Below are 113,901 nucleotides of genomic sequence, written 5' to 3'. Positions count from 1 at the left end.
GATCACCGCGCTGCTCGGCTGCCGCCGGACGTCGACGACCTGCCAGGCCACCAGGAGCGAACCGCGCACGAGGGCGGCGAAGAACGTCACGACGAATACGAGCCCGTACCAGAGGTTCAACCGGCCCGACAGCTGCACGGGCGGGAGGCGGAACACGCGCGTGACGATCACCGCGGCGATCAGGCCCGTCAGGAAGGCCACGATCGTGAACTGGCCCCACAGCAGCATCCACAGTGCGACGAGCCAGACGAAGAACGGCAGCTGCCGCCACAGCTGGTGCAGCGCGTCTTTCTTCTCCCGCATCATGAGACGGCCTCTTGCTCGAGCTGCACGACCGAGACGGGCTGCAGGAGCGACTCCCCGATGCGCGTGCAGACCTCGTACAGCGGCCCGGCGAAGATCGTCAGCGCGACGGTGACGGCGACCATGCCCGCCGTCGACGCGGTCATGATCTTGGGGATGGCGCGACGCTCGGTCTTCGTGCCCGCCTCCGGCGAGTCGCCCAGGTACGAGATGCGCTCATCGGACTCCGCCGAGTCTTCGTCTTCGCGCCAGAACGCGAGATTCCAGGCGCGCATGAGTGCGTACAGGGTGAGGAGCGAGGTGACGATACCGCCCACGATCAGCACGATCATGATCGGGGTGCCGATCTCGGCGGCGGCGTCGAACAGCGCGTACTTGCCGATGAATCCCGAGAACGGCGGCAGCCCCCCGAGGTTCACCGCGGGGATGAAGTAGAGCACCGCGATGACGGGGGCGGCGCGCATGAGTCCGCGCACGCGCAGCACCGACGTGCTGCCCGCCCGGCGCTCCACGAGTCCGATCGCGAGGAAGAGGGTCGTCTGCACCACGATGTGGTGGACGATGTAGTAGATCGTCGCGCCGATGGCTGCCGGCGTCGCGATGGCCAGGCCGAAGATCATGTAGCCGATGTGGCTGACCAGGGTGAACGACAGGATGCGTTTGAGCTCCGCCTGCGCCACGGCGCCCAGCACACCGACGATCATCGTCGCCAGCGCCACGATCAGCAGCAGCAGGTTGATGTCGTTGTCTCGGAAGATCTCGGTCTCGGTGCGGATCAGGGCGTAGACGCCGACCTTCGTCAGAAGGCCCGCGAACACCGCCGTCACCGGTGCCGGTGCGGTCGGGTACGAGTCGGGCAGCCAGAACGACAGCGGGAAGACGGCCGCCTTGATGCCGAAGGCGACGACCAGCATCAGGTGCAGCACCAGCTGCGTCTCCTGGGGCAGCTCGACCATGCGCTCCGACAGCTGAGCCATGTTGACGGTGCCCAGCGCGCCGTAGATCGCACCGATCGCCGCGAGGAAGAGGATCGACGACACCAGCGAGACGACGATGTAGACCACGCCCGTGCGGATGCGGTTCTCCGTGCCGCCGAGCGTGATGAGCACGTACGACGCCACGAGCAGGATCTCGAACCCGACGTAGAGGTTGAACAGATCGCCCGCGATGAAGGCGGTGAAGATCCCCGCCGCCAGGATCAGGTACGACGGGTGGAAGATCGACACCGGCGTGTCTTCATCGCCGTCCTCGGCACCCTGTCCGACGGAGAAGAGGAGCACGGAGAGCAGCACGACGCTCGAGACCAGCACGAGCAGCGCGGCGAGCCGGTCGACGTAGAGCACGATGCCGAAGGGCACGGGCCATCCGCCGACCGACACCGCGATCGGCACGTTCGACGCGTCGACGAAGACCAGCAGCACGGCGGCGATCACCATCGTCAGGGTCAACGTCGAGATCGACACGACGATCTGGGTGCGCCGATGACGCCCCGCGATCAGGGCGATGGCCGCGCCCAGCAGCGGCAGGGTGACGAGGAGGGGAACGAGGGAGCTCATCGGTCTTCCTCGCTCTCGTCGTCTCGGGTGCCGGGTCTGTCGGTCGGGGCCCGCCGTTCGGATGCTGCGGGGCGGTCGGACGGCGCATCGTCGCGCAGATCGGTGTAATCGCGGTTGCCGAGCAGCCGCAGCGGCGAACTCTCGACCCCCACGAAGTCGGTCGTGGCGTCGTCGTCCTCCTCGTCGACCTCGACGTCCATCGCCTCCTCGTCCTGCGAGGTGCGCGCGCGCATGGCCACGTCTTCGGCGTCGTCCTCCACCGTGTCGGCCTGGCCGAGCTGCCACGACCGGTAGATCAGGGCGAGCAGGAAGGCGGAGACGGCGAAGGTGATGACGATCGCCGTCAGCGTCAGAGCCTGCGGAAGGGGGTCGGAGTACCCCTCGGGGGTCGACGAGTCGGGGTAGAACGGAGCCACGCCCGGGTCGCCCATCACGATGAGCAGCATCAGGTTCGCGGCATTGCCGAGGAGGAGGAACCCGATGAGAACGCGGGTGAGGCTGCGCTCGAGCATGGCGTAGACACCGCAGGCGAACAGCACCGCCATGATGACGATCAGCACGAGAGAGACGTTCATCGGGCACTCGCCCCCTGCGCGCGCAGCTCCTGCGTCTGTCGGTCGACCTCGGCGCCGAGGCTGCGCAGCACGTCGAGAACGAGCCCGATGACGACGAGGTAGACGCCGACGTCGAAGATCGTCGAGGTGACGAACTCGACGTGGCCGAGGACGGGGATCTCGAACTCCCAGAACGTGCTGGTCAGGGGCGCCGCGCCGAACAGCAGCGGCACGATCGCGCAGCCGACCGCCAGCGCCATCCCGACGCCGAGCAGGCGGCCCGGGTCGGCGGGGGCCGCGGCCCCCAGCTCGTAGCGACCACCCGCGACATAGCGCATGACGAGCGCCATACCCGCGACGAGGCCGCCCGCGAAGCCGCCGCCGGGGAGGTTGTGCCCGGCGAAGAGGAGATACAGCGAGACGACGATGATCGAGTGGAAGAGCACTCGAACGATGACCTCGAGGATGATCGAGCGGTTCTCGGGCCGCACCCGCTGACCGGCGAACAACCAGGCCTGCGGACGGTTGCTCGTGTCGTCGGTGCGCGCGCGCACGCCCTCCGCGGTCTCGACGAGCGCGCCACGTCCGCGCTTGGTGAGCCGCGGGAGCCGCGTCGTCAGTTTCGAGAGGGTGTCGGAGCGATGCGTGACGAAGACGAGCGAGGCGACACCGGTGGCCGCGAGCACGAGCACCGACAGCTCGCCCATGGTGTCCCATCCGCGCAGGTCGACGAGGGCGACGTTCACGACGTTGCGCCCGTGGCCGATCTCGTAGGCCAGCATCGGGAAGCTGTCGGAGATGGGTCGCGCCTGCCGGGCGCCGGTCGCCACGATCGCGACGAGCGCCATGGTCGCACCGGCGCCGATCGCGAGCACGGCGCGGGCGAGCGGCCAGACCGACGCGTTGTGGTCGCCCATCCGAGCGGGGATGCGGCGCAGCACCAGGGCGAAGGCGATCAGGGTGACCGTCTCGACGAGGATCTGCGTGAGGGCGAGGTCGGGGGCCCCGCTCGTGGCGAAGAGCACGACCATGCCGAGACCGGTCACCGAGACCAGCACGACACCGCTGTAGCGCTTGCGCGCGTTCACCGCGAGCACGCCCGCGGCGATCATGACCGGGGCCACGGCCAGCTGCGAGGGCGTGTGCCACGCGTCGAGCTGGGCCTGCCAGCCGGGGCTCGACAGCAGCACGGTGCCCTCGGCCACGACGAAGACGAGGAAGATCATGCCGACGTAGACGGGCAGCGAACCGCGCTGGGTGAGGCTCGTGGTGAACACCGAGGCGCGGGCGATGAAACGCAGCACCGCGTTGTACACGTCGACCGCGGTGAACGGCAGCACGCGGCGCGCGGTGGCGGGGGTGGCGCGGCGGGTGATCCAGAAGACGAACAGGCCGACGACGAGCGTGCCGAGCGAGATGAACAGCGCGGGCTCGAGCCCGTGCCAGAGCGCCAAGTAGGGGGTGCTCTCGGGTTCGGGCAGTCCCGGGCTCGCGGCGGCGGCCGTCTGCGCGTAGGGCTGCAGCACGAGGTCGAGCAGCGGTGCCCCGAATCCGCCGGCGAGCGTGAGAAGCGACAGCACGACCGGCGACGCGAGGAAGCCGATCGGCGGATCGGGCCACTCCGTGCGCTCGATCGCGCGACCCTCGTCGTCTTTCTTGGTGCCGAACGCGCCCCAGAGGAACCGCGCGCCGTAGGCGGCGGTCAGGATCGAGCCGAGCGATACGCCGATCAGAGCGACGAGACCCCAGGTCTCGCCGTGGAGGGCCTCCTCGACGAACGCGGTGAGCGCGCTCTCTTTGGCCACGAAGCCGAGCGTGGGGATGATGCCCGCCATCGAGGCGATGGCGATCGTCGCGACGGTCGTGAGCACGGGGGCTTGTCGCGCGACGCCGCTGAGCTCCCGGATGTCCCGGGTGGAGAGCTGGCGGTCGATGACGCCGACCACGAGGAACAGGCACGACTTGAAGAGGGCGTGACCGAGCAGCAGCGCGAGCCCGGCCAGGGCGGCTTCGTGCGTGCCGTAGCCGAGGACGACGGTGAGGAAGCCGAGCTGCGACACCGTTCCGAACGCCAGGATGCGCTTGAGGTCGGTCTCGCGCAGCGCTTGGAGCCCGCCGAGCAGCATCGTGAAGATCCCGAGCGCGAGCACGATGGGGCGCCAGCTCGGGGCGAACGCGAAGACCGGCGCCAGACGCGCGATCAGGTAGATGCCCGCCTTCACCATGGCGGCCGCGTGCAGGTAGGCGCTGACCGGCGTCGGCGCGGCCATGGCGCCGGGAAGCCAGAAGTGGAACGGGAAGATGGCCGACTTGCTGAGCGCTCCGACCAGCAGCATCACCAGCGCGGCGTCGACGACCGGTCCGGTGGGCGCGAGGGCGAGGATGGACGAGATGCTCGACGTGCCGGTATCGACGACCAGCAGCACCACGCCGATGAGCATCACGAGCCCGCCGAGGGTCGTCACGAGCAGCGCCTGCAGCGCGGCACGACGGCTCGCTCCGCGACGGTGGTAGTACCCGATGAGCAGGTACGACAGGATGCTGGTGACCTCCCAGAACATCACGAGCACCACGAGATCGTCGGTGAGCACGAGGCCGTACATCGCTCCCGCGAAGGCGAGGAGGACGGCGGAGAACTGACCGAGTCCCTCGTCTTTGCCGCGGAAGTACCAGCGGCAGTAGACCATGACGAGCGCACCGACGCCGCTCACGACGAGCGCCATCAGCCAGCCGAGCGTGTCCATCCGCATCGAGAGCGAAATGCCGAGCGACGGGATCCAGTCGTATGCCTCGAAGGGAATGTCGCCGTCGAGGACGGCGGGAGTCGCGATGGCCGCCTGCACGAAGGCGGCGGCGGGAAGCAGAGCCGCAACGTAGAACGCCCGCGCTCCGAGCCTCTTCACCAGCAACGGGAGGAGGAACGGCACGACCGCGAACGCGGCGAGGAGTACCAACATGCGGCCTCCTCGGGGGTCGACGGGCGGTTGCCCGGGCGCTCGGGGTGTCTGACCTATTCTACCGGGCGCATCAGCATGCGGTGTCCAGCCATCGAGCCGGTCAGGCCTCGGGCGCGACGGGGGCGGTCGTATTGCCCTCGCGGAACACGCATGTGAACCGCAGCGACGCGGCATCCCGACCCTCGAGCATCGCCGCGACGGCATCGCCGGCCGCCCGGCCCTTCTCGGTCGAGGGCTGGATCAGCGTCGTCAACGCGTAGGGGGCGAGGCCGTCGACGACGACGCCGTCGAAACCCGTGACGCTCACGTCGCCGGGCACCCGGAGCCCGGCCTCTTCGACGGCCCGGATCACGCCGGCAGCGAGGAGGTCGCTCTGGGCGATGACCGCGGTCGGATACGGGCGTGTGGCGAAGATCGCCCGCCCCGCCGCGAATCCCTCGTCGATCGAGCTCGCCGCCGCGGCGTAGGCGGGGGCCTCGGGGTAGATGTCGCGGGCTCCCGACAGTCGATCGCGGGTGACGTCGACGCTGATGCCCGCCTCCTCTGCCGGCCCCATCCATCGTCCGGGGCGTTCGAGGCCGCTCGGGAGGGTCACGATCGCCACGCGACGGTGCCCGAGAGAGGCGAGGTGGCTGGCCGCCTGCCGCTGGGCCTCGCGGTTGTCGAGACGGATCTGGGGCACGCCCTCGCCCGCGTCGCCCTCGATCACCACCACGGGGATGTTGCGTGCGCGCATCACGTCGAGCGACTCGCGCATCATCGTGCTGCATCCGATGAGGACGGCGGCATCGATCGGCACTGTCATGAGCGTCGGCTGCGCGTCGGCGAGATCGGGATCCTTCGAGTTGTCGCGCAGGAGCAGCACCCCGGCGCCCAACTCCGCGACGCCCTCGGTGAGCCCGTCCATGACCTGCGTCGTCACCGGATCCAGGAATGCCGAGCTGAGCGGGGAGTCGAAGACCACTCCCACGATGCCCGACCGGCCGCGGCGCAGAGACGCCGCCCGGGGGTCGGGGCCCGTGTAGCCGAGGTCTGCGGCGGCGGCGAGCACGCGCTGGCGGGTGGCGTCGGACACCGGCGTCCGCCCGCTGAAGACCACCGACGCCGTCGATGGTGAGACGCCCGCGGTACGGGCGACGTCGGCGATGGTGGCTCGGCGCGCGCGCATCCCCCGATCGTACCCGCGCGCGTGACAGTCATCGAATCGATTCGGTACGCTCCTCGAATGGACACCAACCTCTCGCGATCGCAGATCGTGCGCTGGCGCACGGCGATCTTCGCGATCTTCCTCGCGAGCGGACTCAGCATCGCGACCTGGGCATCCCGCGTCCCCGCGATCAAGCAGTCTCTCGGCGTCGACAACATCCAGATCGGTCTGCTGCTGCTGGGAATGGGCGTCGCCTCGATCCTCGGCCTCTCCGTCGCGCCCGTCGTGCTGGCGCGTCTGGGCGCGAGGAGGGGGATGCTGGGAGGACTGCTGCTCGTCGCGGTCGGCGTCACGGTGATCGGCGTCGGCACCGACCTCGTGCACTCCTATCCCGTCGTGCTCCTCGGGCTCGCCCTGTTCGGTTTCGGCAACGGATCGGTCGACGTCATGATGAACGTCGAGGGCGCGGCCATCGAGAAGCAGACCGGAAGAACGATCCTCCCCCTCTTCCACGCGTTCTTCAGTTTCGGCACCGTGATCGGTGCGGGGCTCGGCGTCGCCGCCGTGGCGATGGATCTCGCGGTCGTCGTCCACGCGAGCATCATCGCCGTTCTCATCGTCGTGATCGCCGTCCTGAGCGTCGCGAACGTGCCGGCGCGCGAGATCGCCGGTGACGAGCAGGCGGCGAGCGCTCCGCGGGGCTGGCGCGAGCGCCTCCACACCGCGATGTCGGCGTGGCGCGAGCCGCGCACCTACGCGCTGGGCGTGGTCATGCTCGGCATGGCCTTCGCCGAGGGCGGTGCGAACGACTGGCTGCCCCTCGCCCTCGTCGACGGGCACGACGCCGACCAGGCGCTCGGCGCCGCCGGCCTCGCCGTCTTCTCGATCGCGATGACCGTGTTCCGCGTGTTCGGCGGACCGCTCGTCGATCGATTCGGTCGGGTGACGGTGCTGCGCGTCCTCGCTCTCACCGCTGCCGCCGGCCTGCTGCTGTTCATCCTCGCGCCCACTCTGCCGCTCGTCTTCGTCGGTGCGGCGCTGTGGGGCGCGGGCGCCTCACTCGGCTTCCCGCTCGGAATGTCGGCCGCCGCCGACGACCCCGCCCACGCCGCCGCACGTGTGAGCGCGGCTGCGACCATCGGCTACGTCGCGTTCCTCTGCGGTCCGCCGATCCTCGGCTTCATCAGCGAGCACATCGGCCTGCTCGAGACGCTCTTCATCGTCGTCGGGCTGATCGTGGCATCCGGGCTCTTCTCGAGCGCCGCACGCCCGCTCGTCCCGGCAGCTCGCGAGCCCGTCGACAGCTGACCGCCCGCTCATCCGTCGCCGCGGGCGATCGCGACGGCGTGCGAGCGGCTGCGTGCCCCGAGCTTCGACAGAACGCTCGACACGTGGCTCTTCACGGTCGGCACGGTGATCGCCATGCGCTCCGCGATCTGGGCGTTCGAGAACCCGTCGCGCATCGCGTCGAGCACCTCCGCCTCGCGCGCGGTGAGCCCCCGCACGGGAGGTGCCGGGGCCGATTCGCCCGAGCCGCGGCCGATCAGCCCGAGGGCACGTCGCGTCACGCGGGGGTCGAGAACGCCTTCGCCTCGCGCGACGCGGCCCACCGCGTCGACGAGCGTGGCCGCATCGGCCGTCTTCAGCAGGAAACCGACCGCTCCCGCCTCGAGGGCGCCGGCGACCAGCTCGTCCTCGTCGAAGCTCGTGAGCACGAGCACATCGCTCGAGCCGTCCGCGACGATGCGGGCGGTCGCCAAGACGCCGTCGGTACGCGGCATCCTCAGATCCATCAGCACGACGTCGGGTCGGAGGGCGGCGGCGTTTCTCACCGCCACCTCGCCGTCGGCGGCCTCGCCCACCACCTCGAACCCGTTCGACTCGAGGATGATTCGAAGCCCCTCGCGGATGGCGCCGTGATCGTCGGCGAGCAGCACCGTGGCGCGCCGTTCGCGGTCGCCCCTCACACCGCTGCCGTCTTCGGCAGCCGCGCTCGCACCGTCCATCCCTCACCGTCCTCCCCCGCCGTCAGATCGCCGCCGAGAGCACGCGCCCTCTCACGGATGAGCTCGATACCCCATCCGCTCCCCTCGAGACCCGGGTGCCCGAGGGTGGCGCCGCCGTGCGAGTCGACGCGGACCTTCACCTCGCTGTCGTCCTCGGTGAGATGCACGTCGACGACGGCCCCGGCGGCGTGGCGGAGGCAGTTCGCCAGCGCTTCCTGCACGATCCTCGCGGTGGCCTGGTCGACGGGGCCGGGGAGAGGCCCCCGGATGTCGTCGTGCACGGTGACGCGAAGCCCCGATGATCGGGCGGCCTCGACGAGACCCGTCAGGTCGTCGCGCCGACGGGGCGCGGCGATATCGGTTCCCGGCGCGCGCAGCACGGAGATCATGGTGCGCAGCGCCTCGTGCGCGTCGAGTCCCGAATCGCGCACCGCCCGGAGAGCCGCGCGATCGCGCACGGGATCGGCGGGCGAGGCCAACGACGCCTCGGCCCGGATCGCCATGGCCGAGACGTGGCCGGCTACCAGGTCGTGCAGTTCGCGGGCCATCGCCTCGCGTTCGCTCTGCACCGCGGCCTGGCGCGCCCCCGCCGCAAGGGCCTCGGCATCCTCGGCGCGCTGTCGGTGCAGCGCGACGAGCTCGCGCGACTGCGCAACAGCGGTGCCGTACCAGTAGGTGGTGCCGAGAAGGGCCCCCATCTGCAGGGCCATGACGGCGGCGATGCGCACCTCGCCCGTCGCGGCCAGTGCCGCGACCGCGACGACCACGACCGAGAGGGCCACCGCGACGAGAATCATGCGGCGTCGGCGAGCGGATGCGTCCCGGGTCGTCGCGTACAGGGTGTCGAGAACGACGAGGAGCGGTACGAGCCCGCCCACCGTGAGCAGATCGACGAACAGGATCGCCGTCGCCGCCAGAAGTGCGGCCAGGGGGAACCGATCGCGCACGAGGACGACGACGCACGCGGGGAGCGCTGTCGCCAGCGTCCACCAGGGGGAGACGGGGACGGCGAGGAGCGAGAAGAACTCCCACAGCCCCGCGAGCTGGAGCAGCGCCGCAGCCCCGGCGACCAGGGCGTAGATCGCCGCGTCGACCGGTCGGCGGTGGTTCGTGGTCCACCGCAGCGCTCGACGGTGGACGCCAACGATTCCGGACGTCATCGCTTCATGCAATCACAGCGCCCCCTCGGGCGCCTCGTTCGAAAGTCGGAGTCGCCAAGGAGATCGTCTCCGCCTTCCGCCCGATGCCGGGGGAACGGGCGGGATCGATGCTGGCGGGATGGACATCCTTCCCGGCGTGCCGCTGCCGATCGCGCTCGCGCTGCTCGCCCTCCTCGACGGCTTGAGCATCGGCACGCTCCTCATCCCCCTTTTCTTCCTCCTGGTGCCGGGGCGGGTGCGCGGCGGGAGGATGCTGCTGTACCTCGGCACCATCGCGGTCTTCTACCTGATCGTCGGCGTGCTCTTCCTGACGGGTCTCGTCAACGTCGTGGACGCCGCGGGCGAGGTCCTCTCCTCCACCCCGGGGCGTGTGACGCGGCTCGTGGTCGGCGGAGCCCTCCTCGTCACGGCGATCGCCATGCCCACCGGCTCACGGGTGGAGCGCACGGTCGCCGCCGCCCCCGGGGGCGCGGGCGACGAGGGCGGCGGGGAGGAGGAGGCGCCCGGCAGGCTCGCCCGCTGGCGCGAGCGCCTGCTCTCCGAGAACGCACCGCGGACGGCCATCATGGGGGTGGCCGTCGCCGCGGGTGTGGTCGAGGTGGCCACGATGGTCCCGTACATCGTCGGGATGACGATGCTGGCGGAGGCGGCCCTGCCCTTCCCTGCGCAGGTCGGCGCTCTCGCGGGCTACTGCGCGGTGATGATCGCCCCGGCGCTCGTCCTGCTGCTCCTCCGGGTCGTCGCGGCGCGGATCGTGGACGCCCCGCTGCGCAGACTCGCCGCCTGGCTGCAGCGCACGGCGGCGGAGAACACCGCGTGGATCCTGGGGATCGTCGGCTTCCTCGTGCTCCGGGCGGCCGCCACCGAGCTCGGGCTCTTCGACGCGCTGTCGTCGCTCGCGGGCTGATCCCGGCATCCGGGCTCTCGTGAGCCCCCTCCCTCTCCCGATCACAAAATGTGGCGCATTCCGGCGAACGACCCCATCGATTCGTAGGGGCATTCGCCGGAAGGTGTGGCGAACACCCACCGCCTCGCCCGCCCGGCCGCATCGCACGGGCGGGCTAGGCTCGTCGGGTGCGTCTCGTCATCGCCCGCTGCTCGGTCGACTACTCCGGCCGCCTCAACGCGCATCTCCCCCTCGCCACCCGTCTGCTCGTCCACAAGGGCGACGGGAGCCTTCTGGTGCACTCCGACGGCGGCTCGTACAAGCCGCTGAACTGGATGAGTCCGCCGTGCACGCTCACGCTGGAAGTGCCGGATGCTGAGGCCGCCGAGGACGGCGTCGTGCAGCAGTGGCGGGTGACGCACGCGAAGTCGGGCGACGCGCTGGTCGTGCGCATCCACGAGGTGCTCCACGACTCGAACCACGAGCTCGGCATCGATCCGGGCCTCATCAAGGACGGCGTCGAGGCCGATCTGCAGCGCCTGCTCTCGGAGCAGGTCTCGATCATGGGCGAGGGCCTGACCCTGGTGCGCCGCGAGTACCCCACGGCGATCGGGCCCGTCGACCTGCTCCTGCGCGACGCGGCCGGAGGCACCATCGCGGTCGAGGTCAAGCGACGCGGCGACATCGACGGGGTCGAGCAGCTCACGCGCTACCTCGAGCTCCTCGGACGCGACCCCGGACTCGCTCCGGTGACCGGCGTCTTCGCCGCCCAGGAGATCAAGCCTCAGGCCCGCGTGCTCGCCGCCGACCGCGGCATCCGCTGCGTCACCCTCGACTACGACGAGATGAAGGGCATCGACTCCGGAGCCCCCCGCCTCTTCTGACCTCCCGCGGCCGGTAGCGTGGGAGTCATGCCCGAACGCTCCCCCTTCTCGTGCATCCTCTGGGATGTCGACGGCACCATCGTGGATGCGTCCGAGGGCATCCTCCGACGGCTGACCGCCACCCTGACCCACTTCGACCGGCGTCCGCCCACCCGCGACGAGCTGTCGCACTGGATCGGCCCGCCCATGTTCGAGTCGTTCCAGGTGAACGTCGGCATGACGCCCGAGCAGTCCACCGAGGCCGTGACCTACTACCGCTCGCTCAACAAGGCCGAGGGCTACACCTCCAGCGCGACGCTCTTCGCGGGTGTCGGCGAGCTCATCCACGACATCGCCGCGGCGGGCATTCCCCAGGCCACGGCGAGCTCCAAGCCCGAAGTCCAGGTGACGGCTCATGGAGCACTTCGAGCTCTCGCCCGCGTTCACCGCGATGGTGGGAGCGAGCCTCGACGAGCGCACGCTGAGCGCGAAATCCGACATCGTCGCCGAGGCGCTGCGTCGCCTCGAGGTCGCCGGTGTCGACACCGATCGCCCCGTGCTCATCGGCGACCGGCACCACGACGTCGAGGGCGGTCTCGAGAACGGGGTGCCCGTGATCTTCGTGCGCTGGGGATTCAGCTGGCCGCACGAGTCGGAGGGCGCGCAGGCGGCCGTCGAGACGATCGACGAGCTGCGCGCCCTGCTGCTCGTCCCGAACGGCGAGCGCTGATCCGACGACTCAGCGCTGGCGCGCCCGCGAGCGCTTCCGCGCCGGCGGAACGGTCGGCGCGGCAACCGCCTCGCCGACCCGTCCGGTGATCTCGCCGATGCCCTCCACGACCATCCGCACCTCGTCGCCGGTGCGCAGGGGTGGCGGCGTCACCTCCTGGTTGCGTCCCCAGAGCTCGCCGAGGCAACCGCCGTTGCCGACCGTGCCCGACCCGAGAACGTCACCGGGCACGACACGGGAGTTGCGCGAGGCGTAGGAGACGAACTCGGGGAAGGTCCACCCGGCGTTCGAGACGAGGTCTTCTCCGATGAGCGAGCCGTTGACGTAGACCTCGGCACGCACGGCGAGGAAGCCGTCGGCGTCGACGTAGCCCGCGAGCTCGTCCGCCGTGACGATCCACGGGCCGAGGGTCGTGCCGAAGTCCTTCCCCTTGCACGGACCCAGCCGCACCTTCATCTCGCGGGCCTGCAGGTCGCGCGCCGACCAGTCGTTCATGATCGTGTACCCGAAGATATGACGGGATGCGGCGTCCACTGCCAGATTCGCGCCGTCGGAGGAGTCTGCGGCGCCCACCACCACCGCGACCTCCAGCTCGAAGTCGAGCCGTTCCGTCACCGGCGGCGACACGTCGTCTGCGGGGCCGAGGATCGTGTGGGGGTTCGTGAAGTAGAAGGTCGGCGCCTCGTACCACTCGTCGGCGACGTCGCTCTTGCCCTCCACCCCCGCGCTCACGCCCTCGACGTGCTCCTCGAACGCGACGAAATCGCGCACGGATGCCGGTGCGAGGGGCGCGCGCAGGCGCACATCTCGCAGGGGTGTGCCGGCAGCATCCGCCACCGCCTCGAAGAGTTCGCCGGTCGCGGCGAGGCCTCGGGCGAGCACGTCGGCCACGGTCAGCGCGTCAGGGAAGTCCACGACGCGATCGCCGATGACGAAGCCCTCACCGTCGGCGCCGGCGTGGGTCCAGCGGGCGATCCTCATACCCGCACACCGCTCGCGAGGAGCGCCTGCGCATTGCCGCCGAGCACGCGCTCGGCGATGTCGTCTGACAGCGCAGCAGAACGGACGAACCCGACAGGATCATCGAGCCCCATGTCGAACGGGAAGTCGCTGCCGAGAACGACCTGCGACGCACCGGCCGTCTCGATGAGATGGCGCAGCGCCACCGGGTCGTGCACGACCGTGTCGAACCAGAGCTTCTTCAGATAGCTCGACGGCTCGTTCGCACAGCGTCGCGCATCGGGACGCACCCGCCAGGCGTGATCGCTGCGCCCCATCGCCGTGGGCAGGTAGCCGCCCCCGTGCGCGGCCACGAGTCGCAGCCCGGGGTGGCGGTCGAGCACGCCCGCGAAGATCAGGTGGGACAGCGCGACGGCGTTCTCGGTCGGCTGGCCGACCGTGTTGGCGAGGTAGAAGCGGTCGAGCCGCTCGTCGAGCGAGCAGCCGAACGGATGCAGGAAGACGACGCAGCCGAGCTCTGCCGCGCGCGCCCAGAAGGGTTCGAGCCGCTCGTCCGAGAGTTCGACGTCGCCGGCGAACGACGAGATCTCCACCCCCGCGAGGCCCCGGCCGAGCACCGCGTCGTCGAGGTACTCCACGATCCGTGACGGATGCTGCAGCGGGATGAGGCCGAGTCCGACGAGCCGATCCGGCGCTTGCGCGACGTGCTCGGCGATCAGGCGGTTCGCCTCCATCGCCGCCCAGACGGCCAGCCCCTCGGGCGCCCACGGGTAGAAGTGGTTCGGCGAGGCGCTCACCCATTGCACGTCGACACCCTGGGCGTCCATGGCCGCCAGGCGCAGCGCGACGTCGGTGAGCTTCGGGATGCGCGCGCCGACCATCGGCCCTGACACGGCCTGGCTCTCCGCGCCGTTGCGCCGGAGATCGAGGGCCGCCGCCTCCGCGACGAGCTCGGGGGCGCGGCGCTCCACCTCGGCATGCAGGCCCGGCATCAGCAGGTGCGCGTGCACGTCGGTGATCGGGACGCTCATGCGGGTTGCGCCATCTTCTGTGCGATACCGAAGATGAGTCCGCCGGCGTCCGCGTCGCGGTCGCCGTCGATCTGCCACTGGGCGAGTTGCCGGGATGCGTCGACCACCGCCGTCGCCCGCGGGAGACGACGGTCGTGGAACTCTTCCCACAGGCCCTCGTCGACCGTGTCGCGCGCGGTGAGCAGCTCGGTCAGCACGAACGCATCCTCCAGACCCTGGGCCGCGCCCTGCGCGATCGTCGGGGGGCAGCTGTGCGCGGCGTCGCCGATGATGACGACGCGACCGCGGTTCCAGCGCCCCGGCACGATGTGGGAGGTGAACCAGGTGTAGTTCGCGGGAGCACCCGCCTCGAGGTCGGCGCGGATCGCGTTCCACGGTCCGTCGTAGGCGCGCGACTCCTCGAGCATGATCCGGGTCGCCTCCTCCGGCTCGACGCCGGCGCGGTCCTGGGCCTTCTCGACGAGGAAGGCGTACATCGAGTCCTCCCCGGTGGGCGTGTACCCCGCGATGTAGACGGGACCGCCGTAGTACAGCTCGCTCTTCTCCACCTCCGCGGGCCGCGAGACGAACGTGCGCCAGATGCCCATGCCGTTCTTCACCGGCTTGGTGTCGATGCCGATGAGTTCGCGCACGGTCGAGTTCAGCCCGTCCGCACCGATCAGCAGGTCGTACGAGCCGACCGAGGCACCGTCGATGAAGACCTCCACGGCGCCCGCGCTCTGCTCGACCGCCGTCACGTGGGCGCCGAAGTGCGTGCGCACGCCCGCCTTCTCGGCGTGGGCGAAGAGGATCCGCGCCAGGTCGGCCCGCGGCATCCCCATCGCGGCGGGATAGCCCGGCCCGCCCGTCTTGACGTCGGGGAGCGCGGCGACGATCGGTGCACCCGGGCCGGGGGCTCGGAGGTTGAGTCCATCGAACGCGTACCCGGCCGCGCGGATGTCGTCCCACGCTCCGAGCGCATCGAACACCCGCAGGGCGTTGCCCTGCAACGAGATGCCCGAGCCGCCGATCCCGAGCTCGGGCTTCGCCTCGAAGAGATCGACCTCGACCCCCGCCTTGGCGAGTTGGATGCCGGCGGCGAGGCCGGCGACGCCGGATCCGGCGATCGCCACCTTCTTCACTGCGGTCATTTCAGAACCTCTCTGTCCTGTCTCGGTGCGCTGTTGCGTGTCATGTCGTGCGTCGTTCAGAAGATCGCGACGGGATTGATCGGCGACCCGACCGCCCCCGTGATCGGCAGCGGCGGCGCCGACAGCAGCACGTCCCAGCGCCCTCGCGCGGCGCACGCCTCCGCCAGCTCGTCGAAGTCCCACATCTCACCGATCGTGAGCCCCATGTTCGGGATCGCGATCTGATGCAGCGGCTGGAACGCGGGCACGTCGAACTCGTTCGGACGCACCTCGAAGCCCCAGGTGTCGGTCGCGACGGCCGCGATCTCGGATCGGTGCAGCCACCCCGCCGCCGTGATCGAGATGCCCGCGGCATTCCCGCCCGCGTAGTCGTTCCACCCCTCACGGCGAGCGCGGGTGAGCCTGCCGGTGCGCACGAGCAGGATGTCGCCGCGCCCGACGTGACTCGACGCCCCCTGCGCGGCGATGCACGCGTCGAGGTCGGCGGCGGTGATGCCGTAGCCGTCGGGGAGCTCGCCGGTGTCGGGGCTGAGGTGACGGGCGACGTCGAGGAGCACACCGCGCGAGACGATGACGGATGCTGCGTGCTCGACGCCGGTGACGAGGTCGCCGTCACTGGTGACCACGTCGCCGGCTCGCCGCCCGTTCCACGCCATGCCGTGATCGAAGATGTGGCCGAGGCCGTCCCACTGGGTCGAGCACTGGAGCGGCATCGTGATGTAGTCGTCGGCCCCTCCGATGCCGTGGGGGAAGGGCTGGTTGCCCCGTTCGGCGTCGGTGCCGGTGTCGGTCATGGTGTGCACCGGGTTGATCCGACGACGCCACCCCTTCTGCGGGCCGTCGGTGTCGAACGACTGCGCGAGAGAGATGACGCGCCCCTCCGAGACGAGGCCTGCGGCCTCGACGCGCTTGGCGTCGTCGATGAAGTTGAGGGTGCCGAGGGCATCGTCTTCGCCCCAGCGGCCCCAGTTGCGATAGGCCTCCGCCCGCGCCGCGATCTCGGCTTCCGGGTTCCGGCGGTCCAGGCCTGCGGGGTCTTCGGTCAGCGAGCTCATGCCGACTCCTCCCCGACGCAGCGCACGGTCTGCGTGCCGAGGCCCTCGATGGTTCCGGTCATGACATCGCCGTCGCGCAGGAAGCGCTTCCAGTGCTGTCCGTTCCCTGCGGGGCTGCCGGTGAGGAGGAGGTCGCCGGGCAGGAGCGGCAGGGTCTGCGAGGCGGTGGAGACGAGCGCCGCGACGTCGAAGAGCAGCTCGGCGGTCGACGCGTCCTGCATCACCTCGCCGTTGAGCTCGAGCCTCACCGACAGGTCGGACGGGTCGACGAACGTCGCGGGAACGAGGAAGGGACCTGTCGGAAGGAACCCGGGGGCGTTCTTCGATCGGAACCAGTCGGCACCGATGTCGCCCACATCGGGCGGGAAGACGAGGTCGCGCGTCGTGACGTCGTTCGTGATGGTGTACCCGGCGACGTGCGCGAGGGCATCGTTCTTGTCGATGCGGAACGCCTCGCGCCCGATCACGACGGCGAGCTCGAGCTCCCAGTCGTGCACCTCGCTGTACGAGGGGAGCGACAGGGCGACGTCGTCGCCCACCACGCACTGCGCGAGCCCGAGGAAGATGAACGGACGACCGCTTGCAGCGCGGGCGTCCATGATCTTCTCCGCGCGGGCGCGGATCTCGTCGGGGGTGCCGTCGGGGTCGCCCTTGGTGAGACCTCCCATGATGAGCTGCACGACGTGGGTGCGGTAGTTGGCCCCGGCCTGGAGCACCTGGCGCGGCTCGACGGGCGCGACCAGGGTCGCGTCGTCCAGCGACGACCAGGGGCCCTCGGCCTCGACGAGACCGGCGAGGCGGTCCCAGTCGGGCGCGGCGAGGAAGGCGTTGAGGTCGGCGGCGCCGAGATCGACCGCCTCGAGCGGACGTATCCGCTCGCCGGCGACGAGTCCCAGAACGACGTCGTCGCCCTGCCGGTAGCGGGCGAGGGCGAAGGGAGCGGTGGTGCGGGCGTTCGTCATGAGTCCTCCTCGAGTCCTGACGGTGGTGTCCCGGGGCGGCGGGCTCGCCGCCCCGGGAAGTGTCGTGGCTCAGCCGTGCTGCGTGTAGGGGTTGAGCAGCGCATCCTTGATCTCGTCGGGCACGCCCTCCTCGGTCGCGCTGGGCCCGTCGGCCGCGGGGAACGACTCCGTCATCGACATCGGCATCGCACCGTTGCGGTAGAGGTTGCTCGACCCCAACGACGGCTTCCACGTCTGCGGCTCCCAGTCGGGGACGTAGTTGCGGTAGCCGCCGGTGTTGAGTTCGATGCGCATGCTCGAGGGCTCGCGGTAGTAGAGGAAGCTCTGCTCGCCGATGCCGTGGATCGACGGGCCGTACTCCATGCCCGTGCCGCGCTCCATGAGCACGTCGGCGGCGATGAGCAGCTCCTCACGGGTATCGACCCAGAAGGCGTAGTGGTTCACGCGACCCGCGCGGCTCGAGCCGTCGAGCACGACGCCGAGGTCGTGCGACTTCTCGTTCGTCGTGAGAACCGAGAAGACCGAGATCGGTGCCTCGTCGAGCTCGGTGCGGGCCATGATGCGGAAGCCGAGCACGTCGCGGTACCACCGGGCGAACCCGTCGACGTCGCTCGCGGCGACCGTCACGTGGTCGAGCTGGCGGGGAGCACCGGCGACGTGGCTCCGCTTCTCGGGACGATCGGGGTAGATCGAGGCGACCGCGGGTTCGGCGCGGTGGCGGGTGACATCCCAGTGCAGGGTCATGTCGTGCCCGTACGGACCGACGAAACGATAGGCGCGACCGATCTTGTGCGCATCGATCCATTCCCCCGTCACCCCGGCGGCCTCGATCTGCTGCACCGCCCGGTCGAGCGCCTCGGCGCTGGAGGTGCGCCACGCCATGGTCGCGAGCGAGGCTTCGTCGCCCGGGAGCACCACGAGCGAGTAGGAGTAGTAGTCGCCCCAGCAGCGCAGGTAGACGGCACCGTCGACGCGGTCCACCTCGGTGAGACCGACCTGCGTCGTGTAGAACTCCACCGACGCCTCGACGTCGGGGGAGGTGATGGCGACATACGACAGGTGGGAGAGCAGCTTGATCATCTTCGACCTTTCAGGAACACCGGCCCGTCGGCGGGCCTGACTCCAGCATCGGCGGGCGTCGCCCATCGGGGAATCCCGGGTTCCCTATGCGCCGCATCCGTCTGACTTATAGTCGTCTCGTCCACGCCGTCGTCGACGAACTCGCTGAAGAGGACCCCATGCCTGCGGAACCGCCGCTCTCCCGGCTCGATCTGAATCTGCTCATCGCGCTCGACGCACTGCTGGCCGAACGCAGCGTCACGAGAGCCGCACAGCGGCTTCGGCTGAGCCAGCCCGCCCTGTCGGCGTCGCTCGCCCGGTTGCGCACGCACTTCGGCGACCCGATCCTCGCGCGCCGCGGCAACGAGTACGACCTCACCCCGCTCGCCGTCCGCCTCTCCGAGCAGACGTCCACCGCTCTGGAGATGGCGCGCCGCATCTTCGACAGCCAGACCGAGTGGGATCCCCAGACCTCGACGAGGGAATTCTCGGTCTACGGCTCCGACTACGGCTTCGCGACGATCGGCCGGGCCGTCTCCCGCCTCGCGAGCGAGCGGGCCCCGTCGGTGAAGTTCCGGTTCCTCCTCCACTCCCCGCAGATCATCGAGTCGGCCGACGAGAGACTGCGCTCGACCGACGCGCTGCTCATCCCCCACGGCTTCGTCTCCGACCTGCCCCACATGACCCTGGCCAAGGATCACTGGGTCGTCATCGCCGCCACCTCCAACGACGCCATCGGCGGCGAGCTCACGATGGACGACATCGTCCATTCGCCGTGGGTGTTCACCTACCAGTCGCGCACCGCCTTCACCTCGGCGAGCCGGCAGCTGCAGGAGCTGGGGGTCGATCCGCACGTCGAGGCGGTCGTCGAGAGCTTCCTCTCGCTCGGCCCGTTCGTCGCCGGAACCCGCCGTCTCGCCATGGTGCAGGCCGGTCTCAGCGACCTCGTCGTCGGGATGGGCGGCGTGCGCGTGCTCGAGCCCCCGTTCGAGGCGACCCCTCTGACGAACGCCCTGTGGTGGCACCCCGTGCACACGCACGATCCCGAGCACGTCTGGATGCGCGAGCTGTTCGCCGAAGCCGCCGCGTCCTGAGGACACGGCGGCTCCGAGGCGTCCGTGCTCAGTGCGCGACGGTCTCTCCCGTGCGGGCGCGGAGCACCAGCATCGAGATCCCGGCCACGACCGCGGCGGCCACCCCCACCACTCCGACGGCGGTGTTCAGCGTGCCCAGCATCCCGACGAGGACGCCCACGACGATGGGCGTCACGAACTGGCCGAGGTAGAACGACGCCGTCCACCATCCGGTGACGCGGCCGCGCTCCTCATAACGAGTGGACGCGACCACCCAGGTCAGGAGCGAAGGAAGGAGCAGACCCGACCCGAACGAGGCGATGATCGCGCCCGCGACGACGCCGCCGAGCGCGGGGACCACCCAGATCACGATCATGCCGACGGCCTGCAGGGCGAAGGCGAGCGGGAGGAGCGAACCCGGGCGCACGCGCGCCAGGCGCGAGAAGACGAAGCCCGCGATCGCCGTCGCGAGCGACGCGACGGCCGAGACCAGGCCGATGACCCGCGTGTCTTCGGCGTCGACCCCGGTGCCGACGACGAGGTAGCTGACCTCGATGATGAGCACGTAGAAGGCGAACCCACCGAAGAGCGTGATCACGAGGGGCGCGGCGATCCGGCGCCAGGGGATGCGCACCTTCTCGCCGGGGGCGGCGTGACGGTCGCCCTCGGCGCCGCCGCGCGGCTCCCACAGCGCGAAGATCATCGGTACGGCGACGACGATGCTGATGGCGTAGACCCAGAACGGCGTGTGCCAGCCCCCGACGCCGAGTGCGCCGCCGAGGATGATGAAGACGGTCGCGGCGAGCGTCGTCGTCACCGTCTGCAGGCCGAGGTATTTGTTGCGTCGGCGCTCCTCGAAGAAGTAGTCGACGATGAGGGTCGTGCAGACGGTCATGATCGCCGCCTCGCACACACCGACCAGCACGCGGCTGAAGAGGATCTCGGGCAGACCCTCGAGCCACGCCGGTGCGGTGCCGACCAGCGCATAGGCGATCATCGCGCCGATGAGCAGGTTCTTCCGCCCCAGCCGGTCGACGATCTGACCGGCGAACGGAGCGAAGACGGCGATCATCAACGCCGGGATCGCGACGATCATCGGCACGAGGATCTCCGACCCTGCGACGCCGGCGAAATGCGCCGAAAGCTGAGGAAGCACCGGCGTGATGAGCACCGATCCGAGCACGGGCATGCAGCTACCGGCGAGGAGCAGGATGCCCTGCAGTGCGCCGGCTCTCCGGGTGGTGTCGGCGACGGGGCCGACGGACGTCGAATTCGACATGGGAACTCCTTTGTTCCCGATCATTCGACCGCGCGCATTCACGCCTGTGAAGGCGGAGATGCCTTATATCTCGCATAGACCCCGCTGATGCCCGGGACATTCGGGACGGGGAATTCCTGCGTCACGACGGTCCGCACCGCCGCCGAGATCGCGCGGCGATGCGGACCGTGAAAGACCCGCCTCAGCGGGCGGTGATTCAGATGGGGTTGATGTTCTCCGCCTGCAGGCCCTTCGGACCCTGCGCGACGTCGAACTCGACCCGCTGGTTCTCCTCCAGGGAGCGGTAACCCGAGGCCTGGATCGCCGTGTAGTGCGCGAAGACGTCCGCGCTGCCGTCATCGGGAGCGATGAATCCGAAACCCTTCTCCGAGTTGAACCACTTGACCGTGCCCTGCGTGCTCATTGCGTGCCGTTCTGCTGCTGCCGACGCCTTCTGCGTCGGTCCCTTGACACGCTAACGGTCGACGTGTCGTCGCCGAAAGGATGGTGACAGAAACGTTGCACGCGGTTACGACGGTGAAACGCGCCCGGAAACCATACGACGCCCGGGCCGAGCTGAAGCTCTGAGGCCCGGGCGTCGACGGATCCCCCCGGATAGGTCACGCGATGCGTGACTGCGAACACTCTACTGATGAACGGACTGTTCCGGCGACAGCAATTTCTGCGAAGTTCTCCTGCGTTCCGAACGACCCCCCGGCGTAGGGTGACGACGTGGACCCGATAGACCTTCGACACCTCCCCGACGACGGTGGAGCCGCGATCTCCGAGCTCGTCGCGACGACCCCGGAGCGCCCCCTGTACGTCCGTGTGGGGGCCGACGACGCCGCATCCGTGTCGCTCCTGTCGAAGCTCGGATTCGTCGAGGTCTCGCGCACGGCCTCGGCCGCCGCGGGCCACGGACGCACCGCCGAGGAGATCGTGCTCGCGCTCCCACCCACTCTGGAGTGACCGAGCGGGAATCACGCGGCACCCCGACAATGAAGGGGTGTCTCTTCAAGCCGGATCCAGGTCTTCGCGTTCGCTGACGCCGTCGACGTCGACCGGCGGCATCCTCGCCGAGCCGCAGACGATCGAGCGCCGCATCCTCGGCAGCCGCCGTTCCGCGTTGATCTTCGCCCTGACCGTGTTCGTCGCTACGGTGATCCCGGTCCTGTCCGTGCCGATCTCCGCCCTCGTCGCCATGCAGGGCCAGTGGACCTTGCCGGTACCGATGGCGCTCACGCTCGGTCTGTTGGTGGCGGGGTGCGCAGCACAATCGGCGATGCTGCTCGTGAGCGATCGACACCCCGCTCTCGCCGTGGCCGGAACGACGGCGATCTATCTCGCGCTCGCGATCGGACTGGCGGTTCCGAAGTGGCTCGTGCCGATGCAGGCGGTGATCGCGATCGCTCTGTTCCTGCTCGCCACGCGCACGACGGCGATGAGGGGTCTGCTCTCCCTCGCGGTCGTCGTGGTCGTCCTCGTCGTGGGGATGCTGCTGTGGGTGCTCTCGCTCGGCGAGCCTCTCGGGGTGGCGATCGGCTACATCGTCGCCGAGTCGATCGCCATCATCGCCGTCACGGGCGGTGCCGCCGTGCTGGGGGTGTGGTGGGGTGCGCAGACGCGGCGACTGCTGCTGGAGCGGCACCGCGCCGACACCGCACGACGCGAGCACGAGCAGCGCGTGGAGGAGGCTCGCGGAAGGGAGCGGGCGAGAATCGCGCAGGAACTGCACGACGTCGCCGGCCAGCATCTCGCTGGCCTCATCGCCCTCGCCGACGCGGCCATGAGCCTGGCGCCCGAACACCCCGAGCGGGCTCTCGAACTCGTCGAGGATGTGCGCAACGAAGGCAGGTTCGCCGCGGCCAGCCTCGCGGGAGCCCTCGCCGACTTCCGAGCGGTGGGTGCCGCGCCGATCGAGGCGACGCGCGATCTGCGCCGTGCGGATGAACTGGTCTCGTACTGGCAGAAGCGCGGGATGCCCCTGAGCGTGGAGTCGTCGGGACCGCTGGAGGAGCTCCCCGCCGTCGTCTCCACCACGGCCTACCGAGCGCTGCAGGAGGCCCTGACCAACGCCGCCAAGCATGCGCCCGGCGCGGCGGTGCAGGTCGATCTCGCGCACTCCCCCGGGATGCTCGAGCTGCAGGTGCGCAACGAGCCGCCCCGACCCGGCACCGAACCCCTCCCCGGCCTCAACCTGGGCTGGGGTCTGACCGGAATGCGCGAACACATCGACCTCCTGCGAGGCACAATGACCAGCGGCGACACCGCCGACGGCGGCTGGGGTGTTCGGGTGCGCATCCCGGTGGCACACATCGACTAGGCGAGGAGACGGCGATGGGCGGCAAGACGACGATCCGCGTGCTGATCGCCGACGATAACCGCACCGTGCGCAAGGGCCTGCGTCTCCAGCTCGAGGGCGCCGCGGGGATCACGGTGGTCGGTGAGGTCACGAATGGGGTGGATGCCGTGGCCGCGGCGCGCTCGGAGCATGCCGACGTCGTGCTCATGGATCTGCAGATGCCGGGGATGAGCGGACTCGAAGCCACCCGCGAGCTGACGACGTCGCCCGATCATCCGACCGTCGCCGTCATCGTCATGACCAGCTTCGCGATCGACGGCTACGTCTCGGAAGCACTCGACTCCGGCGCTGTCGGCTATCTGCTCAAGAGCCACGACTCCGACGTGCTGCTCGAGGCGATCCACGCGGCCGCGCGGGGGCACGCCCTCGTGTCGTCGCACGTGACCGCCACCATGCTGCAGGAGTTCGTCCGCCGGGGTTCGTCGCGCGATGACCGGGCCATCGCCCATCGGCTCACCGCGTCGGAGCGCCGAGTGGTCGGGGTGCTGTCGAAGGGCGTGACCAGCAGCGAGGCGATCGCGGAGCACCTCGGGGTCTCGGTGCACACGGTGCGCTCCCACATGCACTCCGCGATCAAGAAGGTCGGGCTGGAAGACCGCACGCAGCTCGCCCTGTGGGGAGCACGCAACCACCTGTCCTGAGTCCCGCACCTCATACATATGTATGAAGTTCGGCGACCAGTTTCTCGGTGTCGCGAGGGCGTCCGGCCGTTCGGTATCGAGTCGCCGGGCCGCAACGCGGCGCCCCGGGAGCACCGCGCCGCCCTGGCGGCCGATCCGCCGCCTGTCCTTCGATGGGACCGTGATCGCAGACTGACCTGCGCGGGGTTCACGGTGACGAGGGGGGCTTGTGGACACCAACTATTCGGCGTTCGCGAACGCCCATCCACAGTTCTACGACGCACCGTCCCGAGCGGTCGCGGCGACCGGTCGATTCTTCGTCGTGCCGGCCGATCTCGACTGGAGCGGGTGGGCCCACCTCGTCGAGCGGCCGTGGTCGTTCTGGCGCCCCCGAGACTCCGTCCTCCCCGAGCAGGGGTGGAAGATGCACGTCGGCGCGACGATCGAGACGGCCGACCGGATGCTGCGCGAGGTCGCCGCGTTCTGTCACCGCCGCGGGATCGCGTTCAAGTTCCTCGTCGACCAGGGCCAGCTCGAGCGATCGCTCGGCAAGGACGCCGACCGGTCTTCCGCGGGGAAGTTCCTCACCGTGTATCCGCCCGACGAGCGGGCCCTGCGCGAGGCGCTCGCGGAGCTCGACGGGCGACTGGGGGGAGCCCCGGCGCCCTACATCCTCTCCGACCTGCGGTGGCGCGAGGGTCCGCTGTTCGTCCGGTACGGCGCCTTCGTGAAGCGCTGGGCGACGACCGACGGCGTGCCCGTCCTCGCGGTCCGTGATCTCGACACCGGGCGATGGCAGCCCGACGTGCGGTCGGCGGCGTTCCACGTGCCTGCCTGGGTGCAGATGCCGGGCTTCCTCCGAGAGCAGCTGAACGCCCTCGACCTGACACCACCGGCGGGCCTGCCGACCATCACGGGGGCGCTGCACCATTCGAACGCCGGCGGTGTCTACGAGGCCATGGTCGGCGGCGCGCCCGTCATCGTGAAAGAGGCCCGCCCCCATACCGGGCGCACCCCCGACGGCCGCGACGCGGTGACCCGGCTCCGCGACGAGGAGCGCGTGCTGCGCGAGCTCGCGAGCCTTCCCACCCCCGACGTCGTCGATGTCTTCGAGGCGCACGGCCACCGCTTCCTCGCCATGGAGCGCATCGACGGCACGCCTCTGAATGCGGCCGTCGTCGCCCGACACCCGCTCGTGCGGACCGGCGACGACGCGGCGTCGCGAGCGGAGTACCGCGAGTGGGCGCTCACCGTGACCGCCGCGGTGCGGCGCGCGATCTCGCAGCTGCACGCCGCCGGCTTCGTTCACGGCGACCTCCATCCCGGCAACGTGATGGTGCGGCCCGACGATTCCGTCGTGCTCATCGACCTCGAAATGGCACGGGACGTCTCGGCACCGGATTCGGCGGGCATCGGCGTGCCCGGTTTCGTGCCGCCCGACGGCCGAAGCGGAACCGCACGCGATCTCTACGCGCTCGCCTGCATCGACCTCTTCGTGTTCGTCCCGCTCACCGCTCTCCTCCCACTCGATCCCGCGAAGGCCGCGCAGCTGATCTCCGCGGCAGCGACGGAGTTCTCCCTCGAACCCGCGTGGGTCGAGCGATCGGCGGGGGCATTGACCCCGCACGATCGCGAGCGGGCTCCGCGCAGCATCCACGACCCTGCCACGACGACGGATGCTGCGCTGTCGCGCACGATCGACGAGGTCGCCGCCGCGCTGCGCGCCGACCTCGATCTCGGGCGGGACGACCGCCTGTGGCCGGGCGATCCCGCACAGTTCGCGGAGCCTGCGACCAGCGTCGCGCACGGGGCGCTCGGCGTCATGAGCGCTCTGCGGCTGGCCGGTCACGACGACCTCGCTCTCGAGCGGGCCTGGGTCGAGCGCGCTCTCGCCCGCGAGCAGGCGCCGCGCGCGGGGCTGATGGACGGCACGGCCGGGTCGGCGTGGGCGTTCCGGCTGCTCGGCGATCGCTCCGCGGCGCAACGGGCGACGGCGTGGCTCGCCGCCGATGAACTGAGCGGGCTCGGCAGCGACCTCTCCTCGGGCCTGCCGGGCGTGGGTCTGGCGTTTCTCGCCGAGAGCGACGAGAGCCCGGCGATGCTCGATGCGGCGGTGCGCATCGCCGACGATCTGCGCGATCGTCTCGCCGACGCCGCACCGCAGACCCGCGTCGCCACCGGCCGCGGGGGGCTGCTGCGCGGCGCGACGGGCACCGCGCTCTTCGCGCTGCGCCTGTACGAACGCACGGGCGACGTGCGCCACCTCCGACTCGCGAAGGACGCCCTGGCCTACGACATGGCCTCGCTGGTCCGGTCGACCGACGCATCGCTGCAGGTGAACGAGGGCTGGCGTGTGCTCCCCTACCTGGGTCACGGGTCGGCGGGCGTCGGCGCGGTGATCGCCCTCGCTCTCGCCCACCTCGGCGAGAGCGAACACCATCTCGAGTCGCTCGACGGCATCGTGCGCGCCGCGTCAGCGCCGTTCGCGATCCAATCCGGTCTCGTGCAGGGGCGTGCCGGCCTCATCCACTTCCTCCTCCTGCTCGAGGCCGTCGGACGCTCCGACGCCGTGTCGACAGAGGCCCTGCACCGACATGTCGCTCAGCTGTCCCTGCACTCCCTCTCCTCCCCCGACGGCATCCGCTACGCCGGCGACGGGCTGCTGCGCGCATCCTGCGACCTCGCCACCGGGTCGGCCGGAGTGCTCACGGCGCTGGTGGCCTACCGCGCCTACCTCCGCGGCGAGACTCCTGTGCTTCTGGGTCTGCCGTATCTGATCTCCCCCCGCGATATCGAGATGCGCTCGCTCCGGCGGCGCCCTTCGTAACGAGGGAGGTGAGATCCATGGGATATCTGTTGTCACTCCAGACGCTCGACGACGCGTCGGGCGAAGGGCGGGGAACACAGTTCGCCAGCACCTTCAGTGCCAGCGTCTGCGTGAGCACGGCATCGGCGTCGATCTGCTGACATAGACGTCGGTTCGAGGTCGGGGGGAGTGCAGTCGCGAGGCGACCCACTCCCCCCGATCGTGGGCCGTCACTCATATGTATGAACTTCCGGCGGCAATCCGCAGCGGGCGAGCGGATGCGGCGCGCGACCGTCCGGCGGAAGCGAGCGGGCCGGCATCGGGCGACTTCCCTTGTATCGCGGGGCCCCTCGCCCGCCCACCGTGTTCTGTTCGGCACTACGCGAACAGTGATGAGACCGGCTTGTCCCCTGTTCGGGGGACGTGCATCCAGCACCGCCTCTGATCTAACGTGCGTGGTGGACGGAGTCGTGACTGCGGACCTCGACCCGTTTATCGAGCTCGGACCTCCAGCCCGAGGTCCGAGCTCGTCAACGTCCGTGGCGGGTCCACGTGGGGGGGTACGCCAAGGTCTCGAGGAGAAAGCATGGCCGACCTGACCGTCATCGACGACTCGCTCGTCGTGCGGTCGACGGCGCCGTGCAGATCCTCTCTCAGGAGCGGGACTCAGAATCCCGCTCGCGCACATCGTGGGAGTTGTGCGTGACCCGGACCCCTTCTTTCGGGTAGAAGGGGTCCGGGCATCCCACGGACTGAAGATCGGATGGCTGTCCCGCCATCGTGGGCAGCTCAGAGATCGCACGCGCGCACGATCTGCGAGCCGCCCACGGCGGCGGGGGGGCCGGATACCGGTGCAGAGGGCCTTCCACCCGGTCTCGCCCCCGGGGTAGTGAACACGACAGTCTTCCTCTCTGCAACTCAGAACCGCTCATACATCTGATGTCTCGGTAGACTCGCGGGTGCACAATCCCCCCGAGAATCGAGGTATCCCGTGGCCGAGATCGTGATCGTCGCCGATGCGGAGGCCGCCGGCGACCTCGCCGCCGATGCCGTCCTCCGGCGGTTGAGCCGTGCCACAACCCCGACCTGGGGCGTTGCGACGGGGTCGACACCCCTCAGCACCTACCGGGCCATCGCCGCTCGAGACCACGATCTGTCCGGCGTCCGGGCCTTCGCGCTCGACGAATACGTCGGCCTCCCCGCCGGTCACCCGGAGAGCTACCGGGCCGTGCTCGACCGCGAGCTCGTCCACCCTCTCGGCCTGAACACGGAGAAGGTGCATGTTCCCGATGGCTCGCACGAGGGTCTCGAAAGCGCCGGGGAGCGTTACGAGCGCGAGATCGCCGATGCGGGCGGCATCGAGGTGCAGATCCTCGGGATAGGAACCGACGGTCACGTCGGCTTCAACGAACCCGGGTCGAGTCTGGCCAGCCGAACGCGGGTGAAGACGTTGACGGAACAGACGCGCCAGGACAACGCGCGGTTCTTCGACTCGCCCGACGACGTCCCCCGCCACTGCGTCACCCAGGGCCTGGGGACGATCTCCCGAGCGCGCCACCTCATCCTGCTCGCTTTCGGAGAGGGCAAGGCGGCCGCGATCGCCGCTGCGGTGGAGGGGCCGGTGACGGCCGCCGTCCCGGGATCGATCATCCAACTCCACCCGAGCGTGACCGTCTTCGTCGACGAGGCCGCGGCATCGCGACTCGCCCACGCCGACTACTACCGCCACGCCTACGAGAACAAGCCCCGGTGGCAGGTGCTGTGAGCGCCCGCGGTTTCATCGTCCATGACGCCGTCCTCCTCGACGCGGACGGTCGCCGGGAAGGGTGGTTCCGCACCGAGGGTCCCGCGATCGTCGACATCGGAAGCGGTGACGACTGGCGCGCCTTGCGGTACGACGGGATGCGCGCCATCGACGCACGCGGAGCGAACGTCACGCCGGGCTTCATCGACCTGCACGGCCACGGTGCGGCAGGGGTCTCCTACGACGACGACGTCTCGCCTCTCGCAGCGCTCGACCACCACCGGCGTCACGGAACGACCCGTTCCGTCCTCAGTGTGGTGTCGGGGTCCGCGCAGAACCAGGCCCGCGCACTGCAGCGCATCGCGCAGCTCGCCGACCAGGACCCCCTCGTCCTCGGATCCCACCTCGAGGGGCCGTTCCTCTCCCCGGCGCGACGCGGAGCGCACGATCCGGCCGTACTGACCGATCCTGCCGTCGATCTCGTCTCCCGTCAGGTGGACGCGGCGAGGGGAACGCTGCGCATGGTCACGATCGCGCCCGAGCGCCCCGGGTCGGAAGACGCCCAGGACGTCTACCAGGCGCACGATGTCGTCGTCGCCCTCGGCCACACCGAGGCGGATTACGCCACCGCCCTGGCGGCATTCGGACGGGGCGCGAGAGCGCTCACCCACGCGTTCAACGCCATGCCGCCGGTTCTCCACCGGGCACCCGGCCCGGTCATGGCGGCGGTCGACGCCGGGGCCGTCCTCGAACTCATCGCGGACGGCGTCCACGTCCACGACTCGCTATCGGCCGGACTGTTCCGGCTCGCCCCGGGACGAGTGGCCCTCGTCACAGACGCCATGGCCGCCACCGGATGCGTCGACGGCGACTACCGGCTGGGCGCACTCGACGTGGAATTGCGCGGAGGTGTCGCACGGCTCGCGGGGACAGACACCCTCGCGGGCTCGACACTGACGCAGGACGCCGCGCTCCGCCGCGCCGTCGAGGATCTCCGCATCGACCCGGTCGTGGCGGTCGCCGCTCTCACGCTGGTGCCCGCGACCCTGCTCGGCCGCCGGGACCTCGGTCGGCTCGCGGTGGGTGCGCGCGCCGACTTCCTGGTCCTCGGGGATGATTGGAGCCCCCGGCTGGTGGTCGCCGAGGGATCGGTCGTCTCCGACCGGCGTGACCCCTCGCTCGCGTAGGCCGCCGAGATTAGACATCAGATGTATGGGTACAGTGACAGCATGGCCGTGACGGATGAAGCGATCCTCCGCATCAAAGAGATGATCGTCTCGGGAGCACTGGGGCCCGGCAGCCGCCTTCCTCCCGAGAAGGAACTGAGCGAGACGCTCGGGCTCTCCCGCAGTTCCCTCCGCGAGGCCGTCAAGGCGCTCGAGGTCATCCGCGTGCTGGACGTTCGCCGCGGCGACGGCACCTACGTGACCAGTCTCGAACCGCGCCTGCTTCTCGAGGCGATGTCGTTCGTCGTGGACCTCCACCAGGACGACTCGGTGCTGGAGATCTTCGCGGTGCGTCGCATGCTCGAGCCCCAGGCCGCCGCCCTGGCGGCCGCCGCCATCTCCGCGCAGCAGGCCGACGACATCGCCGCGGCCGTGGACGCCGTACGCCTCGACGCCGGTATCGAAGAGCTCGTCGAGCACGACATCGACTTCCACCACCGCATCGTCGCCTGCGCGGGCAACGCCTACCTGACGAGTCTGCTCGATTCGCTCTCGGGGGCGACCCTGCGCGCACGTGTCTGGCGCGGCATCACCGAAGACGGGGCGGTCACGCGCACCATCGACGAGCACCGAAGCATCCTCGAGGCACTGCGACGCGGCGACGCCGGCCTCGCGCAGGCGCTCATGGTCGCCCACATCTCCGGCGTCGAACACTGGCTGAGGAAGGCCCGCTGATGCTCGTCGCCCTTCACTCGGAGATCCGCGAGGGCGAGGTGCCCGGCTATCTCGAGGCGCACGCCACCATTCCGTCCGACCTCGTTCGGACGTTCACGAGGGTCGGCATCAACGACTGGACCATCTGGCGCTCCGGTCGACGGCTCTTCCACCTGGTCGACTGCGACGATTGGGACGCCGCGAACGCGGAGCTCGGGCCGGACCCCGCCAATGTCGCATGGCAGGAGAGGATCGGGCGCTACGTCGAACTCTTCCGAGGCTCGGACGGCGAAGACGGGTACGCGCCCTTGCAGGAGGTGTGGCGTCTGGCCGCACAGGTCTCGCGCACTCCCCGCGGCGATGCTTGACGCGCACGTCCACGTCTGGGATCCCCGGATGCTGCGCTATCCGTGGCTGGACGGGGCGCCGCACTTGAACCGTCCCCACCTCCCCGACGACATCGACGACGGTGGCGGAAGGGTGGACGAGTGGGTGTTCGTGGAGGCCGACCCGCAGGGCAGGCTCGCTCAGACGGAAGCGGAGTGGGTGGACGCGCTCGACTGGCCCGGGCTGGTGGGGATCGTCGCGCACCTCGACCTGACCCGTCGCGACGTCGCCCGTCAGCTCGACGACCTCTCTCGCATCCCCCGACTGCGGGGGGTGCGGTTCGTGCTGGAGGGCGACACGCACGTGACGGATGAGGGCGGCCTGTCGGGCGCCTTCGCGATCCTGGAGCAGCGGAGCCTGACCTTCGACGCGTGCGTGCACTGGACGCAGCTGTCCGCCCTCGCCCGTGCGCTCGACGGGCTGCCCGCCGTGAACGTCATCCTGGATCACGCCGGCAAGCCTCCCGTCGACGACGGTCTCGCAAGCGGGAGCGGACGGGCGTGGTTCGCGGCCCTGGCCGAGCTCGCCGCGATCCCCACGGTCGCGGTGAAGCTCTCGGGGATGCCGGCCGAGGGGTCGTCGACGGAGTCGGTGAGCCGCCACGCGCCGGACTTCCTCCGGGCGTCGCTCGATCTCTTCGGCGCGGAACGGTCGATGTTCGGCAGCGATTGGCCGGTCAGCGCGCGCGGGCCCGGCGGCTCCTCGACATCGCGCTGGGCCGATACCGTGGCGTCTGCCGCGGAGGCGCACGACGCCCGGTGGATCTTCGGAGCGACCGCCGAGAAGATCTACGCGCTCCGGTGACCGCTCCGCTCAGACCTCGGGGATGAGCCCGCGCTCCTGCAGCTCCGACCAGAGAGCCTCGGGGATGTCGGCGGCCATATGGGCGATGTTCTCCGTCATCGCGGATGCGCGGCTCGTGCCGACGACGACGGTCCGCACCGCGGGGTGGCGCAGCGGGTACTGCAGGGCCGCCGCGGGGAGTGCGACCCCGTACCGACGGCATGTCCGCGCGAGCTCACGGGCCCGCTCCGCGATCTCGCCGGGGACCTCACCGTAGTCGTAATGCGCGGTCTCGGGCTCGGCCGAGGCGAGGAGCCCGGAATTGAACACCGCAGCGGCCACGATGCGCACACCGCGTTCAGCGGCTTCCGGGAGCAGGTGCTCTGCGGCGGGCTGTTCGAGCAGGGTGTACCGACCCGCGATCATGACCACGTCGATGTCGGATTCGCGGACGGCGCGGAGAGCCGCGTCGACGCTGTTGACGCCGACGCCCACCTCGACGACGATGCCCTGGTCGCGCAATGCGGCGAGCGCCGGCAGCCCCTCCCGTATCCCCGCATCCAGGTCGTAGACGTCGGGATCGTGGAGGAAGAGCCTGTCGACACGGTCGAGGCCGAGGCGGGCGAGAGATGCGTCGAGACTACGCGCGATGCCGTCGGCGGTCGGGTCGTACTTTCGCACCACGTCGTCCGGTACGGAGAAGCCCTCGGTGTCCTGCCCTCCCCGGAAATGAGGGTTCGGCACGAGGAGGCGGCCCACCTTGGTCGAGATCCGGTACTGCTCCCGCGGCTTCGTCGCGAGGAACGCGCCCAGTCTGCGTTCCGACAGGCCGAGGCCGTAGTGCGGAGCCGTGTCGAAGGAGCGCACCCCGCCGCCCCAGGCCGCATCGAGCACCGCGACCGCCGCGTCTTCGGAGACGGGGCGGTACAGATTGCCGATGGATGCTGCGCCGTACCCCAGCCGATCGTTCACGAAGCCACCACGGGGTCGCGATCGGTGAGGTACTCCGCGAGGGTCGCCGCCGTCATCTCCGTCCCCGCGCCCGGCGCGGTGGGCGGGTGATATCTGCCGTTGCGCACATCGGTCGGGGTGACGAAGTGCTCGTGAAGGTGGTCCACGTACTCGATCATGCGCTGTTCCATGGTCGCGGACACGGCCACGTAATCGAACATCGACAGGTGTTGCACGGCCTCACACAGACCGACGCCGCCCGCGTGGGGGCAGACCGGAACCCCGAACTTCGCCGCGAGGAGCAGGTGGGCGATGTTCTCGTTCACCCCGCCCACACGGGCAGCGTCGATCTGCATGACCTGCAGTCCGTGCGCCTGGAGGAACTGCTTGAACATGACCCTGTTGTGGGCGTGCTCGCCCGTCGCCACGGGGATGGGCGCGATGGCCCGGGCGATCGCGGCATGACCCAGGATGTCGTCGGGGCTGGTCGGCTCCTCCACCCAGGCGAGATCGAAGGGGGCGAGGGCCTGGATCCAGTCGATGGCCGTGCCGACGTCCCACCGCTGGTTCGCGTCGATGGCGATGGGATACCCCGGTCCGCACACCTCGCGGGCGACGCGGAGCCGCCGCACGTCATCGTCGAGATCGGCGCCGACCTTCAGTTTGATCTGCGGGTACCCGTCCCGTATGGCCTCACGGCAGAGCCGCGCGAGCTTCTCGTCGGAGTATCCGAGCCATCCCGGCGTCGTGGTGTAAGCGGGGTATCCGAGGCGAAGCAACTCGGCCTCCCGCTCCCGGCGCCCGGGTTCTGCCGCGCGCAGGATCTCCAGTGCCTCGTCGCGGGTGAGGGCGTCCGTCAGGTACCGGTAGTCCACCAGATCGGCGATCTCGTCCGGCGTCATCCGAGACAGGAGCTGCCAGAGCGGCAGGCCCGCGCGCTTCGCCTTCAGATCCCACAGAGCGTTGACCACGGCACCGATCGCCATGTGCATGACGCCCTTCTCCGGTCCCAGCCATCGCAACTGCGAGTCCCGTGTGAGCAGGTCCGACGCGGCTCCCATATCGGCCAGCAGTTCCTCGACGTCCCGTCCGACGAGGTGCGGCGCCAATGCCGCGATCGCGCCGACCTGAACATCGTTGCCTCGCCCGATCGTGAAGGCGAAGGCGTGCCCTTCATGGCCATCGGGCGCATCGGTGCGCACGACGACGTAGGCCGCGGAGTAGTCGGGGTCGGGGTTCATCGCGTCCGAACCATCCAAGGACAGCGAAGTGGGGAAGCGGATGTCGGCGGTGTCGATGGAGGTGATGAGAGTCATGGAGTCCTTCCTGTCGCCATCTAAACATCGGATGTATGGAGGGTCAAACCTGATATTCTCAGCGGAATGCGAGTTTGTGAGGCTCACAGCTCAGATGTTCGGAGGATGACATGCGGTTCGCGCGTATCGGTGACAAAGGACGGGAGACACCTGTCCTCGTCGAGGGAGAGACGTTCTACGACCTGTCCTCCCTCACCGCGGATATCACCGGCGACTTCCTCGCCGACGGCGCCGATCCGGTGAGAACCGCTCTCGAAGCCGGCGCGCTCCCCACCTTCGACGCAGCCGGCAAGCGGCGAGGCGCCCCCATCGCGCGTCCGTCCGCCATCATCTGCATCGGCATGAATTACGCCGCCCACGCCGCCGAGTCCGGGTCGCTCCCCCCCGAGCACATGGTCGTGTTCATGAAGACTCCCAATACGCTCGGCGGCCCGGACGACGACGTCGCCATTCCGCGCCGGAGCGAGAAGACCGACTGGGAGGTCGAGCTGGGCGTCGTGATCGGTCGGCGCGCCAGCTACCTCGCCGACGAGGCCGAGGCCATGGCACACGTGGCGGGTTACGTTCTGGCGAACGACCTGTCCGAACGCGCGTGGCAGCTGGAGGTATCCGGCGGGCAATGGGGGAAGGGCAAGTCCGCAGCGGGATTCTCCCCGGTCGGTCCGTGGCTGGTCTCCGCCGACGAGGTCGATGTGAAGAACCTGCGTCTTCGCAGCTGGGTCAACGGCGAACCCCGCCAGGACTCCTCGACCGCCGACCTCATCTTCGGGGTGGCAGAGATCGTCCACGAGCTGTCGCAGTACATGGTTCTCGAACCCGGTGACCTCATCCTCACGGGAACCCCCGAGGGCGTCGCCCTCTCCGGACGGTTCCCCTACCTCCAGCCGGGCGACGTCGTCGAAGTCGAGATCGACGGACTCGGACGGCAGCGACAGGAGATGGTGTGACCGTGGCGACTTTCCGTGGGCTCAACGCCATCGTGACGGGCGGCTCGTCCGGCATCGGGGCCGCCATCGTCGCGAGACTGCGCACCGACGGCGCTCGCGTCGCGGTGTTCGACCGCAACGCTCCGGCATCGACGGACCCCGACTTCTTCGCGGTCGACATCACCGACGACGCCTCCGTCCAGGACGCGGTGACGTCGTTCGCGGCCACCGCCGGTGGCATCGACGTCGTCGTGAACAACGCGGGCATCGGCTCGCAAGGCGACATCGGCGACAACACCGACGACGAATGGCACCGCGTCTTCGACGTCAACGTCCTCGGGCTCGTCCGCGTCTCGCGGGCGGCGCTGCCCTGGCTGCGGCAGTCGTCCGCCGCCGCCATCGTCAACATGGCCTCCATCGCCGCGACCACCGGACTCCCCCAGCGCGCTCTGTACGGAGCCAGCAAGGGGGCGGTCCTCTCCCTCACCTTGCAGATGGCCGCCGACCACATCGGCGACGGGATCCGGGTCAACGCGGTGAGCCCGGGCACTGCGGATACCCCCTGGGTCTCCCGTCTCCTCGATTCCGCCGCCGACCCCGACGCTGAGCGCGCCGCGCTGAACGCGCGGCAACCGCACGGACGCCTGGTGAGCCCCGACGAGGTCGCCGATGCGGTGGCCTACCTCGCGGGCCCGGCCAGCACGTCGACCACCGGTGTGAATCTGGCCGTCGACGGCGGGATGGCGTCCCTGCGATTGCGCGCTCGCTGACGCCGGTCGGCGGTTACGCCCAGTCCAGGGAATGGGCGATGGCTCGCGCCACCACCCCGCGGATGACGGCTCCTTCACCGAAGGAACTCCCCCGGATCTCGAGGGTCCGACGCGAGTCCAGAGCGAGGTGCTGCTTGATCTCGCGGGAGACGCTGTCGCCGATGACGGCCGCGTCCAGTCCGGCGCGGGCGTCGATGACGAGCTCCGGCACATCCAGCACACTGATGACCGGGGCCAGGCTGCGCCCGAGGAGCGCCCCGATCTCCGTCTGGGCCTTCCGTGCCGCGTCGTCGTCGCCCCGTGACAGCGCAGCCAGAGCGTCTTCGATGAGCGTCCGCACCACCGACTCCAGGCGAGCACCGCCCCGGTCGTCGATCCGGAGCTGACCGAGTTCGCCCGAGGCGAAGTTCGCGCCCAGGACGAGCTCGCCATTGATGAGACAGGCTGCGCCGAGACCGATCCCGATGCGGACGAGGATCAGATTCGCGCCGGCGCCGGCATCGTGCTCCGCCATGATCGCGGCATTCGCGTCGTTGTAGACCAGCGTGGGCACATCGAACCGCTCCCGGACCCGGCGCGCGAGCGGGAAAGAGCGCCAGTCCAGGTTGTTCGCCTCGACGACCGTGCCCTCCTCGTTGACCACTCCCGGCGTGCCGATGGCGATGGCCGACAGCGGCGCGGTGCTCTTGCCCTTGAGGGTCGCGACGGCGTTGACGATGGCCGAGAAGGCGGCGTCGCCGCGCAGCTCACCCGGCAGCACGCTCTGATGCAGCGTGTCTCCATCGATGGAGACGAGCGCCGTCGTCAGCCGTTGCGGGTCGCTCAGGTCGACGCCCACGACGTTGAACGCCCGGGGATTGATCCGCAGGAGGGTGGCCGGCTTACCCGGGCGCCCGGAGGAATCCCGGGCCCCCACCTCGTACACGAGCCCGTCTTCGACGAGACCGTTGACCAATTCCGACGAGGTGATCCGCGACAGGCTGGTGATGCGGGCCACGTCGGCGCGGCTGATATCCGATGCCCCGTAGAGCGTCCGCAGCACGAGGCTGCGATTGTGCCTGCGGGTATCGCTGGGCAGGAGCTTCGTGTTCTGGCTGTGCGGAATCATTCTCATCCTTGGCGTTCCTTGCCGCTGAGCTCGTCGGCTCCGTGGCGGAGCTCCCGCGTCGCAAGCATATCGAGGAGCGCTCCCCCAGGAGCGGCGCCGGCCCGTCTCGACGCACCGGCGGTTTGTGCTCTCATCTAACCAACTGGCACGCCCCCGGCCAAGACGGCGCCCTCGACCCGCTCCCCCCGAGCCCGCATCCTGAGCGCCCCCTCTCGAGGCTCGCGAGAGCGGGGTTAGTATGGTTAGCGAACATATTTACGTCGACGCGTGCGCCCTCGGTGTTCGCGCGAACCAACGGAGGACGACGACGTGCGCACGATCGAGTTCGAAGATCTGAAGTGGCGCCTCTCCGCCCACGGCGAACTCCCCGAGGGAGCTCCGTCCTCCGCCGGGGCGAGCCTCCCGGCCGAGGTGCCCGGAGCCGTTCACGACGCGCTGCTGCACGCGGGGATCATCACCGACCCGTTCCGCGGCCGTTCCGAAGAAGCCAGCGCGTGGGTCGCGGACACCGATTGGTCGTACGAGACCACCGTCGAACTCGGCGCGCCTTCAAACGGGACGACCTGGCGGCTCGAATTCGATGGGCTCCAGACCATCGCCGAGGTACGGGTGAACGGCGAGACCGTCGGTCGCACGGAGAACATGTTCCGCCGCTATGCGTTCGACGTCACCGACCTGCTCAGAGGCGGTCGCAACACGATTCACGTGGTGTTCCGCTCCACCGTGGCCGAGATGAATGCCCGGGCGGCGGCGGACGGGATCGACTACCCCTTCGACTGGGCGCACCCGTACAACCGGGTGCGGACCATGGCGTCCAGCGTGGGGTGGGACTGGGGTCCCACGCTCGTGTCGGCGGGGTTGTGGCGGACGGGTCGGCTGCGCGCGCTCACCCCGTCGGCGTTCGACGTCACGGCCGTCCACACGCGCGTCTCCGACGACCTCCGTCGCGGTACCGTGGTCATCGACGTCGCCCAAGCCGATGCCGCGGTGACGCAGGACGTGGTCATCAGCATGGGAGAGCACGAGTGGGTGCGGCCGATCACCGGCACGCACACGCGGATCGACGTGCACGTCGACGACCCCGAGCTGTGGTGGCCGCGCGCCCTGGGTGCAGCCACCCGGCATACGCTCACCGTCCGTTCCGTCAGCGACCCCTCCGCGCCTCCGACGGTCCGCAAGGTGGGGTTCCGGCGCGTGGACGTCGACACGGCGGCGGACGAATACGGCCGCGCCTTCACCGTGAGGATCAACGGGCGCCCGATCTTCGTGCGGGGGGCCAACTGGATCCCCGACGACGTGTTCGCCGCACGCCTCACCCGCGAACGCTACGCACAACGCATCCAGCAGGCGGCCGATGCGAACATCCACCTCCTCCGGGTCTGGGGCGGGGGAGTGTACGAGGGCGACGACTTCTACGATCTGTGCGACGAGACGGGGATGCTCGTGTGGCAGGACTTCATGTTCGCCTGCGCCGCGTACCCCGAGACGGAGCAGCTGTCGACCGAGATATCGGCCGAGGCCGCGGACGTCGCGATGCGGATCTCCGGGCACCCCTCCGTCGTGGTGTGGAACGGCTCCAACGAGACCGAACTGGGCTGGCACGGCTGGGGCTGGCAGGAACGGCTCCAGGGCGCGCCGTGGGGTGAGGACTACTACCGCCGCATCCTGCCCGAGGCCCTGCATCGCCACGACCCGGATGCGGTGTACATCCCCTCCAGTCCCACATCGATGACACCCGGTGTCGCACCCAACGTTCCGGAAGAGGGGACCGCCCACCTGTGGAACCCGTGGAACCGCTTGGACTACGCCCACTACCGCGATTCGGTACCCCGTTTCACGGCCGAGTTCGGATGGCAGGCCCCGGCGAACTGGTCCACCCTCGCCGATGCGATCGGCGACGACGAGGTGCGCGCCGACGCCCCCGCTCTCATCGCGCACCAGAAACAACCCACGGGGATGCACAATCTCCGAGAGCGGATGCGGATGCGCTTCCCCGACATCGAGCGGATCGAGCAGACTCCGCATCTGTGGCACTTCGCGACCCAGCTCAATCAGGCCGAGGCCATCCGGACCGCGGTGGAGCATTTCCGCTCGTGGTGGCCCCGGGCCGCGGGCAGCATCGTCTGGCAGCTCAACGACACCTGGCCGGCCCTGTCATGGTCCGTCCTCGACTACGGCGGCGGGCGCAAGCTCGGGTGGTTCGCTCTCCGACGCGCCTACGCCGACCGGCTCGTGACCATCCAACCCCGCGAGGCGGGGCTGTCGATGACGGTGGTCAACGACACCGACGAGGACTGGACGGGAGCAGCGCTCTTGCGCCGCATCGCCCTCGCCGGGCCCGTCACCGCCTCGGGGGAACTGCCGTTCGCCGTCGCCGCGCGCTCCGTGCAGACCCTCCGCATCCCCCACCACCTCTCACTGCCGAGCTCGGAACGCCGCGAGATCCTCGTGGCCGACATCGAGGGGCACACGGGAGACACGGCGATGCGGGCGACCCACACCTTCGCGATGGACGAGTTCGTGCATCTGCCCGCTCCGCAGTGGTCGGCGTCGGTGACCGCTCGTCGAGAAGACGCGCACCACGTGACCACCGTGGCCGTGACGGCCCGCACGGTCCTCACCGGTCTCAGCATCCTCGCCGACAAGGTCGACCGTTCGGCGGTCGTCGACAGCGCCCTGGTGACGCTTCTGCCCGGTGAGACCCACGTCTTCTCCGTGACGTCGTCCGTCCCCCTGGATCCGGAGGCGCTGACGAGCACGCCGGTCGTGATGACCCGCAACGAGTTCCACCGGTGACCCGCGTCGACGAGATCCTCGCGGGAATGACGCTGCGCGAGAAGGTCGGCCAGCTCAACCAGCGGCTCTACGGGTGGGAGAGCGTGCGGCGCACGCCCCGCGGCTGGGAGCTCACCGATGCGTTCCTGTCCGAGCTCGAACGCTGGTCGGGCATGGGCGCGCTCTACGGGCTCTTCCGCGCGGATGCCTGGTCGGGGATGCACTGGGCCAACGGCATCCACCCGGAGGACCGGGCGGAAGTCGCGGCCCTCGTGCAGAGCGCGGTGACGGCCGGCTCCCGCCAGGGGACGGGGGTGCTCATCTCCGAAGAGGCACCGCACGGCCACCAGGCACTGGGCGCACCGCTGCTGCCGGTGAACCTCGCCGTCGGGGCGACGTGGAACCCGGCCCTGCTCGAAGAGGCCAGCGCCGCCGTCGCGGCATCCCTGCGCGCCCAGGGCGTGCATCTCGCCCTGGTATCCACGCTCGACGTGCTCCGCGACGCTCGGTGGGGCCGGTCGGAAGAGTGCTTCGCCGAGTCCCCGGAGCTCGCGGTGGCCATGACCCGTGCCGTCGTGCGCGGGATGCAGGGCGCCGACCGCTCGCGGCTGCACGACTCCTCGGGTGTCGGCGTGGTTCTGAAGCACTTCGCGGCGCAGGGCGACGGCATGGGAGGCCGCAACGGGCAGACCGCGTCGCTGGGCATGCGGGAGCTTCGGGAGACCCATCTCCGCGCGGCGCGCGCGGGAGTGCGCGAAGGCGCCGTCTCGGTCATGGCCGCCTACACCGACATCGACGGCGTTCCGTGCGTGGCCGACCGCGAGCTGCTCACCGGCATCCTCCGGGGAGAGTGGGGCTTCGACGGGGTGGTGATGGCCGACGGCAAGTCCGTGGATCGCATCATCCGCCAGCTCGGTACCCCACGGGCCGCTGCCGCCGCTGCCGTGACGGCCGGCGTCGACCTCAGCCTGTGGGACGAGTCGTACGCCCACCTCGAAGAAGCCGCACACGCGAGCGAGACCGTTGCGGTCGCCGTCACGCGCGCGTGTCGACGGGTGCTCGCGCTGAAGGAGCATTTCGGTCTGCTCGCCCCGCCCAGCGCTCCCGCGGAGCGTGGCGAGGTCTACGCGGCGGCCGTCGACACCGTGCGCGCGTCGTCCGCGGAGATCGCCGCGCAGTCGGTCGTTCTGTTGAAGAACGCCGATGCGCTCCCCGCCCGCTCGGATGCGCGGCGATGGGTCGTCATCGGACCGAACGCCGAGGAGCCCACCGCGCTCCTGGGCGACTACGTCTCCCCCATCGGCCCGGAGGGCGTGCCCAGCGTCGCCGCCGAGATCCGGCGCGCGGGCGAGGCCAGGGGGGTGAGGGTGATCACCCTCCCTCCGGCCGCCCTGACCGCGGGACTCCTCTCCTCCGCCGCGAGGGACGAGGTGGCCGGCGCCGACCACGTCTTCGCCGTCCTCGGCGGCACCAGCCATCGGGGCGACGGCGACACCTTCGCCGACAACGGCGCTGCGGTGTCGGCGGCCGACGCGGATGCGGGCGAGGGGGTCGACCGCGCCAGCCTCGAGCTGCCGCACGCCCAGGACGAGTCCGTCCGCGCCCTCAGAGCGGCGACCACCGCCCCTCTCACCGCCATCGTCATCGCCGGGAGACCCTACGTCCTCACCGGGCTCGCCGATCAGGCGGACGCCGTGCTCTTCTGCGCCTACCCGGGCCCCTCGGGCGGGCGCGCCATCGCCGACATCGTGACCGGGGTGCGCCAGCCCGTCGGACGTCTCGCGGCCTCCCTCCCCGCGGCCACGGGCGTCACGCCGCTTCACGACGACGACCGCCACGCCGCCGACGGCATCTATCACGATGCATCCGAGCCGCTCTTCGCGCGTATCGGGGCCGGTTGCGGATACGCGCGGGTGTCATCGAGCGATGTCGCGCACACCGCCGACGCCGCGGGCGTCGTGTTCACGGTGCGGCTCGCGCACGTGCCGACCTCATCGGCATGGCGCGGGGATGCGTCCGAACTCGTCCGCGTGCTTGTCGAGCGGCGCGGCAGTGTGGTCGTACCGCGGCGCTCCGAACTCGTGTCGTTCGAGCGCGTCACCCTCTCCCCCGGTGAGACGACGCATCTGCGGATCGCCGTCGCGTCGGACCGCTTGTTCGTTCCCCCCGCGGAACGCGCCCCGTTCGCCACTGTCACGACGTCCGTCGACGTGGTCGTGGGGGACACGATCCATCGCATCGAGCTTCAGCCCCGAACGCCGTCCTGAACGGCCCGGCGCGGGGGCTCGACGCGACCGACTACCGCGCCTCCATCTCCCGGCGCACCTCGTCGCGCAGCTTGCCGAGGTTCTCGGGGTCGGGCGCGGCGTCCAGCAGCGTCTTGGTGTAGTCGTGCTGCGGGTTCATGATGACCTCCTCGGCCGATCCGCGCTCCACGATGTCACCGCGGTAGAGGACGATGAGGTCGTCGGAGAAATGGCGGGCCGTCGCCAGATCGTGGGTGATGTACAGCACACCCAGGTCGTGCTCCTCCTGCAGCTCGGCGAGCAGGTTCAGGACTCCGAGGCGGATGGACACGTCGAGCATCGAGACGGGCTCGTCGGCGATGATGAACCGCGAGCCGGGTGCCAGCGCCCGGGCGATGGCGACGCGCTGGCGCTGGCCGCCGGACAGTTCGTGGGGTCGGCGTGCCGCGAAAGTGCGGGGCAGCTGCACCCGATCCAGAAGCTCCAGGGTCCGGCGGTCGATCTCCGCGGTCTTCGCGCCGGGGTTCTGCAATCGAAGAGGCCGTTCGATGTGGTGCGCGATGGTGTGGAAAGGGTTGAGCGAGGCGAACGGATCCTGGAACACCATCTGCACCGAGGCGCGGTACGACGACAGCCCCCGACCGCGGTCCGCCGTCGCCGCGCCGTCCAGGAGCACCTCTCCGGAGGTGGGCTGCTCCAGCTTCATCAGCATCTTCGCAACCGTGGATTTGCCGCTCCCCGACTCTCCGACGAGAGCGATGGTGCGTCCGGCATCCAGTGTGAAGGAGAAGTCCTTCACCGCGTGGAGGATGGTCGACCTCATCCCGGAACGCGTCTTGTAGTCCTTCTTGAGGTTCCGCGCCTCGAGGACGCTGCGCGTGGTGGTGGTGCTCATCGCTGCTCCTTGCTCGCCGGGACACCGCGGACGAACTGACCGTGCTCTCCCCGGAGTCGCGGGAAGCTGGCGAGCAGTTTCTTGGTGTACTCGTGCCGTGGGGCCCGGTAGATGGTCTCGGCGGTGCCCTCCTCGACGATCTGGCCCTGCAGCATCACCGCGATGCGGTCGCTGATCTCGATGAGCATGGGGAGATCGTGCGTGATGAAGATCACGGCGAAGCCCAGTCGCTCCCGAAGCTTCATGATCTCGCGGATGATCCCGCGTTGGACGACCACGTCGAGGGCCGTCGTCGGCTCGTCCATGATCATGATCTGCGGATCCAGCGCGAGAGCCATCGCGATCATCACTCGCTGCCGCATGCCGCCGGACAGTTCGTGCGGGTAGCTCGTCAGACGATCGGGATCGACCCCGACCATGCGCAGCAGCTCCTGAGCGCGCTCCGTCTTCGCGGACCGTGACATGCCGGGGCGGTGGGTGTCGAGCACGTCGAAGAGCTGCGACTTCACCGTCGTCACGGGGTTGAGCGAGTTCATGGCGCCCTGGAACACCATCGAGATCTTGTCCCAACGGAAGGTGCGGAGCGCGTCGCGCGACAGCGACACCACGTTGATGTCCTCACCGGAGCGGTCGTGGAAGATCACCTCGCCCGCCGTCATCAGCGCCGGGGCCTTGAGCAGACGGTTCAGGCCGTAGGCGAGGGTCGTCTTACCGCAGCCGGACTCCCCCGCAAGGCCGAGGATCTCTCCCCGGTTCAAGGTCAAGGACACGTCGCGCACCGCCTGGACGGGCGGGGTCACCTCGTACGTGATCGAGATGTTCCGAGCCGTGAGCACCGGCTGCGTGGGCGCGGTCATGCGGTGACCCCCTGTTCCTTCGCTACCTTGCGAACACGGCGGGCCGCGGCCGGCGCCGTGCGCAGCTTGGGGTTGATGATCTCGTCGATGGAGAAGTTGATGAGCGCGAGTCCGCAGCCGAAGAGCGCGATCATGATGCCCGGCGGAACGAACCACCACCAGGCACCGGTACCCAGCGCCTGCCCGCTGCGTGCGTCGTTGAGCATGGTTCCCCACGTGATCGAGTCGGTCGCCCCCAGCCCGAGGTACGACAGACCTGCTTCGCCGAGGATGGCGAACACCACGGCGAAGAGGAACTGGCCGGTCAGCAGCGGCAGCATGTTCGGCATCATCTCGACCAGGATGACCCGGCCGGGTTTCTCACCCGACACTTTGGCGGCGTTGACGTAATCGCGCGCGCGCACGGACCGCGCCTGCGCGCGCAGCACGACGGCCGAACCCGCCCAGGACGTGACACCGAGGACGAGGGCGACGAGGAGCCAGGTGCGCGACTGGAAGTACGTCGCGATGACCATCACCAGCGGAAGCCCGGGAATGACCAGCATGATGTTCGTCACCAGCGAGAGGGCCTCGTCGCGCCAGCCCCCCAGGTAGCCGGCGAGGATGCCGAAGAACATCGACAGCACGATCGCCAGCCCGCCGGCCACGAGACCGACCAGCAGGGAGCCCTGCCCGCCGTTGGCCAACTGCGCGAGCACGTCGTAGCCGAGTTTGGTGGTGCCCAGCGGGTGCTCCCACGACGGCGGCTGCATCGCCGCGTTGCCGGAGTTTCGGGGGTCCTGCGTGAAGAACGGCCCGAGGAAGGAGAAGAGGGTGATGGATATCACGAGGAACAACCCGGTCGCCAGCTTGGCCGACATCCGAGGCAGGAACCTTTTGCCCGGACGCCGTCCGCGACGCGTCGCGAGCGCTTCCGTGCGCGGCGGAACGGTCGAGACGTCTCGCGTGACGGGAGAGTCGTCGGTGTTCAGGTGCTGAGTGTTAGACATTGTGACGCGCCCGGGGGTCGATGAATCCGTATACGAGGTCCATGAAGAAGTTCGCGGCCAGAACCGCGATGGTGATGACGAGGAAGACTCCCTGCATCAGCGCGTAGTCGCTGTTCTGGACAGCTTGGAAGAGCAACTGCCCGATGCCGGGATAGGTGAAGACCTGCTCCATGACGATGGAGCCCGCCACGACCGATCCCAGGGTGATCGCGAACCCGGCGACCGAGGGGATGACCGCGTTGCGCGCGGCGTACGCGGCGAAGATGCGACGCGGACGCAGTCCCTTCGCTTCCGCGGTCGTCACGTAGTCCTCGGCGAGGGTCGAGACCATCATGTTGCGCATCCCGAACAACCAGCCGCCGACGGAGCTCAGGACGATCGTGATCGCCGGAAGCACGGCGTGCGCCGCAGCATCCGAGAGGAAGATCCAGGATGCCTCCGGCCCGTTCGGGAACTCGAAGACGCTGTATCCGCCGAAGACGGGGAACCACCCCAACCCGACCGCGAAGACGGCGATGAGGATGAGGGCGAGCCAGAAGTACGGGATGGACTGCAGCCCGGTCGTGGCCGGGATGATGTGGTCGACCCACGTCCCGCGCTTCCATCCGGCCCATGCGCCCAGTGCCACACCGAGGATGAAGGAGATCAGTGTCGCCATTCCGACGAGGACGAGGGTCCAGGGCAGGGCGCCGGCGATGAGGTCCACCACGGGAGTGGGATAGCGCGTCACCGAGATGCCGAGGTCACCTCTGACGAGGCTGCCCCAGTACTGCATGTACTGCTCCCAGAGCGTCGCGTCGCTGGAGCCGAGCAGCGCCTGGACGTTGCGGACGGTGGCCTCGGAGACCGACCCGCCGTCCCGCTCCAGTTTGATCAGGATGGCGTCCGCCGGGTTCCCGGGCATGAGGCGCGGGAGGAGGAAGTTCAGAGATATCGCCACCCAGAGGGTGACGGCGTAGAAGCCGAGCTTTCGTGCATAAAAGGCCATCTCGTTTTCTTCCTACTCCCGCGCTCTCGCAGACGTGCGTTACTGGACGCGCTTCAGCTTGCTGAGGATGTACCCGTTCTGCCCGCGCTCGGCCGGAGCCGGGAACGCGTACAGGTCATCGTTGGTCGGCCATCCCGTGTAGTCGCCCGTGTTGTAGAAGATCTGGGTGGCGTTGACCACCAGCGGGATGTACGGCAGGTCGCGGACGATCTCCGTCTGGATGGTGGCGTACGCCGCCTTCTTGGCCGCCTCGTCATCGGTGACCGTTGCCGCGAGGATCGCTTCGTCGACGACGGGGTTGTTGTAGCGGACGTAGTTGTAGCGCGCCGTCGGCAGGCGTTCGCCCACCGGTGAGGTCGAGCCGACGGCCTCCCCGCCGAACCAGTCCCGGTAGATCTGGTAGGGGTCGGCGAGCGAGGGCCCGACGATGCCGCCCAGCGCGAGCTGGTAGTTGCCCGTCTGGCGGGCGTCGGCGAATTCCTGGTTCTGCACGGTCGATGCGTTGATCTGCATGCCCGATGCGACCGCTTCTTCGGCGATGAGCTTGGCCGCGTCGTTGTAGTCCGTCCAGCCGTCGATGGAGATGAGGTTCATCTCGACGCGCTGGCCGTCCTTCGCGTAGATGCCGTCCGAGCCCTTCGCGTAGCCCGCGGCCTCGAGGATCGACGCAGCCTCATCGGGTGCGGCCTGCTGGGGGCTGACGGCGTTGGCCTCATCGGCGAGCCACTTCTCGTCGCGCGGGAGCAGCGTGAAGGCGGGCGAGATGTCCCCCGACCGACCGACGAAAGCCTTCTCCTTGATCTCGGCGCGATCGACGGCCGCGTTCAGGGCTTGGCGCACGGCCAGATCGGTCTGCGGACCGGTGCAGCCCAGGGCGGCGTTCGAGCAGGTGTAGATCGCCGTCGGATCCTGCGGGGGCGCGTTCAGGAAGGTGATCCTCCCGTTGGCCGTCACGGGGTCGGGGTTCGGGATGAACAAGCCCGCCCAGTCGAGTTCACCGGCCGCCAGGAGGTCCTGGACGGTCTGGTTGTCGTTGATGGCGACGTACTGGACCCGCGTGATCTCGAGGTCGTCGGCCTCGCGGTAGTTCTCGTTCGCGGTGAGCGTGTACGACTCGGCGCTGACGCTGTCGACGACGTAGGGACCGGAGCCCACGGGCGCGTCGTTGGTGAAGGTCGAGAAGTCGTCGACGTCCGACCACACGTGCTCCGGAAGCATCCAGGTCTGACCCAGCCGCGCGAACACGTTCGCGAACTGCGGCGAGTCGAAGGTGAGGACGGCCGTGGTGTCATCCGTCGCCTCCGCCGAGACGAGGCCCACGCCTTCGGGGTTGTTGGCCTCGTACATGAAGGTGAATACGACGTCCTCGGCAGTGAGGTCCTCGCCGTCGCTCCACTTGAGCCCGTCCTTCAGCTCGATGGTCAGCTGGGTGCCGTCGTCGTTGAACTCGTAGGAGTCGCCGAGCAGGCCCACCGGTTCGGTGTCCGCCGCCTTGTTGAAGAGGAAGAGCGACTCGTAGACCGGCCCGAGCACCTTGAGCACCGTCGGCGAGAACGGGTTGAAGTTGCCCTCGACGGGGGTCTGATCGCCCGCCCAGACGCGCAGCGCGCGGTCGGTCGAGCCGCTGCCGCCACCTGCGGTGCAGGCGCTGAGAGCGAGAGCCACCGCGGCTGCGGCCGCAAGAACTCCCAAACGGTACTTCTTCTGCATGTGGTCGGGTCCTTCCCATGATGCTTCGTTGCGCTACCCGTGGTGCATGGGTTTGTCAGGGGCACAACGTAACACCCGCTCTTGCCCAATAGCAAAAGACAGGCGGTGCTGCGAATTCGCCGATATACGGCTCGTGCGCCAGGACGACCGGAGGCGATCGAGCGGAAGAGGGTGGCCCCGGGATTGTTTGTATATAGTGCAGTCAAACAGTTTCACCGTGACGGACCACCAGAAAGCTCACCATGACCTCGCCACCGCTCGACGCCGCACGAGTGGCGGCGCGCGTCGATCCGGTCACCGGCTCGGGGTACCGGATCGGTTTCGACATCGGGGGGACGAAGACGCTGGGGATCGTGCTGGGCCCCACCGGCGAGATCGTCGCTCGGGCTCGGATCGCCACGTTGTCCGGCGCCGAAGGTCTGCTCGACACCATCCACGAAGCGGCCCGCAGCCTCGCGAGCGCCTCAGGATTGGACGTGTCGAACGTCGACGCCATCGGTATCGGCATCCCGGGACTGGTGAGCGCACGCAGCGGGGTCATCGAGCACGCCGTCAACCTGCGCATCGCGAAGCCCGTCGCTCTCGCCCGGCTGGTCCGTGAGCGGTTGGGCTACGCCGGTGACGTCCGCGTCGAGAACGACGTCAACGTGGCCGCTCGCGGGATCGTGGAGGAGTTGGGCCTGCACGACCGGGTGGTCTCGCTCATCTCCGTCGGAACCGGCCTGGCGGCCGGCCTCGTCGTGCGCGGAGAGCTGTGGCGCGGGGCGGCCGGTATCGCCGGCGAGATCGGCCATGTGCCCATCGATCCGCACGGCCCGATGTGCGGATGCGGGCAGCGAGGATGCATCGAGCAGTACGCCTCGGGAAGCGCCCTCGCGCGCATGTGGCCCGTCGCGGCCGGGCAGCAGCCGGCGTCCAGCATGTTCGACGCGGCGGACGCGGGGAACGCGACCGCCGTGGCCGTACGGACGAAGTTCTCCTCCGCCCTCGCCACCGCGATCCAGATGATCGCCCTGTCGGTGGATCCGGACCTCATCGTGCTCGGCGGGGGCGTGGCATCCGTCGGAGAACCGCTGCGGCTCGCCGCGGCCAACGCGCTGCGCGAGAGGTCGAGGCACTCCGCCTTTCTGCGTGCCCTCCGCCTGGAGGAGCGGCTGATCGTCGCGTCGAAGGGCAGCACGACCGCCGCGGTCGGCGCCGCCACCCTCGGACCGTAGACGCGGCCCCTCCCCGCCCGTTCAGGCGAGGCGGGCGTTGACGGCCGGGTCGCGGGTCAGCGTGCTCCGGTTCCGTGCGAGGTGTCACCGTGAGAAGTGAGCGCCAGCGCCGCCCTGCGGTGCCCCGCCTCGAGACGGACGTGGGCCGACGCCCCGGCGAGGTAGGCGTCGAGCCACCCCGCCGCGAAGGCGTCGCCGGCCCCCGTCGGCTCGACGACCTCGACGCGAGCAGCGGGAACGCGGGTGAGGACGGCGCCGGTGTATTCGACGGCGTCGACGTCTGCGTCCTTCACGACGAGGTGACGCGGTCCGCGGAGGAGCTCGGGGATCTGAGCGGCGCTGCAGCCCCACACGCGAGCTGCCTCGTCGGCACCCACGAAGCAGACGTCCGCCGCACGGGCGAGGGCCAGGAGGGCGTCGGGGGTCGCCGCGTCCGCGAGCGCGGGACGGTGGTTCACGTCGAAGCTGACCAGGGCGTCTGCGAAGACCCGGTCGACGCACACGCGGCGCAGCAGCTCGAGACCGGTGGCGGAGATCTGCGCCGTGATGCCACTGACATGCACGATCCGCGGCTGCACCCTCTCGGCGAGGTGGTCGGCGAACGGGGCGTCCATCGTGGATGCTGCGGACCCCGAGCGGTAGTACAGGGGGCGCACTCCGTCGTTCTCGGGACTCTTGAAGTACACCCCGGTGGGTGCCGAGGTGCGCTCGACGTAGCTCACGTCGATGCCGGAAGCGGCGAGCTCGTCGACGATGAGGTCGCCGAAAGCATCCCTGCCCACCCTGCTGGCCCACGCGACGCGATGGCCCGCCGCCGCGAGCCCCCCGGCGACGTTCGACTCCGCCCCGCCGACGTGCAGTGCGAGCGGGCCGCCGACGCGGAAGGGCAGGGCATCCTCCGGGGCGAGGACGGCCATCGTCTCCCCGACGCAGAGCACGTCGATCGGCGTGCGTTCACGGGCGGGCATCATCGCGCACCGCCCGCGGAGTGACGAAGCGCGCGCCCGGCCCGCCGCTGCGTGGGCCGGCCGCGGTCGATGACCAGCTCACCGCCGATGGTCACGTACGTCATGCCGTCGGAGTCCCGTCGGGGGTCGTCGTACGTGCTGACGTCGCCGATGCGCAGGGGATCGAAGACAGCCAGGTCGGCCACGGCGCCCTCCGTCACCGTCCCGCGGTCGGTCAGCCCCAGACGACGCGCGGGACTGCCCGCCAGGTGCCGGATGCACTCCTCGAGCGTGAAGATCCCCTGGCGCCCGGCGTACTCCCGGATGTACCGGGGGAACGTCCCCCACCCGCGGGGGTGCGGGCGTGCCCCGACGAGGATCCCGTCGCTGCCGCCCATGTGGCGCGGGTGACCCATGATGGCGCGGACGTTCGCCTCGTCGCCGATGTGCATCAGGATGCCGGTCCTGAGCCGGTCGCGGCGGAGGATCTGCACCGCCGCGTCGAAGCCGGTAGGCGGACTCCCGAGTGCGGGCTCGCCCACCAGCTGCGAGATCGTCCGCCCCGCGCACTCGGCGAGCGCCGCGCTCTCCACGCTGGAGATCTGCAAGGCGTCCCAATCCATGATCTCCCCGTGCGAGGCGTCGGTGCCGGTCTCCTCCCACGCCACGCGGAGTCCTTCCACCGCATCGGCGTCTCCCAGAAGCGCCAGCGCCCCCACCACGCCTCCCTCGGTGAACCTCGCGGGCAGGAGGGCCGCGAGCGTGGTCGCTCCCGCCAGGTAGGGATAGGAGTCGAGCGTGACGTCCACGCCGTCGGCGACGGCGCTGTCCACCAGGTCGAGCAGCTCGTTCGCCCTGCCCCGATTCGGGGCGAAGTTCATGGTGGCGTGCGTCAGGTGAACGGCGCACCCCGTGTCTCGGGCGATCGAGATCACCTCGCTGTACGCCTCGATGGCCGCTCGCCCGTAGCTGCGGGTGTGCGGGGACCAGTAGCCGCCGTACTCGGCGACGACCTCGCACAGGGCCGCGAGCTCGGCGTACGAGGCGTGCATCCCCGGAGCGTAAGTCAGACCGCTGGACAAACCGAACGCACCGGCGTCGAGGCCCTCACGAACGAGTCCGCGCATCCGGTCGATCTGGCCCGCGGTCGCCGCCTGCGCACCGTGCCCGACCACCATCATGCGCACGTTGCCCTGGGGGACAAGGTAGGCGCAGTTGGTCGGGATCCCCTCGTCGAGCGCGGCGAGGTAGGCATCGACCGTGCGCCAGGTGAAGCGCGCGTCCGGCAGATCGCCGTGCCAGCCGCCGATCCTCTCCCGAACGTCTGCGAGCGTCTCGCGGTCGACGGGGGCGTACGAGAGGCCGTCCTGACCGATGACCTCCGTGGTCACCCCCTGGCGGAGCTTCGCGGTGTGCGACCCCGGGCGCAGTACCTCGAGATCGGAGTGCGCGTGCATATCGATGAATCCCGGCGCGAGGATCAGACCCGCAGCATCCAGGACGTCCTCGTCCGCCTTCGGCGCGATCCGAGGAGAGACGGTCTCGATGCGCGCACCCGCGACCCTCACGTCGGCCTCGTACCTCGGCGCCCCCGTGCCGTCGACGACGACCGCTCCCGTGATCAGCACAACGACACTCCCGTCGGGTTAGTACCATGTCCATACAAACATAGTCGGCCCCCGTCGGGTCAGCCGTGACGTCGAGGGGGACGAGATGACCAATGTGACCGCAGCCGTGGACCGATATCTGGACGAGCACACCGACGATCTGCTCGCGCTCGTCACCGAGCTGGTCTCCATCGACAGTCAGATCCCGCCGTGGGGCGACGAACGGCTCGTCGTCGCGCGCCTGGACGGCATCCTCGCCGAGATGGGCGTGCTCGACCGTCGGATCGTCGAACCCGTTCGCCACCGTCCGAGTCTGATCGCACGCATCCCCGGCGCGGGCGGAGGACGCACGCTCCTGCTCTGCGGGCACGTCGACACCAAACCCGTCGGCGACGCGGCAGACCAGTGGCGTTCCGACCCGTTCGCGGCCACGCTCATCGACGGCGACCTCGTCGGTCTGGGCACGACCGACATGAAGGGGGCCGTCGCCGCGATGCTGATCGCGGTGCGGGCGGTGCAGGCGAGCGGAGTCGTGCTGCGAGGAGACGTCGTCCTGGGGCTGCTCGCTGACGAGGAGGCCGGAGCCGGCGCGGGAGCACGTCTGATCGCCCCCCTTCTCGCGGACGCCGGCATCGACGCCGCGCTCATCGGCGAGCCCAGCGGATGGACTCGCGACTGGCAGGGTATCCACCTCGTCTCCCGGGGCATCCTCGGCGCGATGGTGACCGTCGGCGGAACCCAGAAGCACTCGGGACTGTCCGACAGGCTCCCCACCGTCAACGCGGCGCTGAAGGCGGCGGAACTGATGCTGGATGCGGCATCGAGCCTGTCGTTCCCCTCCGCGCGAGTGGGTGCCCTGGAGGCTGCTCCGACCGTGACGGTGGGGGTGACCCTGTCGGCGGGGGTGTCGTTCGGCGTCACCCCGGGAAGGGCCACCTTCGGCCTCGAGATCCGCACGGTTCCCGGTATGACTCCGCGATCCGTCGCCGACGGCATCGAGTCGTGGCTCGACGGTCGCCGCGCCGCAGACCCGGAGCTCGAGGTGTCCTACACGCTCGCTCCGGGGCTCGAGTGGCTTCCCTGGAGCGTCGTCGAAGACGACTCCCCCGTGGTCCTCGACTTCTGCGGGACCGAGGACGCGGGCGCCCCGTGAACGTCAGCCCTTGACCGAGCCCCCCGTGAGACCCGTCGCCATCCGCGACTGCACGAACATGAACACGATGATCACGGGGATCGCGATGAGCGCGGAACCCGCCATCACCGCACCCCAGTCGGTCGCCTCGAAGGGCGAACTGAAGCGACGTAGCCACAGCGGGAGGGTGAGCGACCCGGGGTCGGTCATGACCACGAGCGCGAGCGTGTACTCGTTCCACGACGCCAACAGGGCGAACACCCCCGAGGCGACGAACCCCGGCGCGAGCAACGGCATGGTGACCCGCATGAAGGCCCCGAAACGGCTGCAGCCGTCGATCTGGGCCGCCTCTTCCAGCTCGTAGGGGATCCCGTCGACGAAGCCCTTGAGCATCCAGATGGTGATGGGGATCGAAGCCCCCGCGTAGAGAAGCGCGAGCCCCACGACCGAGTTGATGAGTCCCCAGCCGTCCATCATCCGGTACTGCGCGATGAAGAGGGCTTCAGCGGGGATCATCTGGACGATGAGGATGGTCAGCAGGACCGCCCGCTTGCTGCGGAACCGGAACCGGCTGAGCGCCGCCGCGGCGAGGACCGCGCTGAACAGCGACACCACCACCGCGATGGCCGTGACGGTCGCGCTCTGCGACATCGCCCGCCAGAAGCTGCTGTCGGCGAGCACCTCGCCGTAGGAGGCGACCGAGAACGGGAAAGGCACGAGGTTGGCGTTGGCGCCGTAGACCCCGCTGTAGGACTGGAGGCTGCTGTTGACCATCCAGTAGACGGGGAACACCCACACCACGGCCGCGAGGAGGGTCAGTGCATTGAGGAAGAACGACCCGGTGCGCGTTCGGAGGCGTGGTCCGCGACGGCGAGGGGGGAGCGGGGTCGTCGGGGTGGCGTACTGGACACTCATGCGTCGCCTCGTCTCATCAGTTCACGCACGTAGCCGAAGGTGATCACGAGGGTCAGCAGGAGCATGATCATCGCGATGGCGGACCCCGAACCGTAGTTGCCCTGTCCGAGTCCCACTTGATAGATGTACGTGCCGAGGAGGTTGGTCTCGCTCGCCACCGCGCCGCCGTCCTGTAGAACGGAGATCTGCGTGAAGACGCGCAGGTCCCAGATGATCTGGAGGAGCCCGACGAGGAGAAGCATCGGGGCGATCCAGGGCAGTACGACGTGACGGAACCGCTGGGCCCCCGTCGTGCCGTCGAGTTGCGCCGCCTCCAGCACCTCGGTGTCGACCTGCGTCATCGCGGCGTAGGTCATCAGCATGACCAGGGGCACGCTGCCCCAGATCACGACCGCCGCGGCGATGGCGAAGAACGACACCGGATCGAGGAGCCAGCCGTGATTCGCGAACTGAGTGAATCCCATCGCGACCAGCGCGTTGTTCACCACTCCGTTTCGGGTGTTGAAGAGCCATTGCCACACCGTGAGCGATGACAGGTGGGGCGTCGCCCACGCGAGGAGCATCGCTACCTGCAGGCTCACGCGCACCCATGCCTTCACGCGCCCCATGAGGATGGCGGCGAGCACACCGATGACCATCGTGGCGGTGGCGCAGACGGCGGCGAAGAGGAGGGTGCGCCACAGCACCGCCCAGAACCCGGGGTCGGAGAGGACGGCGATGTAGTTGCTCAGCCCGACCCAATCAGCGGGAGCGCCGAACTGCTGTCGCAACCCGAACTCCTGGAACGACATCAGGAACTGGGTGACGAGGGGGTACCCCTGCGCCACCACCATGATCCCCACGGCGGGGAGTGCGAGATAGAGCGGGGTCAGGTTGCGACGACGCCGCCGCGGTGCCGGGGCACTCGTCACCGGCGGGCTTTCGCTACTCCCGGCCACGGGGGCGGCAGTGATGGTCATGGGCTCTTCCGTTCGGGAGGAGGGGCTGCGAGCAGAACTCGCAGCCCCTCAACGGTGGGGTGGAGGGGCTGAGCGATCAGCCGTTGAGGAGGGACTCGATCTTCCCGTCGAATTCCGCACCCAGGGCTTCGATGTCCTCGCCCTTGGCCACGCGAACCAGAAGCTCGCGGATGACGTCGTTGCTCTCCACGACAGCCCAGTTCTCGGCCAGGGGAGTGGCCTGCGCAGCCGCCACCGCCTCCAGCTCCGCGGCGCCCACGGCGGTCTCGGCGAGCGGCGCACCGTATGCCTGATTTCCCGGGACCCAGCCGGCCTTCGCGAAGAGAGTCTGGAACTCCTCGCCCATGATCATGCGGATGAGCTCGCGGGAGTTCTCCTGGTTCGCAGAGTTCTTCGAGATCGCGATGTTCGATCCGCCCGCCAGAGTGGCACCGGGCGTTCCCGCCTCGAGACCCGGAAGCACCATGACTCCGGTGTCCTCCTGGATGGCCGGATCGATCTTGTCCCACGTGAGGCTCAGCGAGGTGAACATGCCGGCGCGTCCCTCGTTGAAGACGGCGTAGGCCTGCTGGTAGTCCTGGGTCGTCGACGTCGCCGCCGTGAGACCACCGGTCTCGTACATCTCCTGCAGCTCCGCCATCGCCGCCTGTCCTTCGGGGCTCGACAGCGTGCCCTTCCACGTGCCGTCCTCGTTCTGCTCGGCGTAGTTCGAACCGTTCGTGAAGAACCATCCCGTCGCCGCACCCCAGTCGGGGGCGGGCATGTAGAAGCCCTCGAAGTCGGTCGTACCCGCGGGGTTGGCCGCCTGCAGTGCGGCGGCGGCGGCGGTGAGCTCGGGCAGCGTCTCCGGCACCTCGATGCCGGCGGCCTCGAGAAGGGACTCGCGGTAGAAGACGATGCGCGATCCGGCGAACAGGGGTGCGGCGTACAGCGCGTCCTCGTACGAACCGGTGTCGACGAGGCTGGGGATGAGGTCATCCCCGCCGATCTCCTCGGTCATGTCCGAGATGTCGGTGAGCGCGCCGGCCGCGGCGAAGGCGAGCACCTGCGTGTTGCCGAGTTCGACGACGTCGGGCGTCTGCTGCGGGCTCGAGAGGGAGGTCTGCAGCTTCGTGACGATGCCGTCCCAGTCCTGGATCTCGATAGTGAGCTCGGCGCCGTCGTGCTGGGTCGCCCACTCGTCGACGAGCCACTGCTGGGCCTCGTCGGAGACGTCGCCGCGCATGAACCAGACGGTCAGGTCGGCGCTCTCCGGTCCCGAGCCGGCATCGGCCGACGCGCAGGCGGTGAATGCGAGGGCGGCCACCGCGACGGACGCGATGGCTGCGGTGATGCGTGGGGTTCTCATGGGTACGCCTCTCAGGGGTGACTACGGTGTCTGGATGAATACTGCCATTTTGTTTGTACAGTTTCCATACCCAATCCCCGAGCGGCAGGAATTTACGTCCGCGTAGCATCCGAGGCGGATCGTTTACACGACCGAAACGCGCCTCACTCCGGGGCGAGGTGCAGCTCGACGACCGGCAGCAGCACGTCCGGCCGAACGACGGGGAGGACCAGGGCCTCGTCGCCGACCGGGACCCGGAACACCGTGTGCTCGTTCATGAGCGCCGACGGATCCCGGTGCGCTGCCCGCACGACTTCGGAGCCGTCGTGCACGAACCGGGCGAAGCGCACCCTGCCACGCAGCCCGGGAAGGATGAGGTGCCGGTGCGGCCACTGCAGAAGATGCAGCCAGACCCGGTCCCCCGCGCCGGTGGCCACGACACCGCTCGGCGGCTGCCATGCGACGGGCCCGGCGCCGCGGACGGTTCGTTCGTGCAGTGCGAACCACTCCGACAGGTCGGCCAAGACGTCCGTCGCCGCCCGATCGACGCGTCCACGCGCGTCGGGACCCACGTTGAGCAGCATGTTTCCGCCCTGCGACGTGGCCGTCACCAGCTGCTCGAGGAGCTGCTGCGACGTCCGGCGCGTGAGCGCCGTGGTGTCGTACCCCCAGCTTCCCGAGATGGTCTGGCACACCTCCCATCGCTGCGCCGTCCCGTCCGCCGCCGCGGGCATCTGCTGCTCCGGCGTCACGAGGTCGCCCGGGATCTCCAGCCTGTCGTTAACGAGGATGTGCGGCTGGAGGTCTCGGACCGTGCGCAGCAGGTCTTCGGAGCCCCAGGTCTCGGCCCCCTTCCCCGGCAACCCGTTCCGCCCCTCGCCGTACGAGAAGTCGAAGAACAGGTAGTCGATGGTGCCGTACCCCGTGAGCAGCTCGACCACCTGGCCGTGCAGGTACCGCCGGTACCGGTCGATATCGCGCGACGCGTTGAGGGCGGCGACGTCGCCCCCGCGCTGCGGGTGCACGCCGTCGACGGTGAAATCGGGGTGGTGCCAGTCCAGGAGGGAGTAGTAGAGGCCGACGCGCAGACCGCGGGCCCGGAACGCCGTGACGAACTCGCCGACGAGGTCCCTCCCCGGGAGGTTTCGTGCGACGCTCCAGTCCGTCAGGGCGCTCGGCCACAGGCAGTACCCGTCGTGATGCTTGGCCGTCAGCACCGCGTAGCGCATCCCGGCTCGCCACGCGGCGTCGGCGAGCGCCTCGGCATCGAAGAGGTCGGCGTCGAAGTAGTCGCCGTACCTCTCGTACTCCTCCGGGTCGATGCCCTCTCGGAGCATCACCTGTTCGTGACGGGCGGCGACGGAGTAGGGGCCCCAGTGTATGAACATCCCGAAGCGGGAGCGATCGAACCATTCGTGGTCGTGGCGGCGGGACTTCTCGACTGCGTCATCCGCCGTCGGCATGTCCTCTAGTATGGCAGGACTCTGCACAAAACGAGGTCGGGAGACGGGCGTGGATGCCCGGATCCGGCCATGAAGGAGCATGATGACCGACCTGCTGAGCTCGCTGTTCCCCCGGCCGAGGACCGGCACCGTCGCCCCGGGTGCAGGACCGCGCGGCGACACCCCGCTCGAGGTCAGGCTCGACGCATCGCTCCCCGCCGAGGGCTTCCGGCTGCACGCGGATGCCGAGCAGATCCTCGTCGAGCACGCCGACGCGCGCGGGCTCCGGTACGCGCTCGCGACGCTCGATCAGGCGCGCTCGCACCCGTCGTGGTCGGCCGGCGTCCTCGACGTGGCCGATCACCCCGACTTCGCCGTCCGTGGCTACATGCTCGACGTCAGCCGTGACCGGGTGCCCACGCGCGAGACCCTCCTGCGCTACCTGCAGCTCGCCGAGCGCGCTCGCCTCAACCACTTCGAGCTCTACATCGAGCACACCTTCGCCTTCGAGGGCCACGACGTCGTCTGGCAGGACGCGTCGCCATTGACCCACGACGATCTGCGGTGGTTCGACGGCGAGTGCGTGGCGCGGGGGATCGACTTCGTCCCGTCGGTGAACTGTCTGGGGCACATGGAACGGTGGCTTCGCCACGAGGCGTACAGCGATCGTTCCGAGACCCCCGAGGGCTACCTGTGGGCCAACGAGCACCGGGCGGCCGCGACCCTGCAGCCCACGCGCGAGAACGCCGACTTCGTTCTCACCCTGCTGCGCGAGATCGCGCAGACCACGAGCAGCGGGAAGATCAACATCGGTGCCGACGAACCGTTCGAACTCGGACTCGGTGCCTCCGCCGAGATCGTCGCCGACCGCGGTCGCGGCGAGGTGTACTTCGAGTACGTGCGCTACCTGCTCGATGAGTTGACCGGAGACGGGTTCCAGGTGGAGTTCTGGGCCGACATCTTCGCGGAGCACCCTGAGCTGATGGGCCGGGTCCCCCAGCGCGCCGTCCCCGTCGTCTGGCAGTACGACGGCCCCGTCCTGAGCGAAGCAGTGCTCGACAACGCCGACGAAGAGCTGCGCGCCAAGTGGGAATCCATCGCCTTCGACATGGAGGCGACCCGCAACGGTGCGCGGGGACGCGCCAAGGCCCTCATCGAATCCGGCGAGCCCTTCTGGCTCGCTCCGGGTACGAGCACGTGGCAGTCCTTCGTCGGCCGCGTCGACAACGCCGTCGACAACCTGATCGACGTCGCACAGACGGGCCTGGACACCGGAGCCCGCGGTTATCTCAACACGCAGTGGGGGGACCACGGCACGCTCGAGCCGCCGTCGACCGCCTTCGGTCCGCTGCTGCTCGGCGGCGCGGTGTCGTGGTGCCTGGAGTCGAACCGCGATCTGGACCTCGCGGCCCTGATCAACGACATCGTGGTCGGTGACCCCAGCGGGCGCCTCGGACGAGCGATCGTCGAGGCGGGGCGCGCATCGAAAGACCTCGATTCCCCCCTCCTGAACGCCAGTCAGCTGTTCACCGTGCTGTGGCGCGCCGGCGAGATCGCCCGCGGCTCCTGGCCGTCGCCCGCCGGAGTGGCCGCGGCCCGTGAGCGGCTCGTCGGGGCCAGGGCACTGCTGGCCGGCGCCGCGCCCAGCGGACCGGACAGCGAGCTGACCATCGCCGAGATGGATCACGCCATCCGCATGGCCCTGTTCGGAGCCGACGTCCTCGACATCGGTCACGGAAACCTCGCCGGGATCGACGCCGACACGGCCTCGCGCATGCGCGACGAGCTCGACGCACTGCTCCTCGAGCAGCGCTCGCTGTGGATGCGCCGCTCCCGCCCGGGAGGCCTCGACGATGCCGTGGGCAGGTTCCGACCCCTGCGTCGGATCCTCGAACGCCGGGCGGTGACCCGGTGATGGATGCCGGACCCCTCGTCCTGGAGGACGCGAACCCCCGTCGGCACCCCGTCGAGGTGCCCATGCCGGCCGACTTCGACGACTACTGGGCCGAGGCCGAGGCGTATCTCGACCGTGAAGCCCCCGACGCACAGCGGGTCGCGTTCCCCGAGCGCTCCGGCGATGGCGTCGAGGTCGCCGAGGTGCTGTTCACCAGCGCCGGCGGTCTTCGGATCAGCGGGTGGTACACCTACCCCAGCGGAGCCGAGCGGGGATCGCTGCCGGGACTCCTCCTCATCCCCGGGTACATCTCCGACCCGCCCATCGCGAAATCGTGGGCGGTCGCCGGGTATGCGGTGCTCTCGATCGCACCACGAGGCAAGGTGCGCTCGCGCGACGTCGTCGACCCCGGCTACCCGGGTCTCCTCGTCGACGGCATCGCGGACCCCCGGTCGGCGACCTACCGCGACTTCTACCTCGACACGGTTCGCGCCTTCGACGTTCTGCGTTCGATGCCGGAGGTGGATGAGGACCGTGTCGGTGTCCACGGATCGAGTCAGGGTGGCGGTCTGGCCGTCGCCGTCGCGGCTCTGCGCCCGGACGAGGTGCGCTGCGTCTCGGCGGGCGCGCCGTACCTGTGCGGGATCATGGATTCGGTGCGCCTGACGCGCACCTACCCGTACCAGGAGATCCGCGAGCTGCTCCACGTCCACCCGGAACTGACCGACACGATCGCCCGGTCGTACGCGTACCTCGACTGCATCAACCTCGCCCCGAGGGTGGCGGCTCCGACCCAGATCTACATCGGTCTGCAGGACGACGTCTGTCCTCCCGAAACGGCCTACGCCCTCGCTGACGCCATGACGTCGCCGGTGGAGTTCCTCGCCTACGAGGGGTGCGCGCACAACGCGGGTCTGCCGTGGGTCGCGAGCCGCATCGATTCCTTCCTCGCCGAGCACCTGCGCCCGAACAGCGCAGCCGAGCGCGAGGCCGACCGTTCCGGGAGCAACGCATGACCATCTCCGCAGAGCGCGATGTCGTCCAGGCGGACTTCGCCGCGGCGCTGTCCGCCATCCCCGGGGGTTTCGTCGCCGAGGCCGACCCCCGCCGCACGACGGAGCAGTACCGCTTCTACACCTTCACCGCCAGCAGCGTCGGCTTCCGCGGGTCGGGGTCGTACCGGATCGGCGGTTACCTCAGCATCCCGACCGCGGCGGGCCCGCATCCGGCCGTGCTGGAGCTGCCCCGCCACGGGTCGGTCAACCACACCCCGCACAGTAACGAGCGGTCGCGCTACATCGTGCTGACGCTGATGCACCGCGGTCAGCGCGGCGCCGACGTTCCGTTCCGGGCGCCCTATCCCGGCCTGCTCACCCTCGACATCGAGACCGATTGGGTCATGCGCGGGGTCGCCGCCGACGCCGCTCGCGGGTTGGAGCTGCTGCGCGCCGTCGACGGCGTCGATCAGACGCGGGTGGGCATCGTCGGCGACGATATCTCCCTCCTCGTCGCGGCGAGGGATGCCGATGTCGCCGCCGTCCGCGTCGACTCCATCCTTCTGACGAAGATGTGGGAGAGGGCGGCGTTGACGCGCGCGTACCCCCTGGAGGAGCTCAACGATCTGCGCAGGTCCCGGCCCGAGGATGCCGACACGCTGCCCGACCTGGGGGCGGACCTCGACCCCCTGCTCGTGGCACCGGGCGTGCGGGCGGAGGTGCTCCTCAGCGCCGGTCCCACCGATCCCGCCGCCGCCGCTCTCGTGAACGCGCTGCCTCGCGCGACCCTGCTGGCCGTCACGGGGCAGGACCGTCTCGACGATGACGCGCGCGACGATTGGCTCGCGAACCGGCTCGGTGTGCGTCCGCTCTCCCGATTCCTCGACGCTGCCGTTCCCCTGTGATGACGGATCGACCCGACCGCATTCTGAACGCGGCCGCGACGCTCACACGTCTGGGCGGGTCGGTCATGGCGGAGGAGACGGTCGCGGCGATGGCGGAGGCCGCCCGTCACTACGTCGACCTCCCCGCGCGCTACCGCACGGTGGGCGACGAGATCGCCGCGCTCACGCGAAACGAGGCGGCGGCTGTGACCTCGGGGGCCGCCGCGGCCCTGACCCTGCTGTCCGCCGTCGCCCTGTACGACGCCGCCGCCCCCCGCGAGGACGACTTCCCCCTGCCGGCGCATGCCGTGCGCAGGGAGGTGCTGATGCTGGCCCCTCAGCGGAACGACTACGACGCGGCCATCCGCATACTGGGGGCCCAAATCCGAGAGAGCTCTGCGGACCCGCAGAGCGTCGCCGCGCTCCTCGGCCCGCAGACGGCGTGCGTGCTCTGGTTCGCGGGGACGCAGTATCCCGCCCCCGGAATCGAGCTGCGCGAGCTCGTGCACCTCGCCCACGAACGCGGTATCCCGGTGATCGTCGACGCCGCAGCCCAGGTTCCGCCGGTGAGCTCGCTGTGGCACTACACGACCGAGCTCGGCGCGGACGCCGCCGTGTTCTCGGGCGGAAAAGGCCTTCGCGGGCCGCAGACCGGCGGGCTCGTCGTGGGGTCCCGTCGACTCGTCGACGGGGTGCTGGCGCGCGCCTCTCCGAATCACGGCATCGGCCGACTCTTGAAGGTCGGCAAAGAGGAACTCGCCGGGATGCTGAGCGCCGTCCGTCTCGCGGTGCAGACCGACGACGAAGAGACCATCGCGTCGTACGACGACATCGCCCGGACATGGGTCGAGCAGCTCGGCCCGGTCGCCGCGGTGGGAGCCCGAGTGCGAACGGACTTCCCCAGCGAAGCGGGTCAACCGCACCTGCGAACGCTCGTCACCCTCGCCGGCCCCGACGCCCAGACCCTCTGCGACCGCCTCTGGGAGCGGAGCCCCCGCGTCGCGGTGCTGGTGACCGCCGACGACACCATCGCGCTGAACCCGCAGCCGCTCCTCCCCGGAGAAGCGAACGCGGTGGGCGCGGCCGTCCTCGCGGAAGTCCTGTCTCGCTAGAGCATCCGGCCGGGGGCCGGAACACGGGCCCCCGGCCGGCGGGCATCAGTCGATCAGAGCGAGCCCGTCGATCTCGACCAGCATCGGCTCGTGGGGCAACCCGGTGAACACGGTGGTGCGCGCGGGGAAGTCGGTGACGCCGTACGCGGCGAAGAACTCGCCGTACGCCCTGTTCATCTCCTCGAAGTCGTCGCGCGCCGTGAGGTACACGCGGACCATGAAGAGGTCGCCGACGGAGGCGCCCCCCGCTTCCAGGATGGTGCGGATGTTCTCGAGAACCGCGCGGGTCTGGCCCGCGACATCGCCCAGCTCGACGAAGTCGCCGGTCGCCGGGTCCACGGGTCCCTGACCCGAAACCTGCACCCACGGTCCGCGGCGCACGCCCTGCGACAGCACGGGAGCCGGCTGGGGTGCGGCGTCGGTGTAGATGACCTGATTGCTCATGAGTTTCCTCCGCTCGGGAGCGGACGTCGGAGCGCCCGCCCGTTTCTTGCATACTATCCTTACAAAATGAGCACCCCCTCTTCGCCGTCCACGGTCATCGGTCCTCAGCACAAGTCGTTCCCCCCGGCGCTGTGGGGCGTCAGCACGGACGACGCGGTCGCACGAGGTGTCGCCGTGAGCGATCTCGCCACTCCCCTTCTCGTGCTCGACGCTGTCGCGCTCGAGCGCAACACCGGCACGATCGCGAAGTGGCACGACGCCAGGCGCCTGCGCTGGGCGCCTCACGGCAAGACGAGCATGTCGCCATGGATCTGGCGGCATGCCCTCGACGCCGGGGCCTGGGGTGTGACGGTCGCGACACCGTGGCAGGCGCTCGTCGCAGACTCCCACGCAGTGACGCGCATCCTCATCGCGAACGAGGTGATCGATCCCGTCGGCCTCGACGCTCTCGCATCCGTGCGCGCCGAGCTCCTGTTCTTCGTCGACTCGGAGGCCGCGATCGCCGCGGCGAGCGCGGCCGCCGCGCGAGGCGGCACGCGGTTCGACGTCGTCGTCGATCTCGGCGGAACCGGAGGGCGCGCAGGAGTCCGCACGACCGCCGAAGCCCTCGCCCTCGCCGACGTCGTTTCCCGCGACCCCCGGCTTCGGCTGCGAGGGGTGGGGGGATACGAGGGAGCCCTCGCGCACGATCGCGACGCGGCGTCCATAGAGACGGTCACCACCTGGGCCCACCGGCTGGCCGACGTGCATCGCTCCGTCATGAGCCGGGGCCTCTACGAGGGTGGGCGGCCCGTCGTCACCGCCTCCGGCAGTCTCTACTTCGACGTCGTGGGTGACGTCCTCTCCGAGCTCGTCGACGACGCCGAGGTCGTGCTTCGCCCCGGGGCCGTGCAGACCCACGATGCCGGGCTCTACCAGCGGTTGTCTCCCCTGGCCGGCAGCGACGAGGAGCTGGTATCGGCCATCCACGTCTGGGCTCACGTCATCTCGTGCCCGGAACCGGGTCTCGCCATCCTCGACGCCGGCCGTCGCGATGTGCCCTACGACCAGGACCTCCCGGCGATCGACCGCATCGGCGCCGACCCCGTGCAGCCCATTCCCCTGGCGGCGGTGGACGACCAGCACGCCTACGTCAGATCCGACGCCTCGCTCGATCTGTCGGTGGGCGACCGCGTGCGGCTGTCGCTGAGCCACCCCTGCACGGCCTTCGACAAGTGGCGCCTCGTTCCGGTCACCGCGGACGGCAGCGACCCGCGGGCAGCCATCACGGCGTTCGCCGAAACGAACTTCTGACATCGTTGACGCCATGACAGAAGTCCTCGCCGTCGACCTCGGCGGCACGAAGGTGGAGGCAGCCCTCGTCCGTGAAGACGGCGAAGTGGTCTCCGGCTCGCGGTTCCGCGCCGAGACGGGCGCGGCCGCCGCGCGCGATGCGGCGGTGGCGACCGACGCGATCGGTACCGTGGTGTCGAGCGCCCTCGCATGCGCGACCGACGTCTCGGCCGTCGGCGTCGGCTCTGCCGGCCCCATCGATCTCGGTCGCGGTGCCGTCAGTCCGCTCAACCTGCCCGCGCTCGTGGACTACCCGCTCGGCGACGTCGTCCGCGCCGCGAGCGGTCTCGACCGCGTCTCCGTGCGCCTCGACGGCACGTGCATCGCTCTCGCCGAATACGCCTACGGAGCGGCGAGAGGAACCGACAACGCACTGGTCATGGTGGTCTCCACCGGCGTCGGCGGCGGACTGATCAGCGACGGACGACTGGTCAGCGGGCGCACCGGGAACGCCGGCCATCTCGGCCAGATGCTCATCGGTGATCCCGATCACGACCTCCGGGGCGCAACCGTGGAGGGTGTCGCATCCGGGCCGGCGACGATCGCCTGGGCCCGGTCGCACGGATGGTCGGGGTCGACCGGCGAGCAGCTGGCCGAGTCGTACGCCGACGGCGATGACGTCGCACGACGCGCCGTGCGGCGCTCCGCGAGAGCCGTGGCCCACGGCCTGGTGAGCGCCACCACTCTGCTCGACCTGGAGGTGGCGGTCATCGGCGGCGGCTTCGTGGCGGTCGCCGACGATTACATCGCCCTCGTCCAAGAGCAGATCGCTCCCGCCGCCGTCAACACCTACGCCGCCGGGCTGCGCGTGCAGGCGGCGGCGCTCGGTTCGCAGTCGCCTCTCGTGGGCGCCGCAGCGCTGATCCATCGCGCGGATCTCCTGGGTGCCCGACCCACCGCACGCTGAACATCCTCTTCACGTGCCGCCTGACCGGATCCCGCTCCGTCACAACCCGAGCTCGCCCTCTTCGACGGCGACCCCGCCGGCAAGACGAAAAGGGCCGGTCGAAGATCCTGCCTTCGACCGACCCTTTTCCACAGTCACGCACGGGCCACTCTCACAGAAGTGAGAGGCCTGTCTGTGCGCGAGGGGGGACTTGAACCCCCACGCCCTTGCGGGCACTGGCACCTGAAGCCAGCGCGTCTACCTATTCCGCCACTCGCGCGAGGCGCAGCATCCGAGATACCGCGCACTCAACTTCCCGAGAATATCACGCGTCGAGCCCCGCCGAATCGAAGAGGCGCACGAGACCGAGGATGCTGCGTCACGAGCCGCACCCCTGAACGACATCTCGCATCGGTGCAGCGCTCGGTGACACCGCCGAACACCCCCGCACACGCACGGAATGACGCGCGTCCACGGGGCATCCAGCCGCGGCAACTACGATGTAGCCACCATCTGCCTGCCCGAAGGAGTCTCGTGGGGCTACTCGACAGTTTCGAGAAGGGTCTCGAACGTGCCGTCAACGGCGCGTTCGCGAAGACCTTCCGCAGTGGCATCCAGCCTGTGGAGATCGCCTCTGCGCTGCGCAGCGAACTCGACACGAAGGCCGCCGTCGTCAGCCGCGACCGCATCCTCGCGCCGAACACGTTCCTCGTGCGGCTCTCCGCCGCCGACGACGAGAAGATGCGCGCCCTGGGGCAGACCCTCGTCGAAGAGCTCGACGGCCTCGTGAAGAAGCACGCCCGCACCCAGGGCTACTCGTTCGCCGGCCCCGTGACGATCACGATCGAGCGCGATGCGAGCCTGTCGACCGGAACCCTCCGCGTCGAGTCGCAGACCGCGAGCGTCGCAAGCGTCGCGTGGCGCGCCGTCGTCGACATCGACGGCAAGCGGCATCCCCTGGTCGCGGCGCGCACGGTCATCGGCCGCGGAAGCGATGCCGACATCACCATCCCCGACGCGGGAACCAGCCGTAAGCACGTCGAGATCCTCTGGGATGGCGAGCGCGCCATGGTGCGCGACCTCGGCTCGACGAACGGTACGCAGCTGCAGGGCCGCAAGGTCACCGAAGCGCCGCTCCCCCCAGACGCCACCGTCACCATCGGCCGCACGAACATCGTGTTCCGCATCGTCGCCGAGGCATCGACGCCGCCGCGACCGCCGGTTCCCGATGCGACGCGTGCCTACGACACTCGACGAGGAGACTCGCGCTGATGGTCACCGACCTCACCTACCTCCTGCTGCAGATCGGGTTCCTCGTTCTGCTGTGGTTCTTCGTGTTCGCCGTCGTCTACTCGCTGCGCGCCGACCTCTTCGGCGTGAAGGTGCGCAAGATGCCCGAGCCGGCACCCGCTGCGGCTGCGCCGTCGGCGCCGGTCGCGCCCGGCCGCCCGAGCGACAAGACCGAGATCGTCAACGCCGCACCGCGCGCCTCGGCGGCACCCACCGGCAAGGCGACCACCGCGACCGTCTCGCGCATCGTGATCACCAGCGGCCCCAAGGCCGGCCTCGAGCTTCCGCTGGGCACCGAACCGCTGACGATCGGGCGATCCAGCGAGTCGGGCCTGGTCATCCGCGATGACTACACCTCGAGCCACCACGCGCGTCTCGTGCTGTGGGGCGAGCAGTGGATGCTGCAAGACCTCGATTCCACGAACGGCAGCTGGCACGCGGGCTCACGCGTCTCGTCGCCGGTCGCGATCGACGTCGGCGCGCCCATCAAGGTCGGCGCGACGACGTTCGAACTGCGGAAGTAAGCGGCGGACTCCTCACGATGGTCTTCCAGGGCTCGAGCGCGGCGATCTCGCACACCGGCAAGGTGCGGTCCAACAACCAGGACTCCGCGTACGCCGGGTCGAACCTCTTCGTCGTCGCCGACGGCATGGGTGGTCACGCCGGCGGCGACGTCGCGTCGAGTCTCGCGATCGCCCGCCTCGCCGAGCTCGACCAGCCCTACACCTCTACCGCGGAGGCCGAGCGCGCGCTGCGCGACAGCATCGCCGATACCGCCGTCGCCCTGATCGACACGGTCGCGCAGCGACCGGAGCTCTCGGGCATGGGAACGACCGTGAGCGCCCTCATCATGGTCGACGACTACGCGGTCATCGGTCATATCGGCGACTCGCGCATCTACCTGTACCGTGACGACGCGCTCACCCAGATCACCGCCGACCACACGTTCGTGCAGCGACTGGTCGACTCGGGTCGCATCACGCCCGAGGAGGCGCGGTACCACCCGCGTCGCTCGGTGCTCATGCGCGTGCTCGGCGACATGGACCCCGATCCCGAGGTCGACACGTTCATCATGCCGACGCAGCCGGGCGACCGCTGGCTGCTCTGCTCCGACGGCCTGTCGGGTGTCGTCGACGACGCGCACACCGCCAAAGCGATGGCCGGCGGGCTCGCGCCCGGACGCACCGCCGACCTCCTCCTGCGGCAGGCCCTCGACGGCGGCGCCCCCGACAACGTCACGATCGTGCTCGTCGACGTCGGCGGACAGCATCCGGTCTTCATCGGCACCCCGACGATCGTCGGCTCCGCGTCGAACCCCAGCGGCATCGAGGTGCCGGCCGCACGGGTCGGGCGCAGCGGATGGCTGCACCCCAACCGTCAGGCCGCGAACGAGCCCACCCACTTCGAGCCCGCCGCCGAGTTCCTCGAGGAGCTCATCGAAGAAGACCGCCGTCGGGCCCGGCTGCGGCGCGTGGGCTGGTTCGTCGGGTTCGCGCTCGTGGTCGCCGCGATCGTGGTCGGCCTGGTGCTCGCCTACAACTGGACGCAGACGCGCTACTTCGTCGGAGCCGACGACGACACGGTCGTCGTCTACCGCGGCATCCAACAATCCATCGGCCCGATCACGCTCTCGACGCCGTACGAAGACACGCAGATCCCTCTGGCCGACCTGCCCGACTTCGACCGTGCGACCGTCGAGGGCACCATCTCGGCGCGCTCGCTGTCGGACGCGCAGTTGATCGTCGCGCGACTGCGCGAGACCTCGGGGGTGGGGGAATGATGACCACGGCCACAGACGGCACACCCACGACCGACACCACCGTCATGAAGGCGCTGCGGCGCCTGCGGGTGCCGCAGACGCAGCGCAACCGCGAGCTCGGACTGCTCGTCTTCGCGCTCGTGATCGTCGCCGGCGCCGTCGCACTGGTCGAACTCGGCACCTCGGGCACCCTGAACCCGCAGATCTTCTACTACGCGGGCGTCCCCGCGGCCCTGGCGATCTCGCTGCACATCGTGCTGCGGCTGCGGGCACGCGCCGCCGATCCGTTCGTCCTCCCGATCGCGACGCTGCTCACCGGCCTCGGTATCGCGGAGATCTACCGTCTCGACATCGCGAACGACCGGCTCGGCTGGGACGCCTTCTCGGCCCGGCAGCTCGTCTGGGCGGCGATCGCCACCGCCGGAGCCCTCGCGATCGTGCTGCTGCTGCGCAACTACCGCGTGCTGTTCCGCTACACCTACGTCTTCGGCTTCGCCGGCATCGCGCTCCTGATGCTCCCCTTCATCCCCGGACTCGGTCTCGCGGGCGCCAACGCCAGCGTCTGGATCTCGGTCGGCGGCCTCTTCCAGTTCCAGCCGGGCGAGCTCGGGAAGATCGCCCTCGCGATCTTCTTCGCCGGCTACCTCGTTCGAACGCGCGAGAGCCTGACCTCCGTCGGCACCCGCTTCCTCGGCATGACGTGGCCGCGCGCGCGCGAGCTGGGCCCGCTCCTGGTGATCTGGCTGATCTCGCTCGGCATCATCGTGCTCCAGCGCGACCTCGGCACGGGACTGCTCATCTTCGGCATGTTCGTCGCCATGCTCTACGTCGCCACGGGGAAGACGAGCTGGGTCGTGATCGGTGTGACCCTCGCCGTGGCAGGAGCCGTGCTGGCCTCGCAGGTGCTCACCTACGTGGGCTGGCGGTTCGCCAACTGGCTCAACGCCTTCGACACCGAGATCATCGACCGCGTCGGCGGGAGCTTCCAGCTCGTGCAGGGCATCTTCGGCCTCGCCCAGGGCGGTCTCATCGGCACCGGTCTCGGCCAGGGTCGCCCCTACCTCACGCCCGTCGCGGAGAGCGACTACATCTTCCCGAGCCTCGGCGAAGAGCTCGGCCTCGTCGGCGTCTTCGCGATCCTCGCGCTGTACATGGTGTTCGCCAGCCGCGGCATCCGCATCGGCGTCGCCGGACAAGACGACTTCGGCAAACTGCTCGCGGTGGGCCTGTCTTTCACGATCGCGCTGCAGGTGTTCATCATGGTCGGCGGCGTGACGCGGCTCATCCCGCTCACCGGCCTGACGACGCCCTTCCTCGCCGCGGGCGGGTCCTCGCTGATCGCGAACTGGCTGATCGTGGCGATCCTGCTCAGGATCTCGGATGCTGTGCGCAGCCGACCCCGGGTGGTCATCGGATGAGCGTGCAGCCCACCACGACCACGCATCGAACGACGAAGGGAGGCACGACCCGATGACGAAAGAGCTCCGCCGTCTGAGCATCGTGATGCTCCTGATGTTCATCGCGCTGTTCGCCTCCACGAGCGTGATCCAGGTCGTCCAGTCGGGATCGCTCGCCGAGAACCCCCAGAACACCCGCGCCCGCTACGACTCCTACGAGGTGCAGCGAGGGTCGATCATCGTCGACGGCACCGCGATCGCCTCGTCCGTGCCCGCCGACGACGTGTACCGCTGGCAGCGCCTCTACGTCGACGCCGACATGTGGGCGCCGGTCACCGGCTACCTCAACCCCGTGCTCGACTCGCGCACGGGTCTCGAGCAGACCGAGAACAGGGCCCTGAGCGGCACCGCGCCCGAGCAGTTCCTGCAGCGGATCGATCAGATCGTCACCGGCCAGGCGGCCCGCGGGTCGAACATCGTGCTCTCGCTCGACGGCGAGGTGCAGCGCGCGGCATACGACGCGCTCGGCGACCTGCAGGGCGCCGTCGTCGCGATCGAGCCGAAGACCGGACGCATCCTCGCGATGGTCACCAGCCCCAGCTTCGACACGAACGCTCTGGCGTCCCACGACGTCGCCGCCGTCAACGCGGCCGACGCCCAGCTGCAGGCAGACCCGCGCAATCCGCTCTTCAACCGGGCGATCGGCGGCAACCTGAACCCGCCCGGTTCGACGTTCAAGCTCGTCGTGGCCTCGGCCGCCCTCGCCAGCGGCGACTGGACACCGCAGTCGACGCTGCCCAACGTGTCGAGCTACACGCTCCCGGGAACGTCCACCTCCATCAGCAACGCCGGCAGCGGCGCGTGCGGCGGCGGCGACACCGTCACGATCGCCGACGCGCTCCGCCTGAGCTGCAACATCCCGTTCGCCGAGCTCGCCGTGGAGCTCGGTCAGGACGCGATCCGCACCGAGGCCGAGAAGTACGGATTCAACTCGACGTTCGAGATCCCGCTGGCATCGACCGCCTCGGCGTACCCCCGTCTCGAGAACGACGCCCGCACCGCCCTCTCCGGCTACGGCCAGGGCGATGTGCGAGCCACGCCACTGCAGATGGCGATGGTCTCGGCGGGTATCGCGAACGGCGGGCTCGTGATGAACCCCCGCATGATCGACTCGGTCATCGCGCCGGATCTGTCGGTGCAGGAGACCGCGTCCGACAGCGAGTACGGCCGCGCGCTGGACCAGGCACTCGCCGACGAGATGGTGGGCATGATGGTCGCCAATGTCAGTGACGGCGCGGCGTCCGGTGCAAGAATAGACGGGGTCGAGGTCGGCGGAAAGACCGGCACCGCGGAGAACGGCGACAACTCGCCGTACACGCTGTGGTTCACCGGATTCGCCCCCGCGGACGACCCCCAGGTCGCGGTAGCGGTAGTCGTCGAAGACGGCGGTGGTAAGGGACAGTCGGGCAGCGGGAACACCCTCGCGGCACCGATTGCGAAGAAGGTCATGGAGGCGGTGCTGGGAAGATGAGACCAACACAGGGTGCGACCTTCGGAGGACGCTACGAACTGGACTCGCGGATCGCTATCGGCGGGATGGGCGAGGTCTGGGAAGCGACCGACCACGTCATCGGCCGTACGGTCGCGATCAAGATCCTCAAAGACGAGTACATGGGCGACCCGGGGTTCCTCGAGCGCTTCCGCGCCGAGGCCCGTCACGCCGCACTCGTCAACCACGAAGGCATCGCGAGCGTCTTCGACTACGGCGAGGAGGACGGCAGCGCCTTCCTCGTGATGGAACTAGTTCCGGGCGAAGCCCTGTCCACCATCATCGAGCGCGAGGGCTCCCTCTCGACCGACAAGACGCTCGACATCGTCGCGCAGACCGCGTCCGCGCTCCAGGCCGCCCACGCGGCGGGTCTGGTCCACCGCGACATCAAGCCGGGGAACCTCCTCATCACCCCCGACGGTCGCGTCAAGATCACCGACTTCGGCATCGCCCGTATCGCCGACCAGGTGCCGCTGACGGCTACCGGTCAGGTCATGGGCACCGTGCAGTACCTCTCGCCCGAGCAGGCCTCGGGCCACGCGGCGTCGCCGGCCACCGACATCTATTCGCTCGGCATCGTGGCCTACGAGGCCCTCGCCGGAAAGCGGCCCTTCACGGGCGAATCGCAGGTCGCCATCGCGATGGCGCAGATCAACGAGACGCCCGCGCCCCTCCCGCCGACCGTCGCCGTGCCGGTGCAGAACCTCGTCATGGCCATGATCGCGAAGAAGCCGGAGGAGCGCCCCGCCTCCGCCGCTGCGGTCGCGCGCGCAGCATCCGCTCTGCGTCGCGGTGATCTCACGGCAGCCACCGCCGCCGTCCCCGCCATCGCGGGGGCCGCCGGCGCAGACGAACTCACGCAGCTGCTCACCCCGGGGTCCGACACCTCCGCCGCCACGCGCCTGATGGCCGCGCCCGCGGTCGTCGACGTGGCGGACGACACCCTGACCGACGAGCCGAAGAAGAAGCGCAGCCCGTGGACGTGGCCGCTGATCGCGCTCATCGTGCTGCTCGTGCTCGTCATCGGCGGCACGATCTTCGCGATGGTCGTCAACAACGACGACCCCGCGCCCGATCCGACCTCGTCTTCGGCGACCCCGCCGCGTTCGCCGAGTCCGAGTCAGTCCAGTGCGTCGCCGGCCCCGTCCCCCTCCGAGACCCGGGTCGACGTGAGCTCGCTCGGGCTGGTCGGCCAGACGTGCGACGCGGCGCGCGGCATCCTCGAGGATGCCGGACTCGTCGCGAACTGCCAGCCGGGCAACGCCGCGACCAGCGAAGACCAGGTCGGCGTCGTCTACTCCGTCAACCCGACCGGCGGTGTCGCCGAGGGCGCGACCATCACGGTCACCACCTACGCCGAGCAGACCCCCATGCCGACCCCGGGCAACCCCACGCTGCCGGCGTCGGTGACCCCGTCGAGCACGGCGACGGCGAACTGGACCGGCTACAGCTGCCCGGCCGGCACGCCGACCGTCAGCGCCTACACGCTGACCGCCATCAACGGCGTGTTCGCGACGAACGGGCAGTCGACGGCCGTCTTCGGTCCGAACGACCGCAACGCGCAGATCGAGGTCGCCAACGCCCCCGGTCAGACGCTCACGGTCAGCTACACGGTCACGTGCACGGGAAGCAACACGGAGCGCACCTCGGGATCGTCGGCGGAGGCCAACGCGCCGATCGCCGCGGCCAACACTCCGAGCCCGACCACGAGCTCCACTCCGTGACCTCGGAACCGCGCGTCCTGTCAGGGCGCTATCGCGTCGACGACCTCATCGGTCGCGGCGGGATGGCGACGGTCTATCGCGGATACGACCTGACCCTCGGACGCGCGGTCGCGATCAAGATCCTCAAGCGCGAGCTCGCCGACAACGCGGCGTTCCGCACCCGGTTCCGTCTCGAGGCCCAGGCCGCCTCGCGTATGGCGCACCCGACGATCGTCCGTGTCTTCGATGCGGGAGAGGCCACCGAGGTCGGCGCCGACGGTCAGACGCGACCCGTGCCGTACATCGTCATGGAGCTCGTGCACGGCTCGTTGCTGAAAGACGTCATCGACCAGGGTCCGGTGCCGACCGCAGACGCCCTCCGCTACGTCGACGGCATCCTCGAAGCGCTCGAGTACTCGCACCGCGCCGGCGTCGTGCACCGAGACATCAAGCCCGGCAACGTCATGATCACCGACGCCTCCGAGGAGCACAGCGCCGGGTCGACCGCCGAGGCCGGGCGCGGCGAGGTGAAGGTCATGGACTTCGGCATCGCCCGAGCCGTCTCCGACTCGTCGTCGACCGTCGCCGAGACGACCGCGATCATCGGAACGGCCGCCTACTTCTCGCCCGAGCAGGCGAAGGGCGAGCCGGTCGATGCCCGCGCCGACCTCTACTCCGCGGGCGTCGTGCTGTACGAGCTGCTCACCGGACGCCCGCCGTTCCGGGGCGACACCCCGGTGGCCGTCGCCTACCAGCACGTCAGCGAGACCCCCGTGCCGCCCTCAGAGCTGAACGAGGCGGTGCCCCGGGGCCTGGACGCCGTGGTGCTCCGTGCTCTGGCGAAGGACCCCTTCCAGCGGTACCCGGATGCGGCGGCCTTCCGCGAGGCGCTCGACGCCGCGGTCGGCGGCAAGGCCCCGACGAAACGACAGCTCGGCGCACTGACGAGCGAACTGTACGGACCCAATCCGCGACAGGCCGCGGAGACGGCGCGATCGCTGCGCCAGCTCAGCACCGACACCACGATGCGTCGCACGCAGGCGGGGCCCCCGGTCGCGTGGGTGTGGGCGGGTGTCGCGCTGCTCGCGGTGCTCCTCGTCTCGGTGCTCTTCTGGGTGCTCTCGATCAGACCGGCCGACGAGGTTCCGAGCAACGCCCGCGTCGTGCCCGACATCGTCGACATGGCCTACGACCGCGCGGCAGACGTGCTCGGCGAGAACGATCTGCGTGCGTCCCGCGTGAATGAACCGAGCGACTCCGTGACGGAGGGCAACGTCATCCGCACAGACCCCGGCTCGGGCGAGTCCGTCAGTCCGCAGCAGATGATCACGGTCTATGTCTCGCAGGGCGAGGCCACCTCGACCGTCCCGACCCTCAACGGCATCCCCGAAGACGCGGCACGTGCCGCCCTCACCGAGGCCGGACTCACCATCGGCACGATCACCCAGCGCAACGACCCCGGGGCGGCAGCGGGCACGGTGCTCGAAGCCGACCAGGTCGCGGGCACGAAGGTCGGCGTCGGCAGCACCGTCAACCTCGTGGTCGCCAGCGGCAGGGTGGTGATCGTCGACTACACGGGCTATACGGTCGACGCGGCGAAGCGCCTGCTCGAGAGCGCCGACATCGGTCTCACCGTCCTGACGGAGCAAGACCCCAGCTGCCCGACGACGAACCCGCCGACCGTGCGCACGCAGTCACTCGCTCCGGGTGAGGTTCCCGTGCGGTCGGAGATCGTGCTGATCAGCTGCTCCGGCTGACATCGCGCTGAGCGGAGTCCGACCGCCTCGGTCGCAGCATCCGCCCGCGCTCTGCGGCCTCGACGCTCCCGGCTGCCTCAAGCCAGTTGCCGAGCAGACGGTGCCCGCCCTCGGTGAGGATGCTCTCGGGGTGGAATTGCACGCCCCACATCGGCAGGCTGCGGTGGGCGAGGGCCATCACGACGCCCGACCCGGTGCGGGCGGTCACCACGATCTCGCTCGGGAGAGAGGCTTCGTCGACGGCGAGCGAGTGATACCTCGTCGCGGTGAAGGGGTCGGGGAGTCCGGCGAACAGGATGCTGTCGTCATGCCGCACGTCGGAGGTCATTCCGTGCATCAGCTCGGGAGCGTGGACGACCCGCGCACCATAGGCCGCACCGATGGCCTGATGACCGAGGCAGACGCCGAGAAGCGGGAGGCCGCGTTCGGCGGCTTCCGTGACCACCGCGATCGACGCCCCGGCGTCGGCGGGATCGCCCGGACCCGGCGAGACCAGCACCGCATCGTGGTGCGCGAGCTCCACCGACGGGTCGATCGCATCCGCCTCCACCATCGTGACGATCGCACCCAGTTCGGCCAGGTAGTCGACGAGGGTGTGGACGAAACTGTCGTGATTGTCGACGACGAGGACGCGCAGCGCGCTCACCCGAAGGTGGGATCCTGCGGATTGACGAACGAGCTCACCCACGGGAACGCGTAGAAGAAGAGCCCGTAGAGCGCCGCAGCGATCAGGATCAGGAGGATGAACAACCGCACGAACCACGGCCCGGGCAGCAGCCGCCACAATGCGCCGTACATCAGACCACCGCTTCCGTGAGTGAGGCGGGCAGTGCGCCGTCCGCGGTACGAGGGCTGAAACTCTCGAAGAGTCCGTAGCCCACAATCCGCTCTGCCAAAGAGAACATCGGGCTGCAGCTCGTCAGGGTGATGTATCGCTCGCCCGCGGGAACGTCAGGGGCCTGCGGCACATCGAGCAACACGTCGACTTCCGTGGGCTTCACGTACTGGAGGGTGCGGAAGCGGTAGGTGTACCACCCCGCCTGCGTCTCGATCACGATCGCGTCGCCGACGTGCAGCTCGGCGAGGCGATTGAACGGGGCGCCGTACGTCGTGCGATGCGCGGCGACGGCGAAGTTGCCAACCTGGCCCGGCATGGCGGCGTCCGTGTAGTGACCGATGCGATCGGTGTCGAGCGTGCGGGGTCGTGTGGTTCCGCCGGCGACCTCCCGCGAGTAGTCCGCCCCGAAGCGCGGGATGTACATCACCGCGAACGTCTCGGCGTCGGCCGGCTGCGGCAGGACCGGCGGCTCGGCGGTGACGGCCTCGGGCTCGGGCACCGAGGGATCGGCGATCGGCGGGGCCGGGTCGTACTCCTGAGCCCAGTTCTGGGAGAGCTCCTGGCTGGCGGCATTCGCCTGCGCGCCGGTGATCACGTCACCGATCCACATCTGCCACGCGACGTAGAGGAAGATGATGACGCCGGCGGTCATCAGCAGTTCGCCGATGACCCCGATGACCGAGACCCGCCGACGCCGCTTCGGAGGCGGCGTCGCGCGACGCTCGCGGCGCGTGGCCGGTGGGGCGTCTTCGAGGGTCTGCACGCAGGGATTCTCCCACACCGGGATGAATGGCACCGTGGAGTTAGACTGACGGCATGGCACGAACCACGAGTGGCGAAGACCCGATCGCCGAGCGCAGTGAGAGCGAAGCCGCACCGAATCCGGTGTGGTTCAAGCCCGTCATGATCGGGCTCATGCTCGTCGGGCTGGTCTGGGTTCTCTTCTTCTACCTGAGCAACATGCAGTACCCGATCCCCGGGATCGGCGCATGGAACCTCGTCATCGGCTTCGGAATCGCGTTCATCGGGTTCCTGATGACGACCCGCTGGCGCTGACGCACCGAATTACACCGGTGTGATTCATCCCCAGGTGTGGATGGAACTGTGGATAACTTCTCAGCCGACCAATGACGGCACGGCGAGGAGACCGACGAGCACGACGCCGACGACGACGAGCGACCCGATCTGCAGGGGTCGCTGCTTCGCAGCTCGTGTTCTCGCGTAGACGAACCCGACGAGTGCTCCCACGACCAGGCCACCGAGGTGCGCCTGCCAGGAGATGCCGACGGCGTTCAGCTGCTCGACGAAAGAGCCCGAGCCGATCGAGTTGATCAGGGCGAGCACGAACGGGAAAGCGAAGTTGATTCCGATCAGCACGGCGATCACGCGGATGTCGGCACCGATGTGGCGCCCGATGACGAGCAGCGCGCCGAAGAGGCCGAAGATCGCGCCCGACGCCCCGACGACACTGGTCAGCGGCGCGAGCAGCGTCACGGCCACCGATCCGCCGACCGCACTGATCAGGTACAGCGCGAGGAAACGCCCCCTACCCAGCAACGGCTCGAGACTGCGACCGAGGATCCACAGAGTGAACATGTTCAGGGCCAGGTGCAGGAAGCTCGCGTGCGCGAGTGCTGCGGTGAGCACCCGCCACGGCTGGAACGGGTAACCGGGCGAGACGAATGCGCTGTTGAACACCAGCATCGACTGGATCACCGGGCCGTAGCCCGGGATCAGCGTGAGGATGTAGAACAGCGCGGTGATCGCGATGATCGCGAGGGTGACCACGGGTCGTCCGCTCGACACGGTGGCGAGGGCCTGCGGCCTCCGCGCCCAGCGACGCTCGGCCTTGCGCTGCACGGGAGTGCGAGCCTTCCGCTGCTCCGCCATGCACTCGGGGCAGATGACCCCGACAGCACCCTGCGTCTGGCATTCGGGGCAGATCGTGCGCATGCACCGCTGGCACAGCACGAAGCTCTGCCGGTCGGGGTGCCGGTAGCAGAAGTTGTCGCGGTTGCGACGGAACTCGTCCGTGGTCACCGGTGTGCGATCAGACGGAGACGACGTCGATCGACGAGATCACGACGGGCTCGACCGGACGGTCGCCGGCACCGGTCGGTACGGCGGCGATTGCGTCGACGACGGCCTTCGACGCGTCGTCGGCGACCTCGCCGAAGATGGTGTGCTTGCCCTGCAGCCACGGGGTCGGGTCGGTCGTGATGAAGAACTGCGAGCCGTTGGTTCCCTCGGCCTTGCCGGTGATGGCGTTGCGGCGCAGGCCGGCGTTTGCCATCGCGAGCTTGTACGGAGCGGCGAAGTCGAGCTCGGGGCTGATCTCGTCGTCGAAGTTGTAGCCCGGGCCGCCGATGCCCTGTCCGAGGGGGTCGCCGCCCTGGATCATGAAGTTCGGGATGATGCGGTGGAAGATCACGTCGGAGTAGAGCGCGCCCTTTCCCGGCTTGCCGGTTCCCGGGTCGGTCCACGCCTGCGAACCGTCGGAGAGTCCCACGAAGTTCTGCACCGTGCGGGGTGCCTGGTCTCCGAAGAGGTTCACGACGATGTCGCCGTGGTTGGTGTGGATGGTCGCAACCGCGCTGTGGATAGGCATGGGTACATTCTCGCAGAGTTATAAGCAAGCCCCTCCGTCCGGACAAGCCCGCTTCTGGCAGTATGGGTGCACACGTCCCATCTATCCGGGAGGGCATCATCGTGAGCCTCAGCCGTAAGCGCAAAAAGCAACTCCGCAAGCTTCAGGATCAGGCATCGAAGCTGTGGGAATCGCAGCAGGTCCTCGTCGGGGAGAGCGCGCACGTCGCGCGTGAAGCCGGACGCCAGTTGGGTTACTTCGGCCGCGAGCAGGTCGTACCCACCGTTCAGGATTCGTACCAGAAGTACGCAGCTCCCTACGTCGACCGCAGCGTCGGCTACTCCAAGCACGTGCTGTCCGACAAGGTCGTGCCGGCTGCCGGCGCCGTCGTCGGCTCCGCACTGTCGGTGTGGGATGCCGCGCACGACACCCGCGACCGCATCGCCAAGGGACGCGGCCTCGAGCTCCCCGACGCGAAGAAGTACGCCAAGCGCGCCGATAAGTACAGCAAGAAGGCAACGCGGAAGCTCTCGAAGAAGCTCTCCGTGCAGCCCCACCACGACGGGATCAGCGCCGGCGGCGTGATCGCCATCATCCTCGGTGTCGCCGCTGCCGTGGGCGTGGCCTACGCCGCATGGCAGACCCTGCGCGCCGACGACGAGCTGTGGGTGGCCGACGACCCGCTGCGCGCCCCCGACGCGTGACACCGGACCCCACGGAGCGCGTGCGCTCGGCGGCTGCCGAGCGTGGGCTCGATATCGAGGTGCGAGAGCGCCCCGCGGCCCACAGCCTCGTCGAGGCCGCCGCGCTCCTGGGGATCCGTCCCGCCGACATCGTCAAGACCCTGGTCGTCAAACGTTCCGACGACACCTTCTTGTTCGCTCTGATACCGGGCGATCGGGCCATCTCCTGGCCCAAGCTCCGCGCGGTCGTCGGCGTCAACAAGCTCCGCCTGCCCGAACCTGAGCTCGCCCTCCAGGCGACCGGGTACGAGCGCGGCACGATCGTTCCGATCGGCAGCTCCACCGAGTGGCCCGTCTTCGCCGACGAGCGCATCGTGGGCACGCGGATCGCGATGGGGGCAGGGGCCCACGGATACAGTCTGTTCGTCGATGCCGACGCCGTGATCGAGGCGTACAGCGCGACGGTCGCCGACATCTCGGGCGACCTTCCCGATTCCTAGCGGCCGGCCATCTTGAGGCCGATCTCGACGAGCTTGACCTTTTGCAGGTGGCGCACATCCGGCAGGTCGAACCAGGCTGCGCGATCGGTCGACCCGTCGATCTCGTTGCGCAGGCGCCCACCGATGACGCGCGCTCGATACACGATGCGCAGGGTGTGAAGCGGTCCCGCAGCGTCGGCCGTCAAACGACTGGACGCCGGGATCACCCGTGAGTGGATGCCGAGCAGGCTGTCGACCGAAACCCGATAGCCGGTTTCTTCGCGCACCTCACGGCGCACCGCGTGCTCGGGCTCCTCACCGGGCTCGAGGCCCCCGCCGGGGAGCGTCCACGCCGCTCGGCGTCCTTCGTTCCAGTGCGCCAGCAGCATCCGATCATCGGCGTTGATGACGACGGCGTATGCGGCGACCCTGGTATCCATCCGCTCCACACTACTCAGGCTCCTAAGCTGGCGAGTGTGATGGCACCGCGTTCACCCGAAGCCGCTCGGCTTCTCTCGCTCGCGGCCGACTACATGCTGCAACACGGCGTCGGCGGAATCTCCCTCTCGCGCCTGGCCAAAGACATCGGATCGAACAATCGGATGCTTCTGTACTACTTCGGTTCGAAGGACGAACTGTTCACCGCCGCCATCCTCGAGGCCTACGAGCGGTTCCCGGGTCTGCATGGCCTGATGGCCGCGCTCAGAGACGGCGACGGCGGTCTCGAGGAGCGCATCGCTCACGGGTGGCGCACCATCCGCGCGGCGGAGCATCGGGCCTATGTCGCGTTGCTGTTCGAGTCGTTCTCCATCGCCGTGCGCGAGCCGGCCGAGAACAGGAACCAGATCGCAGCCGTCGGAGCCGAATGGCCGGCCGGCCTCACCGACCTCTTCCTCGCGCACGGACGTGAGCCCGCTGTGGCGCGGCGCGAAGCCACCCAGCTACTCGCCCTCTGGCGTGGCCTGCAGTTCATGCTCCTCGAGGGCGCCGACACCGCCGAACTCGACGGGGCCCACGACCGCGCCGTCGCCGCCATGTTCGGCGGCGGTGCCTCCTCCGAGCGCTCAGCTAAGTGAGGTCACCGACGCATCCGCTCACGGAGCGTGTCGCCGTCGACGCGGTCGGCCAGACGTCCGCGCTCGCGCAGGATCGGAAGCACGAGTTCTCCGAAAGCGGCGATGTCGCGGGTACCGAAGACGGGCTCGATGAGAAAGCCGTCGAGCCCGGTCTCGACAGCCAGAGACTCGATGCCATCAGCGACCTCGTGCGGATCTCCCACGATGCGGAACCCCCGGGTTCCCTTTCCTTTCAGGTCGTCGATGATCTCGCGCACGGTCGGCGCGGGCGCGCCGTTCGCACCGAGGTACCGTTCGATGTTGCTCGTGCCCATCTGACCGACGGGGCCGCCCGCCTCGAGCACCTGGTGAAGGGTCAGGTCGAGGTCGAGGGCCAGGAGGTCGATGCCGGTATTGCCGGCGTACAGCGTCGCGACGACATCATCGGTCTGCATCGCGTCGAACTCCGCGGCCAGGCGGTGCGCCTCCTCCGACGTCTCTGCGACCACGACGGTGAGTCCCGACATGATCCGCGGATCGTCGCGCCCCTGCTCTGCGGCGACCTCGCGGATGTGCGCCACGTTGCGGGCGGTGTGCGCGGGAACCGTGGCCTGCACGAAGACGCACTCGGCGTGGGTCGCCGCGAAGGCACGACCCGCCGGTGACGTCCCCGCCTGGAAGATGACGGGCGTCCGCTGCCGCGTCGGAGGGGCCCCGAAGTATCCGTCACTGCGGTAGTGCTCCCCGTCGTACTTCACCCGGGTGATTCCCGCCCGCTCCGCGTAGACCCCGCGCACCGGGTCGGCGACGAGAGCGCCGTCCGACCACGACTCCTCCCAGTACCTCTTCGCGAGCTCGACGTATTCGGCCGCCATGGCGTATCGCACGTCGTGGGGAACCATGGAGGTGTGACCGAAGAGCTCGGCCACGGCGTTCTGCGAAGAACCCGTGACCACGTTCCAGCCGAACCGTCCGTTCGAGATCGCGTCGAGGGTCGAGAACCGCCGCGCCAACTGCACCGGGTGATCGACGCCCGTGTTCGCCGTGATCACGAAGCCCAGCCCCGTCGTCTCGTGCATCAGGATGGGCACGAGGCCGGCCGGGTCGTACCCCGAGAAGTTGATCCCCCTCTCCACCGCGCCCAGGGCGATGTCATCGCCCAGGATGGGATAGCCGAACCCGTCGGCGAAGAACAGGAAGTCGTAGCCGGTGCGATCCATGATCCGCGCGATGTCGACCCAGTGCTGCGGGTCGGCGAAGTCGATCGAGTCGCTCAGCGGGTGCGGCCAGCTGAGGGTTCCGCCGATCTGGGGTCCGTAGACCTCGAAGACTCCGAAATGCAGACTCACCGCGAGCCCTCCACCGAGATCCGATCCACGCCGCATCCTTCCTTCGCTCTCTCGTGCGACCGATGACGACGTCGATGACGAGAGCGTGCCGAGCGACCGACCCGAAGTGAATCGGTCAGTTCACACGGTAGAGCGCGGTTGTTTCGAGGGAATGACGCGACCTCGTCACGCGAGTAACGGTCTCGAGTTCGGCGAAGCACACAACGAAAGAGCGGCCGCCCTGCCGGGCGACCGCTTTCCCATCTGTGGAGCCTAGGAGATTCGAACTCCTGACATCCTGCTTGCAAAGCAGGCGCTCTACCAACTGAGCTAAGGCCCCGGGGCTGTTGTGGGGCTACCAGGACTTGAACCTGGGACCTCTTCATTATCAGTGAAGCGCTCTAACCGCCTGAGCTATAGCCCCGAACTACATCGACGCAACATGTCGTCAACCTCGAAGACTTTACCGGAACCGCGGCGAATTCACGAATCGGTGCCGCGCCGGTCCGCTGTGCGGCGCGGCGGTTTGGTTCACTGATCACGTGACCTCTGACGCTCCCGCACACGACGGCGAAGAACACGGCACGGGGATCGGTCGCCGACTCAACTGGCTGCGAGCCGGCGTGCTCGGTGCGAACGACGGCATCGTCTCCGTCGCGTCGCTCGTCGTCGGTGTCGCGGGCGCCGGAGCCGGCATACCCGCGATCCTCGCCGCCGGTGTCGCCGGGCTCGTGGGTGGCGCCACCTCGATGGCCTTGGGCGAGTACGTCTCGGTGAGCAGTCAGCGCGACAGCGAACGTGCGCTCATCGCGAAAGAGAAGCGAGAGCTGCGAGATATGCCGGAGGAGGAGCTGGCGGAGCTGGCGCTGATGTACCGCCGCCGCGGGCTGACGGAGTCGACGGCCGCACAGGTCGCCCGAGAGCTGACCGCGCACGACGCACTCGCCGCGCACCTCGAGGTCGAGCTCCACATCGATCAGGACGACCTCGTCAGCCCCTGGCAGGCCGCCGCGTCATCCGCGCTCGCATTCACCGTCGGAGCACTGCTCCCGCTTCTGGCGATCCTGCTGCCCGCGCCCGAATGGCGCGTGCCCGTCACGGCCATCGCCGTTCTCGTCGCCCTGGCATTCACCGGCACGGTCAGCGCGCGACTCGGTGGCTCTTCCGCTCCCCGGGCCGTCGTGCGTCTCGTCGTCGGCGGCGCGCTGGCGCTGGCAGCCACCTACGCGATCGGCGCTCTCCTCGGAACCACCGGCGTCGTGTGACGCCGCGACAGGATCAGTTCGAGGTGAAGCCCACGAGCAGACCGCCGCTCACCTTGACGGCGAGGTTGTAGATACCCGCGATGACCGCGCCGAGCACGGTCACGACGATGAGGTTCAGGATGGCGACGATCGCTGCGAATGCCATCACCTGCGGCAGACCGACGAAGGTCTTGATCGACACACCGCCGTCGGAGAAGCTCGTGAAGAACTCATCGACCTGATCGATCAGACCCGTCGTGTTGACGACCATGAAGACCAGGAAGAACGACACCACGGTGACGATCGCGAGCGCGACCGCCGCGAGGAACGACAGCTTCACCGCCGACCAGAAGTCGACGTAGACCAGACGTAGGCGAACCTGCTTCGCGGTGGTCTTGTGCGTCGATTTCTTGGCGAGCTTGTCGGCTACCGTGCTCATTCGTCCGCGCTTTCCTCAGGTGTCTCGGTCGGCTCTTCGACAGACTCGGTTGTGGGCTCGGGTGCAGGATCTGCGACCGGGTCGGCATCTCCGTCGGATTCGGATGCTTCGGCCAGGCCGCGCTCTCCGTTCCGGGCGATCGCGATGATGCGATCATCGCCTCCGGCACGTGCGAACACGACTCCCATCGTGTCACGACCCTTGGCGGGCACCTCGGCCACGGCAGAGCGTACCACCTTGCCGCTGGCAAGAACCACAAGGATCTCGTCGTCCGCGGAGGCGATGAGACCGCCCGCGAGATCGCCTCGATCGTCGCTCAGACGCGCGACTTTGATGCCGAGTCCGCCGCGGCTCTGGGTGCGGTACTGGTCGACCGCGGTGCGCTTGGCGTAGCCTCCCTCGGTCACGACGAAGACGAATCCGTCGTCACTGACGAGGGACGCGGACAGCAGGCTGTCGTCGCCGCGGAACGACATGCCCTTCACACCCTCGGTGGCACGTCCCATGGGACGCAACGAGTCGTCGGTCGCCGTGAAACGGAGTGACATGCCGTGCCGGCTGATGAGGAAGACGTCATCACCCTCATCGGTGAGCAGGGCGCTGACGAGCTCGTCGCCGTCCTCCTCGTCTGCGCCGCGCAGCTTGATGGCGATGACACCGCCCTGACGGTTGGTGTCGTATTCGGTCAGTCGCGTCTTCTTGACGAGACCGCCGCGCGTGGCCAGGACGAGGTAGGTCGCGACGTTGTAGTCGCGGATGTCGAGGATCTGGGCGATCTCTTCGTCGGGCTGCAGCGCGAGCAGGTTCGCAACATGCTGACCCTTCGCGTCGCGACCGGCTTCCGGAACCTCGTAGGCCTTCGACCGGTAGACGCGACCCTTGTTGGTGAAGAAGAGCAGCCAGTGGTGCGTGGTGGTGACGAAGAAGTGCTCGACCACGTCGTCGGCTCGCAGCTGCGCGCCCTTCACGCCCTTGCCGCCGCGGTGCTGCGAGCGGTAGTTGTCGCTACGTGTGCGCTTGATGTAGCCCTCGCGCGTGACGGTGACGACCATCTCTTCCTCGGGAATGAGGTCTTCGATCGACATGTCGCCGTCGTAGCCCGGAAGGATCTCGGTACGACGGTCGTCGCCGTACTTCGCCACGATCTCGGTGAGCTCGTCGCGAATGATGGAACGCTGGCGGGCGGGGTCGGCGAGGATGGCCTTGAAATCGGCGATCTGCAGCTCGAGCTCGGTCGCCTCGTCGATGATCTTCTGGCGCTCGAGAGCAGCCAGTCGGCGCAGCTGCATCTGGAGGATGGCGTCGGCCTGGAGACCGTCGATGTCGAGCAGCTCGATCAAGCCGGTGCGGGCGTCGTCCACCGTGGGGGAGCGCCGGATGAGCGCGATGACCTCATCGAGGGCATCGAGGGCCTTGAGGTACCCGCGCAGGATGTGAGCGCGCTCCTCGGCCTTCCGCAGACGGAAGGTCGTGCGTCGCACGATGACGTCGATCTGGTGCGCGATCCAGTAGCTGATGAAGCCGTCGAGCGGCAGGGTGCGGGGCACTCCGTCGACGATCGCAAGCATGTTGGCGCCGAAGTTGTCCTGCAGCTGCGTGTGCTTGTACAGGTTGTTCAGCACGACCTTGGCCACCGCATCGCGCTTGAGCACGATCACCAGGCGCTGACCGGTGCGGTCGGAGCTCTCGTCGCGGATGTCGGCGATCCCGGTGATCTTGCCATCCCGCGCCAGGTCGCGGATCTTCACCGCGACGTTGTCGGGGTTGACCTGATAGGGCAGTTCGGTGATCACGAGGCACGTACGGCCCTGGATCTCCTCGACGTTGACGACGGCGCGCATCGTGATCGAGCCGCGACCCGTGCGGTACGCGTCTTTGATGCCGCGCGTTCCGAGGATCTGCGCCGCGGTGGGGAAGTCGGGCCCGGGGATGCGCTCCATGAGCGCTTCGAGCAGCTCCTCGCGACTGGCCTCTGGGCGCTCGAGCGCCCAGAGCGCACCGGCGGCGACCTCGCGCAGGTTGTGAGGCGGGATGTTGGTCGCCATGCCGACGGCGATACCCACCGAGCCGTTGACCAGCAGGTTCGGGAAGCGCGCCGGGAGCACGACGGGCTCCTGGGTCTGCCCGTCGTAGTTGTCCTCGAAGTCGACGGTCTCTTCTTCGATGTCGCGCACCATTTCGAGCGCGAGGGGAGCCATCTTCGTCTCGGTGTAGCGCGGGGCGGCCGCACCCTGATTGCCCGGGGAGCCGAAGTTGCCCTGTCCGAGAGCGAGGGGGTAACGCAACGACCACGGCTGGACCAGCCGCACGAGCGCGTCGTAGATCGGGGCGTCGCCGTGCGGGTGGTACTGCCCCATGACCTCGCCCACGACACGGGCGCATTTGGAGAACGACTTGTCGGGACGGAAGCCGCCGTCGTACATGCCGTAGATCACGCGGCGGTGCACGGGCTTGAGGCCGTCTTCGACACGCGGCAGCGCGCGACCGACGATGACACTCATCGCGTAGTCGAGATAGCTCCGCTGCATCTCGAGCTGCAGATCGACCTGGTCGATGCGGCCGTGGTTGTGCTCGGGGGTCGAGCGTTCTTCGTCAGCCATGTGTTCTTTCCGTTGATCGGTCCCGGAGCTTGCCCCGGGGCGCGAGTGAACGCGTCAGATGTCGAGGAAGCGCACGTCTTTGGCGTTGCGCTGGATGAAACCGCGACGCGACTCGACGTCTTCGCCCATGAGGACGGAGAAGATCTCGTCCGCCGCCGCGGCGTCGTCGATCGTCACCTGGAGGAGGGTGCGCGTCTGGGGGTCCATCGTGGTCTCCCACAGTTCCTTGGCGTTCATCTCGCCGAGACCCTTGTAGCGCTGGATGCCGTTGTCCTTGGGTACACGCTTGCCGCTGGCGATGCCCTCCGCGAGCAACGCGTCGCGCTCACGATCGCTGTACACGTACTCGTGCGGAGAGTTCGACCACTTCAGGCGGTAGAGCGGCGGCTGACCGAGGTAGACGAATCCCGCCTCGATGAGACCCCGCATGTACCGGAACAGCAGCGTGAGAAGCAGGGTGGTGATGTGCTGACCGTCGACGTCGGCATCGGCCATCAGCACGATCTTGTGATACCGCGCCTTCTCGATGTCGAAGTCCTCGCCGATGCCGGTGCCGAAGGCCTGAATCATGGCCTGCACCTCGTTGTTGCCGAGTGCACGATCCAGACGCGCGCGCTCGACGTTGAGGATCTTGCCGCGGAGAGCCAGGATCGCCTGGATGTGCGGGTCGCGACCCTGTACCGCCGAACCGCCGGCCGAGTCTCCCTCGACGAGGAAGATCTCGCTGATCTTGGGGTCTTTGCTCGTGCAGTCCTTGAGCTTGTCGGGCATGGACGCCGACTCGAAAACACTCTTGCGACGCGCGGTCTCGCGCGCCTTGCGTGCCGCGAGACGAGCGGTGTTCGCATCCATCGCCTTGCGGACCACGTTCTTGGCCTGCGTGGGATTGCGATCGAACCAGTCGCCCAAGCGGTCGCCCACGGCCTTCTGCACGTACGCCTTCGCCTCGGTGTTGCCGAGCTTGGTCTTCGTCTGACCCTCGAACTGCGGCTCGGAGAGCTTCACCGAGATGACGGCCGTGAGTCCCTCGCGAACGTCCTCGCCGGAGAGGTTCTCGTCTTTCTCCTTCAGGAGGTTGTTCGCGCGTGCATATTTGTTGACCAGGGCCGTGAGGGCCGCACGGAAACCTTCTTCGTGCGTTCCGCCCTCGTGGGTGTTGATCGTGTTGGCGAACGTGAAGACGTTCTCCGTGTAGCTCGTCGTCCACTGCATGGCCATCTCGAGCGCGATCTTGCGCTCGGTGTCTTCGGATTCGAAGTCGATGATCACGTCGTTGACGACGTCTGCGCGGCGCACCTTGTTCAGGTACTCGACGTAGTCGACCAGTCCGCGCTCGTACAGGAAGCTGTCGTTCGGGTGGTGCGGCGTCTCTTCGCCGTCTTCGCTCGCCTCGACCGAGATGGCATCCGGACGCTCGTCGCGCAACGTGATGCGGAGCCCCTTGTTCAGGAAGGCCATCTGCTGGAAGCGCGTGCGAAGGGTCTCGTAGTCGAAGTCGACCGTGTCGAAGATCGTGGCATCCGGCCAGAACGTGATGGTCGTACCGGTCGCGTCGCTCGGCTCGGCCTGGGCGAGGGGTGCCTCGGGCACGCCGCCGTTGCGGTACGACTGGCGCCAGAAGTAGCCCTGGCGCTGGACGGCGACCTCGAGACGCGAGGAGAGGGCGTTGACGACCGACGAGCCGACACCGTGCAGACCACCGGACACCGCGTATCCGCCACCGCCGAACTTGCCGCCGGCGTGCAGCACGGTGAGGACGACCTCCACCGTCGACTTGCCCTCGGTGCGATGCATGTCGACGGGAATGCCTCGACCGTTGTCGACGACGCGGACGGCGCCGTCTTCGAGGATGGTCACCTCGATGGTGTCGCAGTAGCCGGCCAGGGCCTCGTCGACCGAGTTGTCGACGATCTCGTACACCAGGTGGTGGAGTCCGCGGGCACCGGTGGAGCCGATGTACATGCCGGGGCGCTTGCGAACCGCCTCGAGCCCTTCGAGTACCTGGATCTCATCGGCGCCGTAGTCGTTGTGGACTTTCTCTGCGGGCCGGGATTCGGGTTCTTCAGGAACGCTGTCGGGGTTCACGGACGTCATAGGTTTCGCGCGCTCCACATCGGTCATCGGTAACTCGGCCAGTCTACCCTGTGCCGACAGGATCCCGACGCCTATACGCCTCTGTGACGCGATGAAAACGCCGTAACCAAGATCGGACCTGGCTCAACCGTAGGTATCGCGCGGACCACGGCCCTGAATCGCTCTGGGACCCCATTTCCAAGAGGGGACGTCAGGTCCGATGAACCGGATGCTGTCGACCCCCGCCTCCGGGAACCGCCGGACGATCTCCGACAGGATCTGCGCGCGCATGAGCTGGAGTTGCTTGGCCCATGCCGTCGAATCGGCCTGCACCGTCAGCATCCCGGCGTCGAGTGCCACCGGCCGCGTGTGCTTGGCCGTCTCGTCGCCGGCCACGTCGTCCCACGTGCGGACGAGGTCTTCGCGGGCGAGGGCGGAGTTCCATCCGGCCGTCCGCGTCAAGTCGGCGAGCACATCGCCGACACCGTGGGGATCGCGGCCGGCCGAGAAAGGGACGTTCTCCTCGGAGTCGGCCGAGCGTCGCTGCCGGCGCTTGCGACGGTAGGGAGAAGGCTCCAGTCCGCGCAGGCGGAGGTACGTCGCCATCGATTCGGGGAGATCGACCTCATCAGACATCGGGCGTCTCGACGATCCGTCCGGAATCGACCCGCACGAGGCGCGCACGGAGCGCGTCGGGCACGTCTTCTTCCACCGCCGAGGTCACGATGACCTGCTCATAGCCGCCGACCAGATCGGCGAGCCGCGACCGACGTCCGGCGTCGAGCTCCGCGAAAACGTCGTCGAGGATGAGCACCGGATCACCCAGACGCGACTCCGCCCGCAGCAGCTCCGCTGACGCGAGTCGCAGGGCGAGCGCGACCGACCACGATTCGCCGTGCGAGGCATAACCTTTCACCGGCAGGCCGCGCACGCGCAGCACCAGATCATCGCGATGCGGGCCGACGAGGGTCAGCCCTCTCTCGAGCTCGGCGGGACGTCGCGCGGCGAGGGCGGCGCGGAACTGCTCGGCCAGAGAACCCGAGTCGAGAGATTCACCGTCGATCGACTCATCGTCTTCGGGGTCTCCGCCGCGTACCGAGAGCGCCCAATCGAGGCGCGGATCGTGATCGGCGCCCGCGATAGCGGTGTAGGCGGCGGCGACGGGGGCCGCGAGATCACGAGCGAGCGAAAGCCTCGCCTCGATGACCTCGGTGCCGAGCGCGACGAGTTTGTCGTCCCACACGTCGAGAGTGGACAGGGCATCGCCGCGTACGCCCCGTGCTCTCGCAGATTTGAGCAGGGCGGTGCGCTGCTTGAGCACGCGGTCGTAGTCGCCGAGCACACCCGCAAGACGGGGAGTGCGCTGCACGAGCAGCTGATCGGCGAATCTGCGACGGGCGGACGGGTCTCCTCGTACGATCTGGAGATCTTCGGGGGCGAACAGGATGACCTGCGCGTACCGCGGCAGCTCCGCCGTCTTCACGGCCGCGCCGTTGATCCGGGCCTTGTTGGCACCCTGGCGGTTGACCTGCAGTTCGAGCAGCACGCTCCTCTCGCCGTGCGCGAGGCGCGCGCGGACGATGGCGGCCTCCGCGCCGTCGCGCACCAGGGGGGCATCGTTGGATACCCGGTGCGACCCGAGGGTGGCGAGATAGGCGATCGCCTCGGCCAGATTCGTCTTTCCCTGGCCGTTGCGACCGACGAACACGTTGGCGCCGGGACCGAGCGACACGTCGGCGACCGCGTAGTTGCGGAAGTCGACGAGACTCAGCTGCTCCACGATCACCGGGGAAGCCTACCCGCGACGTCCGACGTCAGCGCAGGAGGAGGTTCGGCTGCAGCAGGTACTTGAACGACTCCTCGCCGCCCGACGTCTGGGGCGTGACCAGCACGGGGCTGAGCTTGTTGGCGTTCTCGCTCGACGTGAAGGTGACCCGCGCGAACTCGCTGCGGACCGCACCGAGCGACTCGAGCAGGTACTGCGGGTTGAGCCCGAGGGTGACGTCCTCGCCGACGAGAGTCGCGTCGACCGATTCGGAGGCGCGCGCCTGCTCGGTGCCGGACGCATCCATCGACACGCCGTCGGCGGTGAACGTGAAACGCAGCGGTGCGGAACGGTCGAGCACGAGTGCGACACGACGAACCGCTTCGGCGAGCTCGGCGGTGTTGACGACCGCGTGGTGCTCGGTCGCTTCGGGGAAAAGACGGCGGACCGGCGGGAAGTTGCCCTTGATCAGCAGCGACGTCACGGTCTTGTTACCCGCGGTGAACGCGATGATCTCGCGGTCGCCCGACCCGGAGAAGGCGATCGAGATGTCACCACCGTGGGCGAAGGTCTTCCCGACCTCCTGCAGGGTTCGTGCCGGGACGAGGGCGGTGGTCGGCTCGTCGGAGGCCGACGTTCCGCCGTCCCAGGGGATGTCACGAAGCGCGACGCGGTAGCGGTCTGTGGCCACCAGGCTCAAGCGCGTTCCCGACACTTCGAGCTGCACGCCGGTGAGAACCGGGGTGACATCATCGCGCGACGCGGCGAAGGCGACCTGCGCGATGGCCGTCGCGAAGTCTTCGGAGGGGACGAGACCGGATTCGCCGTTGACCTCGGGGATGGCGGGATATTCCTGAACCGGCATCGATGCCAGTGTGAAACGTGCCGAACCGCAGGTGAGCACGATTCCGCCGTCGTCGTCGACGACGATCTGGATCGGCGCGTTCGGTAGGCGGCTCGCGATATCGGACAGCAGACGCCCGTGTACGAGGATCGTGCCCGGTTCGTCGACGGTCGCCTCGATGGTGGTGCGGGCGGATGCTTCGTAGTCGAAAGCGGCCAGTGACAGACCTTCGTCGCTCGCTTCGATCAAGACTCCCGCAAGGATCGGCTGCGGGTTCCGCTGCGGCAGGAGCTTGACGACGAACGACACGGCTTCGCTGAACACATCACGATTGACGTGAAATTTCACGGGTGCTCCCTCGACGTCGGGCTTGGGTTACTCATGCTAGTGCCCGCTCCCGGATGATCCGGAAAGCCCGTTCCCGTCGTAAAGGTGATCGACCCGGCTTGCTTAACAATTTTTGTTCTTCATCTTGTTAACAGCTGTGGAAACTGTGGACAACTCGGTGGATACCTGTCGCGACATGGGAACTACACGCGTGTGAGATGTGGATCCGGTGAGGAAACCGCCCCCAACGTGTCGTCGTCGGGATCACAGCATCCGAGGCTCTGTCCACAGGTCCGTCGGATCCGTGCACATCCCGCGCACGGGAAATCGAAGTTATCCACACGTTTTCCACATGTGCAGAACGCCCTCTCAGAACGCCTCCGAGGGGCCTCGAGCGCACGAAAAAGCCCCCGAGACCCGCGGAAGGGTCGCGGGGGCTCACGCGAGGGGTCAGCGCGATCGGCCGAGCTGCGTGGTGATCTCCGTCACCTGGTTGTAGATCGACCGGCGCTCCTTCATGAGGTCGCTGATCTTCTTGTAGGCGTACATCACCGTGGTGTGGTCGCGGTTTCCGAACAGCTGACCGATCTTCGGCAGAGACAGGCTCGTGCGCTCGCGGCACAGGTACATCGCGATCTGACGGGCGATCGCGATCGACTGCGAGCGACTGGACCCGTAGAGATCGTCGACCGAGAGCTTGAAGTACTGGGCGGTCGCCGTGATGATGTCGGTCGGCGAGACGACGTTCTGGTCGTCCTGATCGATGATGTCGCGCAGCACCGTCTGGGCGAGTGACATGTCGAGCGTCGAACGGTTCAGACTGGCGAACGCCGAGACACGGATGAGTGCGCCCTCGAGTTCACGGATGTTCGACGAGACAACGGTCGCGATGTACTCCATGACCTCGTCGGGAATCTCCAGTCGCTCGCTCTGCGCCTTCTTGCGCAGGATGGCGATACGCGTCTCGAGGTCGGGTGCCTGCACGTCGGTGATGAGGCCCCACTCGAAGCGGCTGCGCATGCGGTCTTCGAAGCCGGTGAGGTGCTTGGGGGGCACGTCGCTGGTGATCACGACCTGCTTGTCGTGGTCGTGGAGCGTATTGAAGGTGTGGAAGAACGCTTCCTGGGTCTCGGCCCGACCCTGCAGGAACTGGATGTCGTCGATCAGCAGGATGTCGACATCGCGATATCTGGCCTGGAACGCCGATCCGCGGTTGTTCACGATCGAATTGATGAAGTCGTTCGTGAACTCTTCGCTGGAGACGTAGCGCACGCGGATGCCGGCGTACATGCTCACCGCGTAGTCGCCGATGGCGTGGAGAAGGTGGGTCTTGCCCAATCCGGAGTCGCCGTAGATGAAGAGAGGGTTGTACGCCTTCGCGGGTGCCTCGGCGACGGCGACCGCCGCGGCGTGCGCGAAACGGTTGGACTGCCCGATGACGAAGTTGTCGAACGTGTACTTCGGGTTGAGACGGGTGTCGTTGCGCGAGGCGGGGGATGCGGACTCGGACGTGTCGTCCATGTTCGGGCGCGAGTGGGGAACCGTCGCGGGCGCAGGTGCCGGCGCCGGTTCGTGATCGATCTCCGGATGCGGCGAGTTCGCCGGCGAGCTGAGATGAGCGTCGATGAGGTCGGGGTTCACGGCGACCCGGAAGGATGCGGCGGGTTCGGGTGCGTCGACGCGGGTGAGGGCTTCCAGCAGAGGAAGTCGAAGACGCTTGTTGATCTGCGCCGCGGTCAGATCGTTCGGTACGTCGAGGTACAGAACGCCGGCGTAGACGCCGCTGGGAACGACGAGGTTGAGAAACCCGCGGAGCTGGGGAGTCACGCGGTCGTCACGGTCGAGCATCTCGAGAACCGCGGGCCAAATGGGGACGTCGGCGACCTCGTTCGGTGACATCGTCCCCCCGGGAGCTCGCGCGTCTCAGATCGACGGGCGCGCCGAACCTGTGGATAACTATCGGAGACACACGTTAGTCAGCGGTCGTCACGAGAGCAAAACCCACTGTAGATCCGGGCGGCGTGTCATTGCCAGGGGGAACCCCACAGGTTGGGGATAATCGCTCTTTGGCCTCGATCGGGTTTGAGTTCTCGGGAAGTCCGGCTTAGTCTTAGTCGGTTGACTTATGCCCTCGTGGCAGTCCCCACCGTCTGGGCCCGGATGATCGCCCGGGCGGCATCCGATACCGGAGTTATCTCATGAGCAAGCGTACGTTCCAGCCCAACAACCGCCGTCGCGCCAAGAAGCACGGCTTCCGTGCCCGCATGCACACGCGTGCCGGTCGCGCCATCCTCTCGGCTCGGCGCGCCAAGGGGCGCACCGAGCTCTCGGCCTGACCTCACTCGGTCTCACCCACCCCGTGCTCGCGAAGCCGAACCGACTCACGCGCGGATCGGACTATAAAGCCACCGTCCGGCGCGGTGCTCGGTGTGCGGGAACGCACACCGTCACCTACGTGGGCGGTGGCGGCGATGCGCCGGCACGATTTGGTTTCATCGTGAGCCGTCAGGTCGGTTCGGCGGTCACGCGCAATCTCGTCCGGCGCCGGCTGAAAGCCGTCTGCGCCGAGGCTCTCGAGCTCGTCCGACCCGGGGCGGATGTCGTCATCCGCGCTCTGCCCGGTTCGGCGACGGCGGACTTCTCGGAACTGCGCGACGACGTCGTCCGCTGTCTGAAGCGGAGGGCCGCATGAGCGCCTCCACTCTGCCCACTTCGTCGACGGGGAACGGGCACTGGGTCGCATCCGATCTCATGCGCTCGGCCCCTCTCCTTCCGCGCAACACGGCGCTGGGTGTGCTCCACGCGTATCGCGCAACGATCTCCCACGTCTACGGCGACGTGTGCAAGTACTACCCCTCCTGTTCGGCGTACGCGGTTGGTGCGGTGCAGCAGCACGGGGTCGTGAAAGGCGTGGTTCTGGCGGCCGCGCGACTCGCCCGCTGTCATCCCTGGGCTCAGGGTGGCATCGACGACGTGCCGCCTCACCGCGCCTTCCGCTATGAGCTCACCCGGCACGGCTTCGTCGTGCCCCCCGGAAAGGACTGACTCTTGGGCTTCGACCTGATTGGAACCATCCTCTGGCCGCTGAAGTGGCTGGTCGAACTCGTGCTGGTCGCGTGGCACTGGGTGTTCACGGCGATCGGCCTGGCGCCCGCAGCGGGTCTGACGTGGGTGCTCTCCATCGTCGGTCTGGTGATCGTCGTGCGCGCCGCGCTCATTCCCCTTTTCGTCCGCCAGATCAAGAGCCAGCGGAAGATGATGGAAATTGCTCCTGAACTGCGGAAAGTTCAGGAGAAGTACCGCGGTAAGAAGGATCAGCTCTCTCGTGAGGCCATGAGCCGCGAGACGATGGCGCTCTATAAGAAGCACGGCACGACCCCGGTGTCGAGCTGTCTGCCGTTGCTCGTACAGATGCCCGTGTTCTTCGCTCTGTTCAGCGTGCTCAACGACGTGCAGAAGATCGCCGCCAACCCCAGCTTCAGTGGTGTCGGCCTCCTCGACAACCGCCTCACGCAGGAGTTCTACGACGCCAAGCTCTTCGACGTCGCTTCACTTCACGTCAACCTCACGACCGCATGGAGCCAGCCCGACGGCCAGGTGTCGGTCATCATCCTGATCATCCTTGTGGTGCTGATGATCTCGTCGCAGTTCTTCACCCAGCTGCAGATCATCTCGAAGAACCTGTCCCCCGAGGCCAAGACCGGCCAGGCCTACCAGATGCAGCGCATCATGCTCTTCATCCTGCCGCTCGGCTTCATTTTCTCCGGTGTGTTCTTCCCGCTCGGCGTCGTCATCTACTGGTTCGCCAGCAACCTGTGGACGATGGTTCAGCAGTTCATCGTCATTCGCGAGATGCCGACACCCGGATCCGAGGCTGCCAAGGCCCGCGAGGAGCGCCTGGCTCGCAAGGGCAAGGCGATCGACTCGAACGGCAAGGTCGTTCCGATGGAGAAGTACCAGGCCGAGCAGCAGCGTCTGCTCGAGGAGGCCGAGCGTGCACGCGCCGCAGCCCCCAAGCGCCAGCAGCCGGTCGGCAAGCAGCGCTCCAAGAAGCAGGGCACCAAGCCGACGGCCGCCCGTCCGGCAGTGTCGCCGCCGTCCCCCGACGCGCCCGACGCACCCACACCTCGCTGACCGCCTCACCTGAAAGACGATCATGACGACTTCCGAGCAGACCGAAGCACCCGCCCCCGCGACCGATGAGCAGCTCGAGCAGGAGGGCGACATCGCGGCCGACTATCTCGAAGCGCTGCTCGACATCGCTGACATCGACGGCGACCTGGCGATGGATGTCCGCGCCGGTCGCGCCTATGTCTCGGTCGAAGCGGATGCCGCGGGCCCCATCGCCCGCCTCGCAGAGCCCGAGACGGTGCGCGCCCTGCAGGAACTCACCCGGCTCGCTGTGCAGAACAGCACCGGGCGATTCTCGCGTCTCATCCTCGACGTCGGTGGATCGCGCGACGCTCGCCAGCGCGAGCTGGAGGTTCTCGTCGATCGTGCGATCGCGCGTATCGAGGAAGGGTCGTCGCAGGCCTCGCTGCCGGCGATGTCTAGCTACGAGCGGAAGCTGATCCACGACATCGCGGCGGACCGCGGATACGCGTCCGAGTCGTTCGGCGAGGGCGCGGACCGTCACCCCGTCATTCGCCGAGCCTGACGCGTTTCACGTGAAACATCGATGACCTCTCTCGAAGCCGAGCCGGCGGCCGCCGCTGTCATCTTCGGCGACACGATCGATCAGGCCCGTCGGTTCACGAACGCCCTCGCCGAGCACGGTGAGGAACGCGGTCTGATCGGACCCCTGGAACTCCCCCGGCTGTGGACGCGTCACGTCCTCAACAGTGCCGTCGTCGCACCGCTCTTCTCGGGGCGGGTCGGCGACGTCGGTTCCGGCGCCGGGCTCCCGGGTATCGCGCTCGCGATCGCACGCCCCGACGTCGAGTGGGTTCTCATCGAACCGATGGAACGTCGCACCGTGTGGTTGGCCGAGCAGGTCGACGCGCTCGGATTGACCAATGTCGAGATCGTCCGCTCGCGCGGTGAGGAGTGGTCGGGAGCCGGAACTCTCGATATGGTCACCGCTCGCGCAGTCAGCGCGTTGAAGACGCTTCTCCCCTGGACCGCACCTCTCGTTCGCAGCGGTGGCGAACTCGTTCTCCTCAAAGGTGCGAATGCGCAGAACGAGATCAGCGCGGCGACGAAACACCTTCGTGCGCACAAGGTGACGGATGCACGGGTCGAGGTGGTGGGTGCAGACCTTCTCGCTGAGCCCACGCGCGTCATTCGTGCTGACGTCCGCGCATAGCCACAAGTGCGCTCCCGTTTCACGTGAAACATCGACGATCGGCTCTCGCTCGATAGATGCGGGCGTGGGGCCATGGTGTTTCACGTGAAACACCCCCCGAATGGATGCTGTCGGCACCCTGACGTAGACTCGATCGAGTGTGCCGAACCGGCGAGAAGGAGAGAGTTTCACGTGAAACATCCCGATGACCGGTCGCCGATGGATGCTTTCGAGGACTCGCCCATCGCACGCGAGATCGCCAACCTCTCCGCCCGTAGACGCGCACTCGAGGGTGTCGAGGTGCAGCTGTCCGGCGAGACCCGCGTCATCACTGTCTCGAATCAGAAAGGCGGCGTCGGGAAGACGACGAGTGCCGTCAATGTCGCCGCCGCGCTGGCTCAGGTGGGGGCTCGTGTGCTCGTCATCGACCTCGATCCGCAGGGTAATGCGTCCACAGCCCTAGGCGTGCCCCACAATGCCGAGGTTGCGAGCATCTACGACGTGCTGATCGATGAGGTTCGTCTGGCTGACATCGTGCAGCGGAGTCCGGAGTCTCCCCATCTCTTCTGCGCGCCGAGCACCATTCATCTCGCCGGTGCCGAGATCGAGCTCGTCTCGCGGGTCGCACGCGAACACCGCTTGCGCTCGGCCCTCGATGAATACGTGAACGATCCCGATCACCGCATGGACTTCGTGATCATCGATTGCCCTCCGTCGCTCGGTCTCCTCACGATCAACGCCTTCACCGCAGCCCGCGAAGTTTTGATTCCGATCCAGTGCGAGTACTACGCCCTCGAAGGTCTGAGCCAGCTCCTCGGCAGCGTGCAGATGATTCAGAAGCATCTCAATCCCAGCCTTCGTCTGTCGACGATCCTGCTGACCATGTACGACGGACGTACGCGTCTCGCTCAGCAGGTGGCGGAGGAGGTGCGACAGCATTTTCCGAACGAGGTGCTTCGCACCGTCATCCCGCGATCGGTGCGCGTATCGGAGGCGCCGAGCTTCGGGCAGACCGTCATCGCCTACGATGGGCAGTCGGCCGGCGCCATTGCCTATCGCGAAGCCGCGATCGAGATCATCCGGCGAGATGCCGTTGACCGGAAGGAAGCCTGATGGCGAAGAGGACTGGCCTGGGCAGGGGGATCGGCGCGCTGATTCCGACCGCGGAGCCGAGTGAGGCGCGTCCCGTCGACGTGTTCTTCCCTGACGGGCAGGCGCAGGCGGCGGCCGATCAGGCAGCGGTGGCGCGTGCCGACGATGAGGCCGCGCAGCTCGTCACGGTGCCTGGTGCCCGGTTGATCCAGGTCGACCCCCACAAGATCGTTCCGAATCCCCGGCAGCCTCGAACGAATTTCGATCCTGACGATCTCGCCGAGCTCGTCCACAGCGTCCGCGAGTTCGGGGTGCTGCAGCCGGTCGTCGTGCGACCGCTGGACGACGGGACCTACGAGCTCATCATGGGGGAGCGACGCACACGCGCGTCGCGTGAGGCCGGGCTCGAGACGATCCCCGCGATCGTGCGAGAGACCTCCGACGAGAATCTTCTGCGCGACGCCCTCCTTGAGAACCTCCATCGTTCTCAGCTGAACCCGCTCGAAGAGGCATCGGCGTACCAGCAGCTGCTCGAAGACTTCGGCATCACTCAAGACGTGCTGGCGACCCGCATCGGTCGCTCTCGTCCTCAGATCAGCAACACGATCCGTCTGCTTCGCCTCCCCGTCCCGGTGCAGCAGCGGGTTGCGGCCGGCGTTCTCACCGCGGGACACGCACGTGCCATCCTCTCGGTCGACGGGCCCGACGCCATGCAGCGTCTGGCCGACAAGATCGTCAACGAAGACCTCTCGGTGCGCGCGGCGGAGGCAGCGGCGAAGACTCCCGAGCTGAAGCGAGCCGCTCCGAAGGCCGGCGCTCGGCGAGGGCATCTCGACGAGGTCGCGGAGCGGCTGGGTGACCGGCTCAACACGAAGGTCAGGATCGCCCTGACAGCTCGTAAAGGCCAGATCAGCATCGATTTCGCAACCATCCAGGATCTCAATCGGATTCTGTCGGAGATCGGCGAAGAGGGCTACGGAGCCTGAGGCTGGAACGCCGTCGCACGCGGCGGCGGGCAGCGGAGCCCAGGGGTGTTTTCGCCGCGTACGCTTGATGGATGGCCACGCATGACGACCTGCCCCGGAGGAGGGCGAGCCTCGAACTGCTTCGCGCGGAGGCAGCCGACGAACTCTCCGTTCTCGTCCATGAACGGCTCCGAGACGGCGAAGATCCGTGGGACTTCATGGAAGACCTCCCCACGGTCGACGAGCTCGTCGTACTCATGCTGCGGGCCGAGAACATCGCCGAGAACGGTGGAGCGCGGCCCAATCGGGCGCGGCACTACCGCGTTCTCCGCCAGATCGCGCTGGACTACCCGCCACTCACCCGGGCTGTGTGGCGCCTGCTCGGCAACGAGGAGAATCACCGTCGATGGGACGCGGCGATCCGTCTCGACGCGCAATGACCTGATGCCGACGGACTGATCCGGCGGTCGGATGCCGATAGCGGAATGCAAGATCCCCCGTGACCACGGGGGCCACGAGGGATTCTCGGATGTTGCGCGCGTCAGTATGCGCGCGACGGAATGGGTCAGCCGATGAACGCGGCGAGATCCTTCTCCAGCGCGAACTTGGGCTTCGCGCCGATGATGGTCGTCTTGACCTCGCCACCCTGGAAGACCTTCATCGCCGGAATCGACGTGATCTGGTATTTCATGGCCAGATCGGGGTTCTCGTCGACGTTGAGCTTCAGAACGGTGATCTTCTCGGAGTTCTCGGACTGGATCTCGTCGAGGATCGGTCCGACCATGCGACACGGGCCGCACCACTCCGCCCAGAAGTCGACCAGGACGGGTCCATCTGCATTCAGGACGTCCTGCTCGAATGTGGCGGACGTCGTCGCCTTAGCGGTCATTGCATCTCCTTAGTGGGAAGTTCTACTCGTGATAACGCCGATCGGGGCCCGGATGTTCCTCAGGCCGCGTCGGCGTCGGGGAGGTCTTCGATCTGATCGGCCGTCACCTCGGGGGCGCCGGCCTCGCCGCGCGCGGCGAGATAGTGCTCGACGTCGAGGGCGGCGATGGTTCCGGTGCCGGCAGCGGTGATGGCCTGACGGTAGGTCGGGTCGATGACGTCGCCGGCGGCGAACACGCCCGAGACCGAGGTGCGTGAGGAGCGACCGTCGACCCAGATGGTGCCCTCGGGGGTGAGGTCGAGCATGCCGTGCACGAGGTGGGTGCGCGGATCGTTGCCGATGGCGACGAAGAGACCGTCGAGATCGAGGTGGCGGGTCGAGCCGTCGACGGTGTCGCGGAGCTCGACGCCCGATACTGCGTCCTCACCGAGGATGTCGGCGACCTCGGTGTTCCAGATGAACTCGATCTTCTCGTTCGCGAAGGCGCGCTCCTGCATGATCTTGGAGGCGCGAAGGCTGTCCTTGCGGTGGATGATGTAGACCTTCGAGGCGAACTTGGTGAGGAAGGTCGCCTCCTCCATCGCCGAGTCGCCGCCGCCGACGACGGCGATCGTCCGGTCGCGGAAGAAGAACCCGTCGCACGTGGCGCACCACGAGACGCCCCGACCGGACAGGCGCTCCTCGCCCGGCAGACCGAGCTTGCGGTAGGCGGAGCCGGTCGCGTAGACGACGGAGTAGGCCTCGTACTCCTTGCCGCTGCCCAGAGTGACCTTCTTGATCGGTCCGTCGAGGTCGAGCGAGACGACGTCGTCGTAGAGCACCTCGGCGCCGAAGCGCTCGGCCTGCTCCTGCATCTTCGTCATGAGGTCGGGACCCTGGATGCCCTCGGGGAATCCGGGGAAGTTCTCGACGTCGGTGGTGTTCATGAGCTCGCCGCCGGCTTCGACGGAACTCGCCACGACGAGTGGCTCCAGGTTCGCTCGAGCTGCGTAGATCGCGGCGGTGTATCCCGCCGGGCCCGATCCGATGATGATGACGTGACGCACGTGCGTCGCCCCCTTCGTTGGTCCTACGGCGTAAGAACTCATCGTAGCCCGGCGGTATTCCGCACCCTCGCGCTCATCCGAAGAGCGGAAGGTCGGATCTGCGGGTGGTCAGCGCTTCGGGAGGAAGCGCTGCACGATGGCGATCGCGGGCCGCAGCTCGGTCGTGCGGAACAGCGCCAGGACACCGACGTAGACGACGAGAGTGACCGTGCCGATCAGGGCCGCTCCGAGCGCACCGAAGATCTTGTCGGTCGTGGTCCAGCCGTCGATGCCCCCCGTCAGGAGGAACACACCCCACCCGACGGCGGCGGCCGGGACGGCGGCGAGGGCGAAGCGGGCGATGGACGACATCCACGACCCGACGCCGATTCCGCCCAGCCGACGGTTGAGCAGCCAGGTCGCCACGACGACCTGCGCGATGCTGGCGATCGACTGGCCCAGAGCAATTCCGGCCGCGAGATACTCGATCGGCACCGTGGCCTGAGCGATGAGAGCGGTCGTGACGACGAGGACGCACTGAAGCAGGGTGAAGAAGAACGGCGTCCGCGTGTCGTCATAGGCGTAGAACGTCCGCTGCACGACGAAGAGCACCGCGAGGGGGATAAGACATAGCAAGAAGCAGAGGAGCACGACTGATGCCTGTGTTGCTTCGGTGCGGTTGTCGGTGAAGATCCGGGAGGCCGGCACTGCAGCCACGGCGAGAGCCGCAGTTGCGACGACGATGAAGAGCCCAAGGACGCGGATGCTGCGCACAATGTCGGATCTCACGGCGGCATCGTCTCCGCGGCCGGCGTGCTCGCTGAGTTGCGTGAAATAGGGAGTACCGATCGACAGGACGATGATCGAGTACGGCAGCATGAACAACAGCCAGGCATTCTGGGATACGAGGACGCCGGGGTACTCCGATGAAGCGGCGGAGATGACTCGCGACTGCACGATGCCGGCCAGCTGTCCGGCGACGACCATCAGGAAGGTCCACCCCGCGAGCTTCCCGATCTGACCGAGCCCGACACCTTTCCATCTGAAGTCGGGACGCACATGGAGTCCGGTGCGCCGCCAGAACGCGAAAAGGATGCCCGCCTGGACGACGATCCCGAGGGTCGCGGTTCCCGCGAGGACGGCAACCATATCGGGTGTCCAGGAACTGAGCGCTGGCGAAGGGCCGAAGAGGGCGATGAAGACGACGAAACCGGCGATCGAAACGACGTTGTTGACGATGGGGGCGAAAGTGAACGGGCCGTACACGCGGCGCGCATTGAGCGACTCGCCGACGAGGGCGTACAGGCCGTAGAACAAGATCTGCGGGAGGCACCAATACGCGAACGCGGTGGCCAGAGCCTGTTGCTCGGGAGGGAACTCCGGCGCGTACAACTGCACGAGCCAAGGGGCCCCCAGGACCGAGAGCGCCGTCACGATGGTGAGGGCGACGGTGCCGAGCGTGAAGAGTTTGGAGACGAAGGCGCGGCCGCCGTCTTCATGCGCGGCCGCCTTCACGATCTGCGGTACGACCACCGCGCTGAGGAGGCCCGTCGAGATGATCGCGTAGATGTTGTTGGGCAGTTGATTGGCGATCGCGAAAGCGTTCCCCGCTTCGGCGGTCGCTCCTACAGCCGACACGAGGACGACAGAACGAAGGAAACCGGTCAGGCGCGAGATGATCGTGCCCGCCCCGATGAGGGCGCTGGCGCGTCCGAGGCCGCTCACTCGCTCACCTCTTCTTCGCTCTCGGTGGCGGCGTTCGCCCGCGCGGTTCTGCGGCGTCGCAGCACGGTGCGCACGATGCCCGCGCCCACGAAGAGCACGAGAGCCGCGCCGAGGATGGCGAGGCCGATGTTCTCCCAGTCGGCGTGCACCTCCACGGCGATGCTCGTGGGCGTCCCGATCGGCTCGCCGGTGGCACTCATCAGACGCATGTCGACCGTGACGGTTCCGTTGGCGATCTGTGCGGTGATGGGAACGGCGACCCTCGTGTTGCTGTTCGCCGGCAGAGCGGTCGCGTCGGTGCGGTTCTGCATGATCAGCCGCGGGTTGTTGGGCTGCGCGATCAGCGTCACATTGATCGGCCAGGGCAGGCCGTTGCGCACGTACGGTCGGTAGTCCGCTCCGTAGCTGAGGAGGTTGACGTCCGAGGCGAGGATCCCGACGGAGTCGAGGGTCGCCGTCGTGGCGGCCCGGTGGTCGGTGACCGCCGTCTGGGCGGCCGCCGCATCCGCTCGCCATGTCGCACTCAGCAGCTGCAGGATCTCCGCGCGCTGGCGTCCGGTCAGCAGTGTCGGGTCGTCGAGGATCGTGGCGAACCGACCGATGGTCTGCTCCTCGGCGAGCAGGGTGGTGAGGTCGGCGACACGTGCCTCGTCGGCCGGTGCGTCGACGAGCTCGACCGAGGCCGACGGGGGCGACGCGACGATCTGGTCGAGCGCGGCGGGCGCGGCGCCCGGTGCTCCCGTCGCCGCCAGGATCGCGGCGCGGAGGTTCGAGCGCGATCGGTCGGTGCCGCGGTCGACCGTCACCAGCAGCGGAGTGGACCCATCGACGAAGGCGATCTGCGCCGTCGCCTCGGCGAGCGAGGCGTCGCGCTGCACGGCGTCGTCGGCGTCGCTCGCCGTGCGCAGCAGATCGGAGATGGTCGAGTCGTACACGAGCAGTGCGGATGCCGCCGCGTCGACCCTCGCGCCGACGCGTGCGCCGTCGGCACCGGCCGACGTGCTCGAGGAGGGCACGAGGGTCAGAGCCGGCTGCTCGGCCGTGCCGAGCGCCCCCAGGGCCGCCGCGACGCCCGGACCGGCGGTGCCCGTCGCCGGCCAGTACACGGCGGCCCGCGCATCGCCGATGTCGGTCGGTGCGACGTCAGCGTCTGCGGCGGACTCCGGGGTGGTGGGCGTGGGGGTGGGGGTCTCGGGCGTCGTTCCGTCGGGCACGTACGAGACGAGGGAGAGCGGACGGAGGGGCTCGGTGAGTCCTGCCTGCACCTGGGTGGCGAGGTCGGCGTCGCCGAACTGCAGCGCGAACCTCGAGTTGGGCAGGTTCACGAGCCGATCGAGCCAGGCCCGCGCGGTGCCCGGGGCCGCGTCTCCGAGGACGCGGATGGCCGCGGGGATGGCGGGGTCGACGGCCAGGATCGCGGCGGTGCCGGCGACCGCGTCGAGTTGCGCGGTGAGGTCTCCGTCGGCGGCGGTGAGCTCGGCGAGGGCGTCGGAGGTCAACAGTCCGCGTGAGATGGCGAGCCCGGTGATGGGCACCACCACGCCGACGCTGACCGGGGCGCGCTCGCCGAGGACGACGACCGCGCTCGTGGACACGAGCGTCGCGCCGCTCGCCGTGGTCGTCGTCGCGATGATCGGGTACACCCCGGCCGGGCGGCCGAGCAGGGCGGGGTTCGCGGCCGCGACGCGGATCGGGGCGCTCGCCGCACCGTTCGTCCCCTGCGCGTCGATCGCGACGGAGCCGATGTCGGCGACCGCGACTCCGTCGCGCTCACCGGCGCTCCACCTCGTGAGAGCGGCGCGGTCGGTCAGCGGTTGGGCTCCGATGGCCAGCGACACGGTCGAGGGGCCGCCCCCCGCGGTCAGCGAGACCGTCACGGCGAGATCGGCTCCGGGGGCGAGAACGCCGTTGTCGGCGGGGACGAGCGTGAGGGTGGGCGCGGGCGCTGCGGTCGCGGTCGGCTCGGGGGTCGCCGCGGCGAAGGCCGGCACCGCCGCGCCGAGCAGGAGCGCGAGGATCGCACCGGTCGCCGCAAGACGCCGCAGGGGTCGGCGGCGCGACGCGCGAACGCGCGGGACGTGAGGAGTCTCGATCATGCGGGGCTTCTGCTCGGGTGCGGATGGAGGCCACACCGGTGCGATTGTACGGTCCACGGCTCTGCGAGCCCTGCGCGCGCGGCGGGAAACGGGAGAATGGACGGATGCTTCCCCACCCCGATCCCGTCGCGGTTCCCGCGCTCGCCGCCGATCTCGCCGCGGCGGGTTTCACGACCGATGCGGTGCGCGGTGCGTGGGGCGAAGAAGCCGACGACGCCATCGCTCGGGGCCTGCGCACGCCGGCGCTTCGAGCGCTCGGCTCGCGCGAAGACGCCCTGGCGGTGCTCGCCCGTCTGCTCGCGCTCGGCATCCCCCAGCCCGTCGCCCACGTCGATGCCGCCCTCCCCGTCACCCGAGCCGCCGGGCTCGCCGGGCTGGGCCTGGCGACCATCGAGGACGACACGGTCCGCCCGGCGGTGCTGGTGCGACCGCAGTCGTTCTCCGACGACACGGGCGACGGCGAGTGGTGGATCGCGAGCGACCTCGACGAGGCGGCGCTGGGCGGGGCCCTGCCGGAGGATCACGTGCTCGGCGTCGGGGGAGCATCGCTGACCCTGGCGCGTCTGCAGTCGGTCGCCCCCGCAGCATCCGGTCTCGACATCGGCACGGGATGCGGCATCCAGGCGCTGCGCATGCGGCGGGTGGTCGACCGCGTCGTCGCCACCGACGTCTCGGTGCGGGCGCTCCGCTTCGCAGAACTGAACGCGCTGCTCAACGGCGTCGACGGCATCGAGACGCGCCTGGGCAGCCTCTTCGACCCGGCGGGTGACGAGGTGTTCGACCGCATCGTGTCGAACCCGCCCTTCGTCATCACACCGCGGGTGACCGGCGTGCCCGCCTACGAGTATCGCGACGGCGGCATGGTGGGCGACGCCCTCGTCTCCACGTTCGTCCACGGTGTCGGGGAGCGCCTCGCACCCGGCGGCGTGGCACAGCTGCTCGGCAACTGGGAGACCCGCGACGGCGTCGCGGGACTCGACCGCGTGCGCGAGTGGGTGGCCGCCTCGCCCGTCGCGCTCGATGCGTGGGTGGTGGAGCGGGAGTGGCTCGACCCCGTCGCCTACGCCGAGCTGTGGATCCGCGACGGCGGCACCCTCCCCGGTTCACCCGGCTTCGCCGGCCTGGTCGACGCGTGGCTCGACGACTTCGCGACGCGGGGCGTGACTGGCATCGGCTTCGGCTACATCGTGCTGCGGCGGGCGGCTCCCGGTGCGACACCCCTCGCCCGCTACGAGACGGCCTTCGGAGCGGGGGACGGCGCGCTGGGCGCCCACGTCGACGCGGTGCTCGCCGCCCACGATCGCCTGGCCGCTCTCGATGACGACGCGCTCGCCGGTGAACGCCTGGTCGTCGCCCCCGACGTCACCGAGGCGCGCCACCACCGTCCCGGTGAAGAGGAGCCCACCGTCATCGAGCTGCGTCAGGGCGGCGGCTTCGGCCGTGCGCTCTCGGTCGATCCGGGGCTCGCGGCGCTCGTGGGAGCCTGCGACGGCGACCTTCCGCTCGGTTCGCTGATCGACGCGATCGCACAGCTCCTCGAGGTCGACGCCATCGCGCTGCGTGCCGACCTGCTACCGCGGGTGCGCGAGCTGGTGCTCACCGGATTTCTCGGCTGGACCCGCGGATAGGCTCGTTCAATGCTCAACATGGCCGAGGGCGTCGCGCGTCTGGGCGCGCTCGCCACCTCCCCGACCGTCGCGACCCTCGCGCGCGCCTTCGCCGAGGCCGGTTTCGAACTGGCGATCGTCGGCGGGCCCGTGCGCGATGCGCTCATCGGGCGCGCCGTCAACGACCTCGACTTCACCACGAACGCGCTCCCCGACGACATCCTCCGCATCATCACGCCGATCTCGACGGCGCGGTGGGACATCGGGCGGGATTTCGGCACGATCGGTGCCCGCGTGCGTCTTCCCGACGGCGGCACCGAACAGGTCGAGGTCACCACCTACCGCGCCGACAGCTACGACGGGGTGACACGCAAGCCGACCGTCGAGTTCGGTGACACCCTCGACGGCGACCTCGTGCGCCGTGACTTCACGGTCAACTCCATGGCACTGCGGGTGCCGGCGCAGACCCTCGTCGACCCGACGGGCGGCGTCGAAGACCTCCTGGCGCAGACGTTGCGCACCCCCGCCGACCCGGCGGTGAGCTTCGGCGACGATCCGCTGCGGATGCTGCGCGCCGCCCGGTTCTCGGCGCAGCTCGGTTTCGATGTCGCGACGCCGACGCTCCAGGCGATGGCCGAGCTCGGCGAATCGCTGCGGATCGTGAGTCCCGAGCGCATCCAGGGCGAGCTCGTCCGACTGCTGCAGAGCGACGACCCGGTGCGGGGCATCCGCATCCTCGATGAGACGGGCCTGCTCGGCCGCTTCCTGCCGGAGGTGCCGGCCCTCCGCCTCGAGGTCGACGAGCACCACCACCACAAGGACGTCTACGAACACTCGCTGACGGTGCTGAGACAGGCGATCGAGCTCGAGCGGTCGAGGCATCCGGGTTCTCCCCCCGACGTTCCGCTGCGTCTGGCAGCCCTCCTGCACGACATCGGCAAGCCGGCGACCCGCCGGCTCGAGCCCGGCGGAGGCGTGACCTTCCACCATCACGACGTGCGCGGCGCCCGCCTCGCGCGCAAGCGCCTGCAGGAACTGAGGTTCGACTCCGACACGATCGGCGTGGTCTCGCGGCTCGTCGAGCTGCACCTGCGGTTCTTCGGCTACGCCGAGGGTACCTGGACGGATTCGGCGGTGCGCCGGTACGTGCGCGATGCCGGCGACGAACTCGAGCGGCTGCACATCCTCACCCGCGCCGACGTGACCACGCGCAACCGCCGCAAGGCCGACCGCCTCTCGTTCGCCTACGACGACATCGAGGCACGCATCGCCACCCTGCGCGAGCAGGAGCAGATCGACGCGATCCGCCCCGAGATCGACGGCAACCGCATCCAGGAGATCCTGGCGATCGGTCCGGGGCGCGAGGTCGGCGAGGCCTACCGTTTCCTGCTCGAGCTGCGCCTCGACGAGGGTCCGCTCGGCGAGGACGCCGCGGAGCAGCGCCTGCGCGAATGGTGGGCCGCCCGCGGCTGACCATGCGGCCCCGGCGGGCTACGGCGCCGGGGCCGCCGTGGGATCGGCGTAGGAGGTGGCCTGGGGAGCGGGCGACGCGTTCGGGGCCGGGTCGCCGGTCGTCACGGAGGGCACCTGCGGGAACGGGAACGTCGGCGCCACGGCGTCGTCGATCGCGGGGTCGCCGCTGAGCCAGTCTTCGGCGGCGATCTCCTGCAGCGGGAAGATGTTCCACACGGGCTGACGGCCGATCTCGCGTTCACCGACGGGTGTCGGGCCTCCGCCGCCGTAGAAGTACCAGTCGAAATCGTCGCTCTGACCTCCCTGCCCGACGGTGGTCAGCGGGCGGCCGTTCTGATCGAACAGCTGCACACGCTCGATGGGGTTGCCCTCCGCGTCGTAGGCGAAGACGTTGCGCACCCGCTCTCCGTCGACCGCGAGGCCGGGGGTCGACGACGAATAGTCGACGGGGGTCGACGAACTGTACGAGCGCCACTGGGCATACGTGAACATGGCGCCGAAGACCAACATCGGCAGGAGCACCCAGGCGGCCAGGTTGACGGTCACGAGGATGCCGCGGCCCCACTGCCGCGGAAGCCACCGGCCTCGACCCCACTGGACGCTCACGATCACGCAGGCGACGAGGATGACCACGCCCACCAGGTCGAGCTGGAGCCACTGGCTGCGGCCGAACACCGTGATCGCCTCGAAGACCACGACCGCACGGATGAGCCACCACGCCGGGCGCAGCGCTGCGAGGAAGTCCCAGGTCGCCGCCGCCGCGGGGTGGGCGCGCAGCCGGCCCGTCAGCGACTTCGATCGTCGTGCGACGCGCTCGACGAGACCGGGGCCCCGACCGGGTTCGACCCGCGGCGGGAGCCCCGCCGCCGCGCGCAGCTCGTCGGCATAGGCCGCAGCATCCGGCAGCGCGAACGCGACCCCGCTGTCGGCGGCCTGATCTGCCATGTCGGCCGGGAGACCGTCGACCAGCTCGTCGACCTCGTCGGCCGGCAGATCGTCGAGACGACGGCGCACGGAGGCGGCGAAGGCCGCGATGTCGGCCTCGACGGGCGAGATGTCGATCGTGCTCATCGGGCTTCTCCGATCGTGCGCAGTTTGGTGGGGGCCTTCTCGTCGAGCAGGCGCGTCATGGCGAGACTGAAGTCCGTCCAGTCGCTGCGCTGGGCGGCGAGCATGTCGCGACCCTGCGGCGTGACGGCGTAGTACTTGCGGTGCGGGCCGCCGTCGGAGGGGACCACATAGCTCGACAGCGCCCCCGCGCCGTACAGGCGGCGGAGGGTGCCGTAGACCGAGGCGTCGCCGACGTCTCCGAGTCCGGCATCGCGCAGGCGGCGAACGATGTCGTAGCCGTACCCGTCGTCGTGCTGGACGACGGCGAGCACCGCCGCGTCGAGCACCCCCTTGAGCAATTGCGTCGTGTCCATGCGGCTCCTCTCGATCGAACGGTACCACGCACTGCGTAATAGCGGAATGACGACGACCTAGCCGATCCACGGGGCCGCGCCTACACTGGCGTCAGCCCCATCACCGTTGATCGGAGCATCTTGTCCTCATCGTGGTCTCCCCGGCCGCGGGTGGCGCCCGACACCTCGCGCCTGCTCATCGAGCGTGCTCACGAGGAGTTCCTCTCCGGCAACGCCGACGACCTCCGGGTCGGGGACGTGCGCGGCATCGTGCGCGAATCGTGGAGCCGTTCGCTCGCGTCGCTCGTGGGAGCGGAGGCACTGCCCCGGGTGGAGCTCGTGGGCGACGAGCTCGAGGCCTACCGCCGCACCCACCCGCTCGCCGGCGTGATGGAGATGGTGCGGTCTTTGCTGCTGCCCGGCACGGCGGAGGAATCAGGGGTGGTCGTCGCGGTCGGCGACGCGGCAGGGCGACTGCTGTGGGTCGAGGGCGACCGGCACGTGCGATCCCTCACCGGAGACATGGGCTTCGTGGAGGGGACGAACTGGGCAGAGCACGCCGTCGGCACGTCGGCCCCGGGGACGGCGCTCGCGCTCGGGCGATCGGTGCAGATCCGCGGTGCGGAGCACTACAACCGCCTCGTGCAGCCGTGGTCGTGCACGGCCGCTCCGGTGCACGACCCGGAGACGAGACAGCTGCTCGGAGTGATCGATGTGACGGGCGGGGTGGAGGCGGTCACACCGCAGGCCCAGCTGCTCGTCGACGCGACGGCTCGGGCGGTCGAGGGCGAGCTGCTCGTCGCCCGCCTGCGGGCGCGGGCTGCAGCCGCGGGTCGCGCACCCGTGCGGCGCCGACCGCCGGTTCGCCAGGACGCGATGCTACGCACCCTGGGCCGCGACCGCGCTCTGCTGGAGGTGACGGGCGACGGCGTCGAGACGGCCGTCGAGATGTCGGCACGCCACGCCGAGATCCTCCTCATGCTCGCCGTGCACCGCGAAGGGTTGTCGGCCGAGGCCTTGAGCGAGCTCGTCTACGACCATGCGACGCCCGAGACCCTGCGCCCGGAGATGGTGCGTCTGCGCCGCGTGCTCGAGCCGATCGCACCGGGTCTCGTGCCCACCTCGCGGCCTTACCGGCTCCCGTCGCCGCTCGAGACCGATGCCCATCACGTCCTGTCGCTCCTCGATCGCGGTGCCCACCGCGTCGCCTTCGCCGCGTATCGCGGTCCCGTGCTGCCCGACTCGACTTCGCCCGGCGTCGTCGACGTGCGCGAATCGGTGCGGCTCGCCCTCAGAGAGGCGCTGATCGCCGAGGCGGGGGTCGACGTCCTCCTCGCCTACGCCGACACCGCCGACGGGCGGGACGACGACGAGGTGCTGCGTCTGTGCCTGGCACTGCTTCCGGCGCGCTCGCCCAAACGCGCCGGGCTGGTCGCACGCATCGAACGCCTCGAGCAGCACTGACCGGGGAGCCGTCGGCGGCGGTCGTTACGCTGAAGACATGGACGCACAGACCCTCGACATCTTCTCGGCCGCCCGCGCCCGCCGCGACGTCGCGCGCATCCGCGAGGCGCTCGCCGAGGTGCGCTCCGGCGACATCGCGCGGGTGATCGTGCGCTCGCCGCGCTACGGGCTGTACGCCGTCGAGGGTCCGGTGCGCATCGGGGTGGGCGGTCAGCCGATCGTCGGCGACGTGATCCTGGCGACGAGCTCCGAGATCCAGCGCATCGAACTCGGCGTGGCCGGCCCCGAGGCCGACGCCGATGCGGAGGTCGTCGACCCCGGCTCTCTCGCGCACGGCACCCCGGTGCGCGCCACTCTCCAGACGCCCACGCACGGCGTCTTCGCGGTGACCGGCCCCGTCACCTCCGGCAACGACGCCTTCCTCCTCGTCGGCAGCTGGATCGTCGCCGACGGCGGAGCCGTCGCTCCCCGGGTGGTCTCGATCGAGCGCCTCGAGGGTCTCGACCTGCACGAGGGCAACGTGCCGCCGCTGCGCTCGGTGCTCGTCGACGCCGAGGTGTAGTCGGCTCTCCGGATGCCGCGGCGTGCCCGTCGCAGCATCCGTTCGTCTCCTTCGATCCGCGCAACCGGATGCAACGTGCGCCGACGTACCGTCGGGGCATCGCCGCCGTGAAGCCGCCGCGGCGATTCATGACCGTCGAAGGAGACACAACATGACCATCGTCGAAGAGGGCGTCTCGAGCGTCTACGCAGCTCCCGGCCAGCGCGGTGCGCTCGCCGAGTATCGCAACCGGTACGGCCACTACATCGGCGGCGAATGGGTCGCCCCGGTCAAGGGCGAGTACTTCGAGAACATCACCCCGATCACGGGGAAGGCGTTCTGCGAGGTCGGCCGAGGCACGGTCGAAGACATCGACCGGGCCGTCGACGCCGGGTGGAAGGCGTTCGCCGGCTGGGGCAAGACCACGCCCGCCGAGCGCAGCATCATCCTCAACAAGATCGCCGACCGCATGGAGCAGCACCTCGAGTCGATCGCGGTCGCCGAGACGTGGGAGAACGGCAAGCCGGTGCGTGAGACGCTCGCCGCCGACATCCCGCTCGCGATCGACCACTTCCGTTACTTCGCGGGCGTGCTGCGGGCCCAGGAGGGCTCTCTCAGTCAGCTCGACGAGAACACGGTCGCCTACCACTTCAACGAACCGCTCGGTGTGGTGGGACAGATCATCCCGTGGAACTTCCCCATCCTCATGGCGACGTGGAAGCTCGCCCCGGCGCTCGCCGCGGGAAACTGCGTCGTGCTCAAGCCCGCCGAGCAGACGCCCGCATCGATCCTGTTCCTCTTCGACCTCATCGGCGATCTGCTGCCGGCCGGGGTCGTGAACATCGTCAACGGTTTCGGCATCGAGGCCGGAGCACCCCTGGCCTCCCACAAGCGCATCCGCAAGATCGCGTTCACCGGCGAGACCACGACCGGTCGCCTGATCATGCAGTACGCCTCGCAGAACCTCATCCCGGTGACGCTCGAACTCGGAGGCAAGAGCCCGAACGTGTTCTTCGAAGACGTCGCGCGGTCGACCGACGACGCCTACTACGACAAGGCGCTCGAGGGGTTCACGCTCTTCGCGCTGAACCAGGGCGAGGTCTGCACGTGCCCGTCGCGAGCGCTCATCCAGCGCTCGATCTACGACGGGTTCCTCGCCGACGGACTCGACCGGGTCGCGAAGGTGAAGCAGGGCAATCCGCTCGACCCCGAGACGATGATCGGCGCGCAGGCCTCGAACGATCAGCTCGAGAAGATCCTGTCGTACATCGACATCGGAAAGCAGGGCGGGGCGAAGCTCCTCACCGGCGGCGAGAGGGTCGACCTGGGAGGCGAGCTCTCGAGCGGCTACTACGTCGCCCCGACCGTCTTCGAGGGCACCAACGACATGCGCATCTTCCAGGAGGAGATCTTCGGTCCGGTGCTGTCGGTGACCTCGTTCGACGACTTCGACGACGCGATGTCGATCGCGAACGACAGTCTCTACGGCCTCGGTGCGGGCGTGTGGAGCCGCAACGGTGACACCGCCTACCGTGCGGGACGGGCGATCCAGGCCGGACGCGTGTGGACGAACACCTACCACCAGTACCCCGCGCACGCGGCGTTCGGCGGGTACAAGCAGTCGGGCATCGGGCGCGAGAACCACCTGCGGATGCTGGATCACTACCAGCAGACGAAGAACCTGCTCGTGTCGTACGCCGACGGGGCGATGGGCTTCTTCTGATCGGCGCTGTCGCCGCAACCGCTCGACGAAAGGACCTGTCATGACCGACTATTCGAGGGTCGACGTGACCGAAGCCGCGGCATCGCTGCTCCGCGACCTGACGAAGCAGCACGGTCCGCTGATGTTCCACCAGTCGGGCGGATGCTGCGACGGCAGCTCGCCCATGTGCTACCCGGTGGGGATGTTCCTCACCGGGTCGGGTGACGTGCATCTCGGGGCGATCGACGCCGGGCTCGACGACCCCATCGAGGTGTACATGTCGGAGTCGCAGTTCGAATACTGGAAGTACACGCACCTCACCATCGACGTCGTGCCGGGCCGGGGCGCCGGCTTCTCGGTCGAGGGCCCGACGGGCATGCGGTTCCTCATCCGCTCCCGGATGCTGGAGCCCGCCGAGCTGGCGGCGTTCGGGCTCGCGAAGGGCTGACCCCGCAGCATCCGCTCGCCGGAGAAATGCACCGAGGTCGGAGGTTTCACGTGAAAACCTCCGACCTCGGTGCGGTGCTCCGGCGCCGACGTGTCAGGGAACGACGACCGCGCGGCCGCGCACCTCGCCGTGGTGGAGCTTGCGGTACGCCTCGACGGCCTGATCGAGGTCGTAGCGCTCGACGTGCACGCCGACCGACCCGGTGCGGGCGAGATCGAGCACCTCGATGAGCTCGCCGCGCGTGCCCCAGTAGGGAGCACGAACGGCCGCGCCCATCGGCGTGGAGAAGAAGCCGGCGGGCATGATGCCACCGCCGATCCCGACGATGTGGATGAAGCTGTTGACGGCGGCGACCTCGCGGGCGAGGTCGATGGTGGGCTGCACGCCGACGAAGTCGAAGACGGCGGACGCGCCGAGTCCGTTCGTGAGTTCGCGGATGCTGTCGGCCGCGCCCGGGCCGGAGACCACCGTGTGGTGAGCGCCGACCTCGGTCGCCAGTTCGAGCTTCTCCTCGCTCACGTCGACGGCGATGACCGTGACCTGCGAGATCGCGCGCAGGATCTGCACGCCGACGTGGCCGAGGCCTCCGACGCCGATGACCACGGCGACGCCGCCCGGGTAGAGCTTCTCGCGGGCCGAGACGATCGCGTGGTACGGCGTGAGGCCGGCGTCGGTGAGCGATACGGTCTCGACCGGGTCGAGGTCGCCGAGCGGCACGAGATGGCGCGGGTCGTCGACGATGACGTACTCGGCCATCGCGCCGGGCGCACCGAGGCCGGGAGGGGTGATGCCGAGCTCGGCCGCGTAGGGGCAGTAGTTCTCGGCGCCCTGAGCGCAGGCGTGGCAGCGCCCGCAACCCCACGGCCCGTAGATGGCGTAGGGGTCTCCGACCTTCAGGCCCTCGACGCCGTCGCCGAGCTTGTCGATGACGCCGGCGCCTTCGTGACCGAGGGTGAGCGGCAGACCGTAGGTGTACTGCTCCTCGGGAAGGTCCATGACGAACCAGTCGGAGTGGCAGAGCCCTGCCGCGGTGACCTTGAGGCGGATCTGGCCGGGGCCGGGTTCGGGGGTGTCGATCTCGACGACCTCGGGTCCCTTGCCGATCTCGCGATACTGCACTGCCTTCATGGCTCTCCTTCTTTCGGGGCGGTACCTCCACTCTGCACCCGTGACGCACCCGCGTCACGGGGGGTTGCCGCATCCCCGATGGTCAGCGACCGAGGAGGGCCGTCCAGCCGCCCATCACGGTGAAGAGCCATCCCAGTCCGAGCACGCCGAAGACGATCAGCGCGACCCATGACACGCGCGTCTTGAGTCGACGGCCGGATGCGGCGACGCCGGGCGGAGGCGGAAGCAGAACCGGCGCCTGTCCGGGCTGCGCGCCCGGGATGCCCGAGGCGACCGCGTCGAGGGCGGGGGGCGCGAGCCGGTCGTCACGCCAACGCGCCCACTGGGAGAGCTTGTCGAGCAGCGCGGCGACCACGGTGAACAGCCAGCCCCACGTCGCCGGGTCGAGGGTCGACACGTCGCGCTTGGCATAGAGGAAGAGCCAGTCGTCGACGATCTCGACGTCGAGCTGCGCGGCGTTGTCGATGAAGCGCGCCATGATGTCGGGCGTGAACAGGTAGAGCGCGTCGCGTTCGTAGCCCTGAGGGCAGTACAGCGCGAAGTGCTGGTCGAAGTCGCCCTCGAGGCTGAGCCGCTGGTCGCGGTCGTAAGTGGCGGGGAGGTTGGAGGCGCCGAAGAGGCCGTTGTTGCCGATCGCGTCGAGGATGATGTGCGGCAACGGCACGTCGAGCTTGACCGCGACGTAGCCCCAGCGATGCGTCGTGCGATTCTTGCCGCTGCCCGTCGTGTAGCTGTAGTTCGCGAACTCGACGAAGCGGGGCTGCTCTCCGCGCATCAGGTCGGTCGAGGCACGGCTGCTCCCCCGGTGGAAGATCATGCCGGGCAGCTGCGGGTCATCGAGCTTCGGTACGTAGGTGAGTCCGTTCGCCCGGGCGAACCGGTCGAGACGCATCCAGCGCACGGCCCGGCCGCGGACGCCGCGCACGGCGAGGAAGACGATGCCCCCGCAGACCGCGATGGCCACGATCACGGGGAAGACGGCGACGCCCCCGAGCCCGCCCCGCACGAGCGCCGTCACGACGCCGACGCCGACGGTGAAGAGGGTGGAGACGATCACGAACCCGCCGATGACCACGATGACGATGCCCGCGGCGCTCGACGTGGGGGCGCGCCCCTCCGTCTTCATGCGTCGGACGTGGGCTCGCGCCTCGCGCGCGTCGACGGGCTCGGTCAAGGGGCGCGCGTCGAACGCCACGCCGCTCATCGGGTCTCGGCTGTCCGCTGCATGACGTCCACGCTACCCACGCGCCGCCGCTGGCCCTGGCCGCGAAACCCGTTCCCCGCGGCGAGACCCCGACATATTGCCCGGGTCTCGCCGCGCAGACGCGGTCTCGCGGGTAGGGCGACGGAGGGGACGGGGCATCCGCTACACTGAGGAGGTTGTCTGGCAGCGGTCTGTCCGCGTGAGTCCCGATGACGTGCACACACCCTCCTGCTTCCGGGAAA

104 protein-coding genes, 3 tRNA genes and 1 pseudogene (1 of these 108 cut by a window edge) are annotated in these 113,901 nt (G+C 69.0%); 53 read left to right on the top strand and 55 right to left on the bottom strand.

What is annotated here, in order from left to right; genetic code table 11:
• From DEU34_RS13535 to DEU34_RS13515, 5 genes are all read right to left on the bottom strand, one after another.
• Nucleotides 1–303, bottom strand: partial view of a Na+/H+ antiporter subunit E gene (locus tag DEU34_RS13535; RefSeq protein WP_121151583.1) — the 5' portion only. It extends 279 nt beyond the left edge of the window; 303 of the gene's 582 nt are visible here — the first part of the coding sequence; it begins with the start codon at nt 301–303; the stop codon falls past the left edge of the window.
• Nucleotides 303–1,859 carry a Na+/H+ antiporter subunit D gene (locus tag DEU34_RS13530; protein ID WP_121151098.1) on the bottom strand — a complete coding sequence of 519 codons (1,557 nt, stop codon included), beginning with the start codon at nt 1,857–1,859 and terminating at the stop codon, nt 303–305. Before DEU34_RS13530 ends, DEU34_RS13535 begins: the two co-directional genes overlap by 1 nt.
• Nucleotides 1,856–2,434, bottom strand: a complete 579-nt coding sequence (locus tag DEU34_RS13525) for a Na(+)/H(+) antiporter subunit C (RefSeq protein ID WP_121151096.1) — start codon at nt 2,432–2,434, stop codon at nt 1,856–1,858. The genes DEU34_RS13530 and DEU34_RS13525 overlap by 4 nt, the downstream gene beginning before the upstream one ends.
• Nucleotides 2,431–5,370 carry a Na+/H+ antiporter subunit A gene (locus DEU34_RS13520; RefSeq protein ID WP_121151094.1) on the bottom strand — a complete coding sequence of 980 codons (2,940 nt, stop codon included), beginning with the start codon at nt 5,368–5,370 and terminating at the stop codon, nt 2,431–2,433. Before DEU34_RS13520 ends, DEU34_RS13525 begins: the two co-directional genes overlap by 4 nt.
• 100 nt (nt 5,371–5,470) lie before the next feature.
• On the bottom strand, nt 5,471–6,538 hold the full coding sequence (locus DEU34_RS13515; RefSeq protein ID WP_121151092.1) for a LacI family DNA-binding transcriptional regulator: 1,068 nt from the start codon (nt 6,536–6,538) through the stop codon (nt 5,471–5,473).
• A 57-nt stretch (nt 6,539–6,595) separates the two neighbouring features.
• On the opposite strand from DEU34_RS13515, the gene DEU34_RS13510 reads away from it, so the two are divergent.
• The gene (locus tag DEU34_RS13510) at nt 6,596–7,825 is read left to right on the top strand and encodes an MFS transporter (RefSeq protein ID WP_121151089.1); all 1,230 of its coding nucleotides are present in this window, start codon (nt 6,596–6,598) and stop codon (nt 7,823–7,825) included.
• An 8-nt stretch (nt 7,826–7,833) separates the two neighbouring features.
• Here DEU34_RS13510 and DEU34_RS13505 read toward each other — a convergent pair whose 3' ends face one another.
• Together DEU34_RS13505 and DEU34_RS13500 are read right to left on the bottom strand one after the other, a co-directional pair.
• Nucleotides 7,834–8,523 (bottom strand): response regulator transcription factor, encoded by a 690-nt coding sequence (locus DEU34_RS13505; protein ID WP_121151087.1) that lies wholly within the window; start codon nt 8,521–8,523, stop codon nt 7,834–7,836.
• Nucleotides 8,481–9,683 (bottom strand): sensor histidine kinase, encoded by a 1,203-nt coding sequence (locus DEU34_RS13500; RefSeq protein ID WP_121151085.1) that lies wholly within the window; start codon nt 9,681–9,683, stop codon nt 8,481–8,483. Before DEU34_RS13500 ends, DEU34_RS13505 begins: the two co-directional genes overlap by 43 nt.
• A 118-nt stretch (nt 9,684–9,801) precedes the next feature.
• On the opposite strand from DEU34_RS13500, the gene DEU34_RS13495 reads away from it, so the two are divergent.
• The 3 genes and pseudogenes from DEU34_RS13495 to DEU34_RS13485 all read left to right on the top strand — a co-directional run bounded on the left by DEU34_RS13495 (nt 9,802) and on the right by DEU34_RS13485 (nt 12,162).
• On the top strand, nt 9,802–10,590 hold the full coding sequence (locus DEU34_RS13495; RefSeq protein WP_121151083.1) for a GAP family protein: 789 nt from the start codon (nt 9,802–9,804) through the stop codon (nt 10,588–10,590).
• A gap of 167 nt (nt 10,591–10,757) precedes the next feature.
• A complete protein-coding gene (nucS, locus tag DEU34_RS13490) occupies nt 10,758–11,453 on the top strand; it encodes an endonuclease NucS (RefSeq protein WP_121151081.1) in 696 nt (231 codons plus the stop codon).
• Between the two features lie 27 nt (nt 11,454–11,480).
• Nucleotides 11,481–12,162, top strand: a pseudogene (locus tag DEU34_RS13485) (HAD hydrolase-like protein).
• A gap of 9 nt (nt 12,163–12,171) precedes the next feature.
• On the opposite strand, the gene DEU34_RS13480 reads toward DEU34_RS13485, so the two are convergent.
• The 6 genes from DEU34_RS13480 to DEU34_RS13455 form a co-directional block, all read right to left on the bottom strand.
• A complete protein-coding gene (locus DEU34_RS13480) occupies nt 12,172–13,143 on the bottom strand; it encodes a fumarylacetoacetate hydrolase family protein (protein WP_121151079.1) in 972 nt (323 codons plus the stop codon).
• Nucleotides 13,140–14,153, bottom strand: coding sequence for an amidohydrolase family protein (locus DEU34_RS13475; protein ID WP_121151077.1), 1,014 nt, complete (start codon nt 14,151–14,153; stop codon nt 13,140–13,142). The genes DEU34_RS13480 and DEU34_RS13475 overlap by 4 nt, the downstream gene beginning before the upstream one ends.
• Nucleotides 14,150–15,283, bottom strand: coding sequence for an FAD-dependent monooxygenase (locus tag DEU34_RS13470; protein WP_121151075.1), 1,134 nt, complete (start codon nt 15,281–15,283; stop codon nt 14,150–14,152). The genes DEU34_RS13475 and DEU34_RS13470 overlap by 4 nt, the downstream gene beginning before the upstream one ends.
• Before the next feature lie 56 nt (nt 15,284–15,339).
• The gene (locus tag DEU34_RS13465) at nt 15,340–16,338 is read right to left on the bottom strand and encodes a cyclase family protein (RefSeq protein WP_121151073.1); all 999 of its coding nucleotides are present in this window, start codon (nt 16,336–16,338) and stop codon (nt 15,340–15,342) included.
• On the bottom strand, nt 16,335–17,300 hold the full coding sequence (locus DEU34_RS13460) for a fumarylacetoacetate hydrolase family protein (protein WP_121151072.1): 966 nt from the start codon (nt 17,298–17,300) through the stop codon (nt 16,335–16,337). Before DEU34_RS13460 ends, DEU34_RS13465 begins: the two co-directional genes overlap by 4 nt.
• 69 nt (nt 17,301–17,369) lie before the next feature.
• Nucleotides 17,370–18,380 (bottom strand): VOC family protein, encoded by a 1,011-nt coding sequence (locus tag DEU34_RS13455; protein WP_121151070.1) that lies wholly within the window; start codon nt 18,378–18,380, stop codon nt 17,370–17,372.
• Between the two features lie 158 nt (nt 18,381–18,538).
• Between DEU34_RS13455 and DEU34_RS13450 the strand changes: the two genes are divergently transcribed.
• Nucleotides 18,539–19,453, top strand: a complete 915-nt coding sequence (locus DEU34_RS13450; RefSeq protein ID WP_121151068.1) for a LysR family transcriptional regulator — start codon at nt 18,539–18,541, stop codon at nt 19,451–19,453.
• 28 nt (nt 19,454–19,481) lie between these two features.
• Here DEU34_RS13450 and DEU34_RS13445 read toward each other — a convergent pair whose 3' ends face one another.
• Nucleotides 19,482–20,711, bottom strand: coding sequence for an MFS transporter (locus tag DEU34_RS13445; protein ID WP_121151066.1), 1,230 nt, complete (start codon nt 20,709–20,711; stop codon nt 19,482–19,484).
• A 196-nt stretch (nt 20,712–20,907) separates the two neighbouring features.
• Nucleotides 20,908–21,114: a cold-shock protein gene (locus DEU34_RS13440; RefSeq protein ID WP_116646995.1), complete on the bottom strand. Its 207-nt coding sequence runs from the start codon at nt 21,112–21,114 to the stop codon at nt 20,908–20,910.
• A gap of 308 nt (nt 21,115–21,422) precedes the next feature.
• On the opposite strand from DEU34_RS13440, the gene DEU34_RS13435 reads away from it, so the two are divergent.
• The 9 genes from DEU34_RS13435 to DEU34_RS13395 all read left to right on the top strand — a co-directional run bounded on the left by DEU34_RS13435 (nt 21,423) and on the right by DEU34_RS13395 (nt 31,293).
• Nucleotides 21,423–21,659, top strand: coding sequence for a hypothetical protein (locus DEU34_RS13435; protein WP_121151064.1), 237 nt, complete (start codon nt 21,423–21,425; stop codon nt 21,657–21,659).
• Between the two features lie 37 nt (nt 21,660–21,696).
• Nucleotides 21,697–23,013: a sensor histidine kinase gene (locus DEU34_RS13430; protein ID WP_121151062.1), complete on the top strand. Its 1,317-nt coding sequence runs from the start codon at nt 21,697–21,699 to the stop codon at nt 23,011–23,013.
• Nucleotides 23,014–23,027: 14 nt separating this feature from the next.
• Nucleotides 23,028–23,693, top strand: a complete 666-nt coding sequence (locus tag DEU34_RS13425) for a response regulator transcription factor (protein WP_121151060.1) — start codon at nt 23,028–23,030, stop codon at nt 23,691–23,693.
• Between the two features lie 208 nt (nt 23,694–23,901).
• Nucleotides 23,902–26,499 (top strand): class III lanthionine synthetase LanKC, encoded by a 2,598-nt coding sequence (lanKC, locus tag DEU34_RS13420; RefSeq protein ID WP_121151057.1) that lies wholly within the window; start codon nt 23,902–23,904, stop codon nt 26,497–26,499.
• A 970-nt stretch (nt 26,500–27,469) separates the two neighbouring features.
• The gene (locus tag DEU34_RS13415; RefSeq protein WP_121151055.1) at nt 27,470–28,243 is read left to right on the top strand and encodes a glucosamine-6-phosphate deaminase; all 774 of its coding nucleotides are present in this window, start codon (nt 27,470–27,472) and stop codon (nt 28,241–28,243) included.
• Nucleotides 28,228–29,409, top strand: a complete 1,182-nt coding sequence (locus tag DEU34_RS13410; RefSeq protein ID WP_259460163.1) for an N-acetylglucosamine-6-phosphate deacetylase — start codon at nt 28,228–28,230, stop codon at nt 29,407–29,409. The genes DEU34_RS13415 and DEU34_RS13410 overlap by 16 nt, the downstream gene beginning before the upstream one ends.
• A 42-nt stretch (nt 29,410–29,451) precedes the next feature.
• A complete protein-coding gene (locus DEU34_RS13405; protein ID WP_121151053.1) occupies nt 29,452–30,123 on the top strand; it encodes a FadR/GntR family transcriptional regulator in 672 nt (223 codons plus the stop codon).
• Nucleotides 30,123–30,470 carry an L-rhamnose mutarotase gene (locus DEU34_RS13400; RefSeq protein ID WP_121151051.1) on the top strand — a complete coding sequence of 116 codons (348 nt, stop codon included), beginning with the start codon at nt 30,123–30,125 and terminating at the stop codon, nt 30,468–30,470. The genes DEU34_RS13405 and DEU34_RS13400 overlap by 1 nt, the downstream gene beginning before the upstream one ends.
• A complete protein-coding gene (locus DEU34_RS13395) occupies nt 30,463–31,293 on the top strand; it encodes an amidohydrolase (RefSeq protein ID WP_121151049.1) in 831 nt (276 codons plus the stop codon). The genes DEU34_RS13400 and DEU34_RS13395 overlap by 8 nt, the downstream gene beginning before the upstream one ends.
• 9 nt (nt 31,294–31,302) lie before the next feature.
• Here DEU34_RS13395 and DEU34_RS13390 read toward each other — a convergent pair whose 3' ends face one another.
• Both DEU34_RS13390 and DEU34_RS13385 read right to left on the bottom strand, forming a co-directional pair.
• Complete coding sequence (locus DEU34_RS13390; RefSeq protein WP_121151047.1) at nt 31,303–32,244, bottom strand: aldo/keto reductase; 942 nt, start codon at nt 32,242–32,244, stop codon at nt 31,303–31,305.
• On the bottom strand, nt 32,241–33,539 hold the full coding sequence (locus DEU34_RS13385) for an enolase C-terminal domain-like protein (protein ID WP_121151045.1): 1,299 nt from the start codon (nt 33,537–33,539) through the stop codon (nt 32,241–32,243). Before DEU34_RS13385 ends, DEU34_RS13390 begins: the two co-directional genes overlap by 4 nt.
• Before the next feature lie 110 nt (nt 33,540–33,649).
• On the opposite strand from DEU34_RS13385, the gene DEU34_RS13380 reads away from it, so the two are divergent.
• Together DEU34_RS13380 and DEU34_RS13375 are read left to right on the top strand one after the other, a co-directional pair.
• A complete protein-coding gene (locus DEU34_RS13380; protein WP_121151044.1) occupies nt 33,650–34,486 on the top strand; it encodes a fumarylacetoacetate hydrolase family protein in 837 nt (278 codons plus the stop codon).
• 2 nt (nt 34,487–34,488) lie between these two features.
• Nucleotides 34,489–35,235: an SDR family NAD(P)-dependent oxidoreductase gene (locus DEU34_RS13375; RefSeq protein ID WP_121151579.1), complete on the top strand. Its 747-nt coding sequence runs from the start codon at nt 34,489–34,491 to the stop codon at nt 35,233–35,235.
• A gap of 13 nt (nt 35,236–35,248) precedes the next feature.
• Here DEU34_RS13375 and DEU34_RS13370 read toward each other — a convergent pair whose 3' ends face one another.
• A complete protein-coding gene (locus DEU34_RS13370; RefSeq protein ID WP_183042487.1) occupies nt 35,249–36,343 on the bottom strand; it encodes an ROK family protein in 1,095 nt (364 codons plus the stop codon).
• 309 nt (nt 36,344–36,652) lie between these two features.
• Here DEU34_RS13370 and DEU34_RS13365 point away from each other — a divergent pair, with 309 nt between their 5' ends.
• Nucleotides 36,653–39,139, top strand: a complete 2,487-nt coding sequence (locus tag DEU34_RS13365; RefSeq protein ID WP_183042486.1) for a glycoside hydrolase family 2 protein — start codon at nt 36,653–36,655, stop codon at nt 39,137–39,139.
• Nucleotides 39,136–41,385 carry a glycoside hydrolase family 3 N-terminal domain-containing protein gene (locus tag DEU34_RS13360; protein WP_121151038.1) on the top strand — a complete coding sequence of 750 codons (2,250 nt, stop codon included), beginning with the start codon at nt 39,136–39,138 and terminating at the stop codon, nt 41,383–41,385. The genes DEU34_RS13365 and DEU34_RS13360 overlap by 4 nt, the downstream gene beginning before the upstream one ends.
• Before the next feature lie 31 nt (nt 41,386–41,416).
• Here DEU34_RS13360 and DEU34_RS13355 read toward each other — a convergent pair whose 3' ends face one another.
• Genes DEU34_RS13355 through DEU34_RS13335 form a run of 5 tightly spaced genes read right to left on the bottom strand, consistent with a single transcriptional unit; the run spans nt 41,417 to nt 46,803 of the window.
• A complete protein-coding gene (locus DEU34_RS13355) occupies nt 41,417–42,259 on the bottom strand; it encodes an ABC transporter ATP-binding protein (protein ID WP_121151036.1) in 843 nt (280 codons plus the stop codon).
• Entirely contained in the window at nt 42,256–43,116 is an 861-nt protein-coding gene (locus tag DEU34_RS13350) for an ABC transporter ATP-binding protein (protein ID WP_121151034.1), read from the bottom strand. Before DEU34_RS13350 ends, DEU34_RS13355 begins: the two co-directional genes overlap by 4 nt.
• Complete coding sequence (locus DEU34_RS13345) at nt 43,113–44,105, bottom strand: ABC transporter permease (RefSeq protein WP_121151033.1); 993 nt, start codon at nt 44,103–44,105, stop codon at nt 43,113–43,115. The genes DEU34_RS13350 and DEU34_RS13345 overlap by 4 nt, the downstream gene beginning before the upstream one ends.
• Nucleotides 44,098–45,093, bottom strand: a complete 996-nt coding sequence (locus tag DEU34_RS13340; protein WP_121151031.1) for an ABC transporter permease — start codon at nt 45,091–45,093, stop codon at nt 44,098–44,100. Before DEU34_RS13340 ends, DEU34_RS13345 begins: the two co-directional genes overlap by 8 nt.
• A 39-nt stretch (nt 45,094–45,132) precedes the next feature.
• Nucleotides 45,133–46,803 carry an ABC transporter substrate-binding protein gene (locus DEU34_RS13335; protein WP_121151029.1) on the bottom strand — a complete coding sequence of 557 codons (1,671 nt, stop codon included), beginning with the start codon at nt 46,801–46,803 and terminating at the stop codon, nt 45,133–45,135.
• Nucleotides 46,804–47,045: 242 nt separating this feature from the next.
• On the opposite strand from DEU34_RS13335, the gene DEU34_RS13330 reads away from it, so the two are divergent.
• Complete coding sequence (locus tag DEU34_RS13330; RefSeq protein ID WP_121151028.1) at nt 47,046–48,020, top strand: ROK family protein; 975 nt, start codon at nt 47,046–47,048, stop codon at nt 48,018–48,020.
• 56 nt (nt 48,021–48,076) lie between these two features.
• Here the strand turns inward: DEU34_RS13330 and DEU34_RS13325 are convergent, their stop codons facing one another.
• Nucleotides 48,077–48,991 (bottom strand): sugar kinase, encoded by a 915-nt coding sequence (locus DEU34_RS13325; RefSeq protein ID WP_121151026.1) that lies wholly within the window; start codon nt 48,989–48,991, stop codon nt 48,077–48,079.
• Nucleotides 48,988–50,595 (bottom strand): amidohydrolase family protein, encoded by a 1,608-nt coding sequence (locus DEU34_RS13320; protein ID WP_121151024.1) that lies wholly within the window; start codon nt 50,593–50,595, stop codon nt 48,988–48,990. The genes DEU34_RS13325 and DEU34_RS13320 overlap by 4 nt, the downstream gene beginning before the upstream one ends.
• 85 nt (nt 50,596–50,680) lie before the next feature.
• Between DEU34_RS13320 and DEU34_RS13315 the strand changes: the two genes are divergently transcribed.
• Nucleotides 50,681–51,727, top strand: coding sequence for a M20 family metallopeptidase (locus tag DEU34_RS13315; protein ID WP_121151023.1), 1,047 nt, complete (start codon nt 50,681–50,683; stop codon nt 51,725–51,727).
• A 3-nt stretch (nt 51,728–51,730) separates the two neighbouring features.
• Here DEU34_RS13315 and DEU34_RS13310 read toward each other — a convergent pair whose 3' ends face one another.
• The 4 genes from DEU34_RS13310 to DEU34_RS13295 form a co-directional block, all read right to left on the bottom strand.
• Nucleotides 51,731–52,621: a carbohydrate ABC transporter permease gene (locus tag DEU34_RS13310; protein WP_121151021.1), complete on the bottom strand. Its 891-nt coding sequence runs from the start codon at nt 52,619–52,621 to the stop codon at nt 51,731–51,733.
• On the bottom strand, nt 52,618–53,580 hold the full coding sequence (locus DEU34_RS13305; protein ID WP_121151019.1) for a carbohydrate ABC transporter permease: 963 nt from the start codon (nt 53,578–53,580) through the stop codon (nt 52,618–52,620). Before DEU34_RS13305 ends, DEU34_RS13310 begins: the two co-directional genes overlap by 4 nt.
• 76 nt (nt 53,581–53,656) lie before the next feature.
• Nucleotides 53,657–54,928: an extracellular solute-binding protein gene (locus tag DEU34_RS13300; RefSeq protein WP_121151017.1), complete on the bottom strand. Its 1,272-nt coding sequence runs from the start codon at nt 54,926–54,928 to the stop codon at nt 53,657–53,659.
• A 143-nt stretch (nt 54,929–55,071) separates the two neighbouring features.
• Nucleotides 55,072–56,370 carry an alpha-L-fucosidase gene (locus DEU34_RS13295; RefSeq protein ID WP_121151015.1) on the bottom strand — a complete coding sequence of 433 codons (1,299 nt, stop codon included), beginning with the start codon at nt 56,368–56,370 and terminating at the stop codon, nt 55,072–55,074.
• A gap of 82 nt (nt 56,371–56,452) precedes the next feature.
• Here DEU34_RS13295 and DEU34_RS13290 point away from each other — a divergent pair, with 82 nt between their 5' ends.
• Genes DEU34_RS13290 through DEU34_RS13275 form a run of 4 tightly spaced genes read left to right on the top strand, consistent with a single transcriptional unit; the run spans nt 56,453 to nt 61,234 of the window.
• The gene (locus DEU34_RS13290) at nt 56,453–58,264 is read left to right on the top strand and encodes a family 20 glycosylhydrolase (RefSeq protein WP_183042485.1); all 1,812 of its coding nucleotides are present in this window, start codon (nt 56,453–56,455) and stop codon (nt 58,262–58,264) included.
• Nucleotides 58,264–59,259, top strand: a complete 996-nt coding sequence (locus tag DEU34_RS13285) for an acetylxylan esterase (protein WP_121151011.1) — start codon at nt 58,264–58,266, stop codon at nt 59,257–59,259. Before DEU34_RS13290 ends, DEU34_RS13285 begins: the two co-directional genes overlap by 1 nt.
• Entirely contained in the window at nt 59,256–60,143 is an 888-nt protein-coding gene (locus tag DEU34_RS13280; protein ID WP_121151009.1) for an acetylxylan esterase, read from the top strand. Before DEU34_RS13285 ends, DEU34_RS13280 begins: the two co-directional genes overlap by 4 nt.
• Nucleotides 60,143–61,234 carry an aminotransferase class V-fold PLP-dependent enzyme gene (locus DEU34_RS13275; RefSeq protein WP_121151007.1) on the top strand — a complete coding sequence of 364 codons (1,092 nt, stop codon included), beginning with the start codon at nt 60,143–60,145 and terminating at the stop codon, nt 61,232–61,234. Before DEU34_RS13280 ends, DEU34_RS13275 begins: the two co-directional genes overlap by 1 nt.
• A gap of 45 nt (nt 61,235–61,279) precedes the next feature.
• On the opposite strand, the gene DEU34_RS13270 is transcribed toward DEU34_RS13275, so the two are convergent.
• Nucleotides 61,280–61,678, bottom strand: a complete 399-nt coding sequence (locus DEU34_RS13270; RefSeq protein WP_121151005.1) for a RidA family protein — start codon at nt 61,676–61,678, stop codon at nt 61,280–61,282.
• A 66-nt stretch (nt 61,679–61,744) separates the two neighbouring features.
• Here DEU34_RS13270 and DEU34_RS13265 point away from each other — a divergent pair, with 66 nt between their 5' ends.
• Both DEU34_RS13265 and DEU34_RS13260 read left to right on the top strand, forming a co-directional pair.
• Complete coding sequence (locus DEU34_RS13265; RefSeq protein WP_121151003.1) at nt 61,745–62,971, top strand: alanine racemase; 1,227 nt, start codon at nt 61,745–61,747, stop codon at nt 62,969–62,971.
• Nucleotides 62,972–62,984: 13 nt separating this feature from the next.
• On the top strand, nt 62,985–63,917 hold the full coding sequence (locus DEU34_RS13260) for an ROK family protein (protein ID WP_121151002.1): 933 nt from the start codon (nt 62,985–62,987) through the stop codon (nt 63,915–63,917).
• 175 nt (nt 63,918–64,092) lie between these two features.
• On the opposite strand, the gene DEU34_RS13255 is transcribed toward DEU34_RS13260, so the two are convergent.
• Nucleotides 64,093–64,176 (bottom strand) — tRNA-Leu (locus DEU34_RS13255).
• A 254-nt stretch (nt 64,177–64,430) separates the two neighbouring features.
• Between DEU34_RS13255 and DEU34_RS16335 the strand changes: the two genes are divergently transcribed.
• From DEU34_RS16335 to pknB, 7 genes are read left to right on the top strand one after another with little or no spacing between them, the layout of a single operon-like run.
• Complete coding sequence (locus tag DEU34_RS16335) at nt 64,431–65,168, top strand: DUF3662 and FHA domain-containing protein (protein ID WP_183042484.1); 738 nt, start codon at nt 64,431–64,433, stop codon at nt 65,166–65,168.
• Nucleotides 65,168–65,710: an FHA domain-containing protein gene (locus tag DEU34_RS13245; protein ID WP_116646983.1), complete on the top strand. Its 543-nt coding sequence runs from the start codon at nt 65,168–65,170 to the stop codon at nt 65,708–65,710. Before DEU34_RS16335 ends, DEU34_RS13245 begins: the two co-directional genes overlap by 1 nt.
• A gap of 17 nt (nt 65,711–65,727) precedes the next feature.
• A complete protein-coding gene (locus DEU34_RS13240; RefSeq protein ID WP_121150998.1) occupies nt 65,728–66,966 on the top strand; it encodes a PP2C family serine/threonine-protein phosphatase in 1,239 nt (412 codons plus the stop codon).
• Nucleotides 66,966–68,363, top strand: coding sequence for an FtsW/RodA/SpoVE family cell cycle protein (locus DEU34_RS13235; protein ID WP_121150996.1), 1,398 nt, complete (start codon nt 66,966–66,968; stop codon nt 68,361–68,363). The genes DEU34_RS13240 and DEU34_RS13235 overlap by 1 nt, the downstream gene beginning before the upstream one ends.
• Nucleotides 68,364–68,415: 52 nt before the next feature.
• A complete protein-coding gene (locus DEU34_RS13230) occupies nt 68,416–69,873 on the top strand; it encodes a penicillin-binding protein 2 (protein WP_121151577.1) in 1,458 nt (485 codons plus the stop codon).
• Nucleotides 69,870–71,615, top strand: a complete 1,746-nt coding sequence (locus DEU34_RS13225) for a serine/threonine protein kinase (protein ID WP_121150994.1) — start codon at nt 69,870–69,872, stop codon at nt 71,613–71,615. Before DEU34_RS13230 ends, DEU34_RS13225 begins: the two co-directional genes overlap by 4 nt.
• A complete protein-coding gene (pknB, locus tag DEU34_RS13220; protein ID WP_121150992.1) occupies nt 71,612–73,351 on the top strand; it encodes a Stk1 family PASTA domain-containing Ser/Thr kinase in 1,740 nt (579 codons plus the stop codon). Before DEU34_RS13225 ends, pknB begins: the two co-directional genes overlap by 4 nt.
• Here pknB and DEU34_RS13215 read toward each other — a convergent pair.
• From DEU34_RS13215 to DEU34_RS13210, 3 genes are read right to left on the bottom strand one after another with little or no spacing between them, the layout of a single operon-like run.
• Complete coding sequence (locus DEU34_RS13215; RefSeq protein ID WP_121150991.1) at nt 73,335–73,997, bottom strand: aminodeoxychorismate/anthranilate synthase component II; 663 nt, start codon at nt 73,995–73,997, stop codon at nt 73,335–73,337. The two genes, pknB and DEU34_RS13215, sit on opposite strands and share 17 nt — an antisense overlap.
• Nucleotides 73,994–74,149, bottom strand: a complete 156-nt coding sequence (locus tag DEU34_RS16330) for a hypothetical protein (protein ID WP_183042483.1) — start codon at nt 74,147–74,149, stop codon at nt 73,994–73,996. The genes DEU34_RS13215 and DEU34_RS16330 overlap by 4 nt, the downstream gene beginning before the upstream one ends.
• Nucleotides 74,149–74,952, bottom strand: coding sequence for a class E sortase (locus tag DEU34_RS13210; RefSeq protein WP_259460162.1), 804 nt, complete (start codon nt 74,950–74,952; stop codon nt 74,149–74,151). The genes DEU34_RS16330 and DEU34_RS13210 overlap by 1 nt, the downstream gene beginning before the upstream one ends.
• Nucleotides 74,953–75,005: 53 nt before the next feature.
• On the opposite strand from DEU34_RS13210, the gene DEU34_RS13205 reads away from it, so the two are divergent.
• A complete protein-coding gene (locus DEU34_RS13205; protein WP_121150989.1) occupies nt 75,006–75,245 on the top strand; it encodes a cell division protein CrgA in 240 nt (79 codons plus the stop codon).
• Between the two features lie 60 nt (nt 75,246–75,305).
• Here the strand turns inward: DEU34_RS13205 and DEU34_RS13200 are convergent, their stop codons facing one another.
• Both DEU34_RS13200 and DEU34_RS13195 read right to left on the bottom strand, forming a co-directional pair.
• Nucleotides 75,306–76,229 carry a rhomboid family intramembrane serine protease gene (locus DEU34_RS13200; RefSeq protein ID WP_121150987.1) on the bottom strand — a complete coding sequence of 308 codons (924 nt, stop codon included), beginning with the start codon at nt 76,227–76,229 and terminating at the stop codon, nt 75,306–75,308.
• A gap of 10 nt (nt 76,230–76,239) precedes the next feature.
• Nucleotides 76,240–76,797, bottom strand: a complete 558-nt coding sequence (locus DEU34_RS13195) for a peptidylprolyl isomerase (RefSeq protein ID WP_121150985.1) — start codon at nt 76,795–76,797, stop codon at nt 76,240–76,242.
• A 101-nt stretch (nt 76,798–76,898) separates the two neighbouring features.
• On the opposite strand from DEU34_RS13195, the gene DEU34_RS13190 reads away from it, so the two are divergent.
• On the top strand, nt 76,899–77,480 hold the full coding sequence (locus DEU34_RS13190) for a DNA helicase (protein WP_121151573.1): 582 nt from the start codon (nt 76,899–76,901) through the stop codon (nt 77,478–77,480).
• Nucleotides 77,477–77,959, top strand: a complete 483-nt coding sequence (locus DEU34_RS13185; protein WP_259460161.1) for an aminoacyl-tRNA deacylase — start codon at nt 77,477–77,479, stop codon at nt 77,957–77,959. Before DEU34_RS13190 ends, DEU34_RS13185 begins: the two co-directional genes overlap by 4 nt.
• Here the strand turns inward: DEU34_RS13185 and DEU34_RS13180 are convergent.
• Nucleotides 77,956–78,378, bottom strand: coding sequence for an NUDIX hydrolase (locus tag DEU34_RS13180; protein WP_121150982.1), 423 nt, complete (start codon nt 78,376–78,378; stop codon nt 77,956–77,958). The genes DEU34_RS13185 and DEU34_RS13180 overlap by 4 nt on opposite strands.
• A gap of 39 nt (nt 78,379–78,417) precedes the next feature.
• On the opposite strand from DEU34_RS13180, the gene DEU34_RS13175 reads away from it, so the two are divergent.
• Entirely contained in the window at nt 78,418–79,014 is a 597-nt protein-coding gene (locus DEU34_RS13175; RefSeq protein ID WP_121150980.1) for a TetR/AcrR family transcriptional regulator, read from the top strand.
• A gap of 2 nt (nt 79,015–79,016) precedes the next feature.
• On the opposite strand, the gene DEU34_RS13170 is transcribed toward DEU34_RS13175, so the two are convergent.
• The 3 genes from DEU34_RS13170 to DEU34_RS13160 form a co-directional block, all read right to left on the bottom strand.
• Nucleotides 79,017–80,342: an NtaA/DmoA family FMN-dependent monooxygenase gene (locus DEU34_RS13170; RefSeq protein ID WP_183042482.1), complete on the bottom strand. Its 1,326-nt coding sequence runs from the start codon at nt 80,340–80,342 to the stop codon at nt 79,017–79,019.
• 246 nt (nt 80,343–80,588) lie between these two features.
• Nucleotides 80,589–80,661: transfer RNA gene (locus DEU34_RS13165), tRNA-Ala, on the bottom strand.
• 10 nt (nt 80,662–80,671) lie between these two features.
• A tRNA-Ile gene (locus tag DEU34_RS13160) sits at nt 80,672–80,745 on the bottom strand.
• Between the two features lie 118 nt (nt 80,746–80,863).
• Between DEU34_RS13160 and DEU34_RS13155 the strand changes: the two genes are divergently transcribed.
• Nucleotides 80,864–81,586 (top strand): VIT family protein, encoded by a 723-nt coding sequence (locus DEU34_RS13155; protein WP_121150976.1) that lies wholly within the window; start codon nt 80,864–80,866, stop codon nt 81,584–81,586.
• A gap of 13 nt (nt 81,587–81,599) precedes the next feature.
• On the opposite strand, the gene DEU34_RS13150 is transcribed toward DEU34_RS13155, so the two are convergent.
• The 7 genes from DEU34_RS13150 to dnaA form a co-directional block, all read right to left on the bottom strand.
• Nucleotides 81,600–82,004, bottom strand: a complete 405-nt coding sequence (locus DEU34_RS13150; protein WP_121150974.1) for a DUF3566 domain-containing protein — start codon at nt 82,002–82,004, stop codon at nt 81,600–81,602.
• Nucleotides 82,001–84,604 carry a DNA gyrase subunit A gene (gene gyrA, locus DEU34_RS13145; RefSeq protein ID WP_121150972.1) on the bottom strand — a complete coding sequence of 868 codons (2,604 nt, stop codon included), beginning with the start codon at nt 84,602–84,604 and terminating at the stop codon, nt 82,001–82,003. The genes DEU34_RS13150 and gyrA overlap by 4 nt, the downstream gene beginning before the upstream one ends.
• A gap of 54 nt (nt 84,605–84,658) precedes the next feature.
• A complete protein-coding gene (gene gyrB / locus DEU34_RS13140; RefSeq protein ID WP_121150971.1) occupies nt 84,659–86,698 on the bottom strand; it encodes a DNA topoisomerase (ATP-hydrolyzing) subunit B in 2,040 nt (679 codons plus the stop codon).
• Between the two features lie 123 nt (nt 86,699–86,821).
• A complete protein-coding gene (locus tag DEU34_RS13135) occupies nt 86,822–87,313 on the bottom strand; it encodes a DUF721 domain-containing protein (protein ID WP_121150969.1) in 492 nt (163 codons plus the stop codon).
• Nucleotides 87,306–88,463 (bottom strand): DNA replication/repair protein RecF, encoded by a 1,158-nt coding sequence (gene recF / locus DEU34_RS13130; protein WP_121150967.1) that lies wholly within the window; start codon nt 88,461–88,463, stop codon nt 87,306–87,308. Before recF ends, DEU34_RS13135 begins: the two co-directional genes overlap by 8 nt.
• A 28-nt stretch (nt 88,464–88,491) precedes the next feature.
• On the bottom strand, nt 88,492–89,634 hold the full coding sequence (gene dnaN / locus DEU34_RS13125) for a DNA polymerase III subunit beta (protein WP_121150966.1): 1,143 nt from the start codon (nt 89,632–89,634) through the stop codon (nt 88,492–88,494).
• A gap of 429 nt (nt 89,635–90,063) precedes the next feature.
• On the bottom strand, nt 90,064–91,512 hold the full coding sequence (dnaA, locus tag DEU34_RS13120) for a chromosomal replication initiator protein DnaA (protein WP_121150964.1): 1,449 nt from the start codon (nt 91,510–91,512) through the stop codon (nt 90,064–90,066).
• 299 nt (nt 91,513–91,811) lie between these two features.
• Between dnaA and rpmH the strand changes: the two genes are divergently transcribed.
• The 9 genes from rpmH to DEU34_RS13075 all read left to right on the top strand — a co-directional run bounded on the left by rpmH (nt 91,812) and on the right by DEU34_RS13075 (nt 97,394).
• The gene (gene rpmH / locus DEU34_RS13115; protein ID WP_026302947.1) at nt 91,812–91,949 is read left to right on the top strand and encodes a 50S ribosomal protein L34; all 138 of its coding nucleotides are present in this window, start codon (nt 91,812–91,814) and stop codon (nt 91,947–91,949) included.
• Nucleotides 91,950–91,972: 23 nt separating this feature from the next.
• Nucleotides 91,973–92,305 (top strand): ribonuclease P protein component, encoded by a 333-nt coding sequence (rnpA, locus tag DEU34_RS13110; RefSeq protein WP_121150963.1) that lies wholly within the window; start codon nt 91,973–91,975, stop codon nt 92,303–92,305.
• A complete protein-coding gene (yidD, locus tag DEU34_RS13105) occupies nt 92,302–92,658 on the top strand; it encodes a membrane protein insertion efficiency factor YidD (protein WP_121150961.1) in 357 nt (118 codons plus the stop codon). The genes rnpA and yidD overlap by 4 nt, the downstream gene beginning before the upstream one ends.
• A gap of 3 nt (nt 92,659–92,661) precedes the next feature.
• A complete protein-coding gene (gene yidC, locus DEU34_RS13100; protein ID WP_121150959.1) occupies nt 92,662–93,747 on the top strand; it encodes a membrane protein insertase YidC in 1,086 nt (361 codons plus the stop codon).
• Nucleotides 93,748–93,769: 22 nt separating this feature from the next.
• The gene (locus DEU34_RS13095) at nt 93,770–94,270 is read left to right on the top strand and encodes a R3H domain-containing nucleic acid-binding protein (RefSeq protein ID WP_121150957.1); all 501 of its coding nucleotides are present in this window, start codon (nt 93,770–93,772) and stop codon (nt 94,268–94,270) included.
• A 21-nt stretch (nt 94,271–94,291) separates the two neighbouring features.
• The gene (rsmG, locus tag DEU34_RS13090) at nt 94,292–94,918 is read left to right on the top strand and encodes a 16S rRNA (guanine(527)-N(7))-methyltransferase RsmG (RefSeq protein ID WP_121150955.1); all 627 of its coding nucleotides are present in this window, start codon (nt 94,292–94,294) and stop codon (nt 94,916–94,918) included.
• Between the two features lie 198 nt (nt 94,919–95,116).
• Complete coding sequence (locus DEU34_RS13085; protein WP_121150953.1) at nt 95,117–96,010, top strand: ParA family protein; 894 nt, start codon at nt 95,117–95,119, stop codon at nt 96,008–96,010.
• Nucleotides 96,010–96,975, top strand: coding sequence for a ParB/RepB/Spo0J family partition protein (locus DEU34_RS13080; protein WP_121150951.1), 966 nt, complete (start codon nt 96,010–96,012; stop codon nt 96,973–96,975). The genes DEU34_RS13085 and DEU34_RS13080 overlap by 1 nt, the downstream gene beginning before the upstream one ends.
• Nucleotides 96,976–97,046: 71 nt before the next feature.
• Nucleotides 97,047–97,394, top strand: coding sequence for a tryptophan synthase subunit alpha (locus DEU34_RS13075; protein ID WP_121150949.1), 348 nt, complete (start codon nt 97,047–97,049; stop codon nt 97,392–97,394).
• A gap of 125 nt (nt 97,395–97,519) precedes the next feature.
• On the opposite strand, the gene trxA is transcribed toward DEU34_RS13075, so the two are convergent.
• The 4 genes from trxA to DEU34_RS13055 all read right to left on the bottom strand — a co-directional run bounded on the left by trxA (nt 97,520) and on the right by DEU34_RS13055 (nt 102,689).
• Complete coding sequence (gene trxA / locus DEU34_RS13070) at nt 97,520–97,843, bottom strand: thioredoxin (protein WP_116646953.1); 324 nt, start codon at nt 97,841–97,843, stop codon at nt 97,520–97,522.
• A 59-nt stretch (nt 97,844–97,902) separates the two neighbouring features.
• Nucleotides 97,903–98,889: a thioredoxin-disulfide reductase gene (gene trxB, locus DEU34_RS13065; protein WP_183042481.1), complete on the bottom strand. Its 987-nt coding sequence runs from the start codon at nt 98,887–98,889 to the stop codon at nt 97,903–97,905.
• Nucleotides 98,890–98,997: 108 nt separating this feature from the next.
• Nucleotides 98,998–100,593 (bottom strand): murein biosynthesis integral membrane protein MurJ, encoded by a 1,596-nt coding sequence (murJ, locus tag DEU34_RS13060; RefSeq protein ID WP_121150945.1) that lies wholly within the window; start codon nt 100,591–100,593, stop codon nt 98,998–99,000.
• On the bottom strand, nt 100,590–102,689 hold the full coding sequence (locus DEU34_RS13055) for a DUF6049 family protein (protein ID WP_121150943.1): 2,100 nt from the start codon (nt 102,687–102,689) through the stop codon (nt 100,590–100,592). Before DEU34_RS13055 ends, murJ begins: the two co-directional genes overlap by 4 nt.
• 104 nt (nt 102,690–102,793) lie before the next feature.
• Between DEU34_RS13055 and DEU34_RS13050 the strand changes: the two genes are divergently transcribed.
• Both DEU34_RS13050 and DEU34_RS13045 read left to right on the top strand, forming a co-directional pair.
• Entirely contained in the window at nt 102,794–104,317 is a 1,524-nt protein-coding gene (locus tag DEU34_RS13050; protein WP_121150941.1) for a methyltransferase, read from the top strand.
• A gap of 9 nt (nt 104,318–104,326) precedes the next feature.
• Complete coding sequence (locus DEU34_RS13045; protein WP_121150939.1) at nt 104,327–105,769, top strand: CCA tRNA nucleotidyltransferase; 1,443 nt, start codon at nt 104,327–104,329, stop codon at nt 105,767–105,769.
• Between the two features lie 18 nt (nt 105,770–105,787).
• On the opposite strand, the gene DEU34_RS13040 is transcribed toward DEU34_RS13045, so the two are convergent.
• Together DEU34_RS13040 and DEU34_RS13035 are read right to left on the bottom strand one after the other, a co-directional pair.
• Nucleotides 105,788–106,840, bottom strand: coding sequence for a hypothetical protein (locus tag DEU34_RS13040; RefSeq protein WP_121150937.1), 1,053 nt, complete (start codon nt 106,838–106,840; stop codon nt 105,788–105,790).
• A complete protein-coding gene (locus DEU34_RS13035; protein WP_121150935.1) occupies nt 106,837–107,193 on the bottom strand; it encodes a PadR family transcriptional regulator in 357 nt (118 codons plus the stop codon). Before DEU34_RS13035 ends, DEU34_RS13040 begins: the two co-directional genes overlap by 4 nt.
• Nucleotides 107,194–107,313: 120 nt before the next feature.
• On the opposite strand from DEU34_RS13035, the gene DEU34_RS13030 reads away from it, so the two are divergent.
• The 4 genes from DEU34_RS13030 (at nt 107,314) to DEU34_RS13015 (ending at nt 111,327) form a co-directional block, all read left to right on the top strand.
• Nucleotides 107,314–108,636, top strand: coding sequence for a GAF domain-containing protein (locus tag DEU34_RS13030; RefSeq protein ID WP_121150933.1), 1,323 nt, complete (start codon nt 107,314–107,316; stop codon nt 108,634–108,636).
• A 37-nt stretch (nt 108,637–108,673) separates the two neighbouring features.
• Nucleotides 108,674–109,198 carry a hypothetical protein gene (locus DEU34_RS13025; protein ID WP_121150931.1) on the top strand — a complete coding sequence of 175 codons (525 nt, stop codon included), beginning with the start codon at nt 108,674–108,676 and terminating at the stop codon, nt 109,196–109,198.
• Nucleotides 109,199–109,349: 151 nt separating this feature from the next.
• Nucleotides 109,350–110,900, top strand: coding sequence for an aldehyde dehydrogenase family protein (locus DEU34_RS13020; RefSeq protein WP_121150929.1), 1,551 nt, complete (start codon nt 109,350–109,352; stop codon nt 110,898–110,900).
• 40 nt (nt 110,901–110,940) lie between these two features.
• Nucleotides 110,941–111,327, top strand: coding sequence for a DUF779 domain-containing protein (locus DEU34_RS13015; RefSeq protein ID WP_121150927.1), 387 nt, complete (start codon nt 110,941–110,943; stop codon nt 111,325–111,327).
• A gap of 93 nt (nt 111,328–111,420) precedes the next feature.
• Here DEU34_RS13015 and DEU34_RS13010 read toward each other — a convergent pair whose 3' ends face one another.
• Both DEU34_RS13010 and DEU34_RS13005 read right to left on the bottom strand, forming a co-directional pair.
• Complete coding sequence (locus tag DEU34_RS13010) at nt 111,421–112,455, bottom strand: NAD(P)-dependent alcohol dehydrogenase (protein ID WP_121150925.1); 1,035 nt, start codon at nt 112,453–112,455, stop codon at nt 111,421–111,423.
• A gap of 82 nt (nt 112,456–112,537) precedes the next feature.
• Nucleotides 112,538–113,659, bottom strand: a complete 1,122-nt coding sequence (locus DEU34_RS13005; protein WP_121150923.1) for a hypothetical protein — start codon at nt 113,657–113,659, stop codon at nt 112,538–112,540.
• Nucleotides 113,660–113,901: the final 242 nt, after the last annotated feature.

Source organism: Microbacterium sp. AG1240 (assembly GCF_003635115.1).
In the GTDB taxonomy this organism is placed as follows: domain Bacteria; phylum Actinomycetota; class Actinomycetes; order Actinomycetales; family Microbacteriaceae; genus Microbacterium.
The sequence above is the reverse complement of the archived record's forward strand: the minus strand, read 5'-3'. Positions and strand labels throughout refer to the sequence as shown.

Bases quoted from the DNA above. Each gene is read 5' to 3' on its own strand.
- DEU34_RS13530 (WP_121151098.1), bottom strand. From the start codon at position 1,859: ATGAGCTCCCTCGTTCCCCTCCTCGTCACCCTGCCGCTGCTGGGCGCG.
- DEU34_RS13525 (WP_121151096.1), bottom strand. From the start codon at position 2,434: ATGAACGTCTCTCTCGTGCTGATCGTCATCATGGCGGTGCTGTTCGCC.
- DEU34_RS13520 (WP_121151094.1), bottom strand. From the start codon at position 5,370: ATGTTGGTACTCCTCGCCGCGTTCGCGGTCGTGCCGTTCCTCCTCCCG.
- DEU34_RS13515 (WP_121151092.1), bottom strand. From the start codon at position 6,538: ATGCGCGCGCGCCGAGCCACCATCGCCGACGTCGCCCGTACCGCGGGC.
- DEU34_RS13510 (WP_121151089.1), top strand. From the start codon at position 6,596: ATGGACACCAACCTCTCGCGATCGCAGATCGTGCGCTGGCGCACGGCG.
- DEU34_RS13505 (WP_121151087.1), bottom strand. From the start codon at position 8,523: ATGGACGGTGCGAGCGCGGCTGCCGAAGACGGCAGCGGTGTGAGGGGC.
- DEU34_RS13500 (WP_121151085.1), bottom strand. From the start codon at position 9,683: ATGACGTCCGGAATCGTTGGCGTCCACCGTCGAGCGCTGCGGTGGACC.
- DEU34_RS13495 (WP_121151083.1), top strand. From the start codon at position 9,802: ATGGACATCCTTCCCGGCGTGCCGCTGCCGATCGCGCTCGCGCTGCTC.
- DEU34_RS13480 (WP_121151079.1), bottom strand. From the start codon at position 13,143: ATGAGGATCGCCCGCTGGACCCACGCCGGCGCCGACGGTGAGGGCTTC.
- DEU34_RS13475 (WP_121151077.1), bottom strand. From the start codon at position 14,153: ATGAGCGTCCCGATCACCGACGTGCACGCGCACCTGCTGATGCCGGGC.
- DEU34_RS13470 (WP_121151075.1), bottom strand. From the start codon at position 15,283: ATGACCGCAGTGAAGAAGGTGGCGATCGCCGGATCCGGCGTCGCCGGC.
- DEU34_RS13465 (WP_121151073.1), bottom strand. From the start codon at position 16,338: ATGAGCTCGCTGACCGAAGACCCCGCAGGCCTGGACCGCCGGAACCCG.
- DEU34_RS13460 (WP_121151072.1), bottom strand. From the start codon at position 17,300: ATGACGAACGCCCGCACCACCGCTCCCTTCGCCCTCGCCCGCTACCGG.
- DEU34_RS13455 (WP_121151070.1), bottom strand. From the start codon at position 18,380: ATGATCAAGCTGCTCTCCCACCTGTCGTATGTCGCCATCACCTCCCCC.
- DEU34_RS13450 (WP_121151068.1), top strand. From the start codon at position 18,539: ATGCCTGCGGAACCGCCGCTCTCCCGGCTCGATCTGAATCTGCTCATC.
- DEU34_RS13445 (WP_121151066.1), bottom strand. From the start codon at position 20,711: ATGTCGAATTCGACGTCCGTCGGCCCCGTCGCCGACACCACCCGGAGA.
- DEU34_RS13440 (WP_116646995.1), bottom strand. From the start codon at position 21,114: ATGAGCACGCAGGGCACGGTCAAGTGGTTCAACTCGGAGAAGGGTTTC.
- DEU34_RS13425 (WP_121151060.1), top strand. From the start codon at position 23,028: ATGGGCGGCAAGACGACGATCCGCGTGCTGATCGCCGACGATAACCGC.
- DEU34_RS13405 (WP_121151053.1), top strand. From the start codon at position 29,452: ATGGCCGTGACGGATGAAGCGATCCTCCGCATCAAAGAGATGATCGTC.
- DEU34_RS13400 (WP_121151051.1), top strand. From the start codon at position 30,123: ATGCTCGTCGCCCTTCACTCGGAGATCCGCGAGGGCGAGGTGCCCGGC.
- DEU34_RS13395 (WP_121151049.1), top strand. From the start codon at position 30,463: ATGCTTGACGCGCACGTCCACGTCTGGGATCCCCGGATGCTGCGCTAT.
- DEU34_RS13385 (WP_121151045.1), bottom strand. From the start codon at position 33,539: ATGACTCTCATCACCTCCATCGACACCGCCGACATCCGCTTCCCCACT.
- DEU34_RS13380 (WP_121151044.1), top strand. From the start codon at position 33,650: ATGCGGTTCGCGCGTATCGGTGACAAAGGACGGGAGACACCTGTCCTC.
- DEU34_RS13370 (WP_183042487.1), bottom strand. From the start codon at position 36,343: ATGATTCCGCACAGCCAGAACACGAAGCTCCTGCCCAGCGATACCCGC.
- DEU34_RS13355 (WP_121151036.1), bottom strand. From the start codon at position 42,259: ATGAGCACCACCACCACGCGCAGCGTCCTCGAGGCGCGGAACCTCAAG.
- DEU34_RS13350 (WP_121151034.1), bottom strand. From the start codon at position 43,116: ATGACCGCGCCCACGCAGCCGGTGCTCACGGCTCGGAACATCTCGATC.
- DEU34_RS13345 (WP_121151033.1), bottom strand. From the start codon at position 44,105: ATGTCTAACACTCAGCACCTGAACACCGACGACTCTCCCGTCACGCGA.
- DEU34_RS13340 (WP_121151031.1), bottom strand. From the start codon at position 45,093: ATGGCCTTTTATGCACGAAAGCTCGGCTTCTACGCCGTCACCCTCTGG.
- DEU34_RS13335 (WP_121151029.1), bottom strand. From the start codon at position 46,803: ATGCAGAAGAAGTACCGTTTGGGAGTTCTTGCGGCCGCAGCCGCGGTG.
- DEU34_RS13330 (WP_121151028.1), top strand. From the start codon at position 47,046: ATGACCTCGCCACCGCTCGACGCCGCACGAGTGGCGGCGCGCGTCGAT.
- DEU34_RS13325 (WP_121151026.1), bottom strand. From the start codon at position 48,991: ATGATGCCCGCCCGTGAACGCACGCCGATCGACGTGCTCTGCGTCGGG.
- DEU34_RS13315 (WP_121151023.1), top strand. From the start codon at position 50,681: ATGACCAATGTGACCGCAGCCGTGGACCGATATCTGGACGAGCACACC.
- DEU34_RS13310 (WP_121151021.1), bottom strand. From the start codon at position 52,621: ATGAGTGTCCAGTACGCCACCCCGACGACCCCGCTCCCCCCTCGCCGT.
- DEU34_RS13305 (WP_121151019.1), bottom strand. From the start codon at position 53,580: ATGACCATCACTGCCGCCCCCGTGGCCGGGAGTAGCGAAAGCCCGCCG.
- DEU34_RS13300 (WP_121151017.1), bottom strand. From the start codon at position 54,928: ATGAGAACCCCACGCATCACCGCAGCCATCGCGTCCGTCGCGGTGGCC.
- DEU34_RS13295 (WP_121151015.1), bottom strand. From the start codon at position 56,370: ATGCCGACGGCGGATGACGCAGTCGAGAAGTCCCGCCGCCACGACCAC.
- DEU34_RS13290 (WP_183042485.1), top strand. From the start codon at position 56,453: ATGACCGACCTGCTGAGCTCGCTGTTCCCCCGGCCGAGGACCGGCACC.
- DEU34_RS13285 (WP_121151011.1), top strand. From the start codon at position 58,264: ATGGATGCCGGACCCCTCGTCCTGGAGGACGCGAACCCCCGTCGGCAC.
- DEU34_RS13280 (WP_121151009.1), top strand. From the start codon at position 59,256: ATGACCATCTCCGCAGAGCGCGATGTCGTCCAGGCGGACTTCGCCGCG.
- DEU34_RS13275 (WP_121151007.1), top strand. From the start codon at position 60,143: ATGACGGATCGACCCGACCGCATTCTGAACGCGGCCGCGACGCTCACA.
- DEU34_RS13270 (WP_121151005.1), bottom strand. From the start codon at position 61,678: ATGAGCAATCAGGTCATCTACACCGACGCCGCACCCCAGCCGGCTCCC.
- DEU34_RS13265 (WP_121151003.1), top strand. From the start codon at position 61,745: ATGAGCACCCCCTCTTCGCCGTCCACGGTCATCGGTCCTCAGCACAAG.
- DEU34_RS13260 (WP_121151002.1), top strand. From the start codon at position 62,985: ATGACAGAAGTCCTCGCCGTCGACCTCGGCGGCACGAAGGTGGAGGCA.
- DEU34_RS13245 (WP_116646983.1), top strand. From the start codon at position 65,168: ATGGTCACCGACCTCACCTACCTCCTGCTGCAGATCGGGTTCCTCGTT.
- DEU34_RS13240 (WP_121150998.1), top strand. From the start codon at position 65,728: ATGGTCTTCCAGGGCTCGAGCGCGGCGATCTCGCACACCGGCAAGGTG.
- DEU34_RS13235 (WP_121150996.1), top strand. From the start codon at position 66,966: ATGACCACGGCCACAGACGGCACACCCACGACCGACACCACCGTCATG.
- DEU34_RS13230 (WP_121151577.1), top strand. From the start codon at position 68,416: ATGACGAAAGAGCTCCGCCGTCTGAGCATCGTGATGCTCCTGATGTTC.
- DEU34_RS13225 (WP_121150994.1), top strand. From the start codon at position 69,870: ATGAGACCAACACAGGGTGCGACCTTCGGAGGACGCTACGAACTGGAC.
- DEU34_RS16330 (WP_183042483.1), bottom strand. From the start codon at position 74,149: ATGTACGGCGCATTGTGGCGGCTGCTGCCCGGGCCGTGGTTCGTGCGG.
- DEU34_RS13205 (WP_121150989.1), top strand. From the start codon at position 75,006: ATGGCACGAACCACGAGTGGCGAAGACCCGATCGCCGAGCGCAGTGAG.
- DEU34_RS13195 (WP_121150985.1), bottom strand. From the start codon at position 76,797: ATGCCTATCCACAGCGCGGTTGCGACCATCCACACCAACCACGGCGAC.
- DEU34_RS13180 (WP_121150982.1), bottom strand. From the start codon at position 78,378: ATGGATACCAGGGTCGCCGCATACGCCGTCGTCATCAACGCCGATGAT.
- DEU34_RS13175 (WP_121150980.1), top strand. From the start codon at position 78,418: ATGGCACCGCGTTCACCCGAAGCCGCTCGGCTTCTCTCGCTCGCGGCC.
- DEU34_RS13150 (WP_121150974.1), bottom strand. From the start codon at position 82,004: ATGAGCACGGTAGCCGACAAGCTCGCCAAGAAATCGACGCACAAGACC.
- gyrA (WP_121150972.1), bottom strand. From the start codon at position 84,604: ATGGCTGACGAAGAACGCTCGACCCCCGAGCACAACCACGGCCGCATC.
- gyrB (WP_121150971.1), bottom strand. From the start codon at position 86,698: ATGACGTCCGTGAACCCCGACAGCGTTCCTGAAGAACCCGAATCCCGG.
- DEU34_RS13135 (WP_121150969.1), bottom strand. From the start codon at position 87,313: ATGTCTGATGAGGTCGATCTCCCCGAATCGATGGCGACGTACCTCCGC.
- dnaA (WP_121150964.1), bottom strand. From the start codon at position 91,512: ATGTCACCGAACGAGGTCGCCGACGTCCCCATTTGGCCCGCGGTTCTC.
- rpmH (WP_026302947.1), top strand. From the start codon at position 91,812: ATGAGCAAGCGTACGTTCCAGCCCAACAACCGCCGTCGCGCCAAGAAG.
- yidD (WP_121150961.1), top strand. From the start codon at position 92,302: ATGAGCGCCTCCACTCTGCCCACTTCGTCGACGGGGAACGGGCACTGG.
- DEU34_RS13095 (WP_121150957.1), top strand. From the start codon at position 93,770: ATGACGACTTCCGAGCAGACCGAAGCACCCGCCCCCGCGACCGATGAG.
- rsmG (WP_121150955.1), top strand. From the start codon at position 94,292: ATGACCTCTCTCGAAGCCGAGCCGGCGGCCGCCGCTGTCATCTTCGGC.
- DEU34_RS13085 (WP_121150953.1), top strand. From the start codon at position 95,117: ATGGATGCTTTCGAGGACTCGCCCATCGCACGCGAGATCGCCAACCTC.
- DEU34_RS13080 (WP_121150951.1), top strand. From the start codon at position 96,010: ATGGCGAAGAGGACTGGCCTGGGCAGGGGGATCGGCGCGCTGATTCCG.
- DEU34_RS13075 (WP_121150949.1), top strand. From the start codon at position 97,047: ATGGCCACGCATGACGACCTGCCCCGGAGGAGGGCGAGCCTCGAACTG.
- trxA (WP_116646953.1), bottom strand. From the start codon at position 97,843: ATGACCGCTAAGGCGACGACGTCCGCCACATTCGAGCAGGACGTCCTG.
- DEU34_RS13055 (WP_121150943.1), bottom strand. From the start codon at position 102,689: ATGATCGAGACTCCTCACGTCCCGCGCGTTCGCGCGTCGCGCCGCCGA.
- DEU34_RS13050 (WP_121150941.1), top strand. From the start codon at position 102,794: ATGCTTCCCCACCCCGATCCCGTCGCGGTTCCCGCGCTCGCCGCCGAT.
- DEU34_RS13045 (WP_121150939.1), top strand. From the start codon at position 104,327: ATGCTCAACATGGCCGAGGGCGTCGCGCGTCTGGGCGCGCTCGCCACC.
- DEU34_RS13040 (WP_121150937.1), bottom strand. From the start codon at position 106,840: ATGAGCACGATCGACATCTCGCCCGTCGAGGCCGACATCGCGGCCTTC.
- DEU34_RS13035 (WP_121150935.1), bottom strand. From the start codon at position 107,193: ATGGACACGACGCAATTGCTCAAGGGGGTGCTCGACGCGGCGGTGCTC.
- DEU34_RS13025 (WP_121150931.1), top strand. From the start codon at position 108,674: ATGGACGCACAGACCCTCGACATCTTCTCGGCCGCCCGCGCCCGCCGC.
- DEU34_RS13020 (WP_121150929.1), top strand. From the start codon at position 109,350: ATGACCATCGTCGAAGAGGGCGTCTCGAGCGTCTACGCAGCTCCCGGC.
- DEU34_RS13015 (WP_121150927.1), top strand. From the start codon at position 110,941: ATGACCGACTATTCGAGGGTCGACGTGACCGAAGCCGCGGCATCGCTG.
- DEU34_RS13010 (WP_121150925.1), bottom strand. From the start codon at position 112,455: ATGAAGGCAGTGCAGTATCGCGAGATCGGCAAGGGACCCGAGGTCGTC.
- DEU34_RS13005 (WP_121150923.1), bottom strand. From the start codon at position 113,659: ATGAGCGGCGTGGCGTTCGACGCGCGCCCCTTGACCGAGCCCGTCGAC.